Origin of the sequence: Endoryza foliicola, from assembly GCF_050589245.1 — a bacterium.
Taxonomy (GTDB): domain Bacteria; phylum Bacteroidota; class Bacteroidia; order Chitinophagales; family Chitinophagaceae; genus Endoryza; species Endoryza foliicola.
This window is the reverse complement of record NZ_JBOBEW010000003.1, coordinates 57,672-173,014: the sequence shown is the minus strand read 5'-3', so window position 1 is coordinate 173,014 and position 115,343 is coordinate 57,672. Positions and strand designations below refer to the sequence as shown.

At 41.1% G+C, this 115,343-nt stretch carries 109 protein-coding genes and 1 other RNA gene (2 of these 110 cut by a window edge); 77 read left to right on the top strand and 33 right to left on the bottom strand.

Features of this window, described 5'->3' with window-relative positions; genetic code table 11:
* The 3 genes from ACQ2HE_RS08130 to fsa form a co-directional block, all read left to right on the top strand.
* Positions 1-884 carry the 3' portion of a type IX secretion system plug protein gene (locus ACQ2HE_RS08130; protein ID WP_430898742.1) on the top strand. It extends 406 nt beyond the left edge of the window, so the window shows 884 of its 1,290 coding nt (coding positions 407-1,290); its start codon lies off the left edge, out of view; the stop codon is at positions 882-884.
* A gap of 62 nt (positions 885-946) precedes the next feature.
* Positions 947-1,046, top strand: an RNA gene (ffs, locus tag ACQ2HE_RS08125) — signal recognition particle sRNA small type.
* A gap of 90 nt (positions 1,047-1,136) precedes the next feature.
* The gene (gene fsa / locus ACQ2HE_RS08120) at positions 1,137-1,787 is read left to right on the top strand and encodes a fructose-6-phosphate aldolase (protein ID WP_430898744.1); all 651 of its coding nucleotides are present in this window, start codon (positions 1,137-1,139) and stop codon (positions 1,785-1,787) included.
* 80 nt (positions 1,788-1,867) lie between these two features.
* Here the strand turns inward: fsa and ACQ2HE_RS08115 are convergent, their stop codons facing one another.
* Entirely contained in the window at positions 1,868-2,278 is a 411-nt protein-coding gene (locus ACQ2HE_RS08115; protein WP_430898746.1) for a DUF2147 domain-containing protein, read from the bottom strand.
* A gap of 1,407 nt (positions 2,279-3,685) precedes the next feature.
* Between ACQ2HE_RS08115 and ACQ2HE_RS08110 the strand changes: the two genes are divergently transcribed.
* Positions 3,686-4,171 (top strand): hypothetical protein, encoded by a 486-nt coding sequence (locus ACQ2HE_RS08110; RefSeq protein WP_430898748.1) that lies wholly within the window; start codon positions 3,686-3,688, stop codon positions 4,169-4,171.
* Positions 4,172-4,244: 73 nt separating this feature from the next.
* On the opposite strand, the gene ACQ2HE_RS08105 is transcribed toward ACQ2HE_RS08110, so the two are convergent.
* Together ACQ2HE_RS08105 and ACQ2HE_RS08100 are read right to left on the bottom strand one after the other, a co-directional pair.
* On the bottom strand, positions 4,245-6,440 hold the full coding sequence (locus tag ACQ2HE_RS08105) for a glutamine synthetase III family protein (protein ID WP_430898750.1): 2,196 nt from the start codon (positions 6,438-6,440) through the stop codon (positions 4,245-4,247).
* A 174-nt stretch (positions 6,441-6,614) separates the two neighbouring features.
* Positions 6,615-7,859, bottom strand: coding sequence for a hypothetical protein (locus ACQ2HE_RS08100; protein ID WP_430898752.1), 1,245 nt, complete (start codon positions 7,857-7,859; stop codon positions 6,615-6,617).
* Positions 7,860-7,927: 68 nt separating this feature from the next.
* Between ACQ2HE_RS08100 and ACQ2HE_RS08095 the strand changes: the two genes are divergently transcribed.
* Positions 7,928-9,073 carry a glycosyltransferase family 4 protein gene (locus ACQ2HE_RS08095; RefSeq protein WP_430898754.1) on the top strand — a complete coding sequence of 382 codons (1,146 nt, stop codon included), beginning with the start codon at positions 7,928-7,930 and terminating at the stop codon, positions 9,071-9,073.
* A gap of 377 nt (positions 9,074-9,450) precedes the next feature.
* Here the strand turns inward: ACQ2HE_RS08095 and ACQ2HE_RS08090 are convergent, their stop codons facing one another.
* Complete coding sequence (locus ACQ2HE_RS08090) at positions 9,451-10,365, bottom strand: glycosyltransferase (RefSeq protein ID WP_430898756.1); 915 nt, start codon at positions 10,363-10,365, stop codon at positions 9,451-9,453.
* Positions 10,366-10,455: 90 nt separating this feature from the next.
* Here ACQ2HE_RS08090 and purL point away from each other — a divergent pair, with 90 nt between their 5' ends.
* The 7 genes from purL (at position 10,456) to ACQ2HE_RS08055 (ending at position 19,636) form a co-directional block, all read left to right on the top strand.
* Complete coding sequence (gene purL / locus ACQ2HE_RS08085; protein ID WP_430898758.1) at positions 10,456-12,690, top strand: phosphoribosylformylglycinamidine synthase subunit PurL; 2,235 nt, start codon at positions 10,456-10,458, stop codon at positions 12,688-12,690.
* A 9-nt stretch (positions 12,691-12,699) separates the two neighbouring features.
* Positions 12,700-13,698, top strand: a complete 999-nt coding sequence (rfaD, locus tag ACQ2HE_RS08080) for an ADP-glyceromanno-heptose 6-epimerase (RefSeq protein ID WP_430898760.1) — start codon at positions 12,700-12,702, stop codon at positions 13,696-13,698.
* Positions 13,699-13,770: 72 nt separating this feature from the next.
* The gene (proC, locus tag ACQ2HE_RS08075; protein WP_430898762.1) at positions 13,771-14,568 is read left to right on the top strand and encodes a pyrroline-5-carboxylate reductase; all 798 of its coding nucleotides are present in this window, start codon (positions 13,771-13,773) and stop codon (positions 14,566-14,568) included.
* A 128-nt stretch (positions 14,569-14,696) separates the two neighbouring features.
* Entirely contained in the window at positions 14,697-14,870 is a 174-nt protein-coding gene (locus ACQ2HE_RS08070; RefSeq protein ID WP_430898764.1) for a hypothetical protein, read from the top strand.
* A 348-nt stretch (positions 14,871-15,218) separates the two neighbouring features.
* Positions 15,219-16,868 (top strand): CTP synthase, encoded by a 1,650-nt coding sequence (locus tag ACQ2HE_RS08065; RefSeq protein ID WP_430898766.1) that lies wholly within the window; start codon positions 15,219-15,221, stop codon positions 16,866-16,868.
* Positions 16,869-16,971: 103 nt separating this feature from the next.
* Entirely contained in the window at positions 16,972-18,795 is a 1,824-nt protein-coding gene (gene yidC, locus ACQ2HE_RS08060; RefSeq protein WP_430898768.1) for a membrane protein insertase YidC, read from the top strand.
* Between the two features lie 184 nt (positions 18,796-18,979).
* Entirely contained in the window at positions 18,980-19,636 is a 657-nt protein-coding gene (locus tag ACQ2HE_RS08055; RefSeq protein ID WP_430898770.1) for a DUF4412 domain-containing protein, read from the top strand.
* An 11-nt stretch (positions 19,637-19,647) separates the two neighbouring features.
* Here the strand turns inward: ACQ2HE_RS08055 and ACQ2HE_RS08050 are convergent, their stop codons facing one another.
* The gene (locus tag ACQ2HE_RS08050) at positions 19,648-19,992 is read right to left on the bottom strand and encodes a hypothetical protein (protein ID WP_430898771.1); all 345 of its coding nucleotides are present in this window, start codon (positions 19,990-19,992) and stop codon (positions 19,648-19,650) included.
* 416 nt (positions 19,993-20,408) lie between these two features.
* On the opposite strand from ACQ2HE_RS08050, the gene ACQ2HE_RS08045 reads away from it, so the two are divergent.
* The 3 genes from ACQ2HE_RS08045 (at position 20,409) to ACQ2HE_RS08035 (ending at position 23,418) form a co-directional block, all read left to right on the top strand.
* Positions 20,409-21,827 carry a tetratricopeptide repeat protein gene (locus tag ACQ2HE_RS08045; protein WP_430898773.1) on the top strand — a complete coding sequence of 473 codons (1,419 nt, stop codon included), beginning with the start codon at positions 20,409-20,411 and terminating at the stop codon, positions 21,825-21,827.
* Positions 21,828-21,916: 89 nt separating this feature from the next.
* Positions 21,917-22,690: a phosphosulfolactate synthase gene (locus ACQ2HE_RS08040; protein ID WP_430898775.1), complete on the top strand. Its 774-nt coding sequence runs from the start codon at positions 21,917-21,919 to the stop codon at positions 22,688-22,690.
* A complete protein-coding gene (locus tag ACQ2HE_RS08035) occupies positions 22,687-23,418 on the top strand; it encodes a shikimate dehydrogenase family protein (RefSeq protein WP_430898777.1) in 732 nt (243 codons plus the stop codon). The genes ACQ2HE_RS08040 and ACQ2HE_RS08035 overlap by 4 nt, the downstream gene beginning before the upstream one ends.
* Here the strand turns inward: ACQ2HE_RS08035 and ACQ2HE_RS08030 are convergent.
* The 5 genes from ACQ2HE_RS08030 to ACQ2HE_RS08010 form a co-directional block, all read right to left on the bottom strand.
* Positions 23,415-23,846, bottom strand: a complete 432-nt coding sequence (locus ACQ2HE_RS08030) for an acyl-CoA thioesterase (RefSeq protein WP_430898779.1) — start codon at positions 23,844-23,846, stop codon at positions 23,415-23,417. The two genes, ACQ2HE_RS08035 and ACQ2HE_RS08030, sit on opposite strands and share 4 nt — an antisense overlap.
* Position 23,847: 1 nt before the next feature.
* Positions 23,848-24,741, bottom strand: coding sequence for a hypothetical protein (locus ACQ2HE_RS08025; RefSeq protein ID WP_430898781.1), 894 nt, complete (start codon positions 24,739-24,741; stop codon positions 23,848-23,850).
* Positions 24,738-25,247: an RNA polymerase sigma factor gene (locus ACQ2HE_RS08020; protein ID WP_430898783.1), complete on the bottom strand. Its 510-nt coding sequence runs from the start codon at positions 25,245-25,247 to the stop codon at positions 24,738-24,740. Before ACQ2HE_RS08020 ends, ACQ2HE_RS08025 begins: the two co-directional genes overlap by 4 nt.
* An 83-nt stretch (positions 25,248-25,330) precedes the next feature.
* Positions 25,331-25,933, bottom strand: a complete 603-nt coding sequence (gene rdgB / locus ACQ2HE_RS08015; protein WP_430898785.1) for an RdgB/HAM1 family non-canonical purine NTP pyrophosphatase — start codon at positions 25,931-25,933, stop codon at positions 25,331-25,333.
* A 4-nt stretch (positions 25,934-25,937) separates the two neighbouring features.
* On the bottom strand, positions 25,938-26,528 hold the full coding sequence (locus ACQ2HE_RS08010) for a hypothetical protein (RefSeq protein WP_430898787.1): 591 nt from the start codon (positions 26,526-26,528) through the stop codon (positions 25,938-25,940).
* A 161-nt stretch (positions 26,529-26,689) separates the two neighbouring features.
* Here ACQ2HE_RS08010 and ACQ2HE_RS08005 point away from each other — a divergent pair, with 161 nt between their 5' ends.
* The 31 genes from ACQ2HE_RS08005 (at position 26,690) to map (ending at position 49,159) form a co-directional block, all read left to right on the top strand.
* Complete coding sequence (locus tag ACQ2HE_RS08005) at positions 26,690-27,754, top strand: branched-chain amino acid aminotransferase (protein WP_430898789.1); 1,065 nt, start codon at positions 26,690-26,692, stop codon at positions 27,752-27,754.
* Between the two features lie 112 nt (positions 27,755-27,866).
* Positions 27,867-28,478 (top strand): zinc-ribbon domain-containing protein, encoded by a 612-nt coding sequence (locus ACQ2HE_RS08000; RefSeq protein WP_430898791.1) that lies wholly within the window; start codon positions 27,867-27,869, stop codon positions 28,476-28,478.
* Positions 28,479-28,509: 31 nt separating this feature from the next.
* Positions 28,510-29,100, top strand: a complete 591-nt coding sequence (locus ACQ2HE_RS07995; RefSeq protein ID WP_430898793.1) for a hypothetical protein — start codon at positions 28,510-28,512, stop codon at positions 29,098-29,100.
* Positions 29,101-29,269: 169 nt separating this feature from the next.
* Entirely contained in the window at positions 29,270-29,650 is a 381-nt protein-coding gene (gene rpsL, locus ACQ2HE_RS07990; RefSeq protein ID WP_054281116.1) for a 30S ribosomal protein S12, read from the top strand.
* 26 nt (positions 29,651-29,676) lie between these two features.
* Positions 29,677-30,144, top strand: a complete 468-nt coding sequence (gene rpsG, locus ACQ2HE_RS07985) for a 30S ribosomal protein S7 (protein ID WP_430898795.1) — start codon at positions 29,677-29,679, stop codon at positions 30,142-30,144.
* Between the two features lie 487 nt (positions 30,145-30,631).
* Positions 30,632-32,782 carry an elongation factor G gene (gene fusA, locus ACQ2HE_RS07980; RefSeq protein ID WP_430898797.1) on the top strand — a complete coding sequence of 717 codons (2,151 nt, stop codon included), beginning with the start codon at positions 30,632-30,634 and terminating at the stop codon, positions 32,780-32,782.
* Between the two features lie 145 nt (positions 32,783-32,927).
* Positions 32,928-35,114, top strand: coding sequence for a S9 family peptidase (locus ACQ2HE_RS07975; protein WP_430898799.1), 2,187 nt, complete (start codon positions 32,928-32,930; stop codon positions 35,112-35,114).
* 160 nt (positions 35,115-35,274) lie between these two features.
* On the top strand, positions 35,275-35,979 hold the full coding sequence (locus ACQ2HE_RS07970) for a hypothetical protein (protein ID WP_430898801.1): 705 nt from the start codon (positions 35,275-35,277) through the stop codon (positions 35,977-35,979).
* A 396-nt stretch (positions 35,980-36,375) separates the two neighbouring features.
* On the top strand, positions 36,376-36,681 hold the full coding sequence (gene rpsJ, locus ACQ2HE_RS07965) for a 30S ribosomal protein S10 (protein ID WP_430898803.1): 306 nt from the start codon (positions 36,376-36,378) through the stop codon (positions 36,679-36,681).
* A gap of 340 nt (positions 36,682-37,021) precedes the next feature.
* Positions 37,022-37,639: a 50S ribosomal protein L3 gene (rplC, locus tag ACQ2HE_RS07960; RefSeq protein WP_430898805.1), complete on the top strand. Its 618-nt coding sequence runs from the start codon at positions 37,022-37,024 to the stop codon at positions 37,637-37,639.
* Between the two features lie 18 nt (positions 37,640-37,657).
* Positions 37,658-38,299 carry a 50S ribosomal protein L4 gene (gene rplD / locus ACQ2HE_RS07955; protein ID WP_430898807.1) on the top strand — a complete coding sequence of 214 codons (642 nt, stop codon included), beginning with the start codon at positions 37,658-37,660 and terminating at the stop codon, positions 38,297-38,299.
* Between the two features lie 23 nt (positions 38,300-38,322).
* Positions 38,323-38,622 carry a 50S ribosomal protein L23 gene (gene rplW / locus ACQ2HE_RS07950; RefSeq protein ID WP_430898809.1) on the top strand — a complete coding sequence of 100 codons (300 nt, stop codon included), beginning with the start codon at positions 38,323-38,325 and terminating at the stop codon, positions 38,620-38,622.
* An 80-nt stretch (positions 38,623-38,702) separates the two neighbouring features.
* Positions 38,703-39,542: a 50S ribosomal protein L2 gene (gene rplB / locus ACQ2HE_RS07945; RefSeq protein ID WP_430898811.1), complete on the top strand. Its 840-nt coding sequence runs from the start codon at positions 38,703-38,705 to the stop codon at positions 39,540-39,542.
* A gap of 57 nt (positions 39,543-39,599) precedes the next feature.
* Positions 39,600-39,872 (top strand): 30S ribosomal protein S19, encoded by a 273-nt coding sequence (rpsS, locus tag ACQ2HE_RS07940; protein ID WP_430898813.1) that lies wholly within the window; start codon positions 39,600-39,602, stop codon positions 39,870-39,872.
* A 48-nt stretch (positions 39,873-39,920) separates the two neighbouring features.
* Positions 39,921-40,265 (top strand): 50S ribosomal protein L22, encoded by a 345-nt coding sequence (rplV, locus tag ACQ2HE_RS07935; RefSeq protein ID WP_430898815.1) that lies wholly within the window; start codon positions 39,921-39,923, stop codon positions 40,263-40,265.
* 25 nt (positions 40,266-40,290) lie between these two features.
* Positions 40,291-41,085: a 30S ribosomal protein S3 gene (gene rpsC, locus ACQ2HE_RS07930; RefSeq protein ID WP_430898817.1), complete on the top strand. Its 795-nt coding sequence runs from the start codon at positions 40,291-40,293 to the stop codon at positions 41,083-41,085.
* A 53-nt stretch (positions 41,086-41,138) separates the two neighbouring features.
* Complete coding sequence (gene rplP, locus ACQ2HE_RS07925; RefSeq protein ID WP_430898819.1) at positions 41,139-41,558, top strand: 50S ribosomal protein L16; 420 nt, start codon at positions 41,139-41,141, stop codon at positions 41,556-41,558.
* A gap of 26 nt (positions 41,559-41,584) precedes the next feature.
* Complete coding sequence (gene rpmC / locus ACQ2HE_RS07920; protein WP_430898821.1) at positions 41,585-41,785, top strand: 50S ribosomal protein L29; 201 nt, start codon at positions 41,585-41,587, stop codon at positions 41,783-41,785.
* Between the two features lie 72 nt (positions 41,786-41,857).
* A complete protein-coding gene (gene rpsQ, locus ACQ2HE_RS07915) occupies positions 41,858-42,115 on the top strand; it encodes a 30S ribosomal protein S17 (protein WP_430898823.1) in 258 nt (85 codons plus the stop codon).
* 94 nt (positions 42,116-42,209) lie between these two features.
* A complete protein-coding gene (gene rplN / locus ACQ2HE_RS07910) occupies positions 42,210-42,578 on the top strand; it encodes a 50S ribosomal protein L14 (protein ID WP_038108777.1) in 369 nt (122 codons plus the stop codon).
* 83 nt (positions 42,579-42,661) lie between these two features.
* Positions 42,662-43,000: a 50S ribosomal protein L24 gene (rplX, locus tag ACQ2HE_RS07905; RefSeq protein ID WP_430898825.1), complete on the top strand. Its 339-nt coding sequence runs from the start codon at positions 42,662-42,664 to the stop codon at positions 42,998-43,000.
* Positions 43,001-43,042: 42 nt separating this feature from the next.
* Complete coding sequence (gene rplE / locus ACQ2HE_RS07900) at positions 43,043-43,612, top strand: 50S ribosomal protein L5 (protein ID WP_430898827.1); 570 nt, start codon at positions 43,043-43,045, stop codon at positions 43,610-43,612.
* A 47-nt stretch (positions 43,613-43,659) separates the two neighbouring features.
* A complete protein-coding gene (gene rpsN / locus ACQ2HE_RS07895) occupies positions 43,660-43,929 on the top strand; it encodes a 30S ribosomal protein S14 (RefSeq protein ID WP_430898829.1) in 270 nt (89 codons plus the stop codon).
* 41 nt (positions 43,930-43,970) lie between these two features.
* Positions 43,971-44,369 carry a 30S ribosomal protein S8 gene (gene rpsH / locus ACQ2HE_RS07890; RefSeq protein ID WP_430898831.1) on the top strand — a complete coding sequence of 133 codons (399 nt, stop codon included), beginning with the start codon at positions 43,971-43,973 and terminating at the stop codon, positions 44,367-44,369.
* Between the two features lie 119 nt (positions 44,370-44,488).
* On the top strand, positions 44,489-45,043 hold the full coding sequence (gene rplF, locus ACQ2HE_RS07885) for a 50S ribosomal protein L6 (protein ID WP_430898833.1): 555 nt from the start codon (positions 44,489-44,491) through the stop codon (positions 45,041-45,043).
* 89 nt (positions 45,044-45,132) lie between these two features.
* Complete coding sequence (gene rplR / locus ACQ2HE_RS07880; protein ID WP_430898835.1) at positions 45,133-45,486, top strand: 50S ribosomal protein L18; 354 nt, start codon at positions 45,133-45,135, stop codon at positions 45,484-45,486.
* Between the two features lie 52 nt (positions 45,487-45,538).
* On the top strand, positions 45,539-46,057 hold the full coding sequence (gene rpsE / locus ACQ2HE_RS07875) for a 30S ribosomal protein S5 (RefSeq protein ID WP_430898837.1): 519 nt from the start codon (positions 45,539-45,541) through the stop codon (positions 46,055-46,057).
* Positions 46,058-46,106: 49 nt separating this feature from the next.
* Positions 46,107-46,286, top strand: a complete 180-nt coding sequence (rpmD, locus tag ACQ2HE_RS07870; protein WP_430898839.1) for a 50S ribosomal protein L30 — start codon at positions 46,107-46,109, stop codon at positions 46,284-46,286.
* 123 nt (positions 46,287-46,409) lie between these two features.
* Positions 46,410-46,859: a 50S ribosomal protein L15 gene (rplO, locus tag ACQ2HE_RS07865; protein WP_430898841.1), complete on the top strand. Its 450-nt coding sequence runs from the start codon at positions 46,410-46,412 to the stop codon at positions 46,857-46,859.
* A 77-nt stretch (positions 46,860-46,936) separates the two neighbouring features.
* On the top strand, positions 46,937-48,277 hold the full coding sequence (gene secY / locus ACQ2HE_RS07860; RefSeq protein WP_430898843.1) for a preprotein translocase subunit SecY: 1,341 nt from the start codon (positions 46,937-46,939) through the stop codon (positions 48,275-48,277).
* A gap of 84 nt (positions 48,278-48,361) precedes the next feature.
* On the top strand, positions 48,362-49,159 hold the full coding sequence (map, locus tag ACQ2HE_RS07855) for a type I methionyl aminopeptidase (protein WP_430898845.1): 798 nt from the start codon (positions 48,362-48,364) through the stop codon (positions 49,157-49,159).
* Here the strand turns inward: map and ACQ2HE_RS07850 are convergent.
* Positions 49,145-50,101 carry a 1-acyl-sn-glycerol-3-phosphate acyltransferase gene (locus tag ACQ2HE_RS07850; RefSeq protein ID WP_430898847.1) on the bottom strand — a complete coding sequence of 319 codons (957 nt, stop codon included), beginning with the start codon at positions 50,099-50,101 and terminating at the stop codon, positions 49,145-49,147. The two genes, map and ACQ2HE_RS07850, sit on opposite strands and share 15 nt — an antisense overlap.
* Before the next feature lie 56 nt (positions 50,102-50,157).
* Between ACQ2HE_RS07850 and ACQ2HE_RS07845 the strand changes: the two genes are divergently transcribed.
* Genes ACQ2HE_RS07845 through ACQ2HE_RS07835 form a run of 3 tightly spaced genes read left to right on the top strand, consistent with a single transcriptional unit; the run spans position 50,158 to position 53,205 of the window.
* A complete protein-coding gene (locus ACQ2HE_RS07845) occupies positions 50,158-51,408 on the top strand; it encodes a BaiN/RdsA family NAD(P)/FAD-dependent oxidoreductase (protein ID WP_430902434.1) in 1,251 nt (416 codons plus the stop codon).
* A gap of 50 nt (positions 51,409-51,458) precedes the next feature.
* Entirely contained in the window at positions 51,459-52,142 is a 684-nt protein-coding gene (locus ACQ2HE_RS07840) for a TIGR04283 family arsenosugar biosynthesis glycosyltransferase (protein WP_430898851.1), read from the top strand.
* Positions 52,129-53,205 carry a VOC family protein gene (locus ACQ2HE_RS07835; protein WP_430898853.1) on the top strand — a complete coding sequence of 359 codons (1,077 nt, stop codon included), beginning with the start codon at positions 52,129-52,131 and terminating at the stop codon, positions 53,203-53,205. Before ACQ2HE_RS07840 ends, ACQ2HE_RS07835 begins: the two co-directional genes overlap by 14 nt.
* A gap of 22 nt (positions 53,206-53,227) precedes the next feature.
* Here ACQ2HE_RS07835 and ACQ2HE_RS07830 read toward each other — a convergent pair whose 3' ends face one another.
* Genes ACQ2HE_RS07830 through ACQ2HE_RS07810 form a run of 5 tightly spaced genes read right to left on the bottom strand, consistent with a single transcriptional unit; the run spans position 53,228 to position 57,506 of the window.
* Positions 53,228-53,833, bottom strand: a complete 606-nt coding sequence (locus ACQ2HE_RS07830) for a TIGR04282 family arsenosugar biosynthesis glycosyltransferase (protein ID WP_430898855.1) — start codon at positions 53,831-53,833, stop codon at positions 53,228-53,230.
* A complete protein-coding gene (gene arsM, locus ACQ2HE_RS07825) occupies positions 53,834-54,808 on the bottom strand; it encodes an arsenosugar biosynthesis arsenite methyltransferase ArsM (protein ID WP_430898857.1) in 975 nt (324 codons plus the stop codon). It abuts the gene before it with no gap.
* A 25-nt stretch (positions 54,809-54,833) separates the two neighbouring features.
* Positions 54,834-55,889: an arsenosugar biosynthesis radical SAM (seleno)protein ArsS gene (gene arsS, locus ACQ2HE_RS07820; RefSeq protein WP_430898859.1), complete on the bottom strand. Its 1,056-nt coding sequence runs from the start codon at positions 55,887-55,889 to the stop codon at positions 54,834-54,836.
* 16 nt (positions 55,890-55,905) lie between these two features.
* Positions 55,906-56,241, bottom strand: a complete 336-nt coding sequence (locus ACQ2HE_RS07815) for an arsenosugar biosynthesis-associated peroxidase-like protein (protein ID WP_430898861.1) — start codon at positions 56,239-56,241, stop codon at positions 55,906-55,908.
* Positions 56,242-56,246: 5 nt separating this feature from the next.
* The gene (locus ACQ2HE_RS07810) at positions 56,247-57,506 is read right to left on the bottom strand and encodes a DUF547 domain-containing protein (RefSeq protein WP_430898863.1); all 1,260 of its coding nucleotides are present in this window, start codon (positions 57,504-57,506) and stop codon (positions 56,247-56,249) included.
* A 57-nt stretch (positions 57,507-57,563) separates the two neighbouring features.
* Here ACQ2HE_RS07810 and ACQ2HE_RS07805 point away from each other — a divergent pair, with 57 nt between their 5' ends.
* From ACQ2HE_RS07805 to hxpB, 3 genes are all read left to right on the top strand, one after another.
* On the top strand, positions 57,564-58,388 hold the full coding sequence (locus ACQ2HE_RS07805) for a purine-nucleoside phosphorylase (protein WP_430898865.1): 825 nt from the start codon (positions 57,564-57,566) through the stop codon (positions 58,386-58,388).
* 127 nt (positions 58,389-58,515) lie between these two features.
* Positions 58,516-60,408 (top strand): 30S ribosomal protein S1, encoded by a 1,893-nt coding sequence (rpsA, locus tag ACQ2HE_RS07800; RefSeq protein ID WP_430898867.1) that lies wholly within the window; start codon positions 58,516-58,518, stop codon positions 60,406-60,408.
* 83 nt (positions 60,409-60,491) lie between these two features.
* Positions 60,492-61,136 (top strand): hexitol phosphatase HxpB, encoded by a 645-nt coding sequence (gene hxpB, locus ACQ2HE_RS07795; RefSeq protein WP_430898869.1) that lies wholly within the window; start codon positions 60,492-60,494, stop codon positions 61,134-61,136.
* Here hxpB and ACQ2HE_RS07790 read toward each other — a convergent pair.
* Complete coding sequence (locus ACQ2HE_RS07790) at positions 61,123-61,830, bottom strand: SIMPL domain-containing protein (RefSeq protein WP_430898871.1); 708 nt, start codon at positions 61,828-61,830, stop codon at positions 61,123-61,125. The genes hxpB and ACQ2HE_RS07790 overlap by 14 nt on opposite strands.
* Before the next feature lie 151 nt (positions 61,831-61,981).
* On the opposite strand from ACQ2HE_RS07790, the gene ACQ2HE_RS07785 reads away from it, so the two are divergent.
* Both ACQ2HE_RS07785 and ACQ2HE_RS07780 read left to right on the top strand, forming a co-directional pair.
* Entirely contained in the window at positions 61,982-62,749 is a 768-nt protein-coding gene (locus ACQ2HE_RS07785) for a lysophospholipid acyltransferase family protein (protein WP_430898873.1), read from the top strand.
* 44 nt (positions 62,750-62,793) lie between these two features.
* The gene (locus tag ACQ2HE_RS07780) at positions 62,794-63,858 is read left to right on the top strand and encodes a carboxypeptidase-like regulatory domain-containing protein (RefSeq protein ID WP_430898875.1); all 1,065 of its coding nucleotides are present in this window, start codon (positions 62,794-62,796) and stop codon (positions 63,856-63,858) included.
* A 7-nt stretch (positions 63,859-63,865) separates the two neighbouring features.
* Here ACQ2HE_RS07780 and ACQ2HE_RS07775 read toward each other — a convergent pair whose 3' ends face one another.
* Positions 63,866-64,384, bottom strand: a complete 519-nt coding sequence (locus tag ACQ2HE_RS07775) for an acyl-CoA thioesterase (protein ID WP_430898877.1) — start codon at positions 64,382-64,384, stop codon at positions 63,866-63,868.
* A 115-nt stretch (positions 64,385-64,499) separates the two neighbouring features.
* Here ACQ2HE_RS07775 and ACQ2HE_RS07770 point away from each other — a divergent pair, with 115 nt between their 5' ends.
* Complete coding sequence (locus tag ACQ2HE_RS07770) at positions 64,500-64,823, top strand: hypothetical protein (RefSeq protein ID WP_430898879.1); 324 nt, start codon at positions 64,500-64,502, stop codon at positions 64,821-64,823.
* A gap of 10 nt (positions 64,824-64,833) precedes the next feature.
* On the opposite strand, the gene ACQ2HE_RS07765 is transcribed toward ACQ2HE_RS07770, so the two are convergent.
* Positions 64,834-65,934 (bottom strand): mandelate racemase/muconate lactonizing enzyme family protein, encoded by a 1,101-nt coding sequence (locus ACQ2HE_RS07765; RefSeq protein WP_430898881.1) that lies wholly within the window; start codon positions 65,932-65,934, stop codon positions 64,834-64,836.
* A gap of 172 nt (positions 65,935-66,106) precedes the next feature.
* On the opposite strand from ACQ2HE_RS07765, the gene ACQ2HE_RS07760 reads away from it, so the two are divergent.
* The 11 genes from ACQ2HE_RS07760 (at position 66,107) to ACQ2HE_RS07710 (ending at position 79,142) form a co-directional block, all read left to right on the top strand.
* The gene (locus ACQ2HE_RS07760) at positions 66,107-66,640 is read left to right on the top strand and encodes a hypothetical protein (RefSeq protein ID WP_430898883.1); all 534 of its coding nucleotides are present in this window, start codon (positions 66,107-66,109) and stop codon (positions 66,638-66,640) included.
* 72 nt (positions 66,641-66,712) lie between these two features.
* Complete coding sequence (locus ACQ2HE_RS07755; RefSeq protein WP_430898885.1) at positions 66,713-67,957, top strand: proline dehydrogenase family protein; 1,245 nt, start codon at positions 66,713-66,715, stop codon at positions 67,955-67,957.
* A gap of 89 nt (positions 67,958-68,046) precedes the next feature.
* Positions 68,047-68,841: a thymidylate synthase gene (locus ACQ2HE_RS07750; RefSeq protein WP_430898887.1), complete on the top strand. Its 795-nt coding sequence runs from the start codon at positions 68,047-68,049 to the stop codon at positions 68,839-68,841.
* 11 nt (positions 68,842-68,852) lie between these two features.
* Positions 68,853-69,347, top strand: coding sequence for a dihydrofolate reductase (locus tag ACQ2HE_RS07745; protein WP_430898889.1), 495 nt, complete (start codon positions 68,853-68,855; stop codon positions 69,345-69,347).
* Positions 69,348-69,438: 91 nt separating this feature from the next.
* Complete coding sequence (locus ACQ2HE_RS07740) at positions 69,439-70,236, top strand: O-methyltransferase (RefSeq protein WP_430898891.1); 798 nt, start codon at positions 69,439-69,441, stop codon at positions 70,234-70,236.
* Positions 70,237-70,291: 55 nt separating this feature from the next.
* The gene (locus ACQ2HE_RS07735) at positions 70,292-71,398 is read left to right on the top strand and encodes an NAD(P) transhydrogenase subunit alpha (protein ID WP_430898893.1); all 1,107 of its coding nucleotides are present in this window, start codon (positions 70,292-70,294) and stop codon (positions 71,396-71,398) included.
* A 23-nt stretch (positions 71,399-71,421) separates the two neighbouring features.
* Complete coding sequence (locus ACQ2HE_RS07730; protein WP_430898895.1) at positions 71,422-71,730, top strand: NAD(P) transhydrogenase subunit alpha part 2; 309 nt, start codon at positions 71,422-71,424, stop codon at positions 71,728-71,730.
* A 37-nt stretch (positions 71,731-71,767) separates the two neighbouring features.
* Positions 71,768-73,189, top strand: coding sequence for an NAD(P)(+) transhydrogenase (Re/Si-specific) subunit beta (locus ACQ2HE_RS07725; RefSeq protein WP_430898897.1), 1,422 nt, complete (start codon positions 71,768-71,770; stop codon positions 73,187-73,189).
* Between the two features lie 25 nt (positions 73,190-73,214).
* Positions 73,215-74,726, top strand: a complete 1,512-nt coding sequence (locus ACQ2HE_RS07720; RefSeq protein WP_430898899.1) for a methyltransferase RsmF C-terminal domain-like protein — start codon at positions 73,215-73,217, stop codon at positions 74,724-74,726.
* Positions 74,727-74,763: 37 nt separating this feature from the next.
* Entirely contained in the window at positions 74,764-75,765 is a 1,002-nt protein-coding gene (locus ACQ2HE_RS07715) for a LysM peptidoglycan-binding domain-containing protein (protein WP_430898901.1), read from the top strand.
* A gap of 134 nt (positions 75,766-75,899) precedes the next feature.
* Positions 75,900-79,142: a TonB-dependent receptor gene (locus tag ACQ2HE_RS07710; RefSeq protein WP_430898903.1), complete on the top strand. Its 3,243-nt coding sequence runs from the start codon at positions 75,900-75,902 to the stop codon at positions 79,140-79,142.
* A gap of 60 nt (positions 79,143-79,202) precedes the next feature.
* Here ACQ2HE_RS07710 and fmt read toward each other — a convergent pair whose 3' ends face one another.
* Together fmt and ACQ2HE_RS07700 are read right to left on the bottom strand one after the other, a co-directional pair.
* Positions 79,203-80,135, bottom strand: coding sequence for a methionyl-tRNA formyltransferase (fmt, locus tag ACQ2HE_RS07705; protein ID WP_430898904.1), 933 nt, complete (start codon positions 80,133-80,135; stop codon positions 79,203-79,205).
* Between the two features lie 15 nt (positions 80,136-80,150).
* The gene (locus ACQ2HE_RS07700; RefSeq protein ID WP_430898905.1) at positions 80,151-81,401 is read right to left on the bottom strand and encodes an exo-beta-N-acetylmuramidase NamZ family protein; all 1,251 of its coding nucleotides are present in this window, start codon (positions 81,399-81,401) and stop codon (positions 80,151-80,153) included.
* A gap of 196 nt (positions 81,402-81,597) precedes the next feature.
* On the opposite strand from ACQ2HE_RS07700, the gene ACQ2HE_RS07695 reads away from it, so the two are divergent.
* The 4 genes from ACQ2HE_RS07695 to ACQ2HE_RS07680 all read left to right on the top strand — a co-directional run bounded on the left by ACQ2HE_RS07695 (position 81,598) and on the right by ACQ2HE_RS07680 (position 85,220).
* Positions 81,598-82,053, top strand: a complete 456-nt coding sequence (locus tag ACQ2HE_RS07695; protein WP_430898907.1) for an FKBP-type peptidyl-prolyl cis-trans isomerase — start codon at positions 81,598-81,600, stop codon at positions 82,051-82,053.
* Positions 82,054-82,132: 79 nt separating this feature from the next.
* Positions 82,133-83,380 (top strand): peptidase T, encoded by a 1,248-nt coding sequence (gene pepT, locus ACQ2HE_RS07690; RefSeq protein ID WP_430898909.1) that lies wholly within the window; start codon positions 82,133-82,135, stop codon positions 83,378-83,380.
* Positions 83,381-83,442: 62 nt separating this feature from the next.
* A complete protein-coding gene (locus ACQ2HE_RS07685) occupies positions 83,443-84,381 on the top strand; it encodes an SPFH domain-containing protein (protein WP_430898911.1) in 939 nt (312 codons plus the stop codon).
* Positions 84,382-84,533: 152 nt separating this feature from the next.
* A complete protein-coding gene (locus ACQ2HE_RS07680; RefSeq protein ID WP_430898913.1) occupies positions 84,534-85,220 on the top strand; it encodes a DUF4397 domain-containing protein in 687 nt (228 codons plus the stop codon).
* Here the strand turns inward: ACQ2HE_RS07680 and ACQ2HE_RS07675 are convergent.
* The gene (locus tag ACQ2HE_RS07675; protein WP_430898915.1) at positions 85,217-86,416 is read right to left on the bottom strand and encodes a hypothetical protein; all 1,200 of its coding nucleotides are present in this window, start codon (positions 86,414-86,416) and stop codon (positions 85,217-85,219) included. The genes ACQ2HE_RS07680 and ACQ2HE_RS07675 overlap by 4 nt on opposite strands.
* A 452-nt stretch (positions 86,417-86,868) precedes the next feature.
* Here ACQ2HE_RS07675 and ACQ2HE_RS07670 point away from each other — a divergent pair, with 452 nt between their 5' ends.
* Positions 86,869-87,618: an XRE family transcriptional regulator gene (locus ACQ2HE_RS07670; RefSeq protein WP_430898917.1), complete on the top strand. Its 750-nt coding sequence runs from the start codon at positions 86,869-86,871 to the stop codon at positions 87,616-87,618.
* Positions 87,619-87,731: 113 nt separating this feature from the next.
* A complete protein-coding gene (locus tag ACQ2HE_RS07665; protein WP_430898919.1) occupies positions 87,732-90,236 on the top strand; it encodes a DUF5916 domain-containing protein in 2,505 nt (834 codons plus the stop codon).
* Here the strand turns inward: ACQ2HE_RS07665 and ACQ2HE_RS07660 are convergent.
* From ACQ2HE_RS07660 to ACQ2HE_RS07645, 4 genes are read right to left on the bottom strand one after another with little or no spacing between them, the layout of a single operon-like run.
* Positions 90,233-91,906, bottom strand: a complete 1,674-nt coding sequence (locus ACQ2HE_RS07660; protein ID WP_430898921.1) for a hypothetical protein — start codon at positions 91,904-91,906, stop codon at positions 90,233-90,235. The genes ACQ2HE_RS07665 and ACQ2HE_RS07660 overlap by 4 nt on opposite strands.
* Position 91,907: 1 nt before the next feature.
* A complete protein-coding gene (locus ACQ2HE_RS07655) occupies positions 91,908-93,344 on the bottom strand; it encodes a hypothetical protein (RefSeq protein ID WP_430898923.1) in 1,437 nt (478 codons plus the stop codon).
* Positions 93,345-93,369: 25 nt separating this feature from the next.
* Complete coding sequence (locus ACQ2HE_RS07650; RefSeq protein ID WP_430898925.1) at positions 93,370-94,593, bottom strand: hypothetical protein; 1,224 nt, start codon at positions 94,591-94,593, stop codon at positions 93,370-93,372.
* A gap of 10 nt (positions 94,594-94,603) precedes the next feature.
* On the bottom strand, positions 94,604-96,085 hold the full coding sequence (locus tag ACQ2HE_RS07645; protein ID WP_430898927.1) for a lipase family protein: 1,482 nt from the start codon (positions 96,083-96,085) through the stop codon (positions 94,604-94,606).
* A 228-nt stretch (positions 96,086-96,313) separates the two neighbouring features.
* Between ACQ2HE_RS07645 and ACQ2HE_RS07640 the strand changes: the two genes are divergently transcribed.
* Together ACQ2HE_RS07640 and ACQ2HE_RS07635 are read left to right on the top strand one after the other, a co-directional pair.
* On the top strand, positions 96,314-98,329 hold the full coding sequence (locus ACQ2HE_RS07640; protein ID WP_430898929.1) for a tetratricopeptide repeat-containing sensor histidine kinase: 2,016 nt from the start codon (positions 96,314-96,316) through the stop codon (positions 98,327-98,329).
* A complete protein-coding gene (locus ACQ2HE_RS07635; protein WP_430898931.1) occupies positions 98,322-98,960 on the top strand; it encodes a response regulator in 639 nt (212 codons plus the stop codon). The genes ACQ2HE_RS07640 and ACQ2HE_RS07635 overlap by 8 nt, the downstream gene beginning before the upstream one ends.
* 82 nt (positions 98,961-99,042) lie before the next feature.
* On the opposite strand, the gene ACQ2HE_RS07630 is transcribed toward ACQ2HE_RS07635, so the two are convergent.
* From ACQ2HE_RS07630 to guaA, 7 genes are all read right to left on the bottom strand, one after another.
* The gene (locus ACQ2HE_RS07630; protein ID WP_430898933.1) at positions 99,043-99,960 is read right to left on the bottom strand and encodes a histone deacetylase family protein; all 918 of its coding nucleotides are present in this window, start codon (positions 99,958-99,960) and stop codon (positions 99,043-99,045) included.
* Positions 99,957-100,607 carry a ligase-associated DNA damage response endonuclease PdeM gene (gene pdeM / locus ACQ2HE_RS07625; protein ID WP_430898935.1) on the bottom strand — a complete coding sequence of 217 codons (651 nt, stop codon included), beginning with the start codon at positions 100,605-100,607 and terminating at the stop codon, positions 99,957-99,959. Before pdeM ends, ACQ2HE_RS07630 begins: the two co-directional genes overlap by 4 nt.
* Before the next feature lie 50 nt (positions 100,608-100,657).
* Positions 100,658-103,147, bottom strand: a complete 2,490-nt coding sequence (locus ACQ2HE_RS07620) for a ligase-associated DNA damage response DEXH box helicase (protein ID WP_430898937.1) — start codon at positions 103,145-103,147, stop codon at positions 100,658-100,660.
* 429 nt (positions 103,148-103,576) lie between these two features.
* Positions 103,577-103,804 (bottom strand): hypothetical protein, encoded by a 228-nt coding sequence (locus tag ACQ2HE_RS07615; protein WP_430898939.1) that lies wholly within the window; start codon positions 103,802-103,804, stop codon positions 103,577-103,579.
* Between the two features lie 253 nt (positions 103,805-104,057).
* A complete protein-coding gene (locus ACQ2HE_RS07610) occupies positions 104,058-104,222 on the bottom strand; it encodes a DUF2256 domain-containing protein (protein WP_430898941.1) in 165 nt (54 codons plus the stop codon).
* 33 nt (positions 104,223-104,255) lie between these two features.
* Positions 104,256-105,419, bottom strand: a complete 1,164-nt coding sequence (locus ACQ2HE_RS07605) for a hypothetical protein (protein ID WP_430898943.1) — start codon at positions 105,417-105,419, stop codon at positions 104,256-104,258.
* 10 nt (positions 105,420-105,429) lie between these two features.
* Positions 105,430-106,962 (bottom strand): glutamine-hydrolyzing GMP synthase, encoded by a 1,533-nt coding sequence (gene guaA / locus ACQ2HE_RS07600; protein WP_430898945.1) that lies wholly within the window; start codon positions 106,960-106,962, stop codon positions 105,430-105,432.
* A 144-nt stretch (positions 106,963-107,106) separates the two neighbouring features.
* Here guaA and ACQ2HE_RS07595 point away from each other — a divergent pair, with 144 nt between their 5' ends.
* The 3 genes from ACQ2HE_RS07595 to ACQ2HE_RS07585 all read left to right on the top strand — a co-directional run.
* On the top strand, positions 107,107-107,829 hold the full coding sequence (locus ACQ2HE_RS07595) for a head GIN domain-containing protein (protein WP_430898947.1): 723 nt from the start codon (positions 107,107-107,109) through the stop codon (positions 107,827-107,829).
* A gap of 240 nt (positions 107,830-108,069) precedes the next feature.
* On the top strand, positions 108,070-110,397 hold the full coding sequence (pbpC, locus tag ACQ2HE_RS07590) for a penicillin-binding protein 1C (protein WP_430898949.1): 2,328 nt from the start codon (positions 108,070-108,072) through the stop codon (positions 110,395-110,397).
* A 17-nt stretch (positions 110,398-110,414) separates the two neighbouring features.
* Positions 110,415-115,343, top strand: partial view of an alpha-2-macroglobulin family protein gene (locus tag ACQ2HE_RS07585; protein WP_430898951.1) — the 5' portion only. Its footprint extends 450 nt past the window's final position; the window shows 4,929 of its 5,379 coding nt (coding positions 1-4,929); it begins with the start codon at positions 110,415-110,417; its stop codon lies off the right edge, out of view.

Here is a 115,343-nt window from a genome sequence, read left to right as displayed (position 1 = left end):
TTAAAGACGGAGATACTTCAAAACTGCTTTTTACCAAACGATTTCTGGTGGTTGATGACAAAGCCTCCATCTCTGCGGCCATAGTTCAACCCTTCAATTCTCAAATCATTCGCACCCATCATAAAGTTCAATTCAGAGTGAATTTCAGCGAACAGTTGAATTTGATGAACTATTTGCAACAAACCAAAGTGATGATTTTACAGAATGATCGCTGGGACAATGCTATTACCCATGTTCGACCTACTTTTTTCAATCGAAACATAATGGATTTTGATTGCGAAGCAGATGCTGTTTTTCCGGCCGGTAAAGAATGGCGCTGGCTTGATTTGAGAAGTTTTCGATTGCAAAGTGATCGAGTCTTGAATGCCATCTACACCAAAACTTCGACAGAAATTTTTGTGAAACCCGATGCAGATAGATCGAATCTTCGAGTGAATTTCTTCCGAGATGCCAATGGAGCTTACTATATTCAAAATACAGAAGGCTTGAATCCCTATTGGCAGGGCGATTATGCCACTGTTCACTTCGCTTTTGCTCCGGCCGGCGGCCAGCCCATCCGTGGCAAAGACGTGTACATAGTAGGTCGCTTTACCAACTATGAATACAATAGCAAAACGAAACTCGTATTCAATGCTGAGAAGGGTTTGTACGAAACCAGCTTGTTTCTGAAACAAGGCTATTATGACTACGCCTATGTAACCATCGACCAAGGAACGCAACCAGGTCCCAAACAACTGCCTGATTTCCAACAAACCGAAGGCAATTATTGGGAATCGGAGGACGAATACACCATACTAGTATACTACAAGGCTTTGGGGGGGCGACACGATGAATTGGTGGGTGTATCAAAGGTTAATTCCATGACCAATAAAACCCTCCGATAAAGGCTTTTTAGAAAGATCTATAAATCTGCCCGCTGCCAATGTTTTTTGTCCTATATTTGCGGCGGCAGGTCTTACACGACCAGCTCCTGCCGAACCTCCCCAGGGTCGGAAGGCAGCAAGGATAGGCGGTTGTAGCGGTGCGATGTGAGTAGCCTGCCATTTTTAAAGAAATTCTCGAGAGCCAATTTGGAAGAACCTTTTTTCAATTTGGCTTTTGTTTTTTATATCGCAATCATTCAAATATCATATCAAATGAAATTTTTTATTGATACAGCCAATTTGGCTCAAATTAAGGAAGCCAATGAATTAGGCATCCTCGACGGTGTTACTACCAACCCATCATTAATGGCCAAAGAGGGCATTAAAGGCGAAGCAGCTATTTTAAAACATTATGAAACTATCTGCGAATTAGTAGATGGAGATGTAAGTGCAGAAGTATTGTCAACCGACTTTGCCGGCATGATTGAAGAAGGTAAAAAATTCGCAGCGATCCATCCAAACATCGTGGTGAAAGTTCCCATGATCAAAGATGGTATCAAAGCATTGAAATGGTTCTCTGAGAATGGAATCAAAACCAATTGCACCTTGGTGTTCTCTGCCGGTCAAGCTATTTTGGCTGCAAAAGCAGGCGCCACTTATGTTTCTCCTTTTATCGGTCGTATCGACGATAGCAGTTGGGACGGTATCCAATTGATCGAAGAAATTGCTCAGATCTATACCATCCAAGGTTTTAAAACTGAGATCTTAGCAGCTTCTATCCGCAACGCCCTTCACATTGTGAAATGTGCTCAAGCCGGTGCTGATGTATGCACTTGTCCGCTCGATTCAATCTTGGGATTGTTAAAACATCCTTTGACTGACATCGGCTTGGCAAAATTCATGGAAGACGCTAAGAAAATGTAATTCTAGTAGAATAGATCATATTACAATGGCGCTGCAACTGCAGCGCCTTTCTTTTTATTTAGCAAACAAGAACGAATCTATTAATTAATACGTTCAAATTTTTCAGTTCTGCCCAACAAGCTAATGCCAATATAGCCTTTTACATGTAAGTAAGATCCATCCAACCACATTTTGCAGCTATAAGTTTTACCTGACTTGGGATCATAAATTTCTCCATCAATATACTCGTCGTCGTCAAATTTGAAATCAGTCAAGAAAGTCATACCTACAATTTCCCTTGATCGCAATTCGGGTTTGGGGTTTTTGGCATCTTTTCTCGGGTTGGAACTCCAAATGATTTTTCCATAGTACTTATTACCTTGTTTGAAAATCTCAACCTTGCCATCTTTTTGAGGACTCCAATACGTGCCAATAATTTTGTCGGCCTGTGCACTCGCCTCTTTCGCTCCAAACAGCAGTGCAGCAATCATAAAAAAGATCACTTTTTTCATATGATAGTTTTTAGTTCAACCTTAAAACAACTCAATTCAATTTTGGTTGAACAAACTCCAATCTTACCCAATTTCCTCGATTAAACCTGTTGACACTGCAATATATTGGATGAATACTGGAAAGAAAAGCGATTGTGCTAATTGGTGAATTTGATAGTTTGAAAATTAGTTAATTGAATACAAGAACGAGGTTGATTGAAAAAGAGAACAGCGCAAGTAGCTTGTTGGCAGAGCGGAGAGAGCGTAAGCTCGCGTAGCTTTATTCAAGCGTAAGCTTGCCTTTGAATTCAACTACAGTGTTGGCGCAAGCGTCAGCTTGTGCCAACATTGATATCCCATTTGGGATTATGATAGTTTAAAAATATGTTGATTAAAAAAAATGATGCATATGAGAACTTTACGAATTCTTTGCGTTCCGGCTGTTCCCCCGCGCAGCGGCTTTGCGCCCTTAAGTAGAAGACTCTTCGAATTTCAGTCTGCCAAAAACTTAACTACCCTCAGCCTCTCCAACCTCCAACCACCAATTCTTTGCGTTCCGGCTGCTCCCCGCGCAGCGGCTTTGCGCCCTTAAGTAGAAGACTCTTCGAATTTCAGTCTGCCAAAAACTTAACTACCCTCAACCTCTCCAACCTCCAACCACCAATTCTTTGCGTTCCGGCTGCTCCCCGCGCAGCGGCTTTGCGCCCTTAAGTAGAAGACTCTTCGAATTTCAGTCTGCCAAAAACTTAACTACCCACAACCTCTCCAACCTCCAACCACCAAACCTTTGCGTTATGGCTGTTCCCCGCGCAGCGGCTTTGCGCCCTTAAGTAAAAGACTCTTTGAATTTCGTTATGTCAACAACTTAACTACCCACAACCTCTCCAACCTCCAACTACCAAACCTTTGCGTTACGGCTGTTCCCGCTTCGCGGGATCTGAATACATTTAAACGCAAAGTTTTAGATATCTCGAGTGCAGCAGTCTGTATTCAGTTGGGCTTCGCCGGAAGGAGGCCTCCGGCCAGCGCGGTTGGCAGTCATATTGAGTAGGTATCATTCCGCCTTCGGCGGAATTAGGGATTTTACGCTGCGTCATCGCTGCGATCGCTGCGTCGCCGCGGTTAAAAAAATCTTTGAATTCTTCGCGCACTCATTTCTCAAATATTTGACTCTTCGAAAATCAAACTGCCAAAAACTTAATTAACCTCAGCCGCTCCAACCTTCAACCACCAAACCTTTGCGTTCCGGCTGTTCCCCGCGCAGCGGCTTTGCGCCCTTAAGTAGAAGACTCTTCGAAAATCAAACTGCCAAAAACTTAACTACCCTCAGCCTCTCCGACCTCCAACCACCAAACCTTTGCGTTACGGCTGTTCCCGCGCATCCTCATCGCTAACATCCTTGTATCTTTACCCCAATTAATACATCGTATGTCAAAAAAGTCTTTGCTTGTCCTATCTCTTTTATTTTTCGCATATATCGGCATCCTGTTCTCTGAACGAAACGGGGTGAACCTCAACTGGGGACTCGTAAAAATCGCCCTCAATTTCACCTTCCTAGTCGCCATGATCTATTATCTCTACGGGTTCTTCAAACTCTCACCGGGTCAAACCTATACACGAAAATTCGTCCCCATTCTCTTCATTGTTGCACTCATTGCCGGTACTCAATTCGTTGCTTATTTTATTAAAACCGACGGTGGTAAAACCATTTTCATTCGAAAAGAATACCAATCACCAAAACAAAAGCAACTCCTCCTCATTTTCAGAGATAGCAGCTTTAAATTACTCAACATTGAAGGAAGAACCGGCACTTACTATCGAGGACAAGCCCTTCTTACTTCCAAAACGATCCTACTCAAGTCCTCTCAAACCCTTCCGCAATTGCTGTTCGACCTAAATCTGCCTAATCCTTAAATCATCATGGTATAAAAAAAGCCCGCTTCTTACGAAACGGGCCTTTGTTGCTTGTCATGTCAGTGAACCAAGTTTATCTCAAGAAGAGCATTTCTCTGTACTTAGGCAACAACCAGAACTGATCGTCAACCAATAACTCAATCTTATCAACTGAGTAACGAATTGCATCGAAATAAGCATCTTTTACAGTAGCTTGATATGCAATTGCTTTCTCACGTGTATCGCTCAATGCATTCGCTGCTTTGCGAGCCTCAATCATTTTCTCAACCAAATCACTCACTTTAGCAACATGCTCAGAGATCTTGGTAAGAATTTGTTTTTGGTTTGCTACAGCTGCTTCTCCCAAACCTAAATCAGTTAAAGATTTAACATTGGTAGCCAATACATTCATGTATTTAACCGCAGAAGGAAGAATGTGACTAGTGCACAACTCACCCATAATACGAGCTTCGATCTGTACTTTCTTAATGTACTTCTCCAACTCAATTTCGTGACGTGCTTCTAACTCAACATGTGTCAACACATTGTTTGATTCAAACAAATGCTTCGCTTTCTCAGTTACATAAGCATCCAATGCTAAAGGAGTAGTGCGAACGTTTGGTAAACCTCTTTTTGCAGCTTCTTCATGCCACTCATCGCTATAACCATCGCCTTCAAACAATACTTTTTCGCTCGCAACAATGTACTCACGAATAACATGCATGATCGCGATTTCTTTTTTCTCGCCTTTCTCGATCAACGCATCAACGTCTTTCTTAAAGGTTTTCAAAGTTTCAGCCATGATGGTGTTCAAGGCAGTCATCGCATTCGCACAGTTAGCAGAAGAACCTACTGCACGGAATTCGAATTTATTACCGGTGAAGGCAAAAGGAGAAGTACGGTTACGGTCGGTATTGTCCAACAACAACTCAGGAATACTTCTATGTAAGTCTAATTTTAAGATAGCTTCGTCTTGTTCGTCGAACTTACCACCTACGCGTTGTTTTACATCGTTCAATACTTTCGTTAAGTACTGACCAATGAATACAGAGATGATCGCAGGAGGAGCTTCGTTCGCACCCAAACGGTGGTCGTTACCGGCAGAAGCAATAGATGCTCTCAGGATGTCTGAATAGTCATGAACCGCTTTGATAGTATTAACGAAGAACGTTAAGAACATCAAGTTGGTCTTTGGAGTTTTACCTGGAGCCAATAAGTTCACTCCGGTATCAGTAGCCATACTCCAGTTGTTGTGCTTACCACTACCGTTGATGCCGGCAAATGGTTTCTCATGAATCAACACGCGCAACTTGTGACGACGGGCAACGCGCTCCATAATGTCCATCAACAAAGTGTTGTGGTCTACCGCTACACTCACTTCTTCAAAGATAGGAGCACACTCAAACTGAGCAGGCGCTACCTCGTTGTGACGTGTACGCAAAGGAATACCCAACTTATAGCTTTCTGTTTCAAAGTCTCTCATGAAAGCATACACTCTCTCAGGAATTGCTCCGAAGTAATGATCTTCCAATTGCTGACCTTTCGCAGGTGAATGTCCAAATACAGTTCTACCGCTCATTACTAAGTCAGGACGTGCATTGAAGAACGCTTCGTCAATTACGAAGTACTCTTGCTCCCAACCCAATGTTGCAGTGATCTTTGTAACGTTCTTGTCGAAATAGTTCGCTACTTCAACAGCAGACTTGTTCAAAGATTCCAAAGACTTCAACAAAGGAGCTTTATAGTCCAATGTTTCGCCGGTATAAGAAACGAAGATGGTAGGAATACACAAGGTTTTACCATAACCGATCTCCATAATGAAAGCAGGTGAAGAAGGATCCCATGCAGTATAACCGCGCGCTTCGAAAGTTGCACGAATACCACCACTAGGGAATGATGAGGCATCTGGCTCTTGTTGAATTAAAGCCGCACCGTCGAACTCCTCGATAGCTGTACCATCACTCTTCAAAGTAAAGAATGAATCGTGCTTCTCAGCCGAAGTTCCGGTTAAGGGTTGGAACCAGTGCGTGTAGTGTGTTACACCTTTGCTTTCAGCCCACTGACGGATACCCGCAGCAATCTGATTCGCAACAGCACGGTCAATTTTTTTACCACCTCTGATTGATACCAAAAGGCTTTTATAAGCTTCGTCGCTCAAAAATTCACGGGCTGTCTTCAATGTAAATACATTCTCTCCGAAAATGCCGGTGATTTTTGCCGCTCCCTTAACTTCAACATCCTTCGATGTGCTCGAAAGATCGTTGATGGCTTTAAAACGTAAATTTTCCATTAGTTTTTAATTTTTCGTTCCCACAAAGAAAAGAAGAAATAAATTAAAAAACGTTGAATATTTTCTAAATTTTCTATGTTTACGAGCGTTAGTGTGAATAAAATGGTGAAAATGCTAAATATTTTGGGTGAAAATGAGCAAAAAATTGGAAAAATATAAATATGTAAAAAAATATTAATTTGTATTTCGGGGGCGAAACATTGCCAACCCAATCCAGAGATAGAAGAACACCATTCCGGGTACAATATACCGTACGATTGCACCAGGATAGGGTACCGTAAATCCAATAATTAAATACAAGCTAACGCTAAAGATTAGAAGCGAACCAATAGCCGGTGATTTCGCAAGAGAGAGTAATTGATGAGGGTATCTAAATACAGCAAACAATAACAAGACCCAAAATAACAGATGACTGCCACTAAAGAATAATTGAAGCGCTCCTTTGGCTTCCCAAGGAAAGGGTCTTAAAAAGCTATTTGAAAATGCTTGCGGCAATACTTTAATATAAGTGACCCAACTACCGTCTAATTGCCCCAAAGGAAGAATCGTTTTTCCATGCAACTGGCGATAGCTGTTCTGCAGCGATGCAATTTTAAGTGGAATAGAATAGGAGGGAGGAAGAAAAGAAGATAAAATAAACAGGGCTATCAAAGTTCCATACACCCAAACAGCCGTCCTTCCAATCAGTCGGTTCTTTCTTACAACTAAATACCAAACCAGAAGAGCCGGAGCCAATAGCACCATAATTTGTTGGCGGAATATCAATACCCCAACAATGCCCAATGCTAAATAGCAAAGGGATCGTTTTTTGAATTGAGTTAATAATGAATCAAATGCATTTATTACCAACATCATGCATAAGAACAAGTAACCATCGCCCCGTATGCCACTTAGCCAAAACGCAATCGGAGGAAAGAAACAGAGTAGTAGGAATGGCCAAGGTCCTTGCACTTGAAAGCGCTTCCGCACCCATTTTAAAAAAATCAAGGCCGACCAAATCTGAATAAAATTGAACAAAACAGCATTGATATAATAATTTCCCCCACTCACTACATGGAACAATCCCAAAGGCTTGGTAATAAAACTCCATTCCAGGTCTACTAAATAGTAGTACCAATTTTTACCCCACCCTTCATACCGCTCAAATGCAGCTATTGGATTGAAAGGTTTGAAGAATCCAACCGGATCGGTTCTTAACAATTCGAATTCTTCAGCACCGCCTTTATTAAAATACCAAGTATCGTCTCCCCCATAATAGTGCAAATAGATATAACCGTACAAGCACCCCAGTAAAATTTTGGAAAAATAACCTAACAGCAGCCATTTCCAATGCAAGCCCGCAGAAAAACGCTTGTTTAAATAAACAAGGAAATAACTGAAAAGCCCCAGCGTTATTATGAAAATGATGATGGACTGCACAACGCTGAAAGTTATTCATTTTTAATGAATTGTTCCCTACTTATAAAGTAATTGTATCTTTGTTTCGCATGGATTTCAACCCCTCTACATACAAACGGATCGCCTTCGTTTCCAATAACGCTTGGTCGGTTTACAATTTTAGATGGGATGTAATTCAATACCTGATCAAGAATCAATTTGAGGTGTTGGTAATAGCCCCCGACGATGATTTCTCTCACCGACTCACCGAAATTGGGTGCCAATTTATTCCCATTCATTTTGATAATAAGGCGGCCAAACCGCTTGCCGATATTCGCTTTTACCGTGAGTTGAAACAACTCTACAAAAAATGGAAGCCCGATTTCATTTTTCATTATGTGGTAAAACCCAATATCTACGGTTCATTAGCCGCTGCTTCTCTTGGAATTCCTTCGGTTGCAGTAGTTACTGGATTGGGATATGCCTTCGCAAAGAAGAATTGGTTGAATACAGTTGTCAAAAATCTTTACAAATTCGGCTTGAAGAAGACCCGTGAAGTATGGTTCTTAAACAACGACGACGCCCGCATTTTTATCAATGAAAAATTGATTCCTATTGAAAAGGCCAAAGTATTGCCCGGCGAAGGCGTAAATACAAATTTCTTTAAACAGGGATCGCTACCACATACAAAGAAAAAGCAGCCCTTTACTTTTCTGATGAGCACTCGTTTGCTACGAAGCAAAGGAATTGCAATATATGCTGATGCTGCTAGAATTTTGAAGAATAAAAACTATGATTTCAACTGCGTTTTGATTGGCTTTTTTGAGAAAAACCATCCCGATTCTATTCATCAAGAAGAACTGGATAAATGGCAAAAAGAAGGCCTAATAAAATACGAAGGCTATACCGATCATGTGAAAGCCTATTTGGAAAAAGCCGATTGCTTTGTTTTCCCTTCTTTTTATAATGAAGGAGTTCCGCGATCGTTAATGGAAGCAGCATCTATGGAATTGCCCATTATCACAGCTCAAAATCGAGGTTCAAAAGAAGTAGTTCAACACGAACTCAATGGGTTTATTTGCAATAGTAATGACCCCTTCGATTTAGCCGATAAAATGGAACGTATGCTCAATTTGCCCGAAACGGCGTTGATGGAAATGGGATCCGCCGGAAGGAAATTGGTAAAACAAAAATTCGACGTGCGCCTCATCATCCAAGAATACCTCCACACCCTCAATAAAGAATGGATCGATTAAATTGACTGTCATCACCGCTAAGAGCGAGGAGATTTCGCGAAGTTTTTTTGAATCTTAGAATACTCAGCCGCTAATCTGTGAAAATCTGTCATAATTTGTGCGAATCCGTGGTCAAAAAAATATTCTCCGTAAACATAGGAGAGCGCAAAGATTTCGCGAAGTAGTCTTTTTTTACCGCGGCGGCGCAGCGAACGCAGCGTTTTCGCAGCGTTGGCAGTTTCTTCGTATTTCCTCCCTCCTTATTTTCACCACAGATAGCTCTCAGATTAGTACAGATTTCCACAGATTAGCACCCAATATTCAATCAACCTGACTGCCGGCTGTTCCATTATTAATTGTTAATTATTAATTTTTAATTATCCTCCTCGTTTCTCCTCTCAAAACCTCACCTCCGGAAACACCTGCTCAATAAACTCCAACACACCGCTTTTTCGAATTTGTTGATCCCAGGTCCAATCGCGTAAATCAGGAAAAGCATAGTCAAATTCATTCAAAGTTTCCCAATTTAAATTGCTCAAGTCCTCTTTTAAATAGAAGAATTTACCCCCTTCCGATACCTCAAATTGATGAACCCAAGGGTAGGATGTAGTAACTACGGGAATTCTACAGGTGCAGTATTCCAATAATTTGGTAGAAGTTTGTTGATTAAAAGGAGCCAGATCGGGAATGTAATTCAAAGCAAAGCGCGACTTTAAAATAGCCATCCGAACCTGCTCTTTGTCAACCGGTCCCTTGAACTGAATATTCGAATAGCTGCTGTACTTTGATTGAAGGTCCTCGTAATGTTGACTTACCATTAAAAGACTCCGATCTCTCAATTCCTTGGTGAACTTATCAAGCAGGGGCTCCAAATTTCTATTCGGGTCTACACTGCCAATATAAATGAAGTCAAACTCTTTTTGAAAGTGAACCGGACTTAAAAGCCAATTGCTTGGAATGCCAACTTCTCTGAAACCATAGGAAATAGAATCTCTGAAATTGAAGCAATTCTTCACATATTCGTTCTGGAATAACCTAAAATCGGGTTGTGTATTAAAAAAACTCTTAATCCAATTCTTATAACCGGCAAAAGGGGGTACCGATGCCGAAGCGTATTCGTGAATCTTATAGATGCCCTCTCGCGGCTTTGACAGGTCTTTTCCCATGAAATGCCATTCTATATGCCTGTGTACCAAGCCCAATTCATCGGGGCTCACTACCTCGGTTTGAATGCCAAACTGCGAAAAAAACTGTCGATAGGCCGTAATTCCCGGCAAAAGCGCTTTTTTATTGTGAACAAATGCAATTGTCATAGTTGGTGATGCAAAGTGGGTAAATTTATAAAATAAGATTGCTTTTGGCTTCGTACTTTTGCGCTTTCTTTTACAGGCACAAATAAAATCATGGAAGTAACTGTTAAAACGGCTAAACAACTCCGTCTCACCGAAGAAGAATTTGAACTCATTAAACAAAAGCTCGGCCGCACCCCCAACTTTAACGAACTCTGTGCGTTCAGTGGTATGTGGAGCGAACACTGTAGCTACAAAAATTCAATTAAATGGCTGAAAACCCTTCCAAGAGAGGGAAAAAAGATGCTGGTGAAGGCTGGTGAAGAAAATGCCGGATTAATGGATATTGGTGATGGTTATGGTGTGGTGTTCAAAATTGAATCACACAACCACCCCTCTGCCATCGAGCCCTTCCAAGGAGCTGCTACCGGGGTAGGAGGTATTCACAGAGATATCTTTACCATGGGTGCCCGCCCTATTGCTTCTCTCAACTCCCTCCGTTTTGGCAATCTTAACGAAGCAAAAACTCAACACTTACTCGCTGGAGTAGTACACGGAATCAGTCACTACGGTAACTGTTTCGGCGTACCTACGGTAGGCGGTGAAATATACTTTGAACAAAAATACCACACCAACCCGCTGGTAAATGCCATGAGTGTGGGTGTTGTAAAGAACGGTGAAACTGTTTCTGCTACTGCTAAGGGAATCGGAAACCCTGTATTCTTTGTGGGAAGTGCAACCGGTAAAGACGGTATCGGAGGTGCAAGCTTTGCCAGTGCCGATATTACAGCAGAAAGTGCTGAGGAACTACCCGCAGTTCAAGTGGGCGACCCTTTCCAAGAGAAGAAATTATTGGAAGCTTGTTTGGAAGTGATTCAAACTGGTGCGGTAGTAGGAATGCAAGACATGGGTGCTGCAGGTATCATCTGTTCCACTTCTGAAATGAGTGCCAAAGGCGAAGTTGGTATGCGCATCGACCTCGATAAAGTGCCAACCCGCCAACAAAATATGAAAGCTTGGGAACTCCTTCTCTCTGAAAGCCAAGAGCGCATGCTCATGGTAGTTGAAAAAGGCAAAGAAGCCCTCGTGCAAGCCGTATTCGACAAATGGGACCTCCCTTGCAGCGAAATTGGAGAAGTGACCGACGACGGTATCCTCCGTTTCTACATGAATGGAGAACTGGAAGCCGAACTACCTGCCTATGAACTTGTATTAGGCGGCGGTGCTCCTCAGAATAATCGCGATTATATACAACCCGAATATTTTGATAAGATCAAAGGATTCAATCCTGATACTATTGAAGTACCCGATGATTTATATGAAGTAGCTGAAAAATTGGTAACCATCCCTAACATCGCTTCTAAACGTTGGGTATATGTGCAGTACGATAGCATGGTAGGAACTGTAAATGCCTCAACCAACGCGCCAAGTGACGCGGCCGTTGTTGTTGCAAAGCCAACCAATAAAGGTCTCGCATTAACCACTGACTGTAACTCGCGTTATGTATTCGCTGATCCTTATAAAGGTGCTATGATCGCTGTTGCAGAAGCTGCTCGTAACATTGTTTGTAGCGGTGGACAACCCCTTGGTGTTACCAACTGCTTGAACTTCGGCAATCCCTACGATCCGGGAGTATATTTCCAGTTCGTGAACGCTATTAAAGGCATGGGCGAAGCTTGTACCAAATTTGATACACCTGTAACCGGCGGTAACGTTAGTTTCTATAACCAAAACCCCGACGGTCCCGTATACCCAACTCCAACCATCGGAATGGTAGGCTTGCTCGACAATGCCAATAAAAAAATGACCATGGATTTCAAAGCAGCCGGTGATGTGATCTACCTGATCGGAACCAGCCGCGGCGATATCAATTCATCAGAATATTTGCATAAAATTCACGGGGTGGAATTCAGCCCGGCCCCTCATTTCGAATTAGATGAAGAATTCGATGTTCAACAAAAAGTTGCTTCGCTTATTCAACAACGCTTAATTGAGTCGGCTCACGACGTTAGCGAAGGCGGATTGTTCATTGCGTTGCTTGAGTCAGGCTTTAACCGAGAACTAGGCGTAGATGTAGTGGCTTCCGACTATAAGATCAGAAAAGATGGTTATTGGTTTGGTGAAGCACAGAGCCGTGTAATTGTTTCAGTAAAAGCAAATAAACAAGCGGCATTCCTTCAAGCAATGGAAGGTTTCGCTTTCGAAGAACTGGGTGAAGTAACCACAGGATCTGTTGAAGTAGATGGAATGAATTGGGGTCGTATTACAGAATGGAAAGAGAAATACGATAACGCTATTGCTAATCTTTTGGCTGGTCACGATGAAGAACATGCCCTGAGTGCATTATAAAGTAAGGATATGAAAATTCATTCCAATAGTTCAATAGTTATTACCGGAGCTGCCGGGTTCATCAGTAGTTGTTTGGTAGGATTCCTTAATGAAAAAGGGTTTACTAATCTTATTCTGGTGGATGATTTTAGCAGAGCCGATAAAGAAGCCAATTGGAAATCTAAAAGATATACTACCACCGTTGAAAGATCGGAGTTTTTTGATTGGTTGAAAGCTCAACCCAAACATCCCGACTTTATCTTTCACCTCGGTGCTCGTACCGACACTACCGAGTTTAACTATGCCATTCACGAAGCATTGAACGTAGTGTATTCTCAAAAAATATGGGAATACTGTACACTTCATAACATTCCATTAGTATATGCTTCTTCTGCTGCTACTTATGGGGACGGTGAATTAGGATATGACGATAAGAACGAATTGGCCTACCAATTGAAACCCCTGAACCCTTACGGTGTTTCAAAAAATGAATTCGATAAATGGGCCTTGCAACAAGAAGATCAACCTCCTTTTTGGACGGGATTGAAATTCTTTAACGTGTATGGTCCCAACGAATATCACAAGGCAAGAATGGCAAGCGTAATTTGGCATTCTTTCAACCAAATAAAAAAAGACGGAAAAGTAAAGCTCTTCAAGTCGCATCGTCCCGATTTTAAAGATGGAGAACAGTTGCGCGACTTTGTATATGTAAAGGATGTGATTTCTGTTTGCTTTTGGCTCATGGAAAACTCCGATACCGGTGAAATTGAAAACGGACTTTACAACTTAGGAACCGGAAAAGCGCGCGCCTTCCGTGACTTGGTAATCGCCACCTTCAAAGGATTGAACTTAGAGCCTGTTATTGAATACATCGATATGCCGGAAGACATTCGAGACAAGTATCAGTATTTTACCGAGGCAAATATGAACAAACTCATTACTGCAGGTTATTCACAACCCTTTTATAGTTTGGAAGATGGGGTAGTGGATTATGTAAGAAATTATCTGGTTTCCGGAAACTATTACTAACTTTATCAGGTCAATATGCTTGCTGCCATTCCGCTATGCGGAGTGGCAGTTCTGTTTTAATACTTGATTTATATGAATAAAACGATCGCAATTATAGGTGGTGGAAACCTCGGTACTGCCATGGCCGAAGGTTTGATAGCGGCCGGCTTCTCAAAGCCTTCCGATATCATCATTACCAAACGCAGTATCCAAACTCTTTCCGATTTACAATCAAAAGGTGTTCATGTTAGCTCCGACAATGAAGCCGCCGTTCAAAATGCCGATTTGATCATTTTGGCTGTGAAACCGTTTCAAACAGAAGCCGTTGTTAAAGCATTTCAACAACACCTTGATCCAACCAAACAAGTGTTAGTTTCTGTGGTGACTGGAATTACAATAGAAGACCTAGCGTCCATCACTCCAGAAGGAATGCCAATTGTAAGGGCCATGCCCAATACGGCAATAGCCATTCAAGAGTCAATGACATGCTTGGCCGGAAAAAAAATTACCACCAACACCGAACAGTATATCACCAACTTATTCAATCAGTTAGGTAAGGCTGTATGGATCGAAGAAAAGCTAATGGAGGCAGCAACTGTGCTCGGCGCATGCGGAACTGCCTATGCGATGCGTTATATAAGAGCGAACATCCAAGGTGGCATAGAAATTGGATTTAGTGCGGCTACCGCCAGTCTAATTGCCGCGCAAACGGTAAAAGGGGCAGCGGAATTATTGCTGAAACGAGGTTCGCATCCTGAACAAGAAATAGATAAAGTAACTACGCCAAAAGGCTGTACCATAGCGGGTTTGAACGAAATGGAACACCAAGGCTTCAGTTCTTCACTTATTAAAGGAATCAGGGTCAGTTATGAAAAAATTGCGAAGGATTAGTAGTAACTGACTGATACCCAGATAATAAGATTTTTTTGTTTAGAAAAAAGAACTTTACTTTGCATTTATAATAATTTTATAATTATTTCGTTTTCCAATTGATCCTAAACCGAAATCAACCAGTATCTATGAAAAGCGACAAAATCAGCCGCGTTGTCCTTTTACTTGAAATTGCCTTAATCATCTTGTTACACGTTAACAAGAGTCAGGTTAATACCGATACCACCAAGCAATCATTGCCCGGTATCGCAGGAAGCCCTACCGCCACAACCGGAATGGTTATTTCCCAAGTAATACGATAATATTAATTGATAATCAATTTATTAGAATAATTTCCCTAGCTTCAAGCTAGGGTTTTTTATTTCCATTCTAACCGTCTTTTCACTTTTCCACATTCCCTCCCCAATATTGGGTCAACAGCCAAAAAGAGCGTAACTTTGTACGACCTCTAAGGAATTCCATGCCTCAATTATCCTTTTAATGGATCGTCCTCCACAGGTCAAATAGGCTCAAGGGTTATCCTAAATCAGAATCGATACTTTTTTTGTGTTATTGCTCCCACTTAATGAGTTGGAGTAGGAGTGGATTTGAACGATAGATTTACCCATCAGTTTCCAAGGGTAAATACACGAATTTGTAAGTACTGTATTATGGCTAAATATATTTTTGTTACAGGAGGGGTTACATCCTCTTTAGGAAAAGGAATTATCGCGGCTTCGTTGGCAAAATTGCTACAAGCTAGAGGTTTGAAAGTGACCATTCAGAAGTTCGACCCCTACATCAATGTCGATCCCGGAACCCTTAACCCCTACGAACACGGTGAGTGCTTCGTAACGGAAGATGGAGCCGAAACCGATCTTGATCTCGGGCACTACGAGCGCTTTCTCAACATCTTTACGTCTCAATCGAACAACGTTACTACCGGTAGAGTATACCAAACTGTTATTAACAAAGAACGCGAGGGCGCTTACTTGGGAAAAACAGTTCAAGTGGTTCCCCATATTACCGATGAAATCAAACGCCGAATGCTCTTGTTGGGACAAGGAAAAGGATTTGATATCGTGATCACTGAAATCGGCGGAACCGTTGGTGATATTGAAAGCTTGCCCTTCATTGAAGCGGTTCGTCAATTGCAATGGGAACTTCCTGAAGAAGACTCAGTAGTTGTTCACCTTACGCTCATTCCTTATTTGAAGGCAGCGAAAGAATTGAAAACTAAGCCCACTCAGCACTCCGTGCGTATGTTGAGCCAAGAAGGCGTACACCCCGATGTAATTGTTTGTAGAACAGAAGAAGCATTAAGCCCTGAAATCAGAAGAAAAGTGGCATTGTTCTGTAACGTAAAACAAGAGGCCGTAATTGAAGCAGCCGATGCTCCAACCATCTACGAAGTGCCATTGGCTATGATGCGTGAAAAATTAGATCTTATTTGCTTGAAGAAAATGAACATCACCCAGTACAATGAGCCGGAACTGTCGAAATGGAAAGAGTTTTTAGACAAATTAAAGTATCCTAAAAGCAAAGTGACCATCGGATTGATCGGTAAATACATTGAATTGCAAGATGCCTACAAATCAATCTTGGAATCATTTGTTCATGCAGGCGCTATGAACGAATGCAAAGTACAAATCGTGAACGTTCACTCTGAATTCATTACTGATGATAATGTTGCTGAAAAACTCGGCACTTTAGACGGCCTACTGGTTGCACCCGGTTTCGGAATGCGCGGAGTAGAAGGAAAAATCATTGCCGTAAAATATGCAAGAGAGAACAAACTACCATTCTTTGGTATTTGCCTCGGTATGCAAATGGCGGCTATTGAATTTGCCCGTAATGTGCTCGGAATTGCCCAAGCCCATTCAACCGAAATGAATCCCAACACCCCCGATCCGGTGATTGATTTAATGGAAGAACAAAAGCAGATCACCTCAAAAGGTGGTACCATGCGCTTGGGCTCTTATCCATGTCAAATAAAAGAAGGAACGCTGGCTCGTACCATCTACGGAGCTGAATTGATTTCTGAGCGTCACCGTCACCGCTGGGAGTTCAACAACAAATACCTCGAGCAATACGAAGCAGCCGGCATGGTTGCCAGTGGTAAGAATCCGGAAAGTGGTCTGGTTGAAATCATTGAATTACCCAACCATCCTTTCTTCATTGGAGTGCAATACCACCCCGAATTGAAGAGCACGGTAGAGAACCCTCAACCTATATTTGTGCATTTCGTGAAAGCAGCTCGAGAGTACGCCGATCGAAAAAATGCAACCAAAAACCCGCTCTTACAAAGCGAAATGATTTAAAATCAAGTATTTCTGATAAGATGGTCGGCATTTGCCGACCATCTCTTTTTTCCCGATTTTGCCCCTCAAAACACTATCTTTGCCCCTCTTAAATTTCTAGATCATGAACATGGACCGTAATACGGTGATAGGCTTTGTGTTATTGGCCTTACTACTTTTCGCTTATTTGTTCTTCGCAGGGAAAAACACACGCGAACTACAATATGCCGATCAATTGAAACAAGACTCCATTGCGAAAGCAAAAGCAAGACAAGACTCGATCAATTACGCAAAAGATACAGCAGGAAAAACAATTGTAATCGATTCCAACACCGTAGGTTTTCAAAAACTAGGTGTTGAACAATTGACCACTGTTGAGAACGAAGTAATTAAAGTGACCTTTACTAACAAGGGGGGTCAAGTGAAATCAGTGGAATTGAAAAATTACAATTCCTATACCGGAAAGCCCGCAAAACTTTCAGGCGCCGATTTTGATAAGGTTTCTTATACCATTAACACCGGTAACAATCTTTCTGCCCCGATAACCGATTTGTATTTCCAAACCAAACCTGCTGTTAAGAATGCAGATGGATCTCAAAGCATCGAATTCACGGCTGTTGGTTCACAAGGAGAGCAAGTAAAGCATGAATTTGTAGTTCGCCCCAACTCATACATGATTGATTGGACTCCATCATTTACCGGAGCCGATAAATTATTTACACAAGGAGCGTTTAACCTCACTTGGCAAAACCAACCGGCGAAATTGGAAAGTGATGCAGCGTATGAGCGTCAACAAACCAGTATCTGTTACATGGAAGATGGTAGTTTCGACTATATCCAAACCAAAACAGAACTCACTTTCGAAAAACCCGTTTCTTGGTTAACTGTTTCGCAACACTTCTTCAATATTACTTTGTACGCTAAGAATAACTTTACTTCGGGTGATTTGAAATTAAATAAAAAAGCTGCAGACGATTCTTCAGATGTGATCGCCAATGCAACAGCTACCATGCATGCAAAACTACCTGTTGGTGCGCAAAGCAGTTTCCCAATGCAATTGTTTTTTGGTCCGAATGATTACAAAATTCTTAAAAGTCAGCCCATTGCAGAAATGGATCGCATCTTGAACTTGGGTCGTGATATGTATTCGTTTGTTCGTCCAATCAACGTTTATGTTATTTATCCTGTGTTCAATTTCATCAAAGGATTTGTATTGAACTTCGGTATCGTAATTGCGCTGTTAACGATCTTTATTCGCGTGGTTACTTCTCCATTGCTATACAATAGTTACGTGAGCAGTGCGAAGATGAAGGCGCTCCGTCCGGAAATCGATAAATTGAAAGCCAAGCACGGATCCGATCAGCAAGCATTTGGAATGGATCAAATGAAATTATTCCGAGAAGCGGGAGTGAACCCACTCGGAGGATGTATTCCGGCTTTACTCCAAATTCCGATCTTCTTTGCGTTGTACTCTTTCTTTAACTCAAACATCGACTTGAGAGGTCAAGAGTTCTTATGGTCTCATAACCTCGCCTCTTACGATTCAATTGTGAACTTTGGATTCAATGTATGGGGGCTCGGTAATCACCTCAGTTTGTTTACACTTACTGCAGCAGGTACCAGCTTCTTGATTTCTTTGTACAATTCTAATATGACTCCGGATCAGAACAACCCTGCTCTGAAGTACATGCCTTATATTTTCCCATTCATTCTTTTATTCATCTTTAATAGATTGCCTTCGGCGCTTACTTGGTACTACACAGTATCAAACCTTATTACGCTGATCCTTCAATTCGTGATTCAAAATTATATCATCGACCATGATAAAATTTTGGCGAAAATTGAAGAGAACCGTAAGAAGCCAAAAACCAAATCTAAATGGGCTGAAAGGATGGAGCAAATGCAAGAAGCTCAAAAGCAAATGCAAGATGCCAGAAAGAAAAAATAATCAGAAAGCGCTCCTCGGAGCGCTTTTTTCTTTCCGATCGGGTCTTAATTTTGATTCTTAATTATTAATTCTTAATTAATTACGTATTTTGTTAAAGTTCTTTCAAGATGACTTCTTTTGAGAGCTTGGTACCGTCTTTGAATAAAGAAGAATAGAGGAGAAGGGACAGAAAAACAACATGAATATGAAACGAGTAGTACTTTTTTTAGTGGCTTTTGGAACCTGGATGAGTTCATTTGCGCAGCGAAAAGTGTCGGAATTGATGCTTAGTTACGATATCAAAGTAATAACAAATTCAAAAGAGCCTAAACTGGCCGATGCATTCGATGGGTCTACTACTACTGTTTATATCAAAGGAAATTTGAGCAGAAGTGAGATGAGCAGTGCTTTGTTTTCTTCAACGGTTATTCATGACACGAAAACAGGATCAGCAGTTGCATTAAGAGAAGTAAGTGGTCAAAAGATCCTTATTCGAATGAATCAAGACAATTGGAACGAAAAGAATAAAAAGTACGAAGGAATCGTATTCAAAAATACAGGTGAAACTAAGATCATTGCAGGTTATAAGTGTACAAAGGCCATTGCTACTATGGCCGATGGTACAACGTTTACGGTATTTTATACTACTGATATTGTACCGGAGAACAAAGAATATGAATACATGTTTAAAGACCTAGCCGGCTTGCCACTTGAATGGGAATTATCACAAGGGAAGTTGACGCTTCAATACACTTTGTCTAAAATCAGTTTGAATCCTATACCGGCCTCAAAATTTGAAATTCCGAAGTCGGGATACAGAGAACTGACTTACGAAGAAAGTAAGAAGGCTACTGCAAATTAAGGTCAACGTAATTATCGATGAAGAGACAACTTCACATTTACCAAGTTCAAGTTGGTACGAACACCTGAAGGCTTTACATTCGTCTTTAAACCTGGTAATATCACAATAGTATTGCCCTTTCTGTAAGTTACTACTGCATTCACCGAAGTAAAATTCATAGTTTTAACCTTACTGAGACTGAGCACATTGTTGTAAATTCTGCCGGCTTTAAGGGAGAATCCGGGAGTGGTTTTAACAGTACTTAAACCTACTGCGGCAGCTTTATTGCTTTTTTTGTTATCTCCACCGCCACTACTCGCTGCAGCTAATGCTACAACTCCAACCAGCGCAAGGCTAACGATTGATTTTTTAAGCATGTGGTTAAATTTTAAAGTAGAGATAATTAACATAAGCAAAATTATACAATTTTTTTCTAAACCTCCGACATATATATGTACGTGTCAGATGCTAAAAAGTTACAGATTTCACAAAAAAATCTAAAAATAATGATGAAAAACCTTTGTCTTTAGTTGGCTCAAACGTTAAAAAGTTTAACGAAACACTCGAATTATTTTTAGAATCAGCCGTTATGCGCTGATTATTAGCGAGTTAACTAAAGATCTTTTTTTGAGTAGAATTTTGAATGGGGTAGTGAAGCTTTTCTTGAAACAATAAGGTTTGAATGTAAACGCCAATTGCGGCTTTTTATTGGGTACACTGTTTTAAACAAAAGTTAATAAATAAGGCTTGGACTCCTCCAATTATCTGATTATCTTACAATAAGCTCCGTTACATGAAAGAAAACCCACATCAAGACCGCGACGAAATAAAAGACCTTGTCAAGCAATTTCAAGCTTTGAAGAATGGTCGCGCCCACAGGTTTCTCGACGAAGATGCTTTCGAAAAAATCATTGATTATTACGACGATATAGAGGACATCCCTCAAGCCCTAGAAGCCGCAGAATTGGGGGCAGAACAGTTTCCCTATTCATCAGCCCTTCTTATCAAAAAGGCAGACTTGCTCATTGCCACTCGAAAATACCACGAAGCATTAGAAATACTTCAAAAAGCAGAACTGCTCGACAGTAACGATATCAATCTCTACATATTAAAAACTGATGTGTATTTAGCGCTCGATCAGCAAGAAAAAGCCGTAATACTTCTTGAGGAAGCGCTGGAACATTTTGAAGGTGAGGAGAAGATTGAGTTATTATTCGAGTTGGCGGATGTGTACGACGACTATGAAGAATTCGATAAAATTTTCGATTGCCTTCGTTGGGTACTAGAGCTGGAACCTACCAACGAAGAAGCACTTTATAAGATCTGTTTTTGGACCGATTTTACCGGCAGAAATGAAGAAAGCATCAAGTTGCACCAACAAATCATAGATGAGTTTCCTTATTGTGAGTTGGCATGGTTCAATTTGGCTGCTGCCTATCAAGGATTAAAATTGTACGAAAAAGCAATTGATGCGTATAAATATGCAGTGGCTATCGACGAGAAGTTTGATTATGCCTACCGCAACATGGGAGATGCTTATATCCGGTTGAGAAAGTACAAAGAAGCGATTGAGAGTTTGGAAAAAGTATTGGAACTCTCCCGCCCAGAAGATGTGATCTACGAAGCAATTGGTCACTGTTACGATCAATTGAAAAACTATGCGCAGGCTAGGTTTTACTATAGAAAGGCTTCGCATTTGAACCAAGAAGATGTAAAGCTTCAATATAAAATTGCGTGCACTTACATGAATGAACAACAGTGGACGCAGGCCATCAAGCATTTGGAATCTGCATTACAATTATTCCGCATGCAGCCTGAATACAATTTGGCAATGGGTGAATGCAAAACCCAATTGGGTGAATACAAAGACGCATTGCAGTACTTCTCCAATGTTGTTCGTCAACGCCCAAAAAACGTAAGTGCATGGGAAGCCTTGATTCGTTGCCTATATCTGGGCGAATTTCATGAAGATGCGTATGAGCAAATTGAAGTGGCGCTGAAAATGACTGAACAGAAGCCGCTGTTTTTATACTACAAAGCACTCCTCTTACTTGAAACAGGTAGATCTAAAGAGGGCCTGCTTCAATTGGAAAAAGCACTCATTGCTGCTCCGAAACAGTTAAAAAAGATTATCGACCTAAGTCCATCCATTCTGCGAAACTCCCAAGTGGTGGACCTTATAGCCCGTTTCAAAAAGAATAAATCTATTTAACAGATAGGATTTTAGCCGGAATGAATATCACAGCGAAAATCTTAGTATTTTTGCGCATTATTTTTTTAGACAAGACTAAGGATAACCACATGAATTTCAATCTTACTCAAATTCCCGATCGTCAACAAAAGCCTCGTACCAACGGTATTACCATGGTGATGGATAAAGGCTTAAGTATTCCTGAAGTACATAATTTCTTGAGTGTTTCCGGACCGCATGTCGACATCGTGAAGTTAGGTTTCGGTACCTCATTTGTAACGCCCAACTTGAGAGAAAAGATTGAAGTGTACAAGTCGTATGGAATGCCTATCTATTTCGGAGGTACTTTATTCGAAGCATTTTTAGTGAGAAATCAATTTGAAGATTATATAGCGGTTTGCAAAGATTACGGCATTGAATACATGGAAGTAAGTGATGGATCAATTACCATTCCTCATGCCGAGAAATGTGGTTATATCGAAAAACTCACCAAACATGGCAAAGTGTTAAGTGAGGTGGGAAGTAAAGACGCTACCCATATTATTCCCCCTTACAAATGGATTGAACTGATGAGTGCTGAGCTAAGTGCCGGTGCGTCCTACGTTATTGCTGAAGCAAGAGAAGCCGGTAACGTTGGTATTTATCGAGGTAGTGGTGAGGTAAGGGAAGGGTTGGTGCAAGAAATTCTTACTCAAATTCCTGAAGAGAAAATCATATGGGAAGCACCTCAAAAAGCGCAGCAATTGTACTTCATTGAATTGATCGGATGCAATGTGAATCTTGGTAACATTGCTCCAACAGAAGTAATTCCTTTAGAAGCGATGCGCATTGGATTGAGAGGCGATACTTTTCACTTATTTCTTTCAAAAGAAAATTCACAATGAGAAAATTTGGATTAATAGGATATCCTTTAGGGCACTCTTTCTCAAAAAAATATTTTACTGAGAAGTTTGAGAAAGAAGGCATCGAACAGGCTCAATACGATACCTATCCTATTGAATCCATAGAGTTGTTACCGGCTATACTGGCTAATAATCCCGATTTAAAGGGCTTGAACGTAACCATTCCTTACAAAGAACTGGTGATCCCTTACCTGCACAAAAAATCACCGGTTGTTCAAAAAATAAACGCTTGCAATTGTATCAAGGTTGTAGATGGAAAGTTAGAAGGACATAACACCGACGCAATTGGATTTGAAGCTTCCTTAAAAGCCGCTTTTCCTAATTTGCCATCCAAAGCATTGATCCTTGGAACCGGTGGTGCTGCTAAAGCGGTAGAATACGTATTGCAACAGAATAAAATACAATACAAATTTGTTTCTCGAAAACCCTCTGCGTATTCATTTTCCTACGAGCAAGTAACTCCTGCAGTGGTGAATGAATATAAACTAATTATCAATACTACACCTTTGGGAATGTTTCCTCATGTAGTGGAAGCACCTCAAATTCCCTATGAAGCACTTTCTAACGAACATTGTTTGTACGATGTAGTTTACAATCCCGAGAAAACCTTGTTTTTACAGAAAGGAGAGGAGCGCGGTGCGGCAATTAAAAATGGACTTGAAATGTTAGTGCTCCAGGCAGAAGCTAGTTGGGAGATTTGGAATAGCTAAGCGGAGAATTTTAATTTTACCTCTTCAGGCAATGCGGCCACTTTTCGAGTGGCGTAATTAAAACATACCATTCCTGTTTTTGCAATACAAGCCGGCACCCAATTGTTGGATTCCCATTTATAGATCACATAAATCAAATCAAAGCTTACTCTTGTGATATTGGCCGCAGTTACTGCTATTTCAAGTTGATCGTTTGCCAATACTTCTTTCTTGTACTCTAAAGCAGCATCTCCCATAATTAAACTTACACCCCCTAATTCTAATTCAGTGTAGCCCATCGATTGTAGAAACAAAACTCTAGCCTCATGGCAATAAGTCAAAAAACGATCGTTTCCAACATGACCACCATAATTTAAATCCGTGATCCGAACAGTGAGCGGAGTTCTAAACAAGAAATGTGATGGGATATCAATTTTTATGCGCGACATGTTATTGAGCCTCGTTTAATAGTTCCAAGAGTTCAAGCGCATCTAAAAAATTAGTAGCACCGGGATTAAACTCCTGATTGTACAAAATTGTTTTCTTCCAACGATCAAATTGCCACTGCCAAATCCCGTTCTTTCCCCACATCAATGGATGTGCAGGTCCGTTAGTTGAAGAAGTATGCAGGTAATTCAGCTGATGAAGAAATTTCGTTGAAATTCGGGTAGTGCTACCATCAGGAGCGGTTACGGTTATGTAGTTTCCTTTGATCGATTGCTTCAACAAGTCGGTATCGTAGATAATATTTCCTTTGGAATCCTTTATTAGTGGAGCATTGATTTCTGTTACTACATCAGCTGTAACTTTTTCAATGCTACTAACGTCACTTGATGGAAGTTCCAAGTCCTCTGTGTTATCATCTGGATTGCTTACCGCAATCATTTCAGGTTGAACAGTAACCGCTGCCCGAACAGGAACATATTTCTGAACCGAACTTATTTGAAACGGATTTTTTTCAATGGCCTGATTGATGGCTGAGGTGAGCGGTTGAAATATTGGAGCGGTCAATTTTTTTTGCTCTGCAAAAATTGCGGAGGTTTTTGTAAAATTTGATCGAAAAAGCCAGATACCCAAAACTGCAACAGCTACTGCAGCTGCAGCATAGTACCAAGGTCTAAATGAAATAACCTTACCGGGTTGGTTATTGTTTTCTTGTATGGCAGCCTCAATAGACTCCCAAGCCAAAACCGGCGGCGTTAATTCGAACTGAGCAATACGTTGCCCTATTTCTTGTTCCTTATTCAAGGGCGTTTCGTTAATGGCAGCCGCAATAGCTTCCCACGTACCTGCTGGAGGGTTCATTTCAGCTTGTTGCAACTTATTTCTTAACGATTCACTCATATCGTACGGCGGATTTTATTGGTCTCGTTTAAATATTCTTTCACTTTTTTGGCAAGGATGCCTTTGGCTCTTGCTAATTGACTTTTACTGGTTCCTTCGCTTATTCCAAGTAGCTCGCTGATTTCTTTGTGGGAATATCCCTCCACTACATACAAGTTGAACACGGCTTGGTAGCCAGGTGCCAACTCGTGAATCATTTTCAGAATGTCTTTTTCTGCCAATCGTTCTAGTGCCGTAATATCATCTTCGTCGGCAACATCTAAATGCTTTTCTCCAATCGAAGTTTGCGGCAATGATTTTTTGCGAAATTGTTCTATGGCAGTATTCACAAAAATGCGTCGTATCCAACCCTCCAAAGAGCCTTCAAAACGAAACCGGTGAAGGTTCTTGAATACTTTAATAAATCCATCCTGTAAAAGGTCCTGAGCCGCTTCTTGATTAGAAGTATAGCGAAAACAAACGGCATACATTTTAGGAGCAAATTGCTCGTAAAAAGCTTTCTGCATGCGGGCATCTCCCCGTATGCACCCTTCAACTAAGTCGGATTCCGGTATCAATTGGTTGCTTGTATGGTCTGAATTTGGCAAGATTATGCGTGTATTCCGTTGTTCGTATTGTTTTTCAAGAACTTAACTAGTTCACTAGCTGCTTTGGTTCTATGACTGATGGCCGTTTTCTCCTGAGTAGTCATTTCCGCAAAACTCCGTGTTTCACCATCAGCCATGAAAATAGGATCGTAGCCAAACCCTTTTTCTCCTCTTCTCTCTCTCAGTATTTCACCTTCACAGATACCTTCAAACTGATGTTCTATACCATCCCATATAATAGAAATTACCGTTCTAAACCGTGCTCCTCTATTCTCTTTCCCTTCCAAACCCGCTAACACCTTTTCAATATTGGCAGAAAAATCACGATGCTCGCCCGCATAACGTGCACTCTTTACACCCGGCTCTCCATTTAACGCATCAACTTCCAAACCCGTATCCTCGCTAAAGCAAGGCAGCCCGGTTAAACGGTAAATGGTCTGAGATTTCTCGCGCGCATTTTCTTCCAAAGTTGCATGAGGTTCAGGAATATCGATATCAATTCCCACAGCCGATAAAGAAATGACCTCAATGGCATCGCCAATGACGGCTTGAATTTCCTCAACCTTATGCGCATTGTTGGTTGCAAAAATCAGAGTGGTAGGCATAGGCTTAAACGTTAAAGATCGTTTTTAAGTTATTCCACAATTTCATTTTTAATTCCTTAACCGTAGGATCGCTTGTTGCTAAATAACCGAGATCTGGTGCTGACAAATAAGTAACTTGATCGTGTAACTGTATTTTAAAATCAGGAAATACAAAAGGCAATGCCAATTTCTGCTGATCTTGCCCGAAAAGCATCACCACTTGTGGCGACATGCTTTTCTTAATGTCTCCTATTGTAAATTCTTGCTTGGCTGTATTGATGATGGCCACGTCTGCTAAATTCAACCTACAAGCCCCCAACATCTTACTTAACATCTCCAAAGCCAGATCGCTAATATGAGTGTCTTTCTCGAAACGCACCAATAAGCTCACTTTTCGTTTGTGCTCACCCAAATAACGGGGCACTCGAAGTTCTTCGGGTACTGGCTTGGGTTGTTCTAATGTTGATCCGGCTACTTTATTTACCGTTTTGGGAACGGTGCCTTCCTCCTCTGACTTCAATTTTGGATTGTTTCGCTCTTCTTCCAAACTCACCAAACTGCTCTTATACAGATCAGTTAGGGTAACAGTACTAATATTTAAATCTTTGAAACTCACCGAAATCGTTTTAAAATCAATTGCTTTGGCAAAAATGATGATTTTGAGCGGGTTTGCGAAATGTTAAGCATTGTTTTATATGCTAACATTTGTTAGGATTTTTGCCTCCTTTATTTGCGAATGAAGATCTTAGTTTGTTTATTTGCATATAATTTCTTTATATGGTGGAAACATTTAATATATCTGTTAGCAAGGTGGCTTCTAGCAGATTGAAAAACCTGTCTCTGGAAAATCTCCCTTTTGGCAAGCATTTTACGGACCACATGTTGGAAGCTGATTATGAAAATGGCGAGTGGACCAACGTATCTATTAAGCCCTACCAAAATTTGTCTTTAGCTCCTTCATTGGCGGCTATTCACTACGGACAAGCCATTTTTGAGGGCATCAAAGCGTACAAAAATGCAAATGGAGAAGCCAATATTTTTCGTCCATACGACAATTTTAAAAGATTCAATAAATCTGCAGCGCGACTAGAAATGCCCGCAGTGCCGGAAGAGATTTTTATCGAAGGAATGCGTCAATTGATTGAGATCGATAAAGACTGGATCCCAGCAATTAAAGATCATTCTTTATACATCCGTCCGTTCATGTTCTCTAGCGACGAATTGATTGGTGTAAAACCTTCCGATAAATATAAATTCATGATCATTTTGAGCCCCACCGGTCCATACTATGCGGCTCCAATGAAAATTTATGTTGAAGAACGTTTTACACGTGCTGCTCCGGGTGGTGTTGGCTTTGCCAAAGCAGCAGGTAACTATGGCGGTGCCATGCACGCAACTGCAGAAGCTCGCAAAAAAGGATATGATCAAGTGCTGTGGACTGATGCATTTGAACACAAAGTAATTCAGGAGTGTGGTACCATGAACGTGTTTTTCATCATTGGAAATACGGTGGTTACTCCTGACTTAAGTACCGAAACCATTCTTGCCGGAGTAACTCGCGACAGTGCAATCACGGTTTTCAAAGACCTTGGTTACAATGTAGAAGAAAGACAAATTACGATTGACGAAGTGATTGCTGCATACGATAATGGAACTTTGAAAGAAGTATTTGGAACAGGCACTGCAGCTACCATTTCAATGATCCGTGAATTGACGTATAAAGACAAAGTGATGAGTTTTGATACCACTACTTGGAAAGGATCGCCTGCACTGAAAGCAAGATTAGACGCCATTCGTGACGGTCAGTATCCCGATACACACAATTGGTTGTTCAAGATTTAATTCAGTTCAACAAAATAGTTTGCATACCCATTCATCGCATTTGATTTTGAATCATTGTGATTAATGGGTATCTTGTTTTTACCATGATTGTTAAATATAAAACCAACTAAACATGCTTATTTACGGATCAAGAGCAACGAAATTAAAAGCCGAACCCATTGTATATACCTGCAAGCATTGCCAGTCGAAGAATACTACTACCATGGTGATGTTTCAAAAGTATGCACATGTGTTTTGGATTCCATTTTGTCCCATTAAGAAATTAGCCGTAACACAATGTGAACATTGCAAACAAGTGCTCGAACAAAAACAATTCGATCCTGAATTGAAAGAAATTTTTGCCGAGCAAAAAAGCACGCTTAAAACACCCATCTGGACATTTATAGGTTTGGCACTGCTGATAGTGCTCATTGTTACTATTATTCAAGATGAGAAAAAAGAATCGGCAGAGAACAAAGTATTCTTGGAGCAGCCACAAGTGGGAGATGTATATACCATGCGAACAAAAGAGGGCAACTATACATTGTTCTTAGTGAAAGAGGTAACCAAAGACAGTATCGGTTACTGGATGAATAATTACGAAGTGAATAAGATCAGCGGGCTGCACAAAATTCCGGCTAACGGCGATAGTGCTTATTTACCTATAACCGTTTACATGGCCAGAAAGGAATTACTCCCACTTCTCGATAAAGGGGAGATTCATGATGTGTCGAGGAAAAAATAAGCCCTCGCGAACCAAGTAGGAATCAAATAACATGTCATTATATATTACTGTTATACTAGTTGTTTTAATTGGAGGGGCTCTCTTGATTCAATCCATTGGATTGAGAAAGCGGATGTCTAAACACCCCATGGATATCGAAGAGGATGCATTGGTACATCCGGCCCGATTCAACACTGTAGCGCAGGTAATTCGCATCAAGAATGGCAGCTTTGAGAATTTGGAAGCAATTGTTCGGGGCTTTGAAACGGCCTATGAAATGGATCATTTCTTGGAAAGCATTCATTTTATTCAGGTAGGGCCGGATTCGTGGGTCGGGTCCTTAACAAAGCCGTTGAACTTTACGGAGTTCTGTTATTTTATCAATTACTTGGAGTTTCCGATAGCGGTGAATTGGAAGGCGACTGTAACGGGGTGGACCAATTTTGTTTCAAAAGAAGGCGACCGACTCGATTTGGCTCCTGAACCCATGATGGTTTATGTGCCCGCTATTGAAGAATCGGGAGACGGAGTTTTGGTAACTTGCGCCTCCGGGATCGGCTATAAGATTTCCTTTTTGAAAATGAAACTGGAATATACCGGGGATGGGGGACGGGCTTATGAAAACCCACCTTTACTACCTTGATCAATAAAAGACTGATAATTAGAATATTATATAAAAAATGGGATTGAGTATCTGTGTGGACTAGGAGGATATGTTGAGTTTTTTTGAAAAAACTTAGATTTTTTCAGTTGTTTTTTTCATTTTTTCCTAAAAGCCCTTACCTTTGCCGTCCCAAAATAAAAGGTTCATAATGCCTACAATTCAACAATTAGTACGTAAAGGAAGAGAAATTATCAAGGCCAAAAGTAAGTCTAGAGCCTTAGATAGTTGCCCGTTTCGCCGTGGAGTATGTACTCGTGTGTACACTACCACTCCTAAAAAGCCAAACTCTGCATTGCGCAAAGTGGCTAAAGTTCGTTTGACCAACAAAGTGGAGGTAATCGCTTACATTCCGGGTGAAGGTCACAACTTACAAGAGCACTCAATCGTATTGGTGCGCGGTGGTCGTGTAAAAGATCTTCCAGGTGTACGTTACCATATCGTGAGAGGTAGTTTGGATACTGCCGGTGTGAAAGATCGTAAGAAGAGCCGTTCTAAGTATGGTACTAAACGTGAAAAAGCTAAAAAATAATTAGAGTATCTCAAATCATTCAATAAATGAGGAAGACTAAAGTCAAAAAGATTCCCTTAGCACCCGATGGTCGTTTTAACGATGTACAGGTGACTCGCTTTGTTAACAACTTGATGTGGCAAGGTAAAAAGAACACTGCTTTCAATATTTTCTACGATTCTCTTGACCGCGTAGCTAAAATTACCGGTGAGAACGGATACGAAGTATGGAAAAAAGCGTTGTCAAACGTTACCCCTGCTGTTGAAGTACGTAGCCGTCGTATCGGTGGTGCTACTTTCCAGATCCCATCAGAGGTTCGTCCTGAGCGTAAAGTTTCTTTGAGCATGAAGTGGTTGATCCGCTACAGCCGTGAAAGAAACGGACGTAGCATGGCCGATAAGTTGGCGAACGAAATCGTTGCTGCCAGCAAAGGTGAAGGTGCTGCTTACAAAAAGAAAGAAGACACTCACCGTATGGCTGAAGCTAACAAGGCTTTCGCTCACTTCCGCGTATAACCCGCATTCAATATTTATTTTGGATATAGATCCCGCAGATTCTCCTGCGGGATTTTTTTTACTCTCCTCAGTGATCGCTAAGTCCGCAAAGAATTCGAAAACACGTTCCTCCCTCCTCGTTCCTCGCATCCTCCCTCCCGGCTGTTTCATTATTAATTTTTAATTATTCATTATTAATTAACTCCTCTTTCTCGCCTTCCCCCTCTTTTTTGTTTTTTCCCTTCTTTTCCCTAACTTTGCAGCGCCAAAATCCAGAACATAGGTGAATCGGGTAGACGTGAAGGGTCTGCGATGTTTGGCGATCTATGAGAGTATAATCCCCACATATCAGCAATTTGGTCCCACTAAGGTGGTTCCTTACCCTACTCTTACCTGCTGATAACTCATCTCAAAGCCTGATATTTTCTGATTCGTGAAGATTGAAACACAGGCACACACCATAGTAGATTCAAGATTTTTAAAACGATAAACAAACAAAACAAAAGTCATGGCAGACTTAAGATTTCAAAGAAACTTTGGTATCGCCGCGCACATTGACGCCGGTAAAACCACCACTACGGAGCGTATCCTCCGTTATACAGGTATGATCCACAAGATCGGTGAGGTACACGATGGTGCCGCTACTACCGACTGGATGGAGCAAGAAAAAGAAAGAGGTATCACCATTACCTCAGCAGCTGTTAGCTGTCAGTGGAACTTCCCAACCGTTTTGGGTAAAGCTGATGCCAACACTAAAAAATATTATTTCAACATTATCGATACTCCGGGTCACGTGGACTTCACCGTAGAGGTTGAACGTTCTATGCGTGTACTCGATGGTTTGATCGCTTTGTTCTCAGCCGTTGACGGTGTTGAACCTCAATCTGAAACTGTATGGCGCCAAGCCAACCGTTACCGTGTACCTCGTATCGGTTTCGTAAATAAAATGGACCGCTCTGGTGCCGACTTCTTGAACGTGGTAAAACAAGTTCGTGAAATGCTCGGTTCTAAAGCCGTTCCTTTACAATTGCCAATCGGTGCTGAAGATAACTTCAAAGGCGTGGTAGACCTTATCAAAATGAAAGGTATCATCTGGCACATGGAAACAGAAGGAATGACTTTCGATGAAATCGAAATTCCTGCTGATATGTTGGATGAAGTAAATGAGTGGAGACAACAACTCGTTGAAGCCGTTGCTGAATACGACGACAAATTAATGGAGAAATTCTTCGAAGATCCTAATTCAATCACTGAAGACGAAATGCACGAAGCGATCCGCAAAGCTACGATCGACTTAAGCATCGTTCCAATGATGTGCGGTTCTTCATTCAAGAACAAAGGGGTTCAAACTGCATTGGATGCTGTTTGCCGTTACCTCCCTTCTCCGCTCGATATCGAAGCGATCAAAGGAACAGATCCTTCAACAGGTGAAGAATTGGTTCGTAAGCCTGATGCAAAAGAACCATTCGCTGCCTTGGCTTTCAAAATCATGACCGATCCTTTCGTAGGACGTTTGGCCTTCTTCCGTGTTTACTCTGGTCACCTCGATGCAGGTTCTTATGTACTGAACGTGCGTAGCGGTAAGAAAGAGCGTATCAGCCGTATCATGAAGATGTTCGCTAACAAACAAAACCCAATCGATTTCATCGAAGCAGGTGATATCGGTGCAGCAGTTGGTTTCAAAGAGATCAAAACCGGTGATACCTTGTGTAACGAAGATCATCCAATTACATTGGAGAACATGTTCATCCCTGAGCCTGTAATCTCTGTAGCGGTTGAGCCTAAAACACAAGCCGACGTAGATAAAATGGGTATGGCCATCTCTAAATTGGTGGAAGAAGATCCTACGCTTCGCGTTAAAACCGACGAAGATACCGGTCAAACCATCCTTTCAGGTATGGGTGAATTGCACTTAGAAATCATCGTAGACCGTATGCGTCGCGAATTCAAAGTGGAAGTGAACCAAGGTGCTCCAATGGTTGCCTACAAAGAAGCTTTCAAAGCAACTGTAGAACACAGAGAGGTATTGAAAAAGCAATCGGGTGGTCGTGGTAAGTTCGCCGATATCGTATTCGAATTCGGTCCTGCCGATGAAGAATGGTTGAAAGAAAACCCCGGTAAAGACATGCAGTTCGTTAACGATATCTTCGGAGGTTCTATCCCTCGTGAATTTATCCCTGCTATTCAGAAAGGTTTCGAAACAGCAATGTCTACAGGTGTACTTGCTAGCTATCCGGTAGAAAACATGAAAGTACGCGTATTCGACGGTAGCTTCCACCAAGTTGACTCTGACTCTATGTCATTCGAATTGTGTGCTAGAAGTGGTTTCCGTGAAGCAGCTCGTAAAGCAAAGCCAACCTTGTTGGAGCCAATCATGAAAGTTGAGGTAATTACCCCAGAACAATACATGGGAGATGTTACCGGTGACTTGAACCGTCGTCGTGGTATGTTGGAAGGTATGGATACTCGTGCCGGTGCACAAGTTATCAAAGCGAAAGTTCCTTTAAGTGAAATGTTCGGATACGTAACACAATTACGTAGCTTAAGTTCTGGTCGTGCAACTTCTACCATGGAGTTCAGCCATTACGCTCCGGCTCCAAACAACATCGCTGAAGAAGTAATCGCGAAGTCAAAAGGTAAAACCAAAGTGGAAGAATAATCTTCTCACTACCTTAATAATGATCCCGCAGGTAACTGCGGGATTTTTTTTTCTTTTTTGCGCGAAAACGCGCCATTCATCCTATTTCGAAACGGAAGATTAGCATAGTATTCTAAAATCCTTAAATTGGAAGAAATTAGTACTCATGCGTCTCAAATTCGTTCTTGCACTTTGCTTCTCCATTATTTTCTTTCAACTGGTTACAGCTCAGGAAGGATTTCAATGGGAGAATTCCGGAAAAGCATACTTTCAATTCGATGGTTCCGATATTCAACGAATTGAACTGCCTTCACTCAACAAACAAGTGATTGTTTCAAAAGCACAGTTAACACCAAAAGGCGGAGGGTCGCCACTGGTAGTTAAAAGCTTTCGTTTTTCAAACGATGGAAATCAAGTGTTGATTTTTACCAATACCAAACGGGTGTGGCGTTTAGAAACCAAGGGGGACTATTGGATTTACAATAAGTCAAATAATAGTTTAAAACAAATTGGAAAGAGTTTGCCGGCGTCTTCATTGATGTTTGCAAAAATTTCGCCCGATGGTAAATCAGTAGCCTATGTGAGCAATTTCAATATCTATGTTGAAGACATTGCTTCCGGAAAGATAAAGGCACTCACTACCAAAGGCAACCGAAAAATCATCAATGGTACTTTTGATTGGGCCTATGAAGAAGAGTTTTTCTGTAGAGACGGATTTCGATGGAGCCCCGATAGCAAGCAAATTGCTTACTGGCAAATTGATGCTCGTGGTACCAAAGACTATTTGATGGTTAATAACACAGATAGCATTTATCCGGTTGCTGTTCCCGTAGAATATCCGGTATCGGGTGAAGCTCCTTCTCCATTTAAAATAGGAGTGGTGTCTATCGCTACTGCACAAACCAAATGGATGAATGTACCTACTGATCCTGTATTACAAAGCTATGTACCTCGCATGGAATGGGCGGGAAACAGTACAGAGCTCATTCTGCAGCATTTGAACCGCAAACAAAATCAAAGTACCATTTATGTTGCTACTGCCGCTACAGGAGCAGTAAAACCCATTTACAAAGAAGTTGACAATGCTTGGATCGATATCCTGCCTTTATGGGACAATGATTATATCTGGGGAGGTTGGGACTGGCTCGACAATGGTAAGTCATTTCTTTGGGCCAGTGAGCAGGATGGCTGGCGTCATTTGTATAAGATTGATAGAGCCGGAAATGCAAGTTTGATCACCAAGGGAGATTATGATGTAATGGATATTGCAGCCATCAATGAAAAAACCGGCTATGTGTATTTTCATGCTTCGCCTGAAAATGCTACGCAAAAGTACCTCTACCGCACCAAGCTAGATGGAACCGGATCTTTGGAAAGAGTGAGCCCGGCAAATCAAGCAGGTACACACGATTACGATGTTTCACCTACCGGAGATTTTGCCTATCACAGTTTTTCCAATTATTATACAGCACCTGCCTCAGAAATGGTAGACCTCGGTTCGCATCAACCGCTATCCGGTAAATCATTGATTGACGCGGCCCTCGAGAAAAGTGCCGGTAAAAAATCATCAATGGAATTCTTTACAGTAACCACATCCGAAAATGTAACAATGGATGCTTGGGTTGTGAAACCTGAAAATTTCGACCCCACTAAAAAATATCCGGTGGTATTTTATGTTTACACAGAACCCTGGGGGCAGAACGTAAAGGATCAATTTGGAGTAGGCAGAAACTTCCTGTATCAAGGCAACATGCAAAAAGACGGCTATATCTATATCTCCATCGATAACCGTGGTACTCCTGTTCCGAAAGGAAGAGCTTGGAGAAAATCGGTGTACCGTAATATTGGCATCATCAATATCCGCGACCAAGCTTTAGCGGCAAAAGAGATTTTGAAATGGAATTATGTAGACAGCAGCCGAGTGGCCGTGTGGGGCTGGAGCGGTGGTGGCTCGGCTACTTTGAACTTAATGTTTCAATTTCCTGAAATTTACAAAACCGGAATCTCCATCGCGGCTGTTGGAAACCAGTTGACCTACGATAATATCTATCAAGAGCGATACATGGGGCTGCCCGCTGAAAGCAAAGACGATTTTGTGAAAGGATCACCGATCACCTATGCCAAAAATCTAAAAGGCAACCTGCTTTATATTCATGGCACCGGCGACGATAACGTGCATTATAACAATGCCGAAATGTTATTCAACGAACTCATCAAACACAACAAACAATTTCAAATGATGAGCTATCCGAATCGTTCTCATAGCATTTCAGAAGGTGCCGGAACCTTCCGTCATTTATCTACTTTGTATACGAATTATTTAAAGCTGCACTGTCCGGGAGGAGCGCGATAGAAACTAGTGCGGCTTATTCGCGATTTCTGAGCTTATAAATGTTGAAAATTTGAAGGCCTGAACCGCTGTTTTCTTAAAAAGAAGCCGGTGGTTCAGGTTCTTTTTTGCATTTAACTTTTGATTAGAAATTCCGTGAATAATTTACATGAAATTTCACGCCATGAAGAAACTGTTACTAATTGCACCTATTATGCTGTTTTTCGCCTCTTGTAAGCCTTACCAGTATTTTACTGTTGCAGCACCGGAATTGCAGCAAGACAGTTTAAAGCAGTATGTTTTCGAAAATGATACCATGAAAGTACTCTACAATTTTACAGGGTATCAGGGTCCTTTGAAGGTGACAGTCATCAACAAATTGAGAGAGCCTATATTTTTGGATTGGAATCGTTCTGCAATGATCATGAATGGTGAATCGGTGGCCTTGTACCAACCTTCCTTTCAATTTTCCGGGCGTTCTGTAGGCAGTTCAGTAGAGGTGATCAAAGATGTGAGCCTTAATAGCAGCCGCATGTCGGGCACATTGAGTGGACAAGAGGGGGTAGATATGATTCCTCCGGGAAGCAGCCGTCAACGAAGCGTATTGGCTCCCTTGCACCGATCTTTGTTAGATGCCGGTTTCAATACAGAGAACAAGAAGTATTTCGATGACGATAAGACCTCCATTCGCGGTCGATTTTTGGACTATTCTGAATCCAGTACTCCGTTAATTTTTAAGACCTATTTCAGTTTTAGATTGGAATCTACTCCCGATCTGGTTCGTCATTTTGAATCTCGATTTTTCATTAAAGACGTATTTGTGACCATTGCGGGTCCTGATCAAGTAGGGCAGGGGGTAAATAGGGGGGATCGGTTTTATACGAAATAGGAGGAGGCGAGGAAAACAGGAGGGAGGAAGCGAGGAGACGAGGAAACGAGGAGGGAGGAAGGAGGCTGGTTTTGCGTAGCAAAAGCAGTCCCGCAGGCGACAGCCGTTGCGGGAAACGAGGAGGCGAGGAGAAGAGGAGCGCTGCGAAAACGCTGCGGTCGCTGCGCCGCTGCGGTGAAGAAAAGACTTTGCGAATTCTTCGCGAGCTTTGCGATCTTAGCGGTGACCAACCGGAAATCGACATTTTTTGTTTAACTATAATGTTATATAACTTAAACAGAATCAACAAAGAGGAAATTTATTTTGAAAAAGGCTGAAAATTTATGTTGAATCTTTTTGTAAGTAATCTTTTTGCCCCTACCTTTGCATCCCCATTCGAAAAATGGGATTTGATGTATGTCTCAGCGAATTAGAATAAAATTACAGTCTTACGATCACAATTTGGTAGATAAATCTGCCGAGAAGATCGTTAAAACCGTGCGCAGCACAGGTGCCGTAGTAACAGGTCCTATTCCTTTACCTACACGTAAGAAAATTTTTACTGTGTTACGTTCACCACACGTAAACAAGAAGAGTCGTGAGCAGTTCCAATTGAATACGCATAAGCGTTTATTGGACATTTACACGTCTTCAAGCAGAACAGTTGATGCGTTGAGCAAATTAGATTTGCCAAGTGGTGTTGAGGTTGAAATCAAAGCTTAACAGATAAGAATTACCTCATCGGTTGGATTACCGCTCGATGAGGTTTTTTTATATAGTTCTTTTACAACTCATCTGTGAACTTCCAAAGAGGGAACAAAGCAGCGCTGAGTTAGATGCAAGAGCATCACACTAGTTAACATTAAAATATGAACTAGCCCTTCGAGGTTAGTTTACTGTTGGTACTTCCGAAATCTGGAAGCCGCGAGGCGGAAGGAGTCTCACCCGATAATGAAAGGATGGGTGAATCAAAAGAAAAGGTCAACAGCAAACGGGGATTGAAGACCGATTACTTTCATCGGGCCTGTCTCTTTAACCTTACAGGGCATAAACTGTAAATAAAATGAAAGGGATTATTGGAAAAAAAATCGGGATGACCAGCGTCTTCAGTTCCGATGGCAAGCAAACCGCTTGTACCATTATTGAAGCTGGTCCCTGTGTTGTAACACAGGTTAAAACTGTTGAATCAGACGGTTACAACGCATTACAAATTGCTTACGGCGACAAAAAAGAAAAGCACACTCTCCAAGCTGAAAAGAATCACTACGCCAAAGCAAATACTTCCGCTAAAAAGTTTGTAAAAGAATTTCGCGACTATTCTATTGCTAAAGCATTAGGAGAAGCCATTACTGTTGAAATTTTCTCTGAAGGAGAAAAAGTTGACGTAGTAGGTACTTCTAAGGGCAAGGGTTTCCAAGGGGTTGTAAAACGCCATGGATTCAGTGGGGTTGGTTCACAATCACACGGTCAACACGACCGTCAGCGTGCACCAGGTTCATTGGGTAACTCTTCCGATGCATCTCGCGTAATGAAAGGTATGCGCATGGCCGGCCGTATGGGTGGTGACCGCGTAAAGGTGAAAGGCCTTAAAGTGGTTAAAATTTTCCCTGAAAAGAATTATATCCTCGTGACAGGCAACGTTCCTGGTCACAACGGTTCTATTGTTTACATCCAGAAATAACTTTTTAACTGAATCATCATGCAAGTAGATGTTTTAAATATAAGCGGTAAAAAAACAGGTCGTACAGTGGATCTTCCAGAAGAGATCTTCGGAATTGAGCCTAATGACCATGTTATTTACTTAGCCGTGAAGCAGTATTTGGCCGCTCAGCGTCAAGGTACTCACAAAGTAAAAACTCGTTTAGAAGTAAAGGGTTCTAGCAAGAAATTACACCGTCAAAAGGGAACCGGTGGTTCTCGTAAGGGTAATATCCGTAACCCATTGTATAAAGGTGGTGGTACCATTTTTGGACCTAAGCCCCGCGATTACGATTTCAAGTTGAACCAGAAAGTAAAGGGCTTGGCGAAATGCTCAGCGCTTTCTTACAAAGTAAAAGAAAGCAACTTGGTAGTTGTTGAAGATGTTACTTTGGCTCAACCTAAAACAAAAGAACTCGTAAGCATTCTGAAAAGCCTGAATGTAAACAATAAGAAAGTATTAGTGTTGGCTGGTGAAGAAAACACCAACTTGTACTTGAGCTTCCGTAACATCCCTAACGTGGTTGGATATCAGTACAACGACATGAATACCTACGACATCGTAAATGCTGACGTAGTAGTATTATTGGAATCTTCTGCAAAAACAATTGCGGAAGATGTGAAAGAAATCAGCGCGAATTAATTAATAGTAAAAATTGTTAAGAGATGAAACTCTCTGAAGTTTTAATAAAGCCAATCGTAACAGAAAAAAGCAACAAGTTAACGGATGCCCGTAGAACCTATGCTTTCCGTGTAAGCCGCAAGGCGAACAAGCTTGAAGTAAAAAAAGCTGTTGAAGATTTCTACGGTGTGAACGTAATCGATGTAAACACGATTGTTGTTCCCGGTAAAAGAAAGAACCGCTTCACAAAAGCAGGATTCATTTCCGGACAGAAGTCTGCATACAAAAAAGCGTATGTAACTGTTGCCGAAGGCGAAACCATTGATCTGTACGGAACTGTTTAATCAGATCAATCAGTAAGAATGGCGGGTCAAACGCCGCAAAGAATTGACAAAACATTATTTAAAACGATTAATTAGAAACGATGGCACTTAAGAAGTATAAACCAATGACCGCCGGTACACGCTGGAGAATTGGTAATGCCTACGCAGAAGTAACAACTGCAACACCGGAGAAGAGCTTAGTAGAGAAGCAATCTGCAACTGGCGGTAGAAACGCACAGGGTAGAAGAGCGATGAGATATATTGGCGGTGGAAACAAGAAAATGTACCGTATTGTAGATTTCAAAAGAGACAAGAAAGATATTCCAGCAACTGTTGCGAGCATTGAGTACGATCCAAACCGTACTGCATTCATCGCATTGTTGAACTATGCTGATGGTGAAAAGCGTTACATCCTGGCTCCTCAAGGTTTGCAGGTAGGCGCTACCGTTATAGCTGGTAACAGTGTTGCTCCTGAAGTTGGAAATGCACTTCAAATGAAGTTTATGCCGTTGGGTACAAACATTCACAACATTGAAATGCAGCCTGGTCAGGGTGGTAAATTGGTAAGAAGTGCAGGTACTTCTGCTCAGTTAACCAACAAGGAAGAAAAATACGCTGTATTGAAAATGCCAAGTGGTGAGTTGAGAAAGATTTTGATCAACTGCGTTGCAACTGTTGGTGTGGTAAGTAACAGTGATCACAACCTGGAAACAGCCGGTAAAGCGGGTGTGAACCGTTGGAAAGGGATCCGTCCTCGCAACCGTGGTGTAGCGATGAACCCAGTAGATCACCCAATGGGTGGTGGTGAAGGTAGATCATCTGGTGGTCACCCAAGAAGCCGCACCGGTAAATACGCGAAAGGTGAGAAGACAAGAACAAGAGGAAAAGGAAGTGATAAGCTGATCATCCAACGTAAAAACGGAAGCAAGCTCGCTAAATAAGAAGTGAGTAAGTGGATTCAAATTCAAATTATCAAAATTTCAAATTAACACAGTAATATGGCTCGTTCAATTAAAAAAGGTCCTTATGTAGCTGCCAAATTAGAAAAGAAAGTATTAGCAGTTAATGAGGGCAAAGCCAAAAAGGGAGTGATCAAAACATGGAGCCGTCGTTCTACCATAACTCCTGATTTTGTTGGACACACATTTGCAGTACACAACGGGAACAAGTTTATTCCTGTTTATGTTACCGAGTTCATGGTGGGTCATAAATTAGGTGAATTTGCACCTACCCGTCAGTTCAAAGGTCACTCAAGTAAAAAAGTAGCGTAAACTGTTTGATAGGACGAAACGCCTGTTGAACTCAAACGAAATAAAAAAATGGAAGCAGTAGCTAAACTTAAAAATTATCCAACTTCACCCCGCAGAATGCGTTTGCTGGCTGATGAGATTCGTGGATTGGGAGTTGAAAATGCGTTGGCATTATTGGAGCACCATCCTCAACACTCCTCTACACCTTTATACAAATTGTTGAAGAGTGCAATTGCAAACTGGGAGCAAAAGAACGAAGGAAAGAGTGCAGCCGATGCCTCACTGGTAGTAAAAACTATTTTTGTAGATGGCGCAAGATCAATTAAGAGAATGTTGCCAGCTCCTCAAGGTAGAGCTTACCGTGTGAGAAAGCGTAGCAACCATGTTACTTTAATTGTAGATGCTAAAAACTAATTGATAAAAATTTTTAAACCATAATATGGGTCAGAAAACAAATCCAATTGGTGCCAGATTAGGAATTATCCGCGGATGGGAATCTAACTGGTATGGTAATAAGAAAGATTTCGCTACGAAATTGATCGAAGATAACAAGATCAGAAACTACCTCAATGCCCGTATCAACAAGGGTGGTATTTCTAAAATTGTTATTGAGCGTACGCTGAATAAGTTGATTGTTACCATTCACACTTCTAAGCCTGGTATCATCATCGGTAAAGGTGGTAACGAAGTAGATCGTATCAAAGAGGAGTTGAAAAAACTTACCGGTAAGGAAGATGTGCAAATCAACATTTTGGAAATTCGCCGTCCGGAATTGGATGCGATGATTGTTGGTGATACCATTGCTCGTCAAATCGAAAACCGTATCAACTATAAAAGAGCGATCAAAATGGCGATTGCTTCTGCCCTGAGAATGGGAGCTGAAGGAATCAAAATTAAAGTAGCCGGCCGTTTAGGTGGTGCTGAAATTGCTCGTACAGAAGAAATTAAACAAGGTCGTACGCCTTTGCATACATTACGTATGGACATTGACTACGCAAATGTGTTTGCTCTTACTGTATATGGTAAAATTGGTATCAAGGTATGGATCTGTAAAGGAGAAGTATTGGGTAAGCGTGATTTGAACCCGAACTTGATCAGCGGAAAAGAAGGTGGTGAAAGAAGAGAAGGTGGAGCTCCTGCCGGACGTGGTGGTAACGATCGCCGCGGTGGTGGTAGAAACGATAGAGGTGGAGAAAGAAGAGGCGGTGGCGACAGAGGTCCGCGTAAAAACTAATAGTCGATTACTAGAATCGAAACATTATTAAAATTTTCAAATTAGTATAGAAAATGTTACAGCCGAAAAGAACGAAACACAGAAAAGCACAGAAGGGACGCATCCGTGAAACCGCGAAGCGTGGTACCAGCATTGCTTTTGGTTCCTTTGCATTGAAAGCATTAGAGCCTGTGTGGTTAACGAACCGTCAGATCGAAGCTGCACGTCAGGCATTATCTCGTGCTATGAAGCGTGAAGGTAACGTGTGGATCCGTGTATTCCCCGATAAGCCTATTACCCGTAAGCCTCTTGAGGTAAGGATGGGTAAAGGTAAAGGTAACCCTGAATTCTGGGCTGCTGTGGTAGAACCAGGTCGTATCATCTTCGAAACAGATGGAGTTCCTTTAAACGTTGCAAAAGAAGCGTTGGAACTGGCTGCGCAGAAACTGCCAATTAAAACAAAATTCATTGTGCGTCCTGATTACGCCGCATAATTCGAAACAGTCAAAATCGAAATAAAATGTCTAAGAAAGTTGATTTTGTAAAGAGTATTAAAGAGATGTCGGCTGATGACTTGAAAGCAAGAATTCAGGAAGATGAGCTGCGTCTGAAAAAATTGGAGTTTGCGCATGCTATTTCTCCACTCGAGAATCCAATGAGCATTCGTGCATTGCGTAGAGATATCGCTCGTTTGAAAACAGTATTGGGCGGCCGCAAGTAATAAGCTCTGATAAACATCGATAAAACAAATTAGATCAGATAGCTGATCACTAAAAAGCAAAAGCTGAATAAAATGGCTGAAAGAAATTTGCGAAAAACAAGAACCGGGGTGGTTACCAGCAACAAGATGACAAAAACAATCACTGTTGCGGTTGAACGTAAAGTAAAGCACCCTATTTACGGAAAGTTCGTTAAGAAAACAACGAAGTTCCATGCTCACGATGAGAAGAACGAGTGCACCGTTGGTGACGTAGTTCGTATCATGGAAACACGTCCTTTAAGTAAGACGAAGCGTTGGAGATTGGTGGAGATCGTGGAGAAAGCGAAGTAAGCATCAGCTGCGGTTGTATAAAACCGTTAGTTAACGATATAAATGAAGTTTTTAATATGCTGTGGGTAATACCGGCAGCACAAAGCTTAAAACAATGATTCAGCAAGAAAGCAGATTAAATGTAGCTGATAACAGCGGTGCCAAAGAAGTATTATGTATTCGGGTACTGGGTAACAGTGGACAGGATTACGCAAAAATCGGTGACAAAATTGTTGTTACTGTTAAAGATGCGATCCCTGCCGGTGGTATCAAAAAAGGTACTGTGGCAAAAGCGGTAATCGTTCGTACCAAGAACAAATTGCGTCGTAAAGATGGTTCATACATCCGTTTCGATGACAATGCGGTGGTATTGTTGAACGCCAGCGATGAGCCTCGTGGTACACGTATCTTCGGGCCAGTAGCGAGAGAATTGCGTGATAAAGGATACATGAAGATCATTTCATTGGCTCCAGAGGTATTGTAAGCCAATCGTTGGAAATCAGCCAACACCCATAATTAGTTTCAAACAGCGAGATGCTAAAACAATTTCGCACTAAGCTTAATAAAATGAGTAACAGATTCAAACCTAAATTCAACATCAAAAAAGGTGACAGCGTGGTGGTAATTGCAGGAGATGATAAAGATCCTAAAAAAGCCCGCAAAGTACTGGAAGTATTTCCGGAAGACGCTCGTGTATTAGTAGAAGGTGTAAACATCGTTACTAAGCACACCAAACCTTCAGCTGCCAATACAAAAGGCGGTATTGTAAAGGTAGAAGCACCTATTCACATCAGTAATGTGATGTTGTTTGATGCAAAAAGCGGAAGCGGTTCTAAAGTGAAGCGCAGCCGTGATAACGGTAAATTGGTACGTGTTGCCAAGAAATCCGGAGAGGTGATCAAGTAATAAATTCTTATCTGAAAAGAAGGAATCGTAAAACATAAGCAAATGAGCACAACAAAATATACCCCACGCTTGGCCGCTAAGTACCAGAACGATGTTGTTCCGGCTTTGAAAAAGCGTTTTAACTACGGTAGTTCAATGGAAGTACCGCGCTTAGAAAAAATTTGTTTGAACCGTGGTGTGAACGGAGCTGTTTCTGACAAAAAGCTGATTGATATCGCTTTGGAAGAACTGTCAACCATCACCGGACAGAAAGCTGTAGCTACTATGTCTAAGAAGGATATCTCTAACTTCAAATTGCGTAAGAACATGCCAATCGGTGCACGTGTTACTTTGCGCGGTGTGAAAATGTATGAGTTCCTGGATCGTTTGGTGTCTACCGCTTTACCTCGCGTTCGTGACTTCAAAGGTGTAAATGAAAAAGCATTCGACGGTAGAGGTAACTACACTTTGGGTGTTACAGAACAGATCATCTTCCCTGAAATTGATATCGATAAAGTAAATCGTATCACAGGTATGGATATCACATTCGTAACTTCTGCGAAAACAAACGAAGAAGCGTATGAATTGTTGAAAGAGTTGGGTATGCCTTTCAAAAACAATAAAAAAGACTAATCCAGTAGCTGTAAAAAACAGTTGCTTTCATTAAAAATAAAAACACAATGGCAAAAGAATCAGTAAAAGCCAGACAACGTAAAAGAGAGCGTATGGTTGCTCAGTTCGCTGAAAAGCGTGCTGCTTTAAAAGCTGCCGGTGAGTGGTCTGCATTAGATCAACTTCCGAAGAATTCTTCTTCTGTACGTTTGAAAAACCGTTGCCAGTTATCAGGCCGTCCGAAAGGATACATGAGATACTTTGGTATTTCCCGTGTTACATTCCGCGACATGGCGCTGGCTGGTAAAATCCCAGGTGTGAAGAAAGCTTCCTGGTAATTTGTTTTCACCCAATTTTGAACTGATTAATTTATATAAACATGGTAACTGATCCAATAGCAGACTTCCTCACTCGCGTACGTAACGCCCAAATGGCCGGACACCGTATCGTAGAGATTCCTGCTTCTAATCTTAAAAAGCGTATTACAGAGATCCTGTACGATCAGGGTTATATTCTGAAGTACAAATTCGAAGATGATTCTAAGCAAGGTGTGATCAAGATCGCGTTGAAGTATGATGCTCAAACAAAAGAGCCTGCTATCAAAGCTTTAGAGCGCATTAGCCGTCCAGGGTTGCGTCAATACGCTAGCCCAGCTGAATTTAAGCGTGTGAAAAACGGTTTGGGTATCGCTATCCTCAGTACTTCTAAAGGAGTAATGACCGATAAACAAGCGAAACTTCAGAACGTTGGTGGCGAAGTTCTTTGCTACGTATACTAATAAATAATCAGGTGCTTCTACGGAAGCACCCGTTATAAAATAGGAGAGATACATTAAGCCGTTCCTATACAGGCTGATCGGTTTCTCCAGATTGAACAAACTAATAAATAAAAAGCACTATGTCTCGTGTAGGTAAAAAACCCGTTAGCATCCCTGCTGGTGTTACGGTTACTGTAGGAGCCGATAACGTGGTTACTGTTAAAGGTCCTAAGGGTACATTGCAACAAGCAATTGACCGCGATATTATTGTTAGCGTTGCCGACAACCAAATTACTATTGGTCGTCCAACAGATCAAATCCGTCACCGCGCTATGCACGGTTTGTACCGCGCATTGTTGGCGAATTTGGTAAAAGGTGTAACAGAAGGTTACAAGAAGCAATTGGAATTAGTGGGTGTGGGTTATAAAGCTGCCAATCAGGGTAACTTATTGGATCTTTCATTAGGTTATTCTCACAATATCATTTTCGAAGTTCCAAACGAATTGAGCGTAGTAACTGCTCAAGAAAAAGGTCAAAACCCTTTGATCACATTGGAAGGTATCGACAAGCAATTGTTAGGTCAGGTTGCTGCGAAGATCAGAGGATTACGTAAGCCTGAGCCGTACAAAGGAAAAGGTGTTAAATACGTGGGTGAGTACATCCGTCGTAAAGCTGGTAAAGCTGCTGGTAAATAAGCGTGAGCTGCTAGTAGCATTTATTGAAATCTTTTTCGAAATAACATTACTAATCGTCCCGGCAGAATCGGGTGATAAAATAAAGAAACATGAATACTAAAGCATTAAGAAGACAACGAATCCGCTTCAACATTCGCAAGAGAATAGCGGGTACCGCTCAGAAGCCACGTTTGTCTGTTTTCAGAAGTAATGCAGATATCTACGTTCAGTTGATCGATGATACAACCGGCGTTACATTGGCTGCCGCTTCAAGCCGTCAGAAAGACATCGCTGCTCAAAAAGGAACTAAATCTGAAAAGAGCAAGTTGGTAGGTTTGGCGATCGCACAAAAAGCTACTTCTCTCGGATTATCAGAGGTAGTATTTGATCGTGGTGGTTATTTGTACCATGGTCGTGTGAAGAATGTAGCTGATGGAGCTCGCGAAGGTGGATTGAAATTCTAATTCGCAACCAAACGTAGTAAACAACAAACATTTCAAATTTCAACTTTTATAAATGTCAAAAGTTAATTTAAACAGAGTTAAAGCCGGAGACCTGGAGTTGAAGGAAAAAGTAGTAGCCATCAACCGTGTTGTGAAAACAACCAAAGGTGGTCGTGCTTTCAGTTTCTCTGCTTTAGTAGTAGTTGGTAACGAACAAGGAATTGTAGGTCATGGTTTGGGTAAAGCCAAAGAGGTTCAAGAAGCCATTACGAAAGGTATCGAAGATGCTAAAAAGAATCTGATTAAAGTGCCAGTGATGCACGGAACTATTCCTCACGACCAATTGGCGAAGGAAGGTGCTGCAAAGGTGTTGATCAAGCCTGCCGCACACGGTACCGGTGTAATTGCGGGAGGTAGCATGCGTGCCGTTTTGGAAAGCGCAGGTGTTACCGACGTATTGGCAAAATCTTTAGGTTCAGCAAACCCTCACAACGTGGTAAAAGCTACTTTCAAGGCCTTGGCTTTGTTGCGTGAGCCTATCACAGTTGCAAAGGAGCGTCGCTTAAATCTTAAGAAAGTATTCAACGGATAATTATCACCCTGTTTGAACTCTAGGTTTCAAACTCATTATAACATTTGTTATGAAAAAGATTAAAATCACCCTGGTTAAAAGTCCAATTGATCGTCCGGAGCGCCAAAAACAAACATTGGTTGCTTTAGGTTTGAACAAGACCAACGCCAGCAGAGAAGTAGAAGCTACTCCTCAAATTCTCGGAATGGTTCGTAAGGTGAACCACCTTCTGAAAGTGGAAGAAGCTTAATAAATTGAATTAATTTGGCAGTGTGAAAATGAGTAACTAGCTTACGGCATTTTCACATTTGCATATTTACACTTTTATTAATAACAAGCGAGGGGCGATTCCCCGTAAGTAAAAATCAACAGTATGAAATTACATGAATTGAAGCCTGCGAAAGGCGCAACGAAAAGAGAAAAGAGATTAGGTCGTGGTGAAGCATCGGGTCACGGTGGTACATCAACTAAAGGTAACAAAGGTCATCAGAGCCGTAGCGGTTTCAAAAATAGAAGAGCACACGAAGGTGGTCAGATGCCAATTCAACGTCGTGTTCCTAAGCGCGGTTTCACAAATAACAACCGTGTTGAATACAAAGTGTTCAATATTGGTCAAGTAGAATTATTGGTAGAGAAATACGGATTACAGGAGTTTTCTTTGGATACTTTGTTCATGAATGGTTTGGTAAGCAGAACATCATTGGTGAAGATCCTCGGAAACGGTGAATTGAAATCAAAAGTTACTTTCAAAGTGAACGCTGTGAGCGAAAAAGCTAAACAAGCTATTGAAGCAGCAGGTGGTTCTGTAGAAATCGTAAAGTAATTTTGCGTATATTGCCAGACGCATGATAAATGCGTCTTTTTTTTGTTTTAGGCTTTCATAAAAAATTTCTGCAATCCGTGAAAAAGTTTATACAAACACTGAAGAATATCTGGAGTATCGAGGAATTAAAGAGTAAGATCCTCGTTACCCTCTTATTGATTGCTATTTATCGCGTAGGTACGCATATCGCTTTGCCAGGTATCGATCCTAATAAACTTCCAACCGGCGGTTCCGGTACCGGAATTTTAGGTTTGATCGATGCATTCGCAGGTGGTGCGTTCTCTCAGGCATCTATCCTTGCATTGGGAATTATGCCATATATCTCTGCATCTATCTTCATGCAATTGATGACCATTTTATATCCTCCTTTCCAGAAATTACAAAAAGAAGGAGATAGTGGTCGTAAGAAAATCAACCAGTACACTCGTATTTTAACTATTGTAGTAGCAGCGCTTCAAGCAAGTGCCTATGTTGCCTATTTGAATAGCCCCGGTTACAAAGAGGCCATTATCCCTGCTTATAGCTCTTACTTCTACATTTCTACTACTATTGTACTCACAGCCGGTACATTGTTCGTAATGTGGCTTGGTGAGCGTATCACAGACAAAGGATTGGGTAACGGTTCTTCCGTGATTATCATGGTGGGTATCTTAGCTCGTTTGCCACAATCAATGGTACAACAATACAGTTCAATTACTACCAAATACCAAGGTGGTGGCGGTTTGTTGTTGTTTGTATTGATGATTGCAGTGTTAGTAGCTATAATCATGGGATTGATTGTATTGATCCAAGGTGTTCGCAAAATACCTGTACAATATGCTAAGCAAATTGTTGGTAACCGTCAGTTTGGTGGTGCCCGTCAATTCCTACCAATTAAAGTGAACAGTGCAGGTGTAATGCCTATCATCTTTGCTCAGGCTATCATGTTCCTACCAACTTTGCTTTCAAATTTTGAAACAACACAAGGTTTGGCAAAGATCTTCAACGATCATAGCAATGTTTGGTACATGGTTATCTACTCTGTAATGGTAATAGCGTTTACGTTCTTATATACAGCTCTTATCTTCAATCCGAAGCAAATTGCTGATGATTTGAAACGTAACAACGGTTTCATTCCGGGTGTAAAACCAGGTCAACCTACCGCTGATTACATTGGTGCCATCATGGATAGAATCACATTGCCAGGTGCCGTATTGTTGGCCTTGGTAGGTATCCTTCCAGGTTTCGCTCAACGTTTAGGTGTTTCAGTTCAATTCTCAACCTTCTTCGGCGGTACATCCCTCTTGATCATGGTTGGTGTTATTTTGGATACCTTGCAACAAATAGAAACGCAGTTATTGATGCGTCAGTACGACGGATTGATGAAGAGCGGAAGAATTCAAGGCCGCCAGTCGAGCAGTGCACCTGTTTCAATGTAATTATTAAGAGCTTTACTTTTATACAACCTGACAACGCTTAGCGCTGTCAGGTTTTTTCTTTAATTTTGTGTCTGGAGAAAAAACATGGTTCATTACAAATCAAACGAAGAAATTGAGTTGATGCGGATTGCCGCTCGACTTGTGAGCAAAACCTTGGCTACAATTGCAGTTGAATTAAAGCCAGGGATTAATACCTTATTCTTGGATGAGATGATCGGTTCCTTTATTCGCGATCATCAAGCAATTCCCTCATTCCTAAATTACCACGGCTACCCCTTTAATTCATGTATCTCGGTAAATGATGTGGTTGTTCACGGTTTTCCCAATAAAAGAGAATTGAGAGAAGGGGATATTATTTCCATTGATGTTGGAGTGATCAAAGACGGTTGGCACGGGGATCATGCTTATACCTTCTCGATTGGAGATCCCGGCAAAGAAATCGCTCAATTGGTTCGAGTTACTAAGGAATCATTGTATAAAGGAATTGAAAAGGCAGTTGTTGGTAACAGATTGGGAGATATATCATATGCCATTCAAGAACATACAGAAAAGAAATACGGATACGGAGTAGTTCGTGAACTAGTAGGTCATGGTCTTGGTCGTTCCATGCACGAAGACCCTCAGTTGCCTAACTATGGTAAAAAAGGAACAGGCCGTGTATTAAACGAAGGATTGGTTCTTGCAATTGAGCCTATGATCAATTTAGGAAAAAGAGATGTATTTACAGAAGATGATGGATGGACCATCAGAACCAAAGATGGAAAGCCTTCCGTGCATTTTGAGCACGACGTTTGCGTTAGAAAAGGGAAGGCAGATATTCTATCCGATTATAGCATCATTGAAGAAGCAGAATCAAAGAATCCCAACTTATTTGTAGGATAAATTACCGGCAGCGAATTCTCGCTGCTTTTTTATTTGTACATAAGCCTGCCCGGTAAAAAAGTACACAAGAGGAATAGCAAGTGGCCAATAGGATTGAAAAAATAGTCCTAATAAAAATGCTGTAATTAACAAAAAGGGAAAGTAGAAGAGCACCAACACTCCCAACATTATAGAGTCATAATGAGGCGATCCTTTTGTTTTTCTTCCAATAAACCTTTTAATGGGGTAGTAGAATGGAGCATGCAGCAACCATCCAACTAAGCCGGGTATAACTAGTAGTGCTTTCTTGAATTTAGGAATTGGGAGTTCCAGAAATTTAGTGAAAGGTGGAGTTCGGGGATCTGCCGGATCTACCAACAAGGGTTCTAGCCTGTCTTTTAAGAGAGCATTGAACTGTAGATTCTGTTGCCCTTCTGTTAAGTTGCTTCGATCAAGTTCATTTTCTGAGATTGCAGCGCCTGCATTGATACAAATGTTTTTCCCGAAGCTTCGAAAACTCTGATAGGTAATGCCTACCGGAATTACTTTCAACGGGATGCCTTCATTCCATGCTTGTAAAGCAAGACGAGCCGTTCCTTTTTTCAAGGGTCGGAGCCTCCATTCTTGTACGCAAAGTCCTTCGCTAAAAATCAAAACTTGTTGATTGTTCTTAAAGAGTTGAATACAGGACTGAAAAGTGTCATAATTCTGTGATAAATTTTCTACACCTTCCGATGGTCGATATACAGGAAGAATATTGAGTTTTGGCAGAATTGTTTTTCCAAGCTTTGAACGAAAAACGTCGCCTCGAGCAAGCGAGTAAACGGCTCTCTCAGCAATAAGATCTATGAGAATAGCATCAAGAAAAGAGTTAGGATGATTGACCGCAAACAGCACAGGACCTTCTTGTTTGAATTGCTGCATACCGGTAACCACTTGTTTTCGGTAAAACAAGCGGATCACAATTCGCGCATAAAATTTTAGAAAATGGTAGAGCAATCCTTTATTTTTATCCTTGAATGATGTTGAAAGATAACAATAATGAAGCAAAAAAAGCCTTGATAATTGGCGGTGGAGCCGCCGGTTTTTTTGCTGCCGTAAATCTTGCAAGGATGAGGCCCGATTTACAAGTAATACTGGTAGAGAAAACCGGAAAATTGCTAAGCAAGGTAAAGGTTAGTGGTGGAGGCCGATGCAATGTTACCCATGCTTGCTTTGAAATTGGGGAGTTGGTAAAACGGTATCCGAGAGGGGCTTCATTATTAAAGAAAACCTTGCATCAGTTCAATCCCACCCATACCATCGAGTGGTTTAAGGAGCGCGGCGTTGCGCTAAAGGCTGAGGCAGATGGTAGAATGTTTCCCGTAACCAACCAATCGCAAACCATTATTGATTGCTTGTTGAAAGAGGCAGATGATTATCAGGTAAAAACCTTGATGCATCGAGAGGTAGTATCCTTGAAACAAGTAACAGATGGAAGTTGGAAGGTGTTGTTTAAATCGGGTGAAGAGGTGGAAGCTGCAGTTGTTTGTGTTGCTTGTGGCGGCTTTTCGAAGAGGGAACAGTTTTATTGGTTAGATGAGTTAGGGTTGCCTATTGAAACGCCAGTGCCCTCATTGTTTACTTTTAATTTACCGGAACATCCAATCGTGGCTTTAATGGGAGTGAGTGTTTCTCAAGCCAAAGTGAAGATAGTAGGGACTAAAATTGAAACCGAAGGTCCGTTGTTGGTAACCCATTGGGGTTTGAGCGGTCCCGCTGTATTAAAAGCAAGTGCTTGGGGAGCAAGAATATTGGCGGAAAAGCAATGGCAGTTTCAAGCTAATGTAAATTGGATTGGTGATTACAATGAGCAAACTTGTTACGACTATTTGCAAGAATTAAGAAGCAGTTTGAATACTCAGAAAATTTATGGCAAGAATCCATTCGGGATTCCGAATCGATTGTGGGATTTCTTTTTACAACAGTGTGGTATATCCGATTCTTTGAAATGGGCTGATTTGCCTGCTAAATCTCAACGCAAGTTGTGTATGATGCTTACCAATCAAGAATTTCAAGTGAAGGGGAAAACTACATTTAAAGAAGAGTTTGTGACTGCGGGAGGCGTTGAGTTAAGTGCCATAGACTCGAATAGTATGGAAAGCAAAAAGTGGAAAGGATTGTTTTTTGCCGGAGAAATTATGGACGTTGATGGAGTAACGGGAGGGTTTAATTTCCAGCATGCATGGACGAGTGGCTGGATCGCTGCTAGGCACATGTCGTTAATATAAGATTCCTATCTATTTGAACCGAAATTGCAGTTCTTACGTATCTTACTGGTATGATAAGTGTGGTGATTCCTGTTTATAATGAAGCATTGTCAATTGGAAATTTGATCCATTTTTTAAAAGAAAATGGCAGTGAAGAACTATTGGAGATAATCATTGTAGATGCTGCAAGTACCGATTCAACTGTTTCCACTTGTAAATCACTAGGTGTAACGGTTATTCAATCTGCCATCAAAGGAAGGGCAGCCCAACTTCATCTTGGGGCACAAACTGCAAAAGGCGATGTACTCTATTTTGTACATGCCGATACCATGCCCGCAAAAACATTTATCAAGGATATTTATGATGCTGTAAAAGAAGGATATCAAATTGGCAGGTATCGAACAAAGTTTGATAGTTCTAGTTGGCTTCTGAAAATAAATGCTTGGTTCACTCGATTTGACTGGTTTATTTGCTACGGTGGGGATCAAACATTGTTTATAAAAAAAGACTTGTATTTCAAAGTTGGTGGATTTGATGTTTCCTTGAAAATAATGGAAGAGTATGAGTTTGTAGAAAGGGCTCGCAGAACAGCTCGTTATAAGATATTTAAGGGAACCGCTTTGGTCTCTGCTCGAAAATATAGCAAAAACAGTTGGTGGAAAGTTCAACAAGCGAACAGAAAAGCAGTTGCTATGTTTCGAAAAGGCTGTAGCCAAGAATCTATTTTTTATTTTTATAAGAATGCACTCAAGTAATTTTAAAAGGCCATTTCAAATTTCGGGAATACAACAAATTGGGATCGGTGTTGAGAATGCCGATCAAGCATTTCAATGGTATAAGCGAGTGTTTGGGATGGACGTAGTAGTTTTCAAAGACAAGGCAATGGCAAGCTTGATGACTTGTTATACCGGGGGAGAAGTACACGAGCGTTATGCCATTCTTGCTATGAACTTACAAGGAGGTGGTGGTTTTGAGATCTGGCAATATATGAGTCGAAAACCGAAAGGAAAACTCAACAAGAGAAGTCCACAGGATCTAGGTATTCTTTGGGTAAAAATTCGCAGTGCTCGACCCAAAGAGGCTTTTATACATATGAAAAATGAAGGGGTTCAGTTTCTCACTGGCATGTTAACGAATTCAGAGGGGAAGTATCATTTTTTTGTTAAAGATCCATACGAAAATATATTTGAAGTGATTGAGGACGATTATGTTTTTGATAGTTGCAAGTCGTTCACAGGCGGTGTTTTAGGAGTAGGGATTGGAGTAAGTAATATTGAAATGTCTCAATCATTTTACAACCGGTTGCTTGGATATGATAAAGTACTGAGCGAAGAAACCGGCAGATGGAAAGGGTTGGGCGAAGAATTTGAGGAGGCTGTTGCTGTGCAGCGGGTTGTTTTAACGCATTCTCAGAATAGAGCGGGGGCTTTTGCTAAATTATTGGGTCCAACTCAAATTGAATTGATCTGCCACCCTGAGATTAGTGGCCGACCAATGTTTGAGAATCGTTATTGGGGTGATTTGGGTTTCATTCATGTGTGTTTTGATATTACCGGTATGAAGGAGTTGGAAAGCCTTTGCGAATCTATAAAGCACCCATTAACGGTAAATAGTAATAATAGTTTCGATATGGGGGAGGCAGCAGGACAATTCGCATACAATGAAGATTGTGATGGAACTTTAATTGAATACGTAGAAACTCATAAAGTACCAATCTTAAAATCACTCGGATGGTATTTGAATCTCAAGAATCGAAACCCGGAGAAACCTCTTCCCAATTGGATGGTGAAGTCGTTGCGGTTTTCGCGGGTAAAGTAGATCTTTACTGAAAGAATTGGTGTTATTTGAACAGTTCTAGTTTCTGTTTAAAAGGTAGCCAATCGGCCTCTTCATCAATATCTGTTAATGTAGATAGTAACGAGTATGAAATATTTAAGCGTTCCAGATCGCTCAATGTTTGATGCAATACATTTTCAGTGCTCCATAATTTGTTTGAGAATAGATCGGTAATCATTCTTTTCTTTCCAAGTAGATAGTAGCCTCCATCTTTAGCAGGCCCAATGACCACATCTTTTTCATCTAATTCAATAATAGCATTTTGAATGTGCTGCGATTCTAGCTCCGGGCAGTCGGTACCCAGAATGATAACTTTTTGATATCCCATTTGGAACAGTTCATCAAATGCCCGTTTCATTTTATCTCCAAGATCACCTTCTGCTTGTAATCTTTTGTAATAGTGCTTATTTAGCCAATGATCCTTGTCATCAATTTCATCCGAATAGTACACAAATCTATCGGCATCAATGGTGAGTAGTACGGAATGAGTGTAGTTCAGAAGTTGCCGGTATACCGACAATGCTTCTGAACTACCGATTGTTTTTGCTAATCGAGTTTTTACTTTCCCTTCAACCGGTCTTCTTGCAAATATGATAAGTGCCGGCTTCATTTAGCAACATCCACCTCCGTCGTAGAAATAAGTTGAATCTGATATAAACAATTCCGGATGATTGAGTTTCGAAAGCGCTGCTGCGGTTTTATCGCACACGGCCAGCGGTTGGTTTGGTAGCAATACATGCCCTTTGTTGTCATCGAAACATTCTTCGTTTCCATAATAGATGGCTGCTTTACCGGTAAATACGCAAGGTCCATCTTCGGGCATAGGGTCTTTGATTGCGCACACTTCCACGCTTTCGATGAAAAGAAGCTCTTTAGTGGGATAGTTTTTAGGGTCAAGAATTCTATACGGACGCTTTGCTCTAATTTCTACTGTTCCAAAGCCTGCATCTGTGATCATCTTTATATAATCCCAGAGTGGGAGAGAACCACTTAAACACAAAGCTCTTAATCTTTCATCTTCTCTTAATTCTTTGCTCATTTCTTGTTCGCAAGTCGGGTCACTCATCACCAATCTTCCTCTAGGCTTAAGAACCCGGTACATTTCTTTCAACGCTTGTTTCAATTCTTCTTGTTTAAAAATATTGAAAAGACAGTTTTGGGCTGCAACGTCTATAGAAGCATCTTCAACCGGAAGGTTAAGCGCATCGCCCTTTTTCAATTGAACAAAATCTTTTTTAAACCATGGATTGGCTTGTTCAGCTTCCAAAAAGTTCCGATTGCAAGCTTCTAACATTTCATCCACTACATCTACTCCAATAACGCCATTTGTTTGACGGCTGAAGTAAGCGAATTGAAGCAGCTCCATTCCGCCGCCAACACCAACATATAAAATTTTAGGATTGTTGACTAGGTCGCGCGGATGAACGGTAGATCCACAGCCGTAATTCATTCTCTGCATGATTACGGGAATATCGAGACCCGGCAACTGCCAAATGGGTGTGGTGGTGCAGCAAAGACCAACTTGAGGGTTTTCTGCTGCTTCTTTGTATACGTTTTTGGTTGTTTCCAAGTAGGTGATGCTCATACTTTATACTATTTGAATGAATTAATTATGCTACACTTCCTCCGCAACTGCTACCGGATCCGGCTGTACATCCATAACAATGTTGATTTACAACAATGGATCGAGTTTGAAGCTCGTGTAAATTGAATTGGGAAATATGATGATGGTTGGAATCTACTTTTAGGTTCAACATTTGATTGAAATCGCAATCAAACAAGTAACCATCCCAACCTATTGACAAGGTGTTTCTGCACATGACATTGCTAGCTGCAACAGGATTGAAAGCACCTATCAATTTCTCCATGTATTTCTCATAGTTGCCGCTAGTAAGAAGGTAGTCGAGATACCTACTAATTGGCATATTTGTTATAGCATAGAGGTTATTGAAACTAATGTTGAAATGTTTTTTCAATTGTTCCTTGTATTCAAGTTCCAGCCCATTTTGTGCCGGAGGAAGAAAGGCACCGGCTGGATTGTACACAAGATTTAGTTGCAAACCACTTCCTTCAATTCCATACCCTACTTCATTGAGCATTTGAAGTGCTTTAATTGAATCTTCAAACACCCCATCGCCTCTTTGTCGGTCGGTTCTATCAGCAGTATAGAAAGGTAAAGAGGAGACTACTTCAACTTGATGTTTTTTGAAGAATTCCGGAAGATCGTGGTATTTTTTATTCGCAAGAATAATGGTTAGGTTGCAACGTACAATGATGTGTTTTCCCAGCGCATGTATTTGTTCTACAAACCACCTGAAGTCAGGATTCATTTCCGGAGCGCCACCTGTAAGATCAACTGTTTTGAAAGAAGGGTTAGCGGCCAATACATCTAAACAAGCCTGCATCGTAGTTCGAGTCATGATCTCTTTTCGATCAGGTCCCGCATCTACATGACAGTGTTTACAAACTTGGTTACACATTTTTCCAACATTTACTTGAAAGATCTCAAGCTGCGTAGGAACAAGAGGAAAGAGGTTCAGTTGTTCCAATTGCTGTTGAAATGGGATCAATGCATAGTCTTTGTTTCCACTGAGTCCATTTTCGATGATGGCAAGTTGCTTTTCAGTGCTTGCAAGTTCACTTTTTTGAGCTTGTAGTGATTTCATGTTACTGAATTAAAAATTACATTGCTATTTCTTTCACTTTATTCATCATTTGAACGCCGTGAACCAATGCGGCGCCCCCCTTAATGGCTGCGGCAACATGAACAGCTTCCATCATTTGTGCCTCGTTCCATCCTTTCTCATAAGCATCACTACTGTAGGCGTCAATGCAATAAGGACATTGTACAGCGTGAGCAACGGCCAATGCAATCAGTGATTTTTCTTTTGCAGAGAGCGCGCTGTCTGCAAAAGCAGCACCGTACCAAGAAAAGAATTTATCTGCCAATTCCTTTTGGTATTCGCTGATTTTTCCAAATTTAGCTAGGTCAGCCGCGTCGTAATAGTGATTTGCCATGGTGATTATTTTTGAAAGTGATTTAATTGAAGAGACCAATCGTATTTTTTGTAGTGGATTTTGGGTTTTACCGTATCCGGAAGTAGACCAATTTTTTGAGCGTATTTAAGTCGTTCTTTCTTCTTTCCAAAATCGCCGCGAAACCAACTCATTAAGGCAGGAAGGGTTAGTACATTGGTTGCTGCGTTGTAACTTGCTTCACTGTTAAGATAATTAGTAGTAGCTACTTCAAGTTGTTGATCAATAGTAGCATCGTTGTAAAAGGCGATTGGAGGACAAGAGTTTGCTCCGCAGTTTAATGCAAAATGAATTCTAGGATCAATAATTGCTACCCTATTTTTCTTCTCAAATTTTTTAACGCCAATTTTTTTAAGATAGCCCAATGAATATTTGCAACTCGATTTCCTTAGAAGGCCGTGTTCTATTTCATCTAAACTCCATTTTCTTTCTCCAATATTGATAAATCTGGTTTTGAAAAATTTGTTTCTGTGTAGGTATGCTGAAGTATCTTTCTTTAATTGAATTTGTGTGAATGCATTGTATATGTTCAGCCAGAAGGCTTTTTTCTCTGAATCAGTTATCAAGTATTTCTCAAGTTCAGACGCTGAAATCTTGCTCAGGTCCATTTCCAGTGCCTCTGATGATTCTTCGGTTTTAGTGGCATACACGAGTTCCTGCGATTTCTTTACCAAAATATTATTGCTGGTATTTGTATTAATCATAAGCGAAGAAAAAGAGGGGAATGATGTAGTTGGCTGTTCAATTGGCGGAGCCGGCTCTTCGTTTTTTATCAAACTTTCTATTAAGTCTTTTGTTAATGCACTGGCATGAGTTATTGATACAATAACACCTTGTGGGTTAATTATAACAGTATAGGGATAAGAAGGTGGCTGGAAGTAATTGCTCAGCTTTGCATTGCTGTCTACAACAATAGGTAAGTGAAGAGAAGGCCTTTTTTCTAAAAATGAAGTGAGTTTTTCGGTAGATTCTGTAGAAATGAGCCATACTTTTATTTGTTCCTTAAATGATCCTTGAAGACTATCGAGTTTTGGAAGTGCTCTAATACAAGGAACACACCAGGTGCCGAAGAAATCTAGAATGAATAATTTCGGACCTGGTACAATGAGTTCACTCGACTTTTCGTCTGCTCGGGAGATCACACGATCTACCGGAAGCCTGGGAACGCTGCTTCCTACAGTTTGCCCGATGCAAAACCAAGCGTTGAGCATCAAAAAACTAAGAATGGCGAGTATGCGTACTTTCATGTTAGACAGTGTTACCTTTAGAACTTACGTAATCTAAAACCGATAAGATTTAACTGCATGATAAATTATACTCCAGAGCATGTGGCCGATTGTGCTCGCTTTTTACAAGACAAAGGCATTATACAATCAACAATTGGGATTGTTCTAGGAACCGGATTGGGAGCATTTACCCGGGAGATGGAGATTGAACTAACGATTCCTTATCAAGAAATCCCCTATTTCCCGACTTCTACAGTAGAATTCCACAAGGGTCAACTGGTGTATGGATCAATTGGAAGCAAGAAAGTGCTGGCCATGCAGGGGCGTTTTCATTACTATGAAGGGTATTCCATGCAGCAGATCACTTTTCCGATTCGTGTAATGAAAGCGTTGGGAGTGCGGTACTTGTTTTTGAGCAATGCTGCCGGGGGAATGAATCCTAGCTTTAAGAAGGGAGATTTGGTGTTGTTGGACGACCACATCAACTTGCAACCTGACAATCCTTTGCGCGGTATGAACGATCCTAGTTGGGGGCAGCGCTTTGTTGATCTGTGCGCTCCTTATGACGGCCATTTGAATGCTTTGTTTGAAATGAAGGCTTCTGAATTGAAAATACCGCTAAAAAAGGGTGTTTATGTTGCTGTTATGGGCCCTAACCTTGAAACTAGAGCCGAATATCGTTGGTTGAGAAATACGGGTGCTGATATGGTAGGCATGAGTACGGTGCCTGAGGTAATTGTAGCCAACCAGGTGGGACTTCCCTGTGCCGCCGTAAGTGTAATAACAGATGAATGTGACCCCGATAACCTAAAGCCGGTAAACATAGCAGAAATAATTGAAGTGGCGGGAAAATCGGATAAAACCCTCAGTTTGCTGGTGAAAGCTGTAATGGGGGCTTGTTGATTGCCTTAACTGTTTGAATTTCAATAACTTGGAGGCCATAATTTTTCCCCTGCAAAAGATGGGTATGTACGGGGAATAAAGTATCTTTGCATCCCCGAAAATTTTAACCCTTTCGGGACTATTTATCATGTTTTTAAATTTTATTGTTAAACAATTAAACGCTGATGCACAGGATGCGTCTTCTGCAGACGCAACAGCGACAACAAACCCTTCTGTGGACACTTCGGCGCACGACGATTTTGACTGGAGTGTAGACAAACGCAACGTTACTTCTTACTCTAAAGAAGAGAAAGTAAAGTATGACGAAGTGTATGAAAAAACCTTCAAGTCAGTAACTGATGGTGAATTGGTTTCTGGTTTGGTAGTAGGTGTAACAAAAACTGATGTTGTGATCAATATTGGTTTTAAGAGCGATGGTTTGATTTCTTTGAACGAATTCCGCGATTTGCAGGGTTTGAAAGTAGGTGATGAAGTGGAAGTAATGGTTGTAGAGAAAGAAGACCGCGAAGGTCATTTGAACCTGAGCCGCAAGCAAGCTCGTATCACTCGTGCTTGGGAGCGTATCGTTGAAGTTCACAAAACTGGTGAAGTTATTACCGGTTTGGTTACTTCTAAAACAAAAGGTGGTTTGATTGTAGACGTGTTTGGCATGGAAACATTCTTACCAGGTTCTCAAATTGACGTTAAGCCTGTTACAGACTACGATCAGTTTGTAGGAAAAACTATGGAGTTCAAAGTAGTGAAGATCAACGAAACTATTAAGAACGCTGTAGTATCTCACAAAGCATTGATCGAAAGCGATATCGAAGCACAACGTGCAGAGATCATGAGCAAACTCGAAAGAGGTCAGGTATTGGAAGGTACTATCAAAAACATCACCGATTTCGGAGCCTTCATGGATTTGGGTGGCTTAGATGGTTTGTTGTACATCACCGATATCAGCTGGGGTAGAATCAGCCATCCTTCAGAAGTTCTGAAACTTGATCAGAAATTGAAAGTGGTTGTATTAGACTTCGATGATGAGAAAAAACGTATCAGCTTAGGCTTGAAACAATTGACTCCACATCCTTGGGATATTTTACCTGAAACAGTAGTGGAAGGTTCGGTAGTGAAAGGTAAAGTGGTAAATATTGAAGATTACGGTGCATTCTTGGAAATCATGCCTGGTGTTGAAGGTTTGGTTCACGTAAGTGAAATTACTTGGGCTAACACTCCAATCAACGCAAAAGAGTTCTTCAAATTAGGAGACGAGCATGAAGCGAAGATTGTAACCTTGGATAAAGCAAATCGTAAGATGAGCTTGTCGATCAAACAAATGACCGAAGATCCTTGGAGTTCAATTGAAACAAGATTCCCTGAAAACAGCCGTCACAATGGTTTGGTGAAAAACATCACTCCATACGGTGTGTTTGTTGAATTGAGCACCGGAATTGGTGGTATGATTCACATCAGCGATTTAAGCTGGTTGAAGCGTTTCAATCACCCAAGTGATTACACGAAAGTTGGTCAAACAATTGAAGTGGTAATCCTCGGTATTGATAAAGAAAACCGCAAATTGCAACTCGGACACAAACAGTTGGAAGAAGATCCCTGGAATGCACTGCAAGATACTTTTGCAGTGGGAACACAACACGAAGGAACCGTTATCCGCAAAGATGACAAAGGTGCTGTAGTTCAACTTCCCTACGGATTGGAAGGATTTGCTCCTAACCGTCACCTTGCAAAAGAAGATGGTAAGCAAGTTCAAGCCGACGAAACCATTACGTTTGTAGTAATTGAGTTCGATCGCAACGAAAAACGCATTGTATTGTCTCATAGCCGTCTTTGGGAACAAGTGAAAGTTGAGGAGAAAGAAGCTGCGAAGAAAGAAGCTCGCGCTGAAGCCGACAAAACGAAGAAGGCTGTTAAGACCATCCAAAGCAAAGTGGAAAAAGCTACTTTGGGAGACCTCGGTGCTTTAGCTGAAATCAAAGCTAAATTACAAGAAGGCGAAAAAGGTGGTGAAGAAACCGCTCAATAAGATTGTAACACATCTTACATACAGTCCCGCAGTAAAGAACTGCGGGACTTTTTAATTCAGCGCTTCTCTTTAAAATTCAAGATATGAGTACGATTCAGGCAGTAATATTTGATATGGATGGATTGTTGATTGATTCAGAACCTTTGTGGCAGGAAGCCGGTTCCGAAACCCTTTCTACCTTCGGCATCAACTTAACCGATGAGCAATACCATTCCTCAACCGGATTGAGAACACCTGAATGGATCGATCATTGGTTTGGATATTTCGGAATTGATAAAGCTCATGCACCCGAGGCCATCAAAACCATTGAAGCGACGGCCATTGCAAAAATCAAGGCCAGAGGAGAAGCCCTGCCCGGTGTTGAATACATCATGAATTATTTCCATAATAGAAACATACCCATAGCCATTGCTTCTTCTTCACCCATGAAATTGATTGATGAAGTTGTAGAGAAACTTTCTATCGGTCAATTTTTGCAAGTAAAAACTTCGGCTGAAAAACTTGCTTATGGCAAACCCCACCCGGAAGTGTTTATCAACTGTGCCAAGGAATTGGACATGCGTCCGCAACATTGCTTGGTATTTGAAGATTCTTTCAATGGTATGATTGCAGCCAAAGCTGCTAAAATGAAATGTGCTGTGGTACCTGCTCCTAGTGTTCAGCAAGAACTTCGGTGGAAGGCAGCAGATTTGGTGTTGAGTTCTTTAAATGAATTCAAAGGATTCTAAAACGTGCCTGAATAGAATACGTAATTGGGATTTTTTTGAAGCCCACGCTGAAATCCTCACTCTTATCGCCAAGTGAAATATTACTGTTTAGGAATCTGTTTTCTCTTGTAGCACTAAATGCATACGTTTCGGGTTCGGTAATTTCTATTGCTTCACCTAGTTTTTCTGAAACAGCTTCGCAGAGGTAGCTAGCTTTTTCTTTGGCAGCTCGTATCGCTTGTTTGCGTATGTCCTTCAAGAATTCTACCATTTTTGTGTGACCAATTTTTACAATTTGAATTGATACTGTTGCATCGTCGTTCAATTTCGACATCATTTTATCAATCAGTTCAACATTATTAAATTCAATTACATATCGAATAGTGTTGTTTAAAACAGTTTTCTTTCCGCCAAATTTCCGCCAAATAGATGCCGAAAGCCCTTCATAGGAATCTACCGAGATATTCTTTTCCGGTATTCCAACAGCTTTACAAGTATTGATGAATTCTTCTTTCACCGCTGCAAGCTCGGTTTTAGCTTGGCCCCTTTTCTCGTATTCCGTCAATTCAACTGAAATAAAAATTTGATCGGGTATAATTTCCATAGATGCGGTACCAGTAACCGAAATTGTTTTAGGAGCGGTAGTGCCGGTTTGAGTAAAAGCGGCGAAGGAGAAAAAAAATAGGAACATGACTGTTGTGGTAATCGACTTCATAAAGGTTTATTTAGGTTCAAAATAGGGGAGAAGTTACAAATTCAAATACGATTCAACTGTTTCAAAATGTTAAAGGTTTCCCGGCTTTCAAACAATTTTTTTTCGTAAAATAGGGCTATATTCGTTCGATTGTTTGTTCAACTGAAGGCTCATGAGTGCATTTGTACACCGATTGAAAAATACCAACCTCGTGCGGAAAGTGGTTTATTTGGTGGTAGGATTGGTTTCCTATCCCGGGTTAACCTTGCTGAATTCGCTTTCCATTAAAGGAACTGAACACATTAAAGATTTGCCAAAAAGAAATGTGTTGTTTGTGAGCAATCACCAAACGTATTTTGCCGATGTTATTACCTTTTTGCACATATTCTGTGCCGTTAAGTGGGGTAAAGAGAACAGATTGGGCATCCCTTATTACTTATTGAATCCCTTCACAAAAGTATATTATGTAGCTGCGGAAGAAACAATGAAAGGAAGTTGGATCAGTCGATTGTTTACTTTGGCAGGTGCGCTCACTGTTAAAAGAACTTGGAGAGCCGAGGGACAAGAAGTTAGAAGAACGCTTGATCCTTCAGACACTCGTAAAATTCAAAGAGCCTTGTCTGATAATTGGGTGATCACGTTTCCTCAAGGAACAACCAAACCCTTTGCCCCCGGAAGAAAGGGAACGGCTTTTATCATCAAGGAAAACAGACCGATAGTAGTGCCGGTTGTTATTAGTGGATTTTGGAGAGCTTTCAATAAGAAGGGTTTGAAGTTCAAAAAGAAAGGAGTGGTGCTTTCTGTTACTTTCAAAGCACCTCTTGAGATAGACTACGATGCTCCAACGGATCAAATTTTAGATCAAGTAATGGATGCAATTGAGCAAAGTAAGGAACACATGATGAAAGGGCCGCATCATTGGCTCAAAATTGACAAATAATAACGCTGTTTTGCCACGCAATTAAACTTCAATTGGGCATCAGTATGAAACTTTTTGTTGCGATCTTTTTAAGCTTGATTCCGTGCTGGTGTTTTTCGCAAGCATCGGTGTTTGGTACTGTGTTAGAAGAAACCACGGGGCAACCTCTCTCCAAAGCCAGCGTTTACATCAACAATTCTACTATCGGTACTACCACCAATGATTCCGGCTTCTTTGATCTCAAGAAAATCAATCCGGGTTTTTACGATATTGTTGTTAGTTATGTTGGATACAATCCTGTTGTGTACCGCCTGCAAATTCAAAGTAAGGATTTCAGGATCACGTTTCGACTTCAAAAAAAGCAGAATGAGCTACGCAATATTGTAGTAACCACCAAGCGTGAGAAAGCGGAGTGGATGCGAATATTTCGTGAGCACTTTTTGGGAGTTACACAGGCCGCCAATAATTGCAGTATTTTGAATGAAGATGAAGTATTGTTCGAAGAAGGAGATACAAAAAAAGAAATTAGAGCTTTTAGTGCGGTGCCTTTGGAAGTAGTGAATGAGGAATTGGGCTACCTCATACATTTTCAATTAGAGCGGTTTTCGTATGATCCTGTAACGCAAAAAGTATACTTCTACGGGTATACGCGTTTTGAAGATTTGATTGGACGAGATGGGAAAGTAAAACTTAAGTACATTAAGAATAGAGAGCGCTACTACAAAGGAAGCACGATGAATTTCTACCACTCGCTGCTCGATAAAAACCTGGCTTTAAATCATTTTTCTGTTTTCGATCAAAATAGCAAAGCGTTCACAGAAGAATCCTTGAAAACGCTGTTGGTGCAAGATAGTACCGCAGGTTTGAATGTGTATCGACTGAACATTGCAAACTACTTGGAAATTCGATATTCCGGTATTCTTTATGGATCGGGTTATTTGGCAAGGCGTCAACCGTTTTCAGGTATGGGAGGACGCATCTTTACGGCTAAAATTCGAATGGTAGAACCACCGGCTTTTTTAGATCAACAAGGAGGCCTCGCCAATCCCCTTGCAGTTATGTATGAAGGATATTGGGGATTTGAACGCGTTGCTAATATGCTTCCGGTAGACTATCGGCCTGCTAAATAAGCTTTGATTATTTAGTGAACAAGGCTTTTAATTCATCTGCTTCCGAGGGTTTCATTTTCCCTCCAAGTATCAAACGAACTTGACGACGGCGCAAAGCACCTTCAAACAATGTTTTCTCTACCTCTGTCTCCGGAATAATAGGTGCCACTTTTCGGGGCTTTCCGTTGGGATCAAGTGAAACGAAGGTAAAATAAGCTTCATTGCTCTTGTATTTGTATTGATGTACCACATCTTCACCCCAAATTTGGAGATGTACTTCCATGGAGGAATTGAAGGCGCGGGAAACTTTGGCTTCAATGTGTACCACATTGCCCAATTTGATGGGAGCTTCGAATGAAATGTTATCAACAGAGGCTGTAACCACGGGAGCATTGCAATGCTTCATGGCGGCTAGGGCTGCAGCAATGTCCATCCAATACATCAATCGTCCACCCATAAGATTGCCAAATGTATTGGTATCGTTTGGGAGCACTAATTCAGTCATAACCACATGCGACTCTTTTGCCGTTTTTGCCACTTGATCCATTGAATAAAATTTTTGCAAAGATACTGGTTGCGTCCTAATTTGAAAGAACCAGTTTGATTAGTAGGAAACCACTAGTGAATACTAGAAAAAGCCCGAATTCGTTAGTTTTTATGTGATGAAAGCTGCAATTAGAACAGGTATGTTGGTGGTTTTTATAACCACTATTTTACAGTCGTGTGAGAATGATAACTCGTGTGAATCCTGTCAAACTCCCTTTATCGGTGCGCAAATAAAATGGACCGGTTCTTTGTTGAATGGCGGTTGCGATTGGGTACTTGTGGTAGACAATATGGGCTCTTATCGTGCCATTAATTTACCCGAGCATTATCAGAAAGATTCCCTGCGTGTAAAACTTCGATATGAGTTGATGACGCAATCGTTCAAATGCGGCAATGCTGCTTTAGCCTATCCTTATATTCGGATTCTCGCGATTCAATAAATTGGTACTATTAAGAGATGATTGTTCTCTCCATCTTGTTTAAAAAGTTTTGGTCAATATCAGCTCCGATTCCTGCTTTTTCCGGAAGTTCCAAAAAGTAATTGTTGTAAACGGCACCACCTAATACGGGGTCGGCCAAATGACCCAATAAGCAAGTATCCAAATCGTAGAATTTGATGCCATCATGACTCATAGCGAGATGCACTTTTGCTGTAAGAGCCATTCTGCTTTCAACCATTCCGCCAAGCATGCATGGAACATTGCGTTCTTTGCAGGCATCCGCAATTCTGATTGCTTCACGAATGCCACCCGATTTTGCGAGTTTAATGTTTACATAATCGCAGGCATTCGCTTCAATTAATCGAATCGCATCTCTGTGATCGAATACACTTTCATCGGCCATTATTTTAATAGGAGAGAGTGATTTCAATTTGGGCAAAAGAGGATCGTTGTAACGCCTCATGGGTTGTTCGCAGTATTGAATATCATAAGCAGCAATTTCTGTTAATGCGTAGAGCGCGTCGTCAAAAGTCCAGCCTTGATTGGCATCTATCCTTAACTGAATATCGGGTTCTACTGCTTCTCGAATTAGTTTCATTCTAAGAACGTCTTCCTTGGCATTTTTGCCAAGTTTGACTTTTATGATCTTGACACCATCTTTTACATATTTAACAGCGGTATTTGCCATTTTTTGCGGTTCTGCAATTCCGATGGTAAGATCGGTTTGGATGGTTTTTCGTTGTCCGCCAAGAAATTGATAAAGAGGCAAATTGGCTGCTTTTGAGCTGATGTCATAAAACGCCATATCAAAGGCGCTCTTGATTGAAGTGTTGTTTGAAATATAGTCGTCTAGTAGTTTTAAGCACTGTTCTATTTCAAGCGGGTTCCAACCTCGCAGCATTCTTGCAAAATCTTTGGCTACTTCGTAACAGGTGTTTTGCGTTTCCCCAACGAGCATAGGAAAGGCTGAACATTCACCTACACCTGTGATTCCTTCGTTCGTGTGAATTCTGATGAATATATTCTGAGTATAATAGGAGGTTTCTGTGGCGATCACAAAGGGTTCCATTGGGATCGTTAATTTGTAAATTTCCGTGCTTGTAATTTTCATTTGAACTAGAATAGATTTGGAAAATACTAAAAAAACGGAAGAGTAAGAGATAGTTTAGTTGCTTTAGCCTATTTCTTATCATATCTCAAATAATCGATATTTGTTTAATCCAATGTTAACAATTGTTTTCAGTGAAAATATTACCGTAACTTTTGAGTAGAAAATTAACTCCATGAAATACATGCTCCTCTTATTTGTAACGCTTTCTGTTTTTCACAATGCCAAGGCACAGGAAGATAGTGTTGATTTGACCGGCACCTGGGTTGGAAATTTAAAAGCCAATGGCAATTTTAGCGGGTTGGATCGAAACTATGTAATGACTTGGGAATTGGTTCAAGTGGAGCGTGAAGTATATGGTATTGTATATTTTTTCCCTCAAGACACGAAGGATGGTGATAAGGCCAATTGCTGGTACACCTGGTACGGGAAAATGGGTAAAAAGCAATCATTTCCGTTCTCGTTTATTCAAGGCCGTTATATAGATGGAATGGGTACTACGAATTGTTATCAGTTTAAAGTGGAATTGAATGATACGGGTGATGTAGCTTCATTAAAGGGTATTTGGTTCTCTAATTTTGAGAGCCTGAACACTTTGGAGAAGCCCAATGGGAGCTTTGTGATGCAAAAGCGGAGTAACCATGTGTCAGACCAGCTCTGGTTAAAGCGACGTGAAAAAGCAATTCTAGATAAAATTAATCGGCAATAGCAGAAGCAGAATCTAACAAACGTTTTTTTGTATCATAGATTCGGTTAAATTTGCGCCATATTGGTAGCAGATATGAGTCAAACAAATCTAGGTACAATTTCTTTCGACAATACCGAGAATGCATTCGCATATAAATCGGACAAATCTCTCAAGCAGGCCCATTTTTTGTTTTCATCAATGAGCTATGCTAGTTTGGTACGTTGGGGTACTAAAATTACTCCCTGGGCTATCAAGATCGGTCTTCCCATTCAGGGAATTATCCGCAGCACCATCTTCAAACAATTTGTAGGAGGAGAAACACTTGAGGAAACTGCTTCAGTTGCTAAAACTTTGGGTGATTATAAAGTTCAGGTGATATTGGACTATGGGGTAGAAGGCGGCGAAGACGGGGAAGCCGGATTTGATCATTCTTGCGAGGAATTCATCAAAGTGATCAACTACGCTGCAACTCAACCGAATATTCCTTTTATGAGTATCAAAGTAACCGGATTGGCACGCTTTGGACTTTTGGAGAAATTGGATCAATCGGTACATTCCCATGCAGGTAGTTTGATGAAGCGCTATGCAAAGGCATTGGAAGGTTTGAGTGCCGAAGAACAAGCAGAGTGGCAAAGAGTAAGCGCTCGGTTGCAAAAAATATGTGCTACTGCGGCAGAAAAGAATGTTGGAGTGTTGGTGGATGCAGAGGAAACTTGGATTCAAGATCCGGTAGACGTACTAACCATCTTGATGATGGAACAATACAACAAAACAAAAGCAGTTGTTTACAATACCTATCAACTGTACCGCCACGATCGCTTGAAATTCTTGGAGGATTCTCATGAAGCGGCCGTTATTCGCAATTTTATTTTAGGAGCGAAACTGGTTCGTGGTGCTTACATGGAAAAAGAAAGAGCAAGAGCGCAACAACTCAACTATGCTTCTCCCATTCAACCAAGCAAAGAGGCTTCGGATCGCGATTACAATGCCGGGGTGCGTTTCTCTATTGAGAACCTCGACCGAATTGCGGTAATTGTGGCTTCTCACAATGAATACAGTAATTTACTGACTACTCAATTGATGGACGAAAAGGGCATTCCCCACAACCACTCTCATGTCCATTTTTCTCAATTATATGGAATGAGTGATAACATCACCTTCAATTTGGCAAACGCCGGCTTTTCTGTGAGCAAATACCTACCATTCGGACCTATCAAAGACGTGATACCTTACCTAATGCGCAGGGCTCAGGAAAATAGCAGTGTAGCCGGACAAACAGGCCGAGAATTAGGCTTGATTAAGAAAGAGTTAGAGCGCAGAAAAAGCAAAAAATCTTGATTCTATTTCAAAGAAATTATTAAGAAGGTCGCTTCCAATTGTTAATTACTTTTTACTCCAAAAATCTACTTTGGGTTTAATTTGCAGGCATGAAACAGTATCATGACCTGCTCCGCCATATTTTGGATACCGGCGTCCAAAAACATGACCGTACCGGTACCGGAACCATCAGTTGTTTTGGCTATCAAATGCGCTTCGATTTGAAAGAGGGGTTTCCTTTGGTGACTACTAAAAAAGTGCATTTAAAGAGCATTATTCATGAATTGCTATGGTTCTTGAAAGGCGAAACCAATATCCAGTATTTGAAAGAAAATGGAGTGAGTATTTGGGATGAGTGGGCGGACGAGAATGGTGAGCTTGGACCCGTTTATGGCAAGCAGTGGAGAAGTTGGGAAGGTGCCAATGGAGTTGTGGTGGATCAAGTAAAAGATCTGATTGATCAAATTAAAAAGAACCCAGACAGTCGTCGTCTTATCATTAGTGCATGGAATGTTGCAGAGTTGCCGAAAATGGCATTGATGCCTTGCCACAGTTTGTTTCAGTTTTATGTTGCCAATGGCGAATTGAGTTGTCAATTGTATCAAAGAAGTGCCGATGTGTTTTTAGGCGTGCCCTTTAACATTGCATCGTATGCTTTGCTTACTTTGATGGTTGCGCAAGTATGCAATTTGAAACCAGGCAGCTTTGTACATAGTTTTGGAGATGTTCATATTTATAACAATCACATTGAGCAAGTGAATCTTCAATTGAGTCGAGAACCATTTCCCTTACCAACTATGAAATTGAATCCGGAAGTAAAAGACATCTTCGGTTTCAAGTTTGAAGATTTTACCTTAGAGAATTATCAGTCACATCCGGGAATCAAAGCTCCGGTAGCAGTTTAAAACCCAATAGCATGGTAGTTTCGATAGTGGTGGCCGTTTCAGAAAATTTAGCAATTGGAAAAGACAATCAGTTGTTATGGCACTTGCCTAACGACATGAAATTCTTCAAGAATACCACTTGGGCGATGCCTGTGATTATGGGTCGGAAAACCTTTGAAAGTCTCGGAAAACCTTTGAACGGCAGAACCAATATTGTGATTACTCGTAATGAAGATTGGAAACAGGAAGGTGTTTTGGTTGCTAAAAGTTTGGAGCAAGCCATTGAATTAGCTAAAACGGTAGATGCAAAAGAAGCCTATGTAATTGGCGGGGGAGAAATTTACAAGCAAGCTTTACCTTACTGTAACAAACTTTATATTACTAAAGTACATACTCAAATAGATGGAGACACTTATTTTCCAAAAATAAGTGAGCATGAATGGGAGCGTGTGTCGCTGCTCGATTTTAAGGCCGATGCCAAACACAAATGGGATTATAGTTTTGAAATTTGGAACCGAATAATGTAAGCAATGTATTATTAAATAATTTAATAATTTTTAATTGTTAATTTATTGATTATCTTGTTGTTCCAATTTCAAAACCAGTTTTATTATTCTTGTGTATTCAAAAACACAGTTAGCACTCAAGTATATTCAATATCTATTCACCGCGTCTAATGGCAAAGGACACGGTACGCATTCCCCTTTTGTCTACGATTTTATAGAAAAAATATTAATTGATCGCACTCCTTATAAAGCCTACGAAACTGTTGAGTTATTAAGAACTCAATTGAAGCAGGAAGAAGAATTATTGGAAGTGGAAGATTTCGGAGCAGGCTCGGCTTATGAATCAGTAAAAACCAGATCCGTTTCTTCCATTGCTGCCAGGGCAGCCAAGCCCCGAAAATTCGGACAATTGTTGTTTCGCATTGTTCAATACTACAAACCCAATCACATTATTGAACTGGGCACTTCACTTGGAATCACTACTTCCTACCTAGCTTTGGCTAATCCCGATGGTTTGATTCATACTTTAGAGGGGGCAGAGTTGATTGCCAAAAAAGCCGAAGAAGACATCAAGTTGCTAGGTATAGAGAATGTACGTATCATTAAAGGCAATTTTGACGTTACACTGCAGCGGGTTCTGGCAATGATGCCGGTGGTAGACATGGCATTTATAGATGGCAATCATCGAAAAGAGCCAACGCTCCGGTATTTTGAGGCGCTCTTGCAAAAAAGGTCTGAAACCTCAATTTTTATTTTTGACGATATTCACTGGAGTAAAGAGATGGAGGAAGCTTGGGAAGAAATCAAAAAACACGAAGGTGTGATGTTGACAGTGGATTTGTTCTTTGTGGGGATCGTGTTTTTTAGTCCGGCGTTTAAGGTGAAACAAGATTTTACGGTACGCTTTTAAAAATTGGTACCTTCGATTGGATCTTACGAATACGAATTAACTATCATTTTATATTATGATTATTGGCGTTCTAAAGGAGCCTGCTCCTGAAACCAGGGTATCGCTCTTACCGGAAGGCGTTGCTTCGCTTACCAAAAAAGGCATTGAAGTGTGGGTTGAAAAAGATGCCGGTGTTACTGCATCAGCAACTGACGAAGATTATTCTAAAGTAGGTGCAAGTGTAAAATCGGCTTCTGAAATTCTACAATCGGCCGAGATTGTATTAGCCATTCAAACTCCTGCTGTAGCGGCTTGGCCTAAAAAGGCTACTGTATGGGTAGGGGTGTATCAGCCATTGTATCAGCAAGCAGTGATGAAAGATTGGGCCGCAAGCGGAAATACTGTTTTTAGTTTAGACATGTTGCCGCGTACTACGCGTGCTCAAAGCATGGACGTGCTCAGTTCTCAAGCCAACATTGCCGGTTACAAAGCAGTGCTTACGGCTGCGGGAATGTATCCACGGTACTTCCCTATGTTTATGACAGCGGCGGGCAGTATTGCTCCGGCAAAAGTGTTGATATTGGGAGCGGGTGTGGCGGGGCTCCAAGCCATTGCCACGGCCAAACGCTTGGGTGCGGTAGTAGAAGTATTTGATACCCGTCCGGCAGTAAAAGAAGAAGTGATGAGTTTGGGTGCCAAGTTCGTAGAAGTAGAAGGTGCGGCAGATGCAAGTAAAGCAGGGGGATATGCTGTTGAACAATCGGAAGATTTCTTAAAACGTCAGAAGGCAAAAATTGCTGAAAGCATTGCGAAAGCTGATATTGTTATTACAACGGCTCAGATACCGGGTAAGAAAGCGCCGATTTTGATCACACAGGAGATGATTGAAGCAATGAGAAAAGGAAGTGTGATCATTGATATTGCTGCGGCCACCGGCGGAAACACTGAATTGACGAAGAACAATGAAACCATTGTTCATAAGGGAGTTTCCATTTATGGCAACTCTGCGCTACCTGCTACAATGCCTTCAGACGCTAGTAAATTATATGGAAAGAATATTACCAATTTCTTACAACTGATTATCACAAAAGAGAATGCATTGAATTTGAATTGGGAAGATGATTTGGTGAAAGGCTCTTGTGTGAATTTTGGTGGTGAAGTGGTGCACGAACGTGTAAAATAATTAACGAATTACAATAGCAAAATATGGAGCAAGTACTTAATTGGATCAGTCAGCATCAAGAAATGATCTATATCGTGATCCTAATGATTTTCGTTGGGATCGAAATCATTGGAAGAGTTCCAAGTGTATTGCATACTCCTTTAATGAGTGGTGCAAACGCCATTCACGGAGTGGTGATCATTGGAGCCATCATTGTAATGGGGAAAGCGGAATCTGATAACTATATCGCGCTTATTCTAGGGTTACTGGCGGTTGTGCTGGGAACGCTTAATGTAGTAGGCGGATTTGTAGTAACAGATCGTATGCTAGAGATGTTCAAGAAAAAGAAATAACCATTACCGTTAGTACTCATTTTAATTTAGAATTATTATGGAATTTTCAATATTAACCCTTTGCTACCTCATCGGATCAGTAACCTTTATTGTAGGGTTGAAGATGCTATCGAATCCGGCTTCTGCCCGGAAAGGAAATTTGGTAGCAGCTGTGGGAATGACGATTGCAATTTTAGGAACTATTTTCTTATATAAGGACTCGGAAACCGGTCACCCCCTCGGAAACTATCCTTGGATCTTCGGCGGATTGATTATTGGCGCCATTGTAGGAACATTGGCAGCCAAGCGCGTTAAGATGACGGCCATGCCGGAAATGGTGAGCTTATTCAATGGTATGGGAGGCGCTTGTGCGGCGCTGATTTCATTGATTGAGTTCAACCACCTTTCCCATGAGCTTGAAATTAATATGGATGGATGGCCTTCCGGAAAATTACTGATCATTTTACTCGGACTTATCATTGGTTCTGTTTCGTTCGCAGGTTCTATCATTGCTTGGGGAAAGTTGAATGGGTCTATAAAAGACTTTTCATTTAAAGGACAGCATATCTTCAATATTGTATTGTTGTTAGTGATCCTTGGTTTGGCGGCTTATTTGATAGTTGTACCTACAACATCGGCGCTCCTTGTATTTTACATCATTTTTGCACTTTCTCTTTTATATGGAGTGTTCTTTGTATTTCCAATTGGCGGAGCAGATATGCCGGTTGTAATATCATTGTTGAACTCCTTTACCGGTGTGGCTGCGGCTTGCGGTGGTTTCTTGTACGACAATAAAGTAATGCTAACCGGTGGTATCCTTGTAGGAGCAGCCGGTACGCTATTAACGATATTGATGTGTAAGGCCATGAATCGTTCTTTAAAAAATGTATTGATCGGTTCATTTGGTGCAACAGCATCGGGTGGTGGCCAAAGCAGTGCCAGTGGAGGTACTTACAAAGAAATTAGTTTGAGCGATACAGCCGTGGTGATGAGTTATGCATCCAGAGTGATGATTGTTCCCGGTTACGGATTAGCGGTAGCACAAGCCCAGCATGCTTGTCATGAACTGGAAAAATTATTGACTGAAAAGGGAGTGGAAGTAAGTTATGCCATTCATCCGGTCGCAGGACGCATGCCCGGGCACATGAACGTATTGTTGGCAGAGGCTGATGTGAGCTACGACAAGTTGATGGAAATGGAGCAAGCCAACGATCTTTTCGCCAATACAGATGTTGTGTTAGTATTGGGTGCGAATGATGTGGTGAACCCTGCTGCAAAATCGGATCCTGCTTCTCCTATCTATGGAATGCCGATTTTAGATGTTGAAGCTGCCAAACATTGCATCATCAATAAAAGAAGTATGAAACCCGGCTATGCAGGTATTGAAAACGAGTTGTTCTTCCGTCCTAAATCATCAATGTTATTTGGAGATGCCAAGAAAGTATTGCAGGATTTAATTGCTGAAATAAAGAGCTTGTAGGCGCGGTATTTTGTACCTTCGCGCCATGTTAGAACCTTCACAAAATGTATTGCCTCAAGGCTTGATTCAATCTTTAAAAGGGTTGACAGGATTTGATGAAGCAGCATTTGTGAAGGTTCATTCTTTTGGGGCTACTGATGTGCATTCTATTCGTTTGAATCCGGTTAAACCTTGTATCAATTTAGAGCAGCGTTTAGCAGATTCCTTACATGCGAATGGTGTAGTACCTCCTCCTCGTATAACCATGCAATCCATTCCGTGGGAATCGCAGGGTTATTATTTGAACGAACGTCCTTTCTATACTTTCGACCCCTTGTTTCATGCAGGTTCTTATTATGTTCAGGAAGCATCCAGTATGTTTTTGGGCTGGGCATTGAAACAGTTGATCGATTCCAACGCGTCGATTCGTGCGTTGGATTTGTGTGCTGCTCCCGGTGGAAAAACAACCTTGCTTCAATCGTACCTTAATAATCAATCGGTATTGGTGGCCAATGAAGTGATCAAGTCGAGAGCTGCCATTCTCCAAGAAAACATAACCAAGTGGGGAGCTGAGAATGTGGTGGTAACCAACAATGACCCTCAACATTTCAAAAAAATGGAAGGGTATTTCGATTTAATTGTGGTAGATGCCCCTTGTAGCGGAAGTGGATTGTTTCGAAGAGACCCTGATGCTATTAAGGAATGGAGCGAGGATGCGGTTCAATTGTGTAGTCAACGACAGCAACGTATTTTGAGTGATATTCTTCCTTCGCTTAAGGAGAATGGCTGCTTGATCTATTCTACCTGTTCCTATTCAAAAGAAGAAGACGAAGCAATTTGTGATTGGTTGTTAGAGGAAATGAATTGCGAAAATGTACCATTGGAGGTTCCAAGCAATTGGGGAGTGGTTACAACAGAATCGGGTAAGGGTGCCATAGGATACCGTTTTTGGCCTGACAAGGTTCAAGGCGAGGGCTTGTTCTTAGCATGTTTTCGCTGTAAACAACCTAATTTTTTTACTGAAGGAAAGAAGAAGAAGCCAACAATTGGATTGTCGAAGCAAGAGATCGCCTTGGTTCAGAATTGGGTAAAAGACGCCGGCGAATACGAATATCAAAAAACGGAAGATTTGATTTTGGCCATGACACCTACGGTAGCTGCTGTAGTAGAAGAGCTAAAAAGCGGAGGCCTTTATATTAAACAGGCGGGAATTGCGGTAGGTAAGTCAACCGGAAAAGAAATCATCCCCGATCCGGCGCTGGCTTTAAGCGGCTTGAATAGCGAACACACTGTTGTGGTAACGTTAAAACACCGGCAGGCGCTGCAGTATTTGTCGCGGGAGGACATGACCGATTTTTGGCACGATTTTGAAGTTCAAATGGCGTGCGACGGTGATGAAATGCAGACTCAGACGAAGAAGCAAGCACTTAAAGCAAAAAAAGGATGGGCATTAGTTGCCTATAAAGGAAGGAATTTGGGATGGGTGAAATTGTTAAGTAACCGTTTAAATAACTATTATCCGAAAGAATGGCGCATCTTGAAAAAGCCCGTCTTCTAAATTTTTCGCATCTTTGTATTAACCAGTAATCAGACCTATGTTTCAGATCAAAACCCTTTTCACAATAGCCCTGTTGGTACTTGGAATGGCCGTAAAAAGCCAAGAAAGTTTGATGATTGAAGGTACAACCGGGGCCTTCTATCTAAATCATAAAGTTGCACCTAAAGAGAATTGGTACAGCATCGGGCGTTTGTTCAATATTTCTCCTAAAGAACTAGCGGCCTATAACAAACTTAACATGACCCAACCATTAAAAATTGGTCAGGACTTGAAAGTGCCGTTAACAGCTTCCAACTTTGACCAACAAGGTCAATCGGCGGCTGATGAAAGTTTGGTTCCTCTTTATCATAAAGTGAAAGAGAAGGAATGGATGTTTCGGATCAGTACTACCTACAATAAAGTTCCTATCGCTAGTTTAGAGTCTTGGAACCATATCAAAAACGATCAGTTGAAAGCTGGGATGAATGTGGTGGTAGGTTATTTGAAAGTGAAGACCTCATTGAGTGCGTTCTCCGGAAAAGCGGTGAGCCCTGTTGTAGCAAAAGTGGAAACACCTGCGCCGGTAAAGCAAGAGCCGGTAAATACAAAGCCGGAACCACCTGTGAAAACAGAGCCTGCGAAAACCGAGCCTGTGAAAGTAGAACCGGCAGTTGTAAAGAATGATCCACCGAAACAGGTAGTTGAAACAACTCAAGTAAAAACTGTTCCTGCTCCAGTCGTGAATTTGCCAAATACAAAAGGTGGTGCGTTTAAAAGACTCTATGAAGAATCTGGAAAGTCGATAGCCGGTAATGCCGGAGTATTCAAAAGCACTAGCGGGTGGAACGATGGAAAGTATTATGCTTTGATCAATGATGTGCCAGTAGGGACCATTGTTAAGATCAGTTATTCTACTACTAACAAATCGGTGTATGCGAAAGTGTTAGGCCAGTTACCTGAAATGAGAGAGAGTCAAGGATTGTCGGTTCGTTTGAGCGATGCTGCAGCGGCAGAATTAGGAGCTGAGAACGGTAAGTTTTATGTGGAAGTGAAGTATTAAGAAGTTAGAATAATAAATACAGAAGGGATTCACATTTGTGAATCCCTTTTGTATTAGAAATCGTTTGCATCTGATTAACCAGTTGGTCACATTCAGCTAACATCCCGAAAGTTCTTTTGCAAAAATATTTTGCAATGAAATTCTTTACTCGTTGTTTACTATTTCTCTTTCTTTTGATTTCAGGAGGACTAGCTGCTCAAGAAACAACTGCCACTCTCTCAGGTATTGTTACTGATTCAAAAGGTATTCCGGTACACGGAGCCAGTGTTGTTGTTACGTATGAACCAACAGGAATCAAGTCGGCTTCTCAGTCCAATTCAAAAGGGTTGTTTGTAATTCCAAACTTAAAACCGGGAGGACCCTACACCTTGATCATTAGTTTTGTTGGACTCAAAGAAATGAAGTTCGAAAACATTCAACTGAGTTTGGGGTCTAATCCTGAACTGAAATTGGTACTTACGGAAGATTCAAAAGTTTTGAATGAGGTAGTGGTAAGTGGATCGAAGAAAACAGTAAATGCTTCTTTGAGTGTGGGCAAACAGCAATTGAATGTGTTGCCTACCATTGGTAGAAGCTTGGGTGATGTAACCCGCTTGGTTCCTCAATCGAACAATAACTCATTTGCTGGTTCAAACTTTCGTTATAATAACATTACTTTAGATGGAGCCATAAATAACGATGCTATCGGGTTCAGTAATTCATTTGGTGGCGTAAGTGGTGGTGGACAAAGTGGTACGGCCGGTTCAGGAACGCGCACAAACCCTTATAGCATGGATGTGATTCAAGAAGTACAAGTGCAATTAACACCATACGATGTAAAAATTGGAAACTTCACCGGAGGAAGCGTGAATGCGGTTACCAAAAGTGGTACCAATCAATTTCACGGATCTGTTTATGGTTATGGAAGAACACAAGCTTTGGTAGGTAAAAGTGTAGACAGTTTGCACTCTAAAATTGGTTCTGATTTTTACGATTATCAAACAGGGTTTACTATTGGTGGTCCAATTGTAAAGAATAAACTGTTCTTCATCGTTAATACTGAAATTACCAGAAAACAAGAGCCTACTTTTTACAATGCGGGTGATCCGGGTGCGGCTATTAGCATAGCAACTGCTCAATCGATTGTAGACCAGTTGAAAAATAAATATGGATACGATGTGGGTAGCTACGGTAAGTATAAGATATTTACCAACAGCGATAAACTGTTCACTCGATTCGATTGGCATATCAACAATGCCAATAATTTAATGGTGCGCGCCATCTATACAGATGGAAGTGGAAACAACTTGGAGCGAAGTTCCACCAATTTTCAATTTTCTTCAACGGATTTCACGCAGCACACAAAGAATTTAAACCTAGTAGCAGAACTCACTTCCAAGCTTTCTCATCATCTTAACAATGATTTGATCTTAAGTTATATCAATGTTCATGAGTACCGCGATTTCCCGGGAGTATTGGCTCCCTTTATTGATATTGATAATGGTAGAATTTGGGCAGGAACTTGGAGAGAAGCTTCTATTTATAATATGAAGCAGCAAACGGTTGAATTCACCGATAATTTGACGCTCTTAAAGGGAATTCATAAGATCACCTTGGGTACCCATAATGAATTTTATAACATTAGTTACGGTTTTGTAAACTCATGGAATGGCCGATGGGAATACAATGGTGGCGTGAATGCCTTTTTGGCCGATAACCCTAGTAGAATAAGAGGTGCTTTTACGATTGACACAAAATTGACGAATACGCGTGAATATCTCTATAACAATCCCCCTAATCCGTATAAGGTGAATTTATTGAGTGCATATGCACAAGATGAAATGACATTAAGTCGTCAGTTTAAACTTACATATGGATTGCGCTTGGATTACTCCTATGTTCCAACACAGCCGGTATTAGACGATGCTGTCAAGAATACTGTTGAGTATATTTCCCAAAGCCCAACTTATAGTCATACAGCGTTTAAAGATTTGAATAACAAATGGCTGGGTAGGCCAAGTTTGTCTCCACGTATTGGATTCCAATATACCCCCAATAACAAGCTCACGATCAGAGGTGGATCGGGCATTTTCACCGGTAGAATTCCCTTTGCTTGGTTAGGCTATGCGTATACTTTGAATGGAACCACCTATGGTAATATTGACTGGAACAATATTGCTTCGGGAACCAAAGTGCCGCTTGCCATTGATCCTGTTGGATTGAAAGACACGGTTACCAAGTACGGCGGTACTTCTAGAAGTTCAACTCATGAAGTTGATTTGATTGATAACAATTTCAAACTCCCAAGAATATGGCGATCCAATATTGCTGTTGACTACAAGTTTGGAAAAGGATTGAAGCTTACCTTGGACGCCTTGTATACAAGAACATTGTATGATGTGAACTTTCAGCAAATTAACTTGAAAGATACCGTCGCTTACTTTACTAATACTCCTCAAATTACAACTCCTGTTTATGTTGGTGGTAAGGTAAACAGTGCTTTTTCTAATGCCTTTTTCTTAACCAATACTACTCAAGGATATCGTTATAATTTGACGGCTCAATTGTCCAAATCAGGTACACCTATTAAAATTGATGCTAACAAGAGCATTCAATACAGTTGGATGATTGGGTACACTTATGGAGAAAGTAAAGATCTTGCTAATGGTATCCGCAACTCATTCCAAAGTAACTATGAGTTGAACCCAACAATTATTCCTGGCAATTCACCTTTAGCATATTCCAACTTCGATGTTCGTCACAGAATTGTTGCCAATGCTTCGGCTGCACTCACTTGGAACAAGTCAAACCAATCGGTTATCAGTATTTTCTATTCAGGAATTTCCGGCAGTCCATATAGCTTGGTATATCAATCAGCTCCTTTCGGTAACGGATCGAACGCGCCCTTACCTTATATTCCTAAAGATGCATCGGATATTCGTTTGGCTGATAATGGCACTTATACAGCTGCTCAACAGTGGAACGACTTGAGTGCATTTATCAATGGCGACTCGTATTTGAAAACTAGAAAAGGTCAATATGCGGAACGCAATGGTTTAAGAACTCCTTGGAACCATGAATTGGATATGAAGTTGATGCACACTATTAAATTCAATAACGAAAAATCGTTGCAATTAAGTTTGGATGTATTCAATGTATTGAATTTGATCAATAATTCTTGGGGACATATTACTTACGTAACCAATGTAAACAACTACACGGTGAACTTCTTGAAGTTTGTTACCGATGCAAACGGAAAGAAACCGGGTGCGCCTTCAACAGGATATCAACCTACATTTAATTTCGTAAAACCAACTACTTCCAATGGTCAGTACTACACCGTTGATCCAATCAACTCGAGATGGCAAGGACAAATTGGAGTGAAGTATATCTTTTAATTGAGCATCACAGTATTCATTTTGTTATTCCCCCCCTGAAGTTCTCTTCGGGGGGCTTTTTTATGCCTTGAATCCTCGAAGAAAATCTTCAGTGGCCATGCGTTTCTTTCCTTCTAACTGAAGTTCTAAAACTTGAACAGCCTGTGTGCCGCAAAAGAAAAACAATCCTGATTTGTCTTCAATACCGAACTGTCCGGGTTCTCCGGTTTTTTCAACAATGCTTGTTTTAAATATCTTAAGCAATTTACCATTGAAGGAAGTGAAAGCCCCCGGAAAGGGAGAGAGTCCACGGATGAGATTGTGTACTTCTTGAGCCGATTTTGTAAAGTCGATCTTACACGTTTCTGTAAAAATTTTAGGAGCATGTTTTAGTAGGTCGGCAGGATAGCTCGACTGCGGTTTTTCCTGAATACTGCCTTCTGCTAGACCAATAACTGTTTTTACGAGCAAAGCAGCTCCAATGTCTTTCATACGATCGTGCACCGATCCTGCAGTTTCATCAGCACCAATTGAAAAGGATTCTTGCAATAGAATATCGCCCGTATCAATTTCATGTTTTAGTTTGAAGGTAGTAACGCCTGTTTCGGCATCGCCATTGATCACGGCCCAATTAATGGGAGCGGCACCGCGGTACCGAGGAAGCAAACTGCCATGGAGGTTAATGGTTCCGAGAGGCGGCATGTTCCAAACCAATTCAGGCAGCATTCTGAATGCAACCACAATTTGCAGATCGGCATTGAATGATCTTAATTCTTCAATAAACTCCGGGTTCTTTAATTTTTCCGGTTGCAAAACAGGGATCGAATGGGCTACTGCCGATTTCTTTACGGCACTTTCTTGCAAATGCATCCCTCTTCCGGCCGGTTTGTCGGGTGCTGTAACTACTGCAACGATGTTAGCACCTGCTGCAATCAATGCTTCTAATGAGGCCACTGCAAAGTCAGGTGTGCCCATGAAAACGATGCGGAGGTCTTTGAATGCTTTATTGTTCATTGTTTTCGGATACGTTTATTCAAAATCGGGATACAAAAGGTTGCGCTTTCTAATTAGTTTGAAAGCATCGAGGTCTTTTTTCCAAGAGGCACGAATGTCTGCTTCTGGTACTTGATCCTTTATTTGTTTCCAAAGGATATTATTTCCTGCTAACTTGTTGAAAAAGGATTCTTCCATTTTTCCTGATTTGGGTAAAATGAAGAAGGAATCTTTGTTCGGAAATAGCTTGTATGCTTCTATCAACCACTTTAGTTGAATTTGTCGGTTCACTTCTTTTTTTACCTTTTCGGGGGGGGCCGCTAAATTCCATCCATAACAAGTAACGTTGTAATGTTTCGAGCTTTTAGCTCCTTCATTTGGAACGGGTGTAAAAGCGTATAAGTTTTTGGGATAGGAGGGATGTCCAAACACTTGAAAAGGTGTAGGGGTTCCTCTTCCTTCACTCAATACTGTTCCTTCAAAAAGGCAAGTAGAAGGATACCAGTAAATAGAAGCCATATTGGGAAGGTTGGGCGAAGGCCGTTCCGGTAAGTCATAACTGGAAGCATGCGTATAATTTTCGCATTTAATCACTAAGAAATGAAAAGGAGTATCTTTCGAATTTTGGGCGTTTTTATAATAGTTGAATCTTTTGTTGGCTTCGGGACTCAACCATCCTTCACGGGCCAACATCCATCCATATTCGCCGATGGTCATTCCATATACAATGGGAACTTGTTTTCTTCCTACAAAACTTTGGTATTTCAAATCGAGCACGGGCCCATCTACATAATTGCCGTTTGGATTGGGTCGATCTAAAATCAAAAAAGGTTTACCCGCTATTAGTACGGCTTCCATCAATTCTTCCAAAGAAGAAATATAGGTGTAGAATCGAACGCCCACATCTTGAATGTCGAAAACAACAATATCAACGTTTTGTAGATCTTCGGCTGATGGGCGGTGTTTAGAGCCATATAGAGAAATAACCGGCACACCTGTTTTGGGATCTACATAATTGCCTACTTTTTCACCGGCACTGGCCTTTCCGCGAAACCCGTGTTCGGGTCCAAAAATAGTAGTGATGTTCACCCCAAGTTTTTGGAGGGTGTCTACCAAATGGCTGCTCCCTACCATCGAAGTATTGTTCGCGAACACTCCAATTCGTTTTCCTTTTAATAACGGTACATAAACCGAAAGGCGTTCGGCTCCGGGGATCACTCGGGTGTTTTGAGCAGTGCCGGTTTTAAATACAAGTAAAAAACTAAAGATGGCGAGGACTATTTTCATGCTAAATCTTTGAAACTCAAAGGTCATAAAAACTTTGCACATTGGGCGCAGGGGTGGGTTTTTTGGGAAAACTTTTGTGTCTAAAACCGATTTTATGGCCTACCTTGCAGCCTGACTTCCCGGTAAACGGAGACGGATTATGCATTCTTTTTCGCTTTGATGGAGAGTCTCATTCTGATTAATAAAAAAATTAAACATGCAACAAGTAAAAAGCGGCGATACCATTAAAGTGCATTATCATGGACGTCTCGTAAGCGGTGAAACATTTGACAGTTCTCAAGGTCGTGAGCCTTTGGAATTTGAAGTAGGCAGTGGAATGGTGATTCCAGGCTTTGACAATGGTGTTACCGGTATGACAATTGGAGAAAAGAAAACCATTCACATTCCGGCAGATCAAGCATATGGTCCGAAAAGTGCAGAATACATGGTGGAGTTTCCTTTGAATCAATTCCCACCCGATATGAAACCTGAAGTAGGCATGCCCTTAACCATGACTACAGCTCAAGGTCATCCTGTTCAAGTGGTGATTGCTGAAATCAAAGAAGAAGTTGTGATTTTGGATGCTAACCATCCTTTGGCCGGTCAAGATTTGATTTTTGACTTGGAATTGGTGGAAATCAAAGGTGGCAGTCCTTTGATCATTATGCCTTAATACAAAGCTTAACGAACAATTTTTATAGAATCCCCGAAAGGGGATTTTTTTTATAATTTACGGCAATATTACATTCTCTATGTTCAACGATTATTCATTTTCAGTTCAAGAACGCTTTCTTCGTTATATTCAAATAGACACGCAAAGTGATCCCAATGCCACCGCTTTTCCTTCTACTGAAAAGCAAAAAGATTTGGCACGCATTCTTGTTATTGAATTAAAAGAATTAGGCTTGCAAGATGCAGAAATGGATGAATACGGTTATGTGATGGCTACCATTCCTGCGAGTGGTTCCAAAAAGTATCCGGTGATCTGTTATTGCTCACATATGGATACAGCTCCCGACTGCAGTGGCAGCGGTGTAAAACCGCTTGTGCATGAAAACTATGATGGCTCCGCTATAGTACTACCCGATGATGAATTGCAAGTGATCACAGTTGACGAGCATCCATACTTAAAGGAACGCATTGGTGATACCATCATAACTGCTTCCGGTACAACCCTACTTGGAGTCGACAATAAAGCAGGTGTTGCCATTATTATGGACATCGCTCGCTATTTCATGCAGCATCCGGAATTGGAACACGGAGCTATTCGCATTTTGTTTACTCCGGATGAAGAAGTAGGAAGAGGCGTTGATAAATTGGATTTACAAAAGCTTGGTGCCGATTTTGGCTATACATTCGATGGTGGTGAAAGAGGCGCATTTGAATACGAGAATTTTTCAGCCGACGGTGTAACTATTGAATTGTTTGGAGTGAGTGCACACCCCGGTGCGGCGAAAGATAAATTGGTAAATGCTATTAAAATGGCCGCCGATTTTTTGGAGCGCTTGCCTAAAGGCGAGCTGTCGCCTGAGTCAACAGAAGGAAGGTACGGCTTTGTGCATCCTGTTCAAATGGAGGGAATAGCAGAAAAGGTAACATTGAGGTTTATTATTCGTGATTTTATTACAGCCAAGTTGGCGGCTTACGAGCAGTTCTTGAAAGATAAGCTCGATGAAACATTGGAGGCTTTTCCGGGCGGAAGGGCCAGTTTCACCGTGAAAGAGCAGTATCGTAACATGAAAGATGTGCTGGATAAGCATCCCCACGTTATTGCCTATGCGGAGAAGGCAATTAGAGACTCCGGATTAGAATTGAGGGTAGAACCTATTCGTGGTGGAACAGATGGAGCTCGACTCAGTTTTATGGGTTTGCCTTGCCCGAATATTTTTACAGGAGAAATGGCTTTGCATGGTAAGCATGAGTACGTAAGTGTGCAGGACATGCAAAAATCGGTTGAAGTTGGGGTTCGTTTGGCACTAAGTATTGAACCATTGGTGTAATACCCAGTTGCGGGTAGCCCGATTTGCCATTTTTGTCTTACTTTCAATAAAAATAAATTGCCATGGATTTTCTTGTTCATAACTGGTATTACATCGTAGCAGTACTCATACTGTTTATGGGTCTCAAAACCATCAATCAGGGATCAATTGGAGTAGTAACCGTATTCGGAAGATATCAACGTATTTTGCGTCCGGGTCTTCGACTCATGATTCCCTTTGTTGAGCAGATCTACAAAAAGATCAGTATTCAAAACCGTTCTGTTGAAATGGAATTTCAAGCCGTAACAGCAGACCAAGCGAATGTTTATTTCAAAAGCATGCTCCTCTATGCCGTTCAAAATGCCGATGAAGAAACGATCAAACGTGTAGCATTTAAATTCATTGGCGAACGCGATTTCATGCAGGCGTTAACGAGAACCATTGAAGGAACCATTCGTTCCTTTGTAGCAACAAAAAAGCAAGCTGAAATTCTCGGACTGCGTAAAGAAATTGTAGAGTATGTAAAAGAACAAATCGATCATTTGTTGGAAGATTGGGGCTATCACTTAATGGACCTCCAAATCAACGATATTACGTTCGATCAAGCTATTATGGATTCTATGAGTCGCGTAGTGGCTTCTAATAACTTGAAAGCGGCCGCGGAAAACGAAGGTCAGGCTTTATTGATCACAAAAACCAAGGCTGCCGAAGCGGAAGGTAATGCGATCAAGATTTCTGCTGAAGCGGAGAAATCTGCAGCGCAGTTGAGAGGTCAGGGTGTGGCTTTGTTCCGCGAAGAAGTAGCACGTGGTATGAGTCAGGCTGCTGAACAAATGAAGCAAGCGAATTTGGATACCAATGTGATTTTGTTCAGTATGTGGACAGAGGCCATTAAGAATTTTGCAGAAGTTGGGAAGGGTAATATCATTTTCTTGGATGGTAGTAGTGAAGGAATGCAGAAAACAATGCAACAAATTATGGGTATGTTAGAGATGAAATCTAACAACAGTATTCAGAAATAGAAATCAATTTTAAGAAGATCCAGATGTTTTGAAGAAGAATCGTTTGGATCTTCTTAGTTTAATTTAGTTACAAGAGCCAACGAAAACAGGGTTTTAAACGTAGTAAGTTAAGAAACCAATCTCATTTTGTTTATTGTTAATTTGTTTACGCCATGAAAAAACTATCCATTTTTGTAGCCCTTTTTCTTCTAGTAGGCTTAGGAGCTTGTAGTAAAAAGTCATCAACCGGAGTAGGTCAATTTCAAGTAGTGAATGCTTCCGCCGGTTTTGGACCTGTTGATGTTTATATGGATGGCTCAAAATTCATTTCTAATCTTGGTTACGAAGACGCTTCAGGGTACCTACCCTTAGCAGAGGGCTCTCATGTGATGAATTTTCCTAGTGCGGGTACTACTACATCATTGTTCGATGTTAATTTAACTACTGCGGCCAATATCAATCAAACCATGATTGTTTATGGAAGAACCAGTTCTTTACAGGTATTTGCTGTTCAAGATAATATTTCTTCACCCGGATCTAATAAGGCAGCCATTCGTTTTTTTCAATTATGTCCTGATGCGCCATTACTTGATTTCGGAACTTTGGTGAGTGGAACTTATACGCGACTTTATACGGCAAGAAGTTTTGAAAATGCAACAACGGCCTCTTCCAATTCTGGATTTAGTACCATAGATCCTGGCACCTATACTTTTCAAGCAAAAGTGAATGGGGCCGGAACAACATTATTGACCGCCGGAGGTTTTACTTTTGAGGCAGGAAAAATTTATACACTCTACTTATCAGGTACTAGTGGTAGTCCTACTGATCCGTTGGTTTTATCAATGGTGGTTCATAACTAGCTTTCGAATAAACAAATGGAACCGCCTACCCATTCTTTGTCTTTGTTATAGCGAACACCGATCATTTTACCTTTACTTAAGCGTGCTAAGTTAATAGCAGCTTTTGGGCGAGCCCATTTTTCATTCCATAGATAAATGACACGTATTTCTGCTTTTGCAGGCTCATCGGGAGTTTCAACGATGGCTGCATAGTTCACTTTCTTTTGTAAGATCCAATTTTCCGGATCGGTTATTTTTTCGATATCAGCCGGGGTAACGTCAATAACTACTCCCTGCCCTGCAAACGAGAACAGTGGTTTCAATACATAATTCTCTAAGTCTTTCGGTACTTCCTTGATCTCATTCAAGAAAGAAGTTTTAGGAACATAGGGGTGATCTATGAAGGGCAGCGTGAACTTACTAATTCTGTAGAACCAATTGGGATGGGGTACCCATTCAACATTCCATTCTTTCGTAAGATCAAGATAAGAACCCAAATTGGGAGCTTGTGCATGCAGATCGTCGAAAATTACGCGGTTGTATATACGCTTAATAGGAGTTTTCAATCCGGTTTTTTCGTTGATATAGTAAAGATCTTTTCCTTCTGTGATCACTTCTGTAATGCAAACCGGTTGGATACCTAAATAGTCTTGTGTACAATAGAAATCAACCCGCGTTTTTTGTTCGTGTGGTTTGATCTCTAAGAGTATAACTTCTTCAGGTTGGTGCTTTCCAATTACAATTTCTTTAAAATCTTTCAAGTATGATTCTTTATCATAGCCGCTCAAGTAAGGGGTGAAATTGGAAGGCAGGTCGTACGATTGGAAGACAGCTTCATTGAAATGCACTTGGAACCCTAGTAAGGTTGGAAACCCTTGCATTTCGATGAGTTGAGGCTCTAATTCGTTTTTATCGTTGATACAGATGCCAAAATCAAATGCAATCATTTCTGCCAGATTCGTTTCATTGGGAACCGTATCTGTTTTGGGGATGGCTCGATTGGTATAGTTTTTAAAATTGGGATCGGTGATGATGTCTACAATGCTTTCACAGGCATCCATCATTTTCTTTGTAAAAGCTTTGTCAATAAATACCGGCGTTTCAGCAACTCGGAACTCAATAGCGCCCGGATGTGGGGCGTTCAAATTCTTTAAAAAAGTCTGATACTTTTCTTCTGTAAAAGCTGCATTAAAAGATTTTCGAATAGCCGGAATCATGATGGGAATTTCTTTGAAATGAAGATAGGGAAAAAGGAGGAATACGGGAAACGAGGAAGCGAGGAGCGAGGAAGCGAGGAAATACAGAAAGAAGAGGGGGAGGAACAAGGGGGAGATACAGGAACGAGGAAACGAGGATGAGAGGAAACGAGGATGCGGGAAGTGAGGAAATACAGAGAAAGAAGAGGGGGAGGAACAGGGGGTAGATACAGGAACGAGGAAACGAGGATGAGAGGAAACGAGGATGCGGGAAGTGAGGAAATACAGAGAAAGAAGAGGGGGAGGAACAGGGGGTAGATACAGGAACGAGGAAACGAGGATGAGAGGAACGAGGAAATACAAAGAAAGAAGAGGAAATGCAAGAGGCGAGGAAGACTAACGGGCAAATACCTAGAAAAAATATTTTTTTGTTGTGTTAAATTAGTTAGTATTTTCGCTAAAATTATTAGTTTATGTCTATTGCCGGTAGAAATCTTCGCTATTTGCGTAAACTGAGGGGTTTGACTCAAGAGGAGTTTGCTATAAAGTTGAACATCAAACGTTCTTTATTAGGAGCGTATGAGGAAGAGAGAGCAGAACCTAGAATTGAGGTGTTGGAAATAGTTGGAGATATTTTTAAGCTCTCCTTAGATGAGTTGTTGTTGAAGGATTTGTCGGATTCGGGAGGAAGTTATTTGGCGCGAAGAAGAACACAGAAAATGAGTTCTGGTACCAATGAAATCATGATGGTGCCTGTAAAAGCGGCGGCCGGATATTTGGCAGGTTATGCCGATCCCGCCTTCTTGGATGAGTTGAATACTTTCACGCTACCCATGTTGGCACCCGGTACTTACCGAGCTTTTGAAATAATCGGAGATTCGATGCTTCCTACGCCCAGCGGTTCTGTAATTGTTGGAGAGCGAGTAGAAGATGTAGACGATGTTCGCCCAAACAACACCTATATCGTGATTTCGCGGAAAGAAGGAATCGTGTACAAGCGTGTAATCAAAAACAATAAAATTAGAACCAAACTGACTTTGGTGAGTGATAATCCAGACTATCAACCTTACCAAGTAGACGCAGAGGATATTGTTGAATTGTGGAAAGCCAATTTGGTAATAAGTAAGGCGAATACTCAGCAACGTTGGGATGTAAATCAATTGGCAAGTTTGGTGAGCGATCTGCACCAACAAGTAAATCAACTCAAAAAGAAGGTAAACTAGTCGCCACAAGAGCGTTAAATTTCTGATAAATGCCAACCGATGGGGAATTACGACCGTAATTTTACCAATGGTTGGCATTTGCTTTTCTGTTATTTTTGTTGATACCAGACTGCATGAGATTTCTTTCTTTTTTAATATTGTTATTAGGTTCTTCGTTGTTTGGCTGGACACAGCCCAAAACAATTCAAGCGATCAAATCTTCTCAAGCTCCCATCATCGACGGGAGCTTGGACGATGCTGCGTGGCAGTCGGCTCCCATAGCCACCGACTTTATCACCAATACTCCCATTTTTGGTAAACCTGCCTCTTCAAAGACCATTGTAAAAGTAATATACGATAACAACTCTATCTACATTGGTGCCTATTTGTACGACGATCCAAATGAGATTCGGCGCCAGTTCACGCTTCGCGACGATCAAAGCAATGCCAATGTAGATTATTTCTCCGTTTTTCTTGATACTTACAAGGATCGGCAGAACGCCTTTCAATTTCAAGTAAGCGCCAGAAACGTTCAAACCGACACAAGGGTGTCGCCTCAATACGCAACCACTTATGGCAGTTATGGCGATGTAAGTTGGGACGCTGTTTGGGATAGCAAAGTAAGCATGAAAGCAGATGGTTGGGTAGTTGAAATGCGCATCCCCTATTTTGCCATTCGTTTTCCAAAATCCAGAATTCAAGATTGGGGTATTCAATTTCTTCGATTTTCAAAACGCTACAACGAAGCATCTTTTTGGAATCCCGTCAATCCTAACCAAAGTGGATTCGCTAATCAATTTGGGGATCTTCAAGGACTCGATAATATCTTACCACCTCCTCGTTTGAGTTTTTCACCTTATGTAAGTGGGGGCTATCGTGAAACGCCTACCATTTCAAATGGAAGATTAACGGAACGCTTATCGAGCGGAGGCATGGATGTGAAATATGGAATCAGCGAAAGTTTTACATTGGATGCAACACTGATCCCCGATTTTGGTCAGGTGATATCCGATAACGTGGTGAACAATATTTCTCCTTATGAAATACAATTTCGAGAGAACCGACCTTTCTTTACCGAAGGAACTGAACTCTTCAACAAAGCGGGAATGTTTTATTCGCGTAGGGTTGGCAGTACGCCATCGCGGTTTGAAGAAATAAATGAATCGGTGAATGGAGGTGCGTTCTCAGGTTATTCTATTCTTAAAAACCCAAGTGTTACGAAGCTTTACAATGCCCTAAAATTTTCAGGAAGAACCAAGAATAATTTGGGTATCGGAATATTCAATGCTGTAACTCAGCCCGTATATGCGAAGCTTCGTAACAATACAAGCGGAAAAGACACCTCGGTGTTAACCGAACCACTCACTAATTATAATGTAATTGTTTTCGATCAAGCCCTGAAAAATCGTTCTTATATCACATTCACCAATACCAATGTTATTCGAAACGGAAACCAGCGAGACGCCAATGTAACCGGCGTAGACATGGCTTTCTATGATAAAAACAATAAGTTTGGTATTACACTTAGTCCCCGCTATAGCAAAGTGTTCGATGAGAATGGGGGCTACGATGGTTTCAAGAATTATATCGAAATAGGAAAAGTAAGCGGCAAGTTTCAGTACAGTTTGTCCAATAATATTGAAAGCGCTCAATACGATCCTAACGATCTTGGTTTTTTATATGCTCCCAACGAAAATGCTACTACACTCAAAGGCAGCTACAATATTTTCGAAGCCAACAAGTACTTTCTTAATCAATCATACTCACTCAGTATTGAACAGAGTTATTTGTACAAACCCTTCGAATATCAGAAAACCTCGGTGGTGGCGAGTGCTTTTGTAGTGTTTAAAAATTTCTGGGATTTAACCTTGAGCACCGAAGTACAGCCGTTTTGGTTCAATGATTTTTTTGAATTACAAACACCCTCCGATATTCGTGCTACGCCTCGTGTGAAGCTGAAGAAAGCACGAAACTATTTTATTGGGGCTACCGGAAGTTCAGATAGTAGAAAGCGATTGTACGTAAGTTGGGACTTGGGTTTTGCGGAGAGTCCTAACCCTAATGACCCTTTTTATTCAGCCATGCTGGAAACTCGCTTTCGATTCAGCGATCGCTTTACGGTTTCTGCCAGTTTTCAGAAAAGAGAAGATCATGGTCAATTCGGATATTCATTTTTAAGAGATCCATTTAACAGTGCACCTATTTTGGCAAGAAGAAAATACTTGGATGCAACCGCATTGGTAACCGGAACCTATAGCTTTACGTCAAGAATGAACCTGAGTTTTCGCGCCCGTCACTTCTGGAACAGAATCAAGAATACCAACTTTTACAATGTGAAGCCTGATGGCTATTGGACGGAACGATTCGATTACAATCCTTCTGACTACAATTACAACTACAATGCGTTTAATCTTGATGTATTCTATACATGGGATTTCAGATTGGGAAGTCGACTCATTGTAGGATGGAAAAATTGGTTAGCACGTGATTACGAATTTTTTATCAATGAAAATCAGTTCCCCGGATACACACAGAATGCCGGTGAAATTTGGAATACACCTCATGGAAATGAAATTACCGTACGATTTATTTACTTTCTAGATTCTCAGCGACTGTTAGGTAAGAAAAAGCCTTTTTAACTGCGGTAATTAAATAACCCTTTTAGGTAGGCTGTTATTAGTTCTCCATTTTCTTTCAATTCAAAATTATGTTTCAAGAGGATTTCAATATTCAATTGCGAAGTCCATCTTTTTTCAAGTATTAAGTTCAATAATTTAATGCTGCCTCTGTTCTTTAAATGATCTAGGGTTGTAATGCGATCATAAATCAATGTATAAATTGTAGGGCTGATTTCATGGTTTTGAAAATAGCTTGCGATCAATTCATCTTTGCAACTTGAGTCTGCAATATAGCGGATGAGGAATTGATTGCTGCTATCTTGCTGGCAATGCCTTAGGCAAAAGATCGCTTCGTCTTTGTTAGATTCATAAAAGGCTTCAAACATTTTCCAATCTTGTACATAGCCCATGTTTCCCATGATTTGCATATAGGCTACTGTGTCCTTTTGAAATCGATCGATTGTTGATAGTTCATTTGCTACTTGTTTTGCAAAGAAGTGATAACATTCCTTATTTTTCGATGAAAGTTTCTGAATCAAGTTGGAAACGGTAAGCCAGCAAGTGTTTTTGAGTTCATGAGGTAGCTGAGCCGTTGCATTTTTCAAGTCAGTGATCAATACGGAATCGGGTTGTGCTACTTGTGAGCAGGTAGTAAGCCATTCTTCTTTTTCGTCAAATGAAGCAGCAGGATTGTACAAAGATGCTAGAAAAAATTTTCGACTGAAAGCCGTGGAGGCCTCTAAAATTGCCGTGATGAGTACGGTTCTTTTTCTCGGGTCTGTTTTGCTGGAGTGGTAGATTGAGTCAATTCCTGTTTGAGAAGGATTTAAAATAAGAAATGCTCTCCATTTCGACTTTAGGCGAAAGGCCTGCTCACTGTTATTTAAATTGGTTTGATACAATTCTTTTATTAAAGTGTTTAAATCGAGATTTTTAGCAATAGATTGATTGATGAGTATTCTCCGGTCTTCTTCCGAGATGGTTTTAAAGGGAATGATCGTGTAAGGAGTTTGATCATTGTGGAATTCAGCAGTGTCTTGTATTTGGTCTATTGAAAGTTCTCTGTGTACGGCAGCAAGCTGTTTAGCTCCTAAGAATTGATCGAAGGTTTCATTCGATACAAAGGAACTGAGCGCGTCTCCTTCAAACTTGATACTCCAATTGAGTTGGAGGAAGTTTACTCGAATTTTCGTGGCATTGTTATTTTGAATAGACCCGCTTGAGTATTTAAATTCTTTTTTGAGCGAATCGTAGGTTCCACTTAGTTCCAGAATGCCGTCTTGTTGCTGTATTTTTATAGTGTTTGGTAGAGCTGGATTTAGTGGCAGTAGACGAGAAACGATCAACAAAAGACTTTGCTGAAGTTGCTCTCGGCTTGAATGGATGATTTGAACACTATTCTTTGAGCTAATAATTAGTAAGTTTCCTTTTATCAAACTGTCTGAATAGTTGTTTGCTAATGATTCAATGAGTTGATAATTAAGAAAAGTACTGTCGGAATTCTTTTTCAGGATGGAAAGCTTTCCTGAAGTTGATTTATTGAAATGTTGAATCGATTGATTGTTGGGAGAGGAAAGCGACTGATATTTTACAGCAGCCAGTTCTTCCAAACGAACCGAATAGGTTTGAGAGAAGCAAAGTTGACAGCTTATAAGAAGGAGGGCTGTGTAAAGTATCAGTCGCTTTTTCATATTATTGCCATTTAACGGGTTCAGTTTTGTCGTCGTCTACCAGAGTTTTCTTAAATGAAAGCAGTGCATTGGTTCTAAAAACATCAGTTTCAACTCTGCGTTGTTCCCAACAACTCAAGTCTAAACCTTGAAAGATGATGTTATTGCAGGTAAATACCGGATATTGATAAAAAGTGTACATGCGGCCTCTAAGAATTTCAAGGTCGGCAATAGCGCTCATATCATTCTTTAAGATCAGCTTTGTGCCTGAGAAGCCGAGACCAAGACTGAATCCATAATCGAGCCCGCCCTCAATTAACCTCAGTTCACCGGCAACGCCTGCGTCAACTGTATTAGAAATCCCTTCTCCAATAGGTCCAAGCATTTCAGTAGCAGAGGTTTCCATGATCACTGATTGTGCTAAACGCGGTCCAACAGTACCATTCACGCCGGTTCTATCCAATTGAACATCTACTTCTGCTCCAATTCCGATGGCTGAAAGATAAAAGTCAACCGGCATTAAAGCATTTAATCCATAAGTGTAGATGTCTGCCGCACCAATGAGTTTTGAAACATTGTACAATCGGTTTTGACGGAAATTATAAGCCTCGGTTGAAATGTTTGCTTGATTTTCATTGATGAGTACTTGTTGAAGAATGGTGAGTTTGGCTTTGCTGGAGTGCTTTTTTGAAGCATTGGAGCGGGCCGTGAATTCGGATTCTAGTTTATAAACTACCAACTCGCCAATTTCAGGAACTTGTGCATTTACCGTCATGTTCAAACCCGCGGTGAATTCATTACCGGTGTTTTTGATTTCATTGAGCAAGCCCGCCGCATTCTTCTGGCTACTGTTGAGTGAAAAGGGGTCTACGGTTCCTTTTAAGTATACGCTACCGCTTAAATTGGTTTTGTACCCACCCACGCTGAACTGTGGCGGATTGAATTCTATGTTTCGATCGATGGACTCATTCGGCATGGCATCTATTTCCGCTTGCTTGAGAACGGTAGTGAAACTCGGTTTGGTCGTTTGGGGAGCCAATCGAGCATTGATGGCAAATCTATTTTTGACAGCGGCTGTCATGGGTGCCGTTTGTACTGTTGTAGATTTTGTAGAAGCGGCTGCCAAAGCCGTAGTAGGAAGCAGGTTCAAACGCGCAACAATAACTGTTTTTTCAGTTCTGTTTTGTGCGTACCCCATTTTTGATAAATTTCCTTCTAAGTAGTTAATAGCTGCTAGGTACTCAGACAGCTTTAAGCTTTTTTTGTTGGGAAGTTTTACGATGCTGTCTTTTGCTTTAGTGCCACTAGCAAAGCTGGTTAGGCTATACGGTGTAAATGGCTTGGCACTTAAGTTCGACGTTGTAAGGGCGGTTTGGCCCAATAATTTTCTTTGCGCCAAGAGCGACAAAGGGAGGCTGGTGCTAACTGCCAGGCAGATAGCAAGGGTTCTTTTGTTCATGATTTTTTGTTTTATGTGATGGTGATTATCGCATCATGCAGGAGATACCTGCAATGGGAACGAAGGCTTTTGATTTTAAATTTGAGTCGAGTATCCAACGCATGCCGTAGTTGAGGATCACATTTTTGCCTACCCGCCAGTCGCCACCGAAGCTGAGCGAATTCGGATTCACAACTGTCCACTTTACGGTATTCGAAACGATCTGGGTATTGGCCGGTTCTTGAAAGGTTTCTTTTAAAGCTTCTTCCGGCGTTTTCAAGGCCTTGCGTTCGTATAAGAATTCAACAAAGAAGCTATAGATGGGACTTCCATACCTCAGATTCAACCCCATGGAGTAAATGGTGTTCTCGGCAACCGCAGCTTGTTCTTGCTCTACTCCTGTATTGATGTTTCTTAAAAGAAAGTTCAATTCTTCTTCATACCAAGTGGTTCTAATGAGGCCCGATAACATGAGTCGCTTGCCAATAGGAAGTCCCCCATTTAACCAGATGCCCCATCCTGTATTTCGATTTAGGCGCAGCTTTTTTAAGGAACCGGCGCTGTCGCTTTGATAGGTATACACTCTTCCGAAGGCAAAGTCGAGAGAAGCACTGTTCCAGTTTTCTGAAATGAAGATGGCAGCTCTTTCATTGATAGCAGCAATGCGACGGCTGTTGATGGTTACCAGTGCATCCTGTTTTTGGCGAATTTGATCTCGAAGTCCGGGCTTTTCTAGAATGTTACTAGTAGTGTCCAGCTTTAGTTTTAATTCCTTCAGATCTGTTTCTAATTGCTTTTTCTCCTCGTCGAATTGAGGATCGATATCGGCATACAAGTCTTTTGCTAATAAAGGATCTTTTCGTTTGATCAAATTAATTTTGGTAGCGAATCCAATTCTACGATCGTTCTCATCTGTTTGAACGGTTCCTGCAGAAACATCAATAGAAGCCAGTTTTCTCATGAAAGGATTTGCCTGCTGGTATTTTTTTAGACTCTTTCGATTGTAGAGAAGTTCCCAAAATGGTTGGCTTTGTATAGCAATGTTGGGGTTTAAGCGCCACGACTTGAATGACCAATCCACTTTAAAGTCCTTTATATCTGAAGTTTTGTTGATCTGAGATGGAGTAACGCCCATCAAATCGAAAACAGGAGAGGGAGGTATCGAGAATTCTTTTGGACTGAGTTTACCGGCTTTTTCTTCTGTTTGAGCACTACACTCTACAAATATGATGGTAAAGAGTAGCGCAAGTATTTTTTTTATGTAAAACATGGTGTTTGTTTTATTTGTTACCAACAACCGCTGGATAGAGATATGGAAATGGATCGTCAAATGCAGGAACTTTAGCTTTCATTGAAGCCCCTAAAAGGTTCCACATTTTTTTGATATAAAATTGAGGATTGTGGTGTCCTGCATTTACTAGTGGAAAGCCTCTGATATCTTTTGGTGCGGCAACACCTGGATCTACTAAAGTAAGAGCCATATATGCTAATAGTACTGGAATGGTTCCAAAGTCGCCGTTATCTCTATTAATTTCAAGGGCACTTAGATTATTATATTCAAATGGATTCAGCGTTAGGGGAAATTTCCGTTCGGGAGTATTCAAGAAATCATTATCGCCTGCATGGTTGAGCCAATGTCTATTACCCGGGGCATCAACATAGTTGGTTACTAAGGGGATAGTGATGTTCAGTTTTGGAACAAAGTCTAAACCATATTCAAAACGTTCAATTTTGTTATTTAGTAGACCGTTGGAGATGGTTTTAAAACTGGCATCTCCAAGAATTTTTGGACCGGCAAAAGAGTAGACATGTCCAATATTATAGCCAATTGCTTGAAGATAGGTTGCTGAAATGATTGCTTCTCCACCACCGAGAGAGTGTCCTGTAACAAAAATTTTCTTGTTTTTAGTTTTAGCTTCAAACTCATTCAATGTTCGTATGATCGCATTTCTGACAATTTTAAAGCAGTTCCACATACCCGAGTGCATTTTTACATTGGCTAAGGGACCATCACCCGATGCTGCTTGAACTTGGAAGTCGGTTCCGTACCATTCGGCGACATCATTAGGATAAACATCATCGGTGCCCCTCCACACAATTATAATATATGTTTCTTTTGAAATGATCATTACTTCTGGATCGTATCCAGGAAGCCCGACTCCATTAGGAAGGGCTACAAAATTTTGTCTTTTGTTCAAGAATCTGAATTTTGGTTTTGTTTTCTCGAAAGCAATGGAATCTAGCTGGTATTGTGTTGAAGGTGACACTGTAACAGCTGTACCTACTGCGGGGGCCGCTGGCAGCGATGATTTGTTTACTGCGATAGGCGCTGTTACATTTGGAGTATTTGAAAGAACCGGAGTTTCAATTTTCAAAGTGGGATTTTGAGGCGCTGCATTCAGGTCGTAAAACCAATGCTCAAATCGATCGCGATAGTCGTTTTCGAAATTAAGGTTTGAACTTGAGTTGAGGCTGGTTGATTTGAAGCCACTAGGTGGGAAAGTAGTTGGGTTCTTCAGTCTTTTCAAATCAAAGTCTAGTCGTTCTGTATACATTAATTCAGCGAGCCTAGAAAGAAGGTATGCATTGATTTTATCTATGCCCCCACCTTGATCAACATTGAAATTTTTAAAGCAATTTACTTCTCGGTTAGGGATAGCAAATTTGGTTGTAGTGGTAGTTGTATTGCTGGTTTGAGCTTTACTGATGGCCGTTGTCGCAAAGACAAAGAATAATAGTTGAATGAAAGTAAGATGTTTCATGGTGAATAAATTTTAATAAAGCTCGGAATCAATGCAGCTTAAATATTTCACCAAAAGGATGTAGATTTTCTTAATTCGTTCTACCTGCTGTCAGGTATGAGTCTGTCTGAGCAATAGTTTCAGCGATTTTTGTTTCATAGGTTTTGGAATAATACACGAATTTGGGTAGTTCGGTACTACCTGAATTCAGGTAGTTCTGTTTGCGGAAGAATGATTATTTTACGCTCAATGAGAATGCGGCTATTGATATTACTTTTACTTACGAGTACTGCGCTTAGCGTATATGCGCAGCAGTATAATTTCCATGATCAAGTAATCGATAGTTTTTTAATTGAATTAAAGAAGCCATCTCACGATACGGTTAAGATGAATTCTTTTTTAGCATTCAGTAGGTATCAGTTCAATGCCGGGCAGTATGAAGATGCATTGCGTACAGCCCAATCTGCCATTCGCTATTTTCGGGGAAAAGAGATTAACGGTCAACTCCCACGACTATACTACAATGCTGGAATGAGCGCAACGAATTTGGTAAAATATGATTCTGCCACCCAATACCTTGATACATCCATCGCTCTTGCTACAAAAGAAGGTAACAACGAGGTAGTAGTGTTATCTATCATCGCAAAAGCCTTGATGAGTGATTATCGAACCGACTACGAAAAGGCGGTTAATTATTATGTTGAGGCATTGGCCATTATTAACAAAGTGGCTCCGGCTTTAAATGGGTATTATCCCAAAGTGTATTCCGGAATGGGAAGGTGCTTAATTGTGCAAAAGCAATATGAAAAGGGGATCGCATACAATAAACTAGTTTTAAACTATAAAGGGTTTGCTGATGAAAAGCGCTATCATATTTTGGCCGCTTTGAACGTTTCGGATGGGTATATTTCTCTCCAAAATTTCGACTCTTCTAAGAAGTACCTCGATATTGCCAGTCAATTATACAGTGGCTTGAAAAACCCGGTTTTAGGGAATTTAATACACAATACTGAAGGCTATTTTTATTACAAAAGGGGGGACTATAGTAAAGCTAAGGCTGCCTATGAAAAAGCAGTAGTAGACGCCAATGAAGCAAAAAACTATTATTTGCTAGTGGAAGTGTACGATAATCTTACCAATTTATATTTCGATTTACGTGATTTCAATTCTACTAAGAAATACGCAATGATGGCTATTGAAGGTGCAAGAAAACACGGTCAGATATCTATTCTTGCCAATTCTTTCAATGTGCTTTCCAATGTCTACAAACTAGAGGGCGACTATCGAAATGCCTATGAATATGCAACGCTTTTCAAAGTCTACAGTGATAGCTCTTCCAATGAGCAAACAAGGAAGGAGATTCTTTCTTTAGAATCTAAATATGAATTTGAAAAGAACAGGCAAGAAATTGCACAGCTTACAATTACAAATCTAAAGCGACAAGCTGAAATCAATCGTAATTATTTTACAATTAGCATTGGTGCGGTTATAGGAATCATACTTCTAGCGATTCTTTTCTATTTTTTCAGTAGGTATAAACACAAGGCTTTGCTAGCAGAAAAGGAGACGAAGTTGAAAGAAGAAAAGATTGTTTTCTTGGAGGGACAGCAGCAAATGGTTGCCATGAAAAGTATGATAGAAGGGCAAGAGGCTGAACGAGCTCGCATCGCACGTGATTTGCATGATGGCTTGGGCGGTATATTCAGTACGATTAAAATGTACTTTAGTACCATTCGCGAACAGAGTCAGGAGTTAAAAGAACAGCCATTATTTAACAAGAGTATTAAAATGGTAGACGATGCTAATGAGGAGTTGAGAAGAGTGGCTTTTAATTTGATGCCCGAAGTACTTACACGTATGGGATTGTCGCAAGCAATCTTGGAATTGGCCAATTCCATTACACATGGGGGTAGTTTGAAAGTATTGTTGCAAGATTATACCTCCAAAGAACGTTTTCATTCCAATGCTGAAACTACAATTTATCGCATTCTCCAGGAGCTTCTGAACAATGTACAAAAACATGCGGAAGCTACGGAAGTGGTAGTGCAATTGAATCAGAACGATCAAATGCTCACAATTACCGTTGAAGATAATGGGAAGGGTTTTGATCTCAACCATACCATGAGCGAACCACATGCAGGGTTAACAACTATTCAAAACAGAGTCAGTTATTTGAAAGGCAAATATACCATAGAGTCTGTATTAGGTGTGGGTACCAGCATTTTTATTGAAATTCCTAACGCGTCATTGTATAAGAATGATTAGAATTGTAATTATAGACGACCATCCGCTTGTAGCGGGAGGAATTGAGATGATGATTAAGTCTGAATCACATTTATCTATTGTTGCTCATTTGCAAAATGCAAAAGAAGCACTGCAGTTTTTAGAAGAAAGTTGTCCGGAAATCATTTTGTTAGATGTAAACTTACCGGATATTGATGGATTGCAATTGTGTGAGATCATTCGTGGTAATTATCCTGAAACAAAAATCATTGTACTCACTTCTATTGAAGAAGCTTCCATTATTACTCAGTTTTTGCAAAAGGGTGCTAACGGGTTTTTATTGAAAAATATATCCAAAGAAGAATTTATTCAAGCCATCGATTCCGTTCTAGACAATAAAACATTTCTGAGCAAAATTGCGAATGAGAACATGATCAGGCATTTCGCTTCGGTAAACAATGCATTGAAATCGGTTCCGGTACTCACGAGGAGAGAGAAGGAAATCTTAGCCCTGTTGAACGAGGGTATGAACGGGCCTCAAATTGCAGAACACCTCTTTTTGAGTACTTATACCATTGAAACTCACCGAAAGAATATGTTGCAAAAGTTCTCGGTAAGCTCCACACAAGCCCTCTTAAAGAAAGCAAGAGATTTGAAATTGCTCCTTACTTAATATTGTAGTGATTGGAAATGAAGTTGGACATTGTTTTTTGAATTTCGATTAACAACGTAGTGAGTCACGGAAATTAATTGCGCTAAAAATAAATATCCAACGCCGCTCTATACGTATTACAATGCGCTTCTACAATGTCTTTTACATTGGGGGAATAGCCGCCGCCCATTGCAACCGTGCAGGGAATGTTTTTCTTTTTCAAAGAATTGAATACATATTCATCACGTGCTTTGCAACCTTCCATGGATACATTGAGCTTTCCGAATTTATCTGTCGAAAGAATATCTACTCCTGAAAGATAGAAGGCAAAATCGGGTTGTTCTTTTTCAAGTATTTCCGATAAGTGGTAAGCCAATAGAGATAAATATTCAGCATCACCAATGCCATCGTTTAAAGGCACATCGCGGTCACTTTTCTCTTTGTGAAAGGGATAGTTATGAGCGCCGTGCATGCTGAACGTGTAAACATTTGGTTGTTTTTCAAACAAACTGGCTGTACCGTTTCCCTGATGTACATCCAGATCAATGATCACAATTTTCTTTGCCTTTTGATGTTTCAACAAGTAATTTGCGGCCACTGCAAAATCGTTAAGCAAGCAGAATCCTTCTCCACGATCAAAAAAAGCATGATGCGTTCCACCGGCTATATTCATTGCAACACCGTATTTCATAGCATAAAAACAACAGTCGATGCTGCCTTGCGTAATCATTAATTCTCGCGCTGTTAAAGCGGGTGATTGCGGAAAGCCAATATGACGTTGTTCTTTAGCCGACAAAGTTTGATCTTTCAGTTTTGCTAAGTACAATGGATCATGAGTTAGTAGAACTGTTTCATCGAGGCAAACATTTGGTTTGAATAAATTCGACTCTTTTATACTTCCTTCATATAGCAATTGTTCAGGAATGAGTTCGTATTTGATCATAGGGAATCGATGCCCTTCCGGTAAAGGATGAGCATAAATTGGATCGAATGCTATGTATAATTGAGGAGATTCACTCATTGTACCGGAATCAAGGATTTTTCTACAATTGCAATTACTTTGTCGGTTTTGGAAGCTTCCAATGCAACCGAGCCTGTAAAGGCTCCAAATGCAGGCAAAACTGCCATGTCTTTTCCGAAGTGAAAACAAGGGAACCGCAAACTTTGTTTGCCCAACCCTTTTAATAATACACCCGGATGAATATGACCGCTGAATAAATATCGATCTGTAATTGGCTCTTCTGCTTCGTGCGTAAATTGGAAGGGCCCCAGTTCATAAGAACCATGAATTACTTCAATGCCGGCTTCTTCATAGTGCTTGTCTTCCAGAATATCATGATTCCCTCTAATTAGTTTCCAATCTAAAGTGCCTAAGTCTTTCACCCATTTATGAAACCAATCCCATTCTAAGTTGTAGTGACTGTGGAACAAGTCACCAACGATCAATAGTTTTCTAGGCTTAAAAAATTGAATGAGTGTCACTAAACGATGCAGGTCGTTTTTGATCAGTTCTTGTGGCATGGGAATTCCTGATTTCCGGAAATGCCCCGACTTACCCAAATGCAAATCAGAAAGCAAGAGCGCTTGTTCCTGTTCCCAGAAAATGGCTCTCTCTGCACTTAACCAAAGCTGCTGCTGCCGAATGGAAATCGGGTAAGGCTGATTCATACGCAAATTTACAAAACTCGGTGCATCTCATTGAAGGAGAAGACCGCTTATTAACTATTTTGGAGGATCAATTTTTTCACTCTGTCTTCCAGCTTTTCGCTCGACAGGTCTTCTCTCAAACTGTCTACTTTTATTGGGAAGCAGAACGGGGTCAATCGTTCCGGAAAGGTTAGTACGATGGTTCCGTTTTGAATGCGGTGCAACATATCTCTTAAACGTACTTCCTCCATTTGTTGATCGAATACTTCTTGGTAGGCCTGCCTCAATAAGAGATTATTAGAATCATAGTCATTGAATACTTTGAAAATGAGTGAGGCTGAGGCTTGCAAATGCCGCGCTTTTTTGTGCTCACCCGGGTAGCCTTGAAAAATGAGTCCACCAATCACCGCAATATCTCTGAATTTACGCTTTGCCATTTCAGTAGAGTTGACACTTCTTTGTATATCCGCAAGTAAGTTTTCCGGTGAAAAAAGTTCGTATACATTGGTGTCGTCTATTGGAATGGGCTGATCGCTGAGTAATTCAAATCCGTAATCATTCATTACGAACGAAAAAGTGATGGGGTGAATTTTACTGATGCGATAGGCAAGAATTGCGGCCATGGCTTCGTGCACCAATCGTCCTTCAAAAGGGAAAACGAATAAATGGTAGCCGTCTTTGGTGGCAATTTGTTCGATCAATAATTCATTGGCTTTCGGAACAATGCTTCGTTCTTGTTGCAATCGAAGCAAGGGCTCTAATGCTTGCAATTCTTTGGACAACGGTTTAAATCCATCGGGTGTTTCACAAGCAGTTGCACAAATACTAAGTTGCTCGCGCAGTTTCTTACCCATATTGGCTGTCAGCGGCATTCTACCGCCTACCCAACTTGGCACTTGCGATTTTTTGGCAGTTGATTTTTTCACCAACACCGTCATATCTTTGATCATTACCAATTCTAAGGTTCTCCCGGCCAAGGTGAATACATCACCCGGTTCCAATCTTGAGATAAAATATTCTTCAATTACTCCGATAAATCCACCGGAGAATAGTTTCACTTTTAGCATGGCATCGCTTACAATGGTACCAATGTGCAAGCGGTGACGCATGGCAATTTTCCTGTTGGCAATCATATAGCGATCGCCGGTCCAAATTACTTTTTTGTATTCATCGTATTGTTGAAGGGCATTTCCGCCATCTACAATATGTTGCAATACTTGTTGCCATTCATCAAGAGTAATGTCTCTAAAGCAAACTGTGTTTTTGATTTCTTCAAAGGTTTGATCGGGAATAAAGCCTTCTCCTAAACTAAGCGTACAGCAATATTGTATCAAAGCATCAAAGCAAAGTAGCAAGGGGGGCTTGCTTTCAATCATCGATTCGTCGATGGCCGATTTCAAAGCAGCAGCTTCCATTAGTTCGAGAGAGTGGGTAGGGAGAAAATAGATTTTGCTGACTTCGTCGGGACGGTGTCCGCTTCTTCCTGCACGTTGTAGAAATCGAGCGACTCCCTTTGGCGAGCCTACTTGTATTACCGTTTCAACCGGTCGGAAGTCAACTCCCAAATCGAGGGAAGCTGTACAAACAACGGCTTTTAGTGATCCGGTATGAAGGTTTTCTTCCACCCAGTCGCGAAGTTCTTTATCAATCGATCCGTGATGTAGGGCAATGGCTCCCGCCAAATCGGGGTTAGCAGTTAACAATGCCTGATACCAAAGCTCACTCATGCCACGGGTATTGATGAATATGAGGGTGGTTTTGCTTTCTTCAAGAATGGGCAATACTTTATCTACGAGTTTCAATCCCAAGTGTCCTGCCCAGGGATATTTTTCAATTTCATCGGGGAAGATAGAATCCACGGCTACTTCTTTTCTTAAAGCCGCCTTGATGATCACCCCATTGGTTTGAAAGGGTGTCATTAAGGTTTCTAAGGCCTCATCCATGTTTCCTATTGTAGCACTGATGCCCCAAATACTACATGATAGTGGCCCGTTTTTCCGAATGCCTGCGAGGCGCGACAACGCCAATTCTACCTGAACGCCTCTCTTACTTCCAAGCAATTCATGCCATTCGTCTACTGCAATAATTCGAATAGAGGAGGCCACCTTGGTGTATTCTTTTTGCCCGAGAAACAAATGCAAGCTTTCAGGAGTGATGATCAATACTTCCGGCATTTGCCGCTTCTGTTTGGCTCTTTCTTTTAATTCAGTATCGCCATTTCGGATTCCAACCTGCCATTGCATTCCCAGGCCCGCAATCACTTCTTCCATAGCCCTCCCAATATCTTTTGCCAAAGCACGCAGGGGTGTGATCCATAAAAGTTGTAAGCCGTTTTTTGCCTTCGTTTGATACTGTGTTGGATGTTCGTTGATGAATTGAATCAATGCTCCCATGAATACCGCAAAGGTTTTACCACATCCGGTGGGGGCATTTACCAAACCACTTTTTCCGGAAACAATCGCCTCCCAACTTTGCTCTTGGAAAAGGAATGGCTGAAAGCCAACCTCCTTCATTCGAGACTGTATGACTTTATAACCGGGAGTTTGGTGAAGAATCGACATGGATCAGCAATTTACTAAAGCTTTTTGATGGCAGTAGAAGCCTTCGTGAGATTCTTTCTTAATTGAAAAGAAGAAAATAGAGTTAACGTGTTGTGCTATTGAAACAAAGGGGCTCAAACATTTCATGACATACTAGTTAATGAGCGATGACGCTTTATAAGAGTGTACTCTTCTATCCATGCGACTCCTCCGACCGATATTTTGAGTGGTTCCCACGAGGTCCCTGAGTATCCCGAAGGGATTAACGAAGGGCCGACGTGGGGCCACGAAAAATATCGAATGTTTAATAAAAAAATGCGGTGTCATTCCGAACGACTGAGTTTGCAAAGCAAACGAAGGAGAGAGGAACCTCAGAATGGGTTTTGCAGAAAGAATCGGATTTCGAAGCAATGATGCTACATGCTGTTAAGCGCCAAGTAATTGAATAATTTAGTTATTAAGTTGCTTCCCCATTGACTCATGGCGCTCATGTTCACGCAAGAATGCGCAAAAGAACAAATTCAAACCGGTATCTTTTGTAATGCCAAACTCAACAACTAAATCACTAAAAAACTTACCAACCAGTTTAATGAAAAAATCTCTTTCAGAACCGCCTCTTCCATAACAACGCGTCTGGAGGTCCCTCTCTCGCTGCGTCTGCTTCGCAGCCTCGCTCATTCGGGATGACGGGATTTTTTTAATAACAACCCAGATTTCTCGCATCCATCTTCAGGCCTTCGGCCTTTCGAAGCATGCTCGAAATGGCTTCGGACATCGTTTTCGGCTGATATGGACCAATGGTACTTAAAAAATGAAATCATTTTAAATAGATAAGAAGTATGCAACGGAACAGATGTAGAAAAAAGGAAGCTTGCTTTTTGATACCATCAGTTTTTGTTGATTAGCCAATAGCACAAGCCGTTAGAGTAAGTTATTTGGTACTTGCAGACGATTTCGAGCCCGCGTTCTTTCTACAGCGATCGCTGCAGTATTTTACTTGCTCCCAGTTCTTTTCCCATTTCTTGCGCCAGGTCATTGGTCTGCCACAGACTTCGCAAGGCTTTTGCGGGAGGTATGATTTGTTGCCCTTCGACATACCACAATAACAACATAACAAAGAAAAGGTTGATTAATTCAAGCGAGTGGTGGTGCCGTCTGTTTTCTTGATGAAAACTACTTTTTTGTTTTCTATGAAATCGGTAGCGCCGGTCTTACTATTTTTTACCGGAGCCCAATCAATTGAACCGAATAGACTAGGGTAAGCGTAGAAGAGAGAACTGCTTTTTTTATAGGCAGGTTGAGTTATTTCAAAAGCTGTGAGTAATACTGTTTCAAAAGTGCGAAGCACTGTTTCCGATCCCGTAACAAAATATTTGCTTTTGATTGATTTTTGATAGTACTGAACAGCCAAGTTGTCGTTTGAAAAGTGTGTGGCAAGGCCATATACAATGTCGATGCCACGGTATTGAGCTCTTGAGAAATCAATCGACTCCCAGTTGGGCATTCCTACCAAAGTAGCTTTGTATTTTTTCGATAGAGAGGCCAATTGCTTCGCGAAAGTGGCACCAAATTTTAAGTCTAAGCTTCCGGATATACAAACCGTATTTTTAGTACTGTCTAAATATCTTTCTAATTGATCAGCACTTAGCGTATCGGTGAGCGTTACATATTTAATTTTCAAGGGAATACCCGAAGTACTCCGTTCTGCTTGCTGGAAGAATTGTAAAAGTTTGTCTTCCGCAGCACCTATTTTTTTGAAATAAACAATGGGTTGTAACGGATGATTTTTCTGCAAGTGTTTATAGATATTGCTAACGTGTGTTCCCAATGTTGGATTAAGAATATAGTAATAAGGGTTGCCTGTGACACCCGCATCATTAGGTTGGTTGAGATTGATAAAGGGGATTTGCCATTGTTTTGCGTAGCGCGCCCACATTGCCGCCTCATTCAAACTCACATAGCCAATTAATACATCAATATTCTTTACTGAATCACCGAGCAGCGAAGGGTGGTATTTTTTGTCTTTAATGTCCCAAAGTTTGATATCTAAATTGATACTGTCTTTTTGAAGGGAATCCACCGCCAGTTGCAAGCCCGACACTACATCCAATCCGGGTAGTAAATAAGTCGGAACGGTTTTGTCGAATTTCGGTTTTCCATTGGCGTCTACCAACGTATCGAGATAAAGAGGGGCTAATACTGCAATCCGTCGCTTACCGGTGCTGTCTTGAGCTATTGCATGGTGAGCAATAAGAACACTGAAAACAATAAATATGGTAAGCGCTCGAATCATATTATGTTATTTATTCCCATTCAATGGTGGCAGGTGGTTTACTACTAATATCATATACCACACGGTTGATGCCTCTTACATTGTTGATGATCTCATTCGAAATGTGTGCCAGAAAATCATAAGGGAGGTGCGCCCAATCTGCTGTCATTCCATCTACTGAAGTTACTGCACGTAAGGCTACTGTAAATTCATAGGTTCTTTCGTCTCCCATTACGCCCACACTTTTAACCGGAAGCAGAATGGTTCCTGCTTGCCATACTTGATCGTACAAATTAAAGTCTTTCAGTCCTTTAATATATCGATAATCGGCCTCTTGTAAAAGTGCCACTTTTTCCGGAGTAATTTCCCCCAAAATGCGGATGGCTAAGCCTGGTCCCGGGAACGGATGGCGTTGTAAAAGATCGGAAGGAATGCCTAATTCGGCACCAACTCTGCGTACTTCGTCTTTGAAAAGGAAACGCAGGGGTTCTACCAGTTCCAAATGCATGGTATCGGGCAAGCCACCTACGTTGTGGTGACTTTTGATGGTTACGGAAGGTCCATGAACCGATACACTTTCAATTACATCGGGGTAGATGGTTCCTTGACCTAAAAGGCCAATTCCTTCTACTTTCTTGGATTCTTCTTGAAACACATCAATGAAGAGCTTTCCAATGGTTTTGCGTTTTGCTTCAGGATCGGTTTTGCCGGCCAGTTCTTTGTAGAAAAGGTCTTTTGCATCTACCCCTTTTACATTGAGGCCAATAGATTTATAGATGTCCAATACTTGTTGGAATTCGTCTTTTCGCAATACACCGTTGTCTACAAAAATGCCGAACAAGCGGTCGCCAATAGCTCTGTGGATGAGAGTAGCAGCAACAGTACTGTCTACTCCGCCGCTCAATGCCATGATCACTTTGCGGTCACCAATCTGTTTTTTCAAATCGGCTACGGTATCGGTGATAAAGTGCGCCGGGGTCCAGTCTTGACTGCAACCACAAGTATTTACCAAGAAATTGCGAATCAGCTTTTTACCTTCAGTAGAATGGTACACTTCGGGGTGAAATTGTACCCCATAGAGGGCATTGCCGGCGCCTACTTTTTTGAAAGCGGCGTAGGGGATGCTTTCAGTGGTGGCCAAAACTTCAAAACCCTCGGGTAAGCGAAGTACGGAGTCACTGTGACTCATCCAAACTTGACTGTTTTGAGTGATATCATCGATGAGTTGGTCGGATTGTGCTTTTTGCATCAAAGCACGTCCGTACTCTCTTTTATTTGATTTTGCCACATCGCCACCAAACTGTTTGGCGGTCAATTGGGCACCATAACATACCCCCAAAACCGGATACTGAGCGTGCAGTGCGGCGATATCTACAGTAGGAGCGTTGGGCTCGTTTACACTGAAGGGAGAACCGGAAAGAATGATACCTTTTAGGGCCGGGTCGGCAACAACGGGCTTGTGATAAGGGATGATTTCGCAATAAACATTGGCTTCGCGTACAGCGCGGGCAATCAATTGAGTATACTGACTGCCAAAATCGAGAATAAGAATCTTTTCTGTCATGGTGCCGCAAAGATAGCTAATTTCAGGGTTAGACCGAGGCGGGCGGGGCCTTTTGGGGAAAGTTTGAGAATAGTGTAACGTTTTTCAAAAAACGGCGTCCTATTATATGAGAATTAATACCTTTCACTATATAACCAACCAGTCATGAAAAAGATCATTTTAGCCTTATTTGTTATCAGTTTCGTCGCTTCCTGTTCCTTTATTGGAGGCAAGAGAATCAAAGGAAACGGGAATATTACCACCCAATCAAGAAATGTTTCAGGATTTGACGCGGTAGATGTGAGTGGAGCCCTTGATGTGTATGTTTCACAAGACTCTCAATTCAGTGTAAAATTGGAAGGAGATGACAACCTCTTACAATACATTTTAATTGAAGAACACGGTGGAACCCTAGAAGTTAAAACCAAGAATGGAGTGAATTTAAGACCTAGCAGTCATTTGAAAATATTTGTATCAGCCCCTAATTACAAGAGTATTGAAGTTTCAGGTGCTTGTGATATCATTGGCGAAGAAAAATTGGTAAATAAAACACCGATCAGATTCGATATATCAGGTGCCGGTGAAGTGAAGATGGACATCGATGCTCCAGAGGTATCAGCGGGAATTTCGGGATCAGGAACCGTGAAGTTAACCGGTGAAACAAGAAAGGTGAAGTTGAATTTAACAGGCGCTGCCGATGCTCATTGCTTTGATTTAAAAGCCGAAGAGGTAGAAGTTGATATTTCAGGTGCCGGTGATGCCGATGTATTCGCGAGTCTTAAATTAGATGCGAGCGTAAGCGGTGCCGGTTCTGTTCAATACCGCGGTGGCGCAACAGATATTAGTCAGCACGTTTCCGGAGCGGGAAGTGTGAAGAAAGCGGACTAATTAATTAATAATTAATAATGAAGAATTAATAATAAAACAGCCGGCAGTCAGGTTAATTGAATATCAGCGGCTAATCTGTGTCAATTCGTTCTAATCGGTGCGAATCTGTGGTCAAAAAAAGCCTAACGCCTAACACCAAAAACACAATACACACAGTTCCCGCCATCCATTTATTAATTTTTTTTCACACCATACAACCTGCCTCAACTTCATGTCATCTGTAATACTACATTTACATTTATGGCAGATCGAGGCAGGTTGTTTCGTTTTTTAAACCGGTGCAAAAAATGGGGCATCGGTTTTGTCATTTTTGTATTACTGCTTATAGTTCTCAATCTCCTATTTCCCCTTCGAGTTTCTATTACCTATTCAACTCTTATCCAAGATGAGAAAGGTGCGTTGTTACATGCCTATTTAAGTCCCGATCAGAAATGGCGGATGTACACTGAATTGAATGAAATAGCTCCCCTGCTGAAGAAGACCATCATTGAAAAAGAGGATCAATATTTTTATTACCATCCGGGAGTCAATCCGGCTGCCATGGCTCGGGCTTTCTTTAAGAACCTGCTAACGGGCCGAAGAAGTTCCGGCGCCAGTACCATCACCATGCAAGTTGCGCGTGCGCTGGAGCCTAAGTCGCGCACGTATTGGCACAAAGCAGTTGAAGTGTTTCGAGCATTTCAATTAGAATGGAATTATTCCAAAGACGAGATCCTTCAAATGTATGTGAATTTGGTGCCCTATGGCGGCAATATCGAGGGAATGAAGGCAGCTTCTTGGATCTATTTCAACAAGAATCCGGATCATCTTTCATTAGCAGAGATCACTGCGCTTTCGATCATCCCTAACCGACCTTCAAGTTTGGTTATAGGCAAAAACAACGATCGAATTGTTGCCGAACGAAACAAGTGGTTGGTTCGATTTAAAGAGTCGGGGTTGTTTTCTGAAAAAGAGATCAAAGACGCTTTAGATGAACCCCTGCTGGCTTCTAGAAACATCGGTCCTAAATTCGTACCGCACCTGGCTGCTGAACTTCGCAAATCAACCAATCCTAATGTAGTTACCACAACACGGTTGGAAATGCAGCAGCAGGCAGAAAAAATAGTGGCCGATTACGTGAGAGGCCAACAACAGCTAGGCATTCACCAAGCTGCCGTTGTGGTCATAGAAAATGAAACGCGTAAAGTGTTGGTATACCTAGGATCAGCCAATTTTAAAGACACTATTGATGCAGGTCAGGTAAATGGAGTGCGTGCCATTCGGGAACCCGGCAGTACGCTTAAGCCGTTTTTATATGGAATGGCCTTCGATGAAGGACTGGTAACGCCGAAGACAGTAGTTTCGGATGTGCCTGTAAGTTATAGCGGATATGCGCCTGAAAACTACGACAAGCAGTTTAATGGCAAAGTGAGCATCGAATATGCTTTGGAGCATTCTTTGAACATTCCCGCTGTGAACATGCTCAATAAAATTGGAACGGAGGCATTTATTGATAAGTTGAGTGAGGGTGGGCTGAAACAGATTCAAAAAGATCGAAAGAAACTTGGATTGAGCTTGGTTTTAGGAGGATGTGGCGCAAGCTTGTTGGAATTGACTTCTTTGTACAGCGCTTTGCCTAATAATGGTCTGTTCCTTCCCCCAATTTTAACCCGCGAAGATTCTTTGAAACAAGCAAAACCAATTAGGGTCTTAAGTGAACCAGCCTGTTATATGTTGCATGAAACGCTTTCAAAAGTAAATAGACCCGATTTTCCATTGAATTGGCAAAGTACTGAACACATGCCCAAAATTGCTTGGAAAACCGGGACTTCTTATGGCAGACGCGATGCGTGGAGTATCGGATATAACCGTAAGTATACGATTGGTGTTTGGCTAGGAAACTTTAATGGAACCGGTGTGGCCGGATTGAGCGGCGCCAATACTGCTACACCCTTGTTGTTTCAATTGTTCAATACGTTTAGTTACGACGAAGACGAAGCCTGGTTCAACATGCCGAAATCTTGCGCTTGGCGACAAGTGTGTGGCGAATCGGGACTGCTTCCGGAACCGAGTTGTGAACACTTGGTAACCGACTACTTTATTCCCTTGATCTCATCTCAAGAACATTGCAAATCGAAAGAAGAAATTATGGTATCAATTGATAATCGGATTTCGTATTGCAAAACATGCGCACCCGCCTCCGGCTATGTTTCAAAATTATTCCCTGTATTGGCTCCGGAGTTAAAACAGTATTACCTCGATCATCATGTAGCTTTCGCACAAATACCGCCTCACAATCCAAATTGTGAGCGCGTGTTCAAATCGAATGCTCCTCGAATAACAGCCCCTCAAAACGGACATGAGTACATTATCAATACCAAAAGAAAAGAACCCTTGCAATTATCTTGTCAAGTTGCCAATGATGTAGCACGCGTGTATTGGTATGTGAACGATCGCTTTTACAAAGAGGCGGCTCCCGGCTCAAAACTGTATTTCGTTCCTGATCCCGGAAAAAACAAAGTATCCTGTACCGATGATAAAGGAAGAAATGTGAATTGTACCATTGATGTGTCTTATGTAAGTCTTTAAAAGTTTATAATAACTATATGCGTAACCATTCAACCCTTATTCTTACCATCATGCTTGCCTTTGCCATGGCTGCATGTAAAACCGGCGCTGTTCAATTGGATAAAACAAATGCCAAAGACGAAGTGCCGGTGCTCACCAATTTGAGCTTTCGTTTCAACAAAGCCTTAGTGCCCGATTCCTTGCTTCAGCAATGGGATTCCACGCCTTTTATTCAATTTGACCCCGCTATTAGAGGTAGGTTTCGTTGGGAGCAGCCCGATGAACTCGTGTTTTCTCCTGCTCAACCATTGGCACCTGCTACCAACTACAGCTTCAAATTGAACAAAGAATTGCTGACCTACTCGAAAGAGTCGTCAGTGAAAGCTTGCGACGATTGTAGTTTTCATACACCCGATCTGCAATTGGTAGATCAAATGGTACAGTGGGTGGCTCCTGAAAACAAACCTACCCAAGCGCAACCACAATTGGATTTGTATTTCAACTATCCGGTTCAACCTTCTTTGATAAAAGAAAAGCTGCAACTAAAAGCAGGAGAAAAAGCACTGTCTTTTTCCATTACTTCCGCCGCAGCAGATGCGCATATTTCAGTATTGATCAACGGTTCCAACTGGACGGATGCCGATATTGAAGCCAAATTGGAACTTCCTTCAGGGTTGTTGCCCGAGGGTGGAAGCAATGCTACGAAGAAGGAGATTTCAGTACCTTTTCTCATTCCTTCTCCCTTTAATTTGATGATCAATGATGTGGTTGCTGATCATGACGGAGTAACCGGAACCATTACCATTCGATCTTCACAAAACATCAGCGCAACCAAGCTATCCGATTATATTTCTGTGAGTCCGAGCGTACCACTTCAGTTCAATCAAACCGACGATGGTCTTGAATTGTCAAGCAATGATTTTGATGTGAACACTTCCTACACGTTGAACATTCGTAAAGGTTTGAAAGGCGTGATTGGCGGAACTTTAAAAGAAGATTATGCCAAGCCCATCGCTTTTGGAGAATTGGAGCCCGGAATTAGTTTTCGACAAACCAAGGCGGTGTATTTGAGTGCAAGTGGAAGCAAAAATTTGGAAGTTCAAATCACCAACTTACCAAAGGTAAAAGTGGTGATCTCTAAAATTTATGAACAGAATATTTTAGCATCTCAGCGATTTGGGTATAGCCCCGGTGGTTACGATGACTATTATTATGAATCAGGGTCGGGTTCCGACTTTGTAATGGGTGATATTATCTATGAAGCAGAAATTGATACCAAAACACTGCCTAAGCTCGGCAATTCACGTTTGTATACGTTTAATCCGGATAATGTTCTCTCCGACTTTAAAGGCATTTATCATATTAAGATCAGTTCGCCCAACGACTATTGGGTTTCCGATGCACGATTCATTTCACTCACCGATATTGGATTGATTGCTAAGAAAGGAAATAACAGTATTGTAGTATTCGCCAATTCCATAAAAACAGCTCAGAGTTTAAGTGGTGTAAATATTGTTGCCTATGGCGCCAATAACCAGGTGCTTGGAACAGGTACAACCGACAAAGATGGAGTGGCCACAATTAATTACATCAAGCGCGATCAAAATGGATTCAATCCCGCAATGATCATTGCCAAAACAGATCAGGATTTCAACTACCTTCCTTTCAATACCACTTCGGTAAATACATCAAGATTTGAAATTGGAGGAAAGAGTATCAATGTAAGTGGATGGGATGCGTTTATTTATCCGGAGCGTGATATTTACAGACCCGGTGAAACCATTCATTACAATACGCTTATTCGAGATGTGAACTGGAAAATTCCCGGAACCATCCCTGTTACGTTTAAGTGGTTGTTGCCTAATGGTAAAGAATTAAAAACCATTCGTAAAACATTGAATGAACAAGGAGCCGTTGAAGGTAGTTTAGCACTCGACGAAGCGGCAATCACCGGTACCTATACTTTGGAACTCTATACTTCTACCAATGTGTTTCTAACTTCTAAAACTTTCAGTGTAGAAGAGTTTATGCCTGATCGTATTAAAGTGAATACGAAAATTTCATCGAATAGTTTGGTGCCGGGACAATCTGCTAAACTTGATATTGAAGCTTTGAATTTCTTTGGGCCGCCCGCCGCCAACCGTAAATACGAATGGGAAGTTCAAGTGAAGCCCATACGTTACAGTTCCAAACGTTTTTCTTCTTATGATTTTGGCATCAGCAATAATCAACTCAGCTTCGATAAAATTGTAGAAGAGGGCACTACCAATGAAGAAGGAAAAGCATCTCAAACTTATGCAGTGCCCACAGAATTCGCTAATAATGGTTGGTTGAAAGCCTCCATGTACACTACTGTATTTGATGAAACCGGTCGTCCGGTTAGTAGAATGACAGCAGCGGATATCTATACCCAAGCGGCATTCCTAGGACTTGAAGACGATGGGATCAACTATTATGCACTGAACAGACCCATTGTTTTCCCGGTTGTTGCGGTAAACAAACAAGACCAACCTGTTTCTGTTACTGCCAAGATTATGGTGGTGAAGAAGGAATACAAGCAAGTGTTGGTTCGAGCCGATTCTTATTTCAGGTATGAATCACAAAAAGAATCGAAAGTATTGATGGAACAAAATATTGCGATCAATGGAGAACGCTCAAGCTTTACTTATGTGCCTAAACAATCGGGCGATTATGAAATTCGTTTGTTCTTGCCAGGTGCCAGCACCTATGTTTCAAAGGAATTTTATAGTTATGGGTCTTGGGGAATCAGTGCATCGAGTTTTGATGTAAATCCGGACGGAGCGATCGATATTTCTCTTGATAAGGAATCCTATAAACCCGGCGAGAGTATGAAAGCCGTATTTAAAACTCCCTTTAGTGGAAGAATGCTCGTAACTGTTGAAACCGATCATTTGTTGGAGTATAAATTTGTGGAAGTACCGGAGAATGCAGTGTCGGTTGATTTAGGAGTGAAAGAAGAGTACTTGCCAAATGTGTATATAACAGCAACCTTGGTGAAGCCGCACGAACAATCGAGTATCCCTTTAACCGTAGCGCATGGATTTCGACGAGTGAAGGTTGCAGCCGATCAACGCCAACAAACAGTGAAAATTGAAGCGCCGGCCAGTATTCGCAGTAAACAAACGCAACGAATTGTAGTGAAAGCCGCGCCCGGTAGTGAAGTAACCTTGGCTGCGGTTGACAATGGTATCCTTCAAGTGACTGATTTTTCTACACCGGATGCGTTCACATATTTCTATGCCGCGCGTGCGCTTGCCGTTCAGTCATTCGATATGTATCCACTTTTATTCCCTGAGTTAAAAGCGCGCTTGAGCAGTACCGGTGGTGACGGCGATTTGGAATTGAGCAAAAGAACCAATCCAATGCCTGCTAAGCGTGTTAAACTGGTTTCATATTGGAGTGGAATTGTAAAAGCAGATGGTAGTGGAAATGCCAGTTTCGATGTGCCGGTTCCGGCCTTCAGTGGGCAAATTCGATTAATGGCCATGGCCTATAAGAACGAAAGTTTTGGAGCCGCTTCACAACCCATGACTGTAGCTGATCCCTTGGTTATTAGTACGGGATTACCAAGATTCTTAAGTCCAAAAGATAGTGTAAGCGTTCCTGTTACTATTAGCAATACTACCAATCAGTCTATTACGGTAACCGCCCAAATTCAGAGTACCGGTCCGGTTGCGGTAGTTGGTGCCAAACAGCAACAGGTTTCTATTCCTGCTCAACGGGAAGCCAATGTGTTGTTTACCGTTGTAGCACAGTCATTAGGATTATCTGATATTACCATTTCGGCTCAGGGAGGGAATGTGAAAGTAGACGAAACCATCAATATTGGAGTTCGACCTTTATCACCGCTTCAATCGAGAACGGGTGCCGGTGTGGTGAATGGTGGAAGTACCACCAATATTGTATTGAATCCTGGCGATTTGTTGCCATCCAACTTAAAATACAAGTTAGTGGTGAGTAAGAATCCGGCACTCAATCTGGGTAAGCAATTGCAGTATTTAACACAATATCCATACGGTTGTACAGAGCAAACAATATCTATTGCATTTCCTCAATTGTACCTCGATGATTTGTGGCAACAATGGAAAGGAACCAAATCTGGAAATGCATCCGGGGCAGCCGTACAAGAAGCCATTCGAAAATTAAAAATGCGTCAGTTATACGATGGTGGCTTTACATTATGGGATGGAGAAGTAGACGCGCATTGGTGGGCTTCGGTTTATGGTGCTCATTTCCTATTGGAGGCACAAAAGGCCGGTTTTGAAGTAGATAAGAAAATGATGGATGCATCTTTGTCGTACTTAAACAATCGACTTAAGAGCCGTCAACTGATTACCTATTATTACAACCAAAATCAGGAAAAGAAGATCGCTCCGAAGGAAGTAGCCTATAGCTTGTATGTATTGTCTTTGGCCGGTAAGCCGAATGTTGCCACCATGAACTATTATAAATCAAACCCTCAATTATTGAGTTTGGATAGTAAATACTTGTTGAGTGCTGCCTATGCATTGGCAGGCGATAAAGAGAAGTTTCAACAGTTACTTCCTAATAGTTTTTCCGGAGAAATTTCTGTAGCTCAATCGGGTGGTAGTTTTTACAGTGATGTTCGAGATGAGGGAATTGCTCTGAATGCATTGGTGGAAGTAATGCCCAATCATCCGCAGGTAGGCTTGATGGCGCAGCATATTTCGCAGCAATTGAGCAGTAGGGTGTACTATACTACCCAAGAATGTGCCTTTAGTTTCTTAGCACTTGGTAAGATGGCACGTGCGGCAAACGGAACCAATATTAGCTACGATTTGAGAGCAAATGGCAAAGCACTTGCATCAAATGCCACTAGCTCTCTTAGTTTTGATAACAAAGAGCTAACAGGTGGTGGAACGGTGATGCTCACAACTAAAGGGAATGGAAAGCTTTACTATTTTTGGCAAGTAGAAGGAGTAAGT

Excerpts from the sequence above, each read along its gene's own strand:
- fsa (WP_430898744.1), top strand. The coding sequence starts at position 1,137 with ATGAAATTTTTTATTGATACAGCCAATTTGGCTCAAATTAAGGAAGCC.
- ACQ2HE_RS08115 (WP_430898746.1), bottom strand. The coding sequence starts at position 2,278 with ATGAAAAAAGTGATCTTTTTTATGATTGCTGCACTGCTGTTTGGAGCG.
- ACQ2HE_RS08110 (WP_430898748.1), top strand. The coding sequence starts at position 3,686 with ATGTCAAAAAAGTCTTTGCTTGTCCTATCTCTTTTATTTTTCGCATAT.
- ACQ2HE_RS08105 (WP_430898750.1), bottom strand. The coding sequence starts at position 6,440 with ATGGAAAATTTACGTTTTAAAGCCATCAACGATCTTTCGAGCACATCG.
- ACQ2HE_RS08095 (WP_430898754.1), top strand. The coding sequence starts at position 7,928 with ATGGATTTCAACCCCTCTACATACAAACGGATCGCCTTCGTTTCCAAT.
- ACQ2HE_RS08090 (WP_430898756.1), bottom strand. The coding sequence starts at position 10,365 with ATGACAATTGCATTTGTTCACAATAAAAAAGCGCTTTTGCCGGGAATT.
- purL (WP_430898758.1), top strand. The coding sequence starts at position 10,456 with ATGGAAGTAACTGTTAAAACGGCTAAACAACTCCGTCTCACCGAAGAA.
- rfaD (WP_430898760.1), top strand. The coding sequence starts at position 12,700 with ATGAAAATTCATTCCAATAGTTCAATAGTTATTACCGGAGCTGCCGGG.
- proC (WP_430898762.1), top strand. The coding sequence starts at position 13,771 with ATGAATAAAACGATCGCAATTATAGGTGGTGGAAACCTCGGTACTGCC.
- ACQ2HE_RS08070 (WP_430898764.1), top strand. The coding sequence starts at position 14,697 with ATGAAAAGCGACAAAATCAGCCGCGTTGTCCTTTTACTTGAAATTGCC.
- ACQ2HE_RS08065 (WP_430898766.1), top strand. The coding sequence starts at position 15,219 with ATGGCTAAATATATTTTTGTTACAGGAGGGGTTACATCCTCTTTAGGA.
- yidC (WP_430898768.1), top strand. The coding sequence starts at position 16,972 with ATGAACATGGACCGTAATACGGTGATAGGCTTTGTGTTATTGGCCTTA.
- ACQ2HE_RS08055 (WP_430898770.1), top strand. The coding sequence starts at position 18,980 with ATGAAACGAGTAGTACTTTTTTTAGTGGCTTTTGGAACCTGGATGAGT.
- ACQ2HE_RS08050 (WP_430898771.1), bottom strand. The coding sequence starts at position 19,992 with ATGCTTAAAAAATCAATCGTTAGCCTTGCGCTGGTTGGAGTTGTAGCA.
- ACQ2HE_RS08045 (WP_430898773.1), top strand. The coding sequence starts at position 20,409 with ATGAAAGAAAACCCACATCAAGACCGCGACGAAATAAAAGACCTTGTC.
- ACQ2HE_RS08040 (WP_430898775.1), top strand. The coding sequence starts at position 21,917 with ATGAATTTCAATCTTACTCAAATTCCCGATCGTCAACAAAAGCCTCGT.
- ACQ2HE_RS08035 (WP_430898777.1), top strand. The coding sequence starts at position 22,687 with ATGAGAAAATTTGGATTAATAGGATATCCTTTAGGGCACTCTTTCTCA.
- ACQ2HE_RS08030 (WP_430898779.1), bottom strand. The coding sequence starts at position 23,846 with ATGTCGCGCATAAAAATTGATATCCCATCACATTTCTTGTTTAGAACT.
- ACQ2HE_RS08025 (WP_430898781.1), bottom strand. The coding sequence starts at position 24,741 with ATGAGTGAATCGTTAAGAAATAAGTTGCAACAAGCTGAAATGAACCCT.
- ACQ2HE_RS08020 (WP_430898783.1), bottom strand. The coding sequence starts at position 25,247 with ATGCAGAAAGCTTTTTACGAGCAATTTGCTCCTAAAATGTATGCCGTT.
- rdgB (WP_430898785.1), bottom strand. The coding sequence starts at position 25,933 with ATGCCTACCACTCTGATTTTTGCAACCAACAATGCGCATAAGGTTGAG.
- ACQ2HE_RS08005 (WP_430898789.1), top strand. The coding sequence starts at position 26,690 with ATGGTGGAAACATTTAATATATCTGTTAGCAAGGTGGCTTCTAGCAGA.
- ACQ2HE_RS08000 (WP_430898791.1), top strand. The coding sequence starts at position 27,867 with ATGCTTATTTACGGATCAAGAGCAACGAAATTAAAAGCCGAACCCATT.
- ACQ2HE_RS07995 (WP_430898793.1), top strand. The coding sequence starts at position 28,510 with ATGTCATTATATATTACTGTTATACTAGTTGTTTTAATTGGAGGGGCT.
- rpsL (WP_054281116.1), top strand. The coding sequence starts at position 29,270 with ATGCCTACAATTCAACAATTAGTACGTAAAGGAAGAGAAATTATCAAG.
- rpsG (WP_430898795.1), top strand. The coding sequence starts at position 29,677 with ATGAGGAAGACTAAAGTCAAAAAGATTCCCTTAGCACCCGATGGTCGT.
- fusA (WP_430898797.1), top strand. The coding sequence starts at position 30,632 with ATGGCAGACTTAAGATTTCAAAGAAACTTTGGTATCGCCGCGCACATT.
- ACQ2HE_RS07975 (WP_430898799.1), top strand. The coding sequence starts at position 32,928 with ATGCGTCTCAAATTCGTTCTTGCACTTTGCTTCTCCATTATTTTCTTT.
- ACQ2HE_RS07970 (WP_430898801.1), top strand. The coding sequence starts at position 35,275 with ATGAAGAAACTGTTACTAATTGCACCTATTATGCTGTTTTTCGCCTCT.
- rpsJ (WP_430898803.1), top strand. The coding sequence starts at position 36,376 with ATGTCTCAGCGAATTAGAATAAAATTACAGTCTTACGATCACAATTTG.
- rplC (WP_430898805.1), top strand. The coding sequence starts at position 37,022 with ATGAAAGGGATTATTGGAAAAAAAATCGGGATGACCAGCGTCTTCAGT.
- rplD (WP_430898807.1), top strand. The coding sequence starts at position 37,658 with ATGCAAGTAGATGTTTTAAATATAAGCGGTAAAAAAACAGGTCGTACA.
- rplW (WP_430898809.1), top strand. The coding sequence starts at position 38,323 with ATGAAACTCTCTGAAGTTTTAATAAAGCCAATCGTAACAGAAAAAAGC.
- rplB (WP_430898811.1), top strand. The coding sequence starts at position 38,703 with ATGGCACTTAAGAAGTATAAACCAATGACCGCCGGTACACGCTGGAGA.
- rpsS (WP_430898813.1), top strand. The coding sequence starts at position 39,600 with ATGGCTCGTTCAATTAAAAAAGGTCCTTATGTAGCTGCCAAATTAGAA.
- rplV (WP_430898815.1), top strand. The coding sequence starts at position 39,921 with ATGGAAGCAGTAGCTAAACTTAAAAATTATCCAACTTCACCCCGCAGA.
- rpsC (WP_430898817.1), top strand. The coding sequence starts at position 40,291 with ATGGGTCAGAAAACAAATCCAATTGGTGCCAGATTAGGAATTATCCGC.
- rplP (WP_430898819.1), top strand. The coding sequence starts at position 41,139 with ATGTTACAGCCGAAAAGAACGAAACACAGAAAAGCACAGAAGGGACGC.
- rpmC (WP_430898821.1), top strand. The coding sequence starts at position 41,585 with ATGTCTAAGAAAGTTGATTTTGTAAAGAGTATTAAAGAGATGTCGGCT.
- rpsQ (WP_430898823.1), top strand. The coding sequence starts at position 41,858 with ATGGCTGAAAGAAATTTGCGAAAAACAAGAACCGGGGTGGTTACCAGC.
- rplN (WP_038108777.1), top strand. The coding sequence starts at position 42,210 with ATGATTCAGCAAGAAAGCAGATTAAATGTAGCTGATAACAGCGGTGCC.
- rplX (WP_430898825.1), top strand. The coding sequence starts at position 42,662 with ATGAGTAACAGATTCAAACCTAAATTCAACATCAAAAAAGGTGACAGC.
- rplE (WP_430898827.1), top strand. The coding sequence starts at position 43,043 with ATGAGCACAACAAAATATACCCCACGCTTGGCCGCTAAGTACCAGAAC.
- rpsN (WP_430898829.1), top strand. The coding sequence starts at position 43,660 with ATGGCAAAAGAATCAGTAAAAGCCAGACAACGTAAAAGAGAGCGTATG.
- rpsH (WP_430898831.1), top strand. The coding sequence starts at position 43,971 with ATGGTAACTGATCCAATAGCAGACTTCCTCACTCGCGTACGTAACGCC.
- rplF (WP_430898833.1), top strand. The coding sequence starts at position 44,489 with ATGTCTCGTGTAGGTAAAAAACCCGTTAGCATCCCTGCTGGTGTTACG.
- rplR (WP_430898835.1), top strand. The coding sequence starts at position 45,133 with ATGAATACTAAAGCATTAAGAAGACAACGAATCCGCTTCAACATTCGC.
- rpsE (WP_430898837.1), top strand. The coding sequence starts at position 45,539 with ATGTCAAAAGTTAATTTAAACAGAGTTAAAGCCGGAGACCTGGAGTTG.
- rpmD (WP_430898839.1), top strand. The coding sequence starts at position 46,107 with ATGAAAAAGATTAAAATCACCCTGGTTAAAAGTCCAATTGATCGTCCG.
- rplO (WP_430898841.1), top strand. The coding sequence starts at position 46,410 with ATGAAATTACATGAATTGAAGCCTGCGAAAGGCGCAACGAAAAGAGAA.
- map (WP_430898845.1), top strand. The coding sequence starts at position 48,362 with ATGGTTCATTACAAATCAAACGAAGAAATTGAGTTGATGCGGATTGCC.
- ACQ2HE_RS07845 (WP_430902434.1), top strand. The coding sequence starts at position 50,158 with ATGATGTTGAAAGATAACAATAATGAAGCAAAAAAAGCCTTGATAATT.
- ACQ2HE_RS07840 (WP_430898851.1), top strand. The coding sequence starts at position 51,459 with ATGATAAGTGTGGTGATTCCTGTTTATAATGAAGCATTGTCAATTGGA.
- ACQ2HE_RS07835 (WP_430898853.1), top strand. The coding sequence starts at position 52,129 with ATGCACTCAAGTAATTTTAAAAGGCCATTTCAAATTTCGGGAATACAA.
- ACQ2HE_RS07830 (WP_430898855.1), bottom strand. The coding sequence starts at position 53,833 with ATGAAGCCGGCACTTATCATATTTGCAAGAAGACCGGTTGAAGGGAAA.
- arsM (WP_430898857.1), bottom strand. The coding sequence starts at position 54,808 with ATGAGCATCACCTACTTGGAAACAACCAAAAACGTATACAAAGAAGCA.
- arsS (WP_430898859.1), bottom strand. The coding sequence starts at position 55,889 with ATGAAATCACTACAAGCTCAAAAAAGTGAACTTGCAAGCACTGAAAAG.
- ACQ2HE_RS07815 (WP_430898861.1), bottom strand. The coding sequence starts at position 56,241 with ATGGCAAATCACTATTACGACGCGGCTGACCTAGCTAAATTTGGAAAA.
- ACQ2HE_RS07810 (WP_430898863.1), bottom strand. The coding sequence starts at position 57,506 with ATGAAAGTACGCATACTCGCCATTCTTAGTTTTTTGATGCTCAACGCT.
- ACQ2HE_RS07805 (WP_430898865.1), top strand. The coding sequence starts at position 57,564 with ATGATAAATTATACTCCAGAGCATGTGGCCGATTGTGCTCGCTTTTTA.
- rpsA (WP_430898867.1), top strand. The coding sequence starts at position 58,516 with ATGTTTTTAAATTTTATTGTTAAACAATTAAACGCTGATGCACAGGAT.
- hxpB (WP_430898869.1), top strand. The coding sequence starts at position 60,492 with ATGAGTACGATTCAGGCAGTAATATTTGATATGGATGGATTGTTGATT.
- ACQ2HE_RS07790 (WP_430898871.1), bottom strand. The coding sequence starts at position 61,830 with ATGAAGTCGATTACCACAACAGTCATGTTCCTATTTTTTTTCTCCTTC.
- ACQ2HE_RS07785 (WP_430898873.1), top strand. The coding sequence starts at position 61,982 with ATGAGTGCATTTGTACACCGATTGAAAAATACCAACCTCGTGCGGAAA.
- ACQ2HE_RS07780 (WP_430898875.1), top strand. The coding sequence starts at position 62,794 with ATGAAACTTTTTGTTGCGATCTTTTTAAGCTTGATTCCGTGCTGGTGT.
- ACQ2HE_RS07775 (WP_430898877.1), bottom strand. The coding sequence starts at position 64,384 with ATGGATCAAGTGGCAAAAACGGCAAAAGAGTCGCATGTGGTTATGACT.
- ACQ2HE_RS07770 (WP_430898879.1), top strand. The coding sequence starts at position 64,500 with ATGAAAGCTGCAATTAGAACAGGTATGTTGGTGGTTTTTATAACCACT.
- ACQ2HE_RS07765 (WP_430898881.1), bottom strand. The coding sequence starts at position 65,934 with ATGAAAATTACAAGCACGGAAATTTACAAATTAACGATCCCAATGGAA.
- ACQ2HE_RS07760 (WP_430898883.1), top strand. The coding sequence starts at position 66,107 with ATGAAATACATGCTCCTCTTATTTGTAACGCTTTCTGTTTTTCACAAT.
- ACQ2HE_RS07755 (WP_430898885.1), top strand. The coding sequence starts at position 66,713 with ATGAGTCAAACAAATCTAGGTACAATTTCTTTCGACAATACCGAGAAT.
- ACQ2HE_RS07750 (WP_430898887.1), top strand. The coding sequence starts at position 68,047 with ATGAAACAGTATCATGACCTGCTCCGCCATATTTTGGATACCGGCGTC.
- ACQ2HE_RS07745 (WP_430898889.1), top strand. The coding sequence starts at position 68,853 with ATGGTAGTTTCGATAGTGGTGGCCGTTTCAGAAAATTTAGCAATTGGA.
- ACQ2HE_RS07735 (WP_430898893.1), top strand. The coding sequence starts at position 70,292 with ATGATTATTGGCGTTCTAAAGGAGCCTGCTCCTGAAACCAGGGTATCG.
- ACQ2HE_RS07730 (WP_430898895.1), top strand. The coding sequence starts at position 71,422 with ATGGAGCAAGTACTTAATTGGATCAGTCAGCATCAAGAAATGATCTAT.
- ACQ2HE_RS07725 (WP_430898897.1), top strand. The coding sequence starts at position 71,768 with ATGGAATTTTCAATATTAACCCTTTGCTACCTCATCGGATCAGTAACC.
- ACQ2HE_RS07720 (WP_430898899.1), top strand. The coding sequence starts at position 73,215 with ATGTTAGAACCTTCACAAAATGTATTGCCTCAAGGCTTGATTCAATCT.
- ACQ2HE_RS07715 (WP_430898901.1), top strand. The coding sequence starts at position 74,764 with ATGTTTCAGATCAAAACCCTTTTCACAATAGCCCTGTTGGTACTTGGA.
- ACQ2HE_RS07710 (WP_430898903.1), top strand. The coding sequence starts at position 75,900 with ATGAAATTCTTTACTCGTTGTTTACTATTTCTCTTTCTTTTGATTTCA.
- fmt (WP_430898904.1), bottom strand. The coding sequence starts at position 80,135 with ATGAACAATAAAGCATTCAAAGACCTCCGCATCGTTTTCATGGGCACA.
- ACQ2HE_RS07700 (WP_430898905.1), bottom strand. The coding sequence starts at position 81,401 with ATGAAAATAGTCCTCGCCATCTTTAGTTTTTTACTTGTATTTAAAACC.
- ACQ2HE_RS07695 (WP_430898907.1), top strand. The coding sequence starts at position 81,598 with ATGCAACAAGTAAAAAGCGGCGATACCATTAAAGTGCATTATCATGGA.
- pepT (WP_430898909.1), top strand. The coding sequence starts at position 82,133 with ATGTTCAACGATTATTCATTTTCAGTTCAAGAACGCTTTCTTCGTTAT.
- ACQ2HE_RS07685 (WP_430898911.1), top strand. The coding sequence starts at position 83,443 with ATGGATTTTCTTGTTCATAACTGGTATTACATCGTAGCAGTACTCATA.
- ACQ2HE_RS07680 (WP_430898913.1), top strand. The coding sequence starts at position 84,534 with ATGAAAAAACTATCCATTTTTGTAGCCCTTTTTCTTCTAGTAGGCTTA.
- ACQ2HE_RS07675 (WP_430898915.1), bottom strand. The coding sequence starts at position 86,416 with ATGATTCCGGCTATTCGAAAATCTTTTAATGCAGCTTTTACAGAAGAA.
- ACQ2HE_RS07670 (WP_430898917.1), top strand. The coding sequence starts at position 86,869 with ATGTCTATTGCCGGTAGAAATCTTCGCTATTTGCGTAAACTGAGGGGT.
- ACQ2HE_RS07665 (WP_430898919.1), top strand. The coding sequence starts at position 87,732 with ATGAGATTTCTTTCTTTTTTAATATTGTTATTAGGTTCTTCGTTGTTT.
- ACQ2HE_RS07660 (WP_430898921.1), bottom strand. The coding sequence starts at position 91,906 with ATGAAAAAGCGACTGATACTTTACACAGCCCTCCTTCTTATAAGCTGT.
- ACQ2HE_RS07655 (WP_430898923.1), bottom strand. The coding sequence starts at position 93,344 with ATGAACAAAAGAACCCTTGCTATCTGCCTGGCAGTTAGCACCAGCCTC.
- ACQ2HE_RS07650 (WP_430898925.1), bottom strand. The coding sequence starts at position 94,593 with ATGTTTTACATAAAAAAAATACTTGCGCTACTCTTTACCATCATATTT.
- ACQ2HE_RS07645 (WP_430898927.1), bottom strand. The coding sequence starts at position 96,085 with ATGAAACATCTTACTTTCATTCAACTATTATTCTTTGTCTTTGCGACA.
- ACQ2HE_RS07640 (WP_430898929.1), top strand. The coding sequence starts at position 96,314 with ATGAGAATGCGGCTATTGATATTACTTTTACTTACGAGTACTGCGCTT.
- ACQ2HE_RS07635 (WP_430898931.1), top strand. The coding sequence starts at position 98,322 with ATGATTAGAATTGTAATTATAGACGACCATCCGCTTGTAGCGGGAGGA.
- ACQ2HE_RS07630 (WP_430898933.1), bottom strand. The coding sequence starts at position 99,960 with ATGAGTGAATCTCCTCAATTATACATAGCATTCGATCCAATTTATGCT.
- pdeM (WP_430898935.1), bottom strand. The coding sequence starts at position 100,607 with ATGAATCAGCCTTACCCGATTTCCATTCGGCAGCAGCAGCTTTGGTTA.
- ACQ2HE_RS07620 (WP_430898937.1), bottom strand. The coding sequence starts at position 103,147 with ATGTCGATTCTTCACCAAACTCCCGGTTATAAAGTCATACAGTCTCGA.
- ACQ2HE_RS07615 (WP_430898939.1), bottom strand. The coding sequence starts at position 103,804 with ATGAGCGAGGCTGCGAAGCAGACGCAGCGAGAGAGGGACCTCCAGACG.
- ACQ2HE_RS07610 (WP_430898941.1), bottom strand. The coding sequence starts at position 104,222 with ATGTCGAAGGGCAACAAATCATACCTCCCGCAAAAGCCTTGCGAAGTC.
- ACQ2HE_RS07605 (WP_430898943.1), bottom strand. The coding sequence starts at position 105,419 with ATGATTCGAGCGCTTACCATATTTATTGTTTTCAGTGTTCTTATTGCT.
- guaA (WP_430898945.1), bottom strand. The coding sequence starts at position 106,962 with ATGACAGAAAAGATTCTTATTCTCGATTTTGGCAGTCAGTATACTCAA.
- ACQ2HE_RS07595 (WP_430898947.1), top strand. The coding sequence starts at position 107,107 with ATGAAAAAGATCATTTTAGCCTTATTTGTTATCAGTTTCGTCGCTTCC.
- pbpC (WP_430898949.1), top strand. The coding sequence starts at position 108,070 with ATGGCAGATCGAGGCAGGTTGTTTCGTTTTTTAAACCGGTGCAAAAAA.